The organism is Martelella sp. FOR1707, from assembly GCF_053484265.1.
On the sequence record NZ_JBAKFP010000001.1, the window covers coordinates 115,344 to 230,686 of the forward strand.

The 115,343-nt window shown below is 62.0% G+C and carries 97 protein-coding genes and 6 pseudogenes (2 of these 103 cut by a window edge); 51 read left to right on the plus strand and 52 right to left on the minus strand.

The features are described 5' to 3' along the window. The 8 genes from V6765_RS00520 to V6765_RS00555 all read right to left on the minus strand — a co-directional run. Nucleotides 1–113: the 5' portion of an NHLP family bacteriocin export ABC transporter peptidase/permease/ATPase subunit gene (locus tag V6765_RS00520; RefSeq protein ID WP_448425560.1), read on the minus strand. 2,035 nt of this gene lie to the left of the window's left edge; 113 of the gene's 2,148 nt are visible here — the first part of the coding sequence; the start codon lies at nucleotides 111–113; the stop codon falls past the left edge of the window. Nucleotides 114–168: 55 nt separating this feature from the next. After that, nucleotides 169–1,446 carry an NHLP bacteriocin system secretion protein gene (locus tag V6765_RS00525; protein ID WP_448425562.1) on the minus strand — a complete coding sequence of 426 codons (1,278 nt, stop codon included), beginning with the start codon at nucleotides 1,444–1,446 and terminating at the stop codon, nucleotides 169–171. Nucleotides 1,447–1,593: 147 nt separating this feature from the next. Beyond that, on the minus strand, nucleotides 1,594–1,980 hold the full coding sequence (locus V6765_RS00530) for a hypothetical protein (RefSeq protein WP_448425564.1): 387 nt from the start codon (nucleotides 1,978–1,980) through the stop codon (nucleotides 1,594–1,596). A 122-nt stretch (nucleotides 1,981–2,102) separates the two neighbouring features. After that, on the minus strand, nucleotides 2,103–2,444 hold the full coding sequence (locus V6765_RS00535) for a hypothetical protein (protein WP_448425566.1): 342 nt from the start codon (nucleotides 2,442–2,444) through the stop codon (nucleotides 2,103–2,105). A 120-nt stretch (nucleotides 2,445–2,564) separates the two neighbouring features. Next, nucleotides 2,565–2,957: a hypothetical protein gene (locus V6765_RS00540; protein WP_448425568.1), complete on the minus strand. Its 393-nt coding sequence runs from the start codon at nucleotides 2,955–2,957 to the stop codon at nucleotides 2,565–2,567. Between the two features lie 61 nt (nucleotides 2,958–3,018). Then, nucleotides 3,019–3,276, minus strand: coding sequence for a hypothetical protein (locus tag V6765_RS00545; RefSeq protein WP_448425570.1), 258 nt, complete (start codon nucleotides 3,274–3,276; stop codon nucleotides 3,019–3,021). Between the two features lie 47 nt (nucleotides 3,277–3,323). Next, complete coding sequence (locus V6765_RS00550) at nucleotides 3,324–3,716, minus strand: hypothetical protein (protein ID WP_448425572.1); 393 nt, start codon at nucleotides 3,714–3,716, stop codon at nucleotides 3,324–3,326. Nucleotides 3,717–4,121: 405 nt separating this feature from the next. Then, entirely contained in the window at nucleotides 4,122–6,191 is a 2,070-nt protein-coding gene (locus V6765_RS00555; protein ID WP_448425574.1) for a sensor histidine kinase, read from the minus strand. A 67-nt stretch (nucleotides 6,192–6,258) separates the two neighbouring features. On the opposite strand from V6765_RS00555, the gene V6765_RS00560 reads away from it, so the two are divergent. After that, entirely contained in the window at nucleotides 6,259–7,017 is a 759-nt protein-coding gene (locus V6765_RS00560) for a response regulator transcription factor (RefSeq protein ID WP_448425576.1), read from the plus strand. Nucleotides 7,018–7,028: 11 nt separating this feature from the next. Here the strand turns inward: V6765_RS00560 and V6765_RS00565 are convergent, their stop codons facing one another. Further along, a complete protein-coding gene (locus V6765_RS00565; RefSeq protein ID WP_448425578.1) occupies nucleotides 7,029–7,526 on the minus strand; it encodes a hypothetical protein in 498 nt (165 codons plus the stop codon). A gap of 48 nt (nucleotides 7,527–7,574) precedes the next feature. On the opposite strand from V6765_RS00565, the pseudogene scpB reads away from it, so the two are divergent. From scpB to V6765_RS00595, 6 genes and pseudogenes are all read left to right on the plus strand, one after another. Beyond that, nucleotides 7,575–7,956 (plus strand): annotated as a pseudogene (gene scpB, locus V6765_RS00570) (SMC-Scp complex subunit ScpB); the annotation flags it as partial. Nucleotides 7,957–8,184: 228 nt separating this feature from the next. After that, entirely contained in the window at nucleotides 8,185–8,547 is a 363-nt protein-coding gene (locus tag V6765_RS00575; RefSeq protein ID WP_448425580.1) for a hypothetical protein, read from the plus strand. A 56-nt stretch (nucleotides 8,548–8,603) separates the two neighbouring features. Next, a complete protein-coding gene (locus V6765_RS00580; protein ID WP_448425582.1) occupies nucleotides 8,604–9,287 on the plus strand; it encodes an ABC transporter ATP-binding protein in 684 nt (227 codons plus the stop codon). After that, nucleotides 9,271–10,458 carry an ABC transporter permease gene (locus V6765_RS00585; protein ID WP_448425584.1) on the plus strand — a complete coding sequence of 396 codons (1,188 nt, stop codon included), beginning with the start codon at nucleotides 9,271–9,273 and terminating at the stop codon, nucleotides 10,456–10,458. The genes V6765_RS00580 and V6765_RS00585 overlap by 17 nt, the downstream gene beginning before the upstream one ends. A 33-nt stretch (nucleotides 10,459–10,491) precedes the next feature. Continuing rightward, entirely contained in the window at nucleotides 10,492–11,697 is a 1,206-nt protein-coding gene (locus V6765_RS00590; protein ID WP_448425586.1) for an efflux RND transporter periplasmic adaptor subunit, read from the plus strand. Then, nucleotides 11,687–13,021 carry a hypothetical protein gene (locus tag V6765_RS00595; protein WP_448425588.1) on the plus strand — a complete coding sequence of 445 codons (1,335 nt, stop codon included), beginning with the start codon at nucleotides 11,687–11,689 and terminating at the stop codon, nucleotides 13,019–13,021. Before V6765_RS00590 ends, V6765_RS00595 begins: the two co-directional genes overlap by 11 nt. On the opposite strand, the gene V6765_RS00600 is transcribed toward V6765_RS00595, so the two are convergent. Beyond that, on the minus strand, nucleotides 13,018–14,640 hold the full coding sequence (locus V6765_RS00600; protein WP_448425590.1) for an alpha/beta fold hydrolase: 1,623 nt from the start codon (nucleotides 14,638–14,640) through the stop codon (nucleotides 13,018–13,020). The two genes, V6765_RS00595 and V6765_RS00600, sit on opposite strands and share 4 nt — an antisense overlap. On the opposite strand from V6765_RS00600, the gene V6765_RS00605 reads away from it, so the two are divergent. Beyond that, a complete protein-coding gene (locus V6765_RS00605; RefSeq protein WP_448425592.1) occupies nucleotides 14,639–15,064 on the plus strand; it encodes a hypothetical protein in 426 nt (141 codons plus the stop codon). The two genes, V6765_RS00600 and V6765_RS00605, sit on opposite strands and share 2 nt — an antisense overlap. Then, nucleotides 15,057–17,246, plus strand: a complete 2,190-nt coding sequence (locus V6765_RS00610) for a putative bifunctional diguanylate cyclase/phosphodiesterase (RefSeq protein ID WP_448425594.1) — start codon at nucleotides 15,057–15,059, stop codon at nucleotides 17,244–17,246. Before V6765_RS00605 ends, V6765_RS00610 begins: the two co-directional genes overlap by 8 nt. Before the next feature lie 112 nt (nucleotides 17,247–17,358). On the opposite strand, the gene V6765_RS00615 is transcribed toward V6765_RS00610, so the two are convergent. The 7 genes from V6765_RS00615 to V6765_RS00645 form a co-directional block, all read right to left on the minus strand. Beyond that, nucleotides 17,359–17,910, minus strand: coding sequence for a hypothetical protein (locus tag V6765_RS00615; protein WP_448425596.1), 552 nt, complete (start codon nucleotides 17,908–17,910; stop codon nucleotides 17,359–17,361). Between the two features lie 101 nt (nucleotides 17,911–18,011). Next, nucleotides 18,012–19,079: an ABC transporter ATP-binding protein gene (locus V6765_RS00620; protein WP_448425598.1), complete on the minus strand. Its 1,068-nt coding sequence runs from the start codon at nucleotides 19,077–19,079 to the stop codon at nucleotides 18,012–18,014. A 13-nt stretch (nucleotides 19,080–19,092) separates the two neighbouring features. Beyond that, nucleotides 19,093–19,926, minus strand: a complete 834-nt coding sequence (locus V6765_RS00625; RefSeq protein ID WP_448425600.1) for a carbohydrate ABC transporter permease — start codon at nucleotides 19,924–19,926, stop codon at nucleotides 19,093–19,095. 4 nt (nucleotides 19,927–19,930) lie between these two features. Next, nucleotides 19,931–20,854 (minus strand): carbohydrate ABC transporter permease, encoded by a 924-nt coding sequence (locus V6765_RS00630; protein WP_448425602.1) that lies wholly within the window; start codon nucleotides 20,852–20,854, stop codon nucleotides 19,931–19,933. Nucleotides 20,855–20,926: 72 nt separating this feature from the next. Then, nucleotides 20,927–22,180 (minus strand): ABC transporter substrate-binding protein, encoded by a 1,254-nt coding sequence (locus V6765_RS00635; RefSeq protein WP_448425604.1) that lies wholly within the window; start codon nucleotides 22,178–22,180, stop codon nucleotides 20,927–20,929. 39 nt (nucleotides 22,181–22,219) lie between these two features. After that, nucleotides 22,220–23,389 carry a PLP-dependent transferase gene (locus tag V6765_RS00640; RefSeq protein WP_448425606.1) on the minus strand — a complete coding sequence of 390 codons (1,170 nt, stop codon included), beginning with the start codon at nucleotides 23,387–23,389 and terminating at the stop codon, nucleotides 22,220–22,222. After that, entirely contained in the window at nucleotides 23,386–24,099 is a 714-nt protein-coding gene (locus tag V6765_RS00645) for a FadR/GntR family transcriptional regulator (RefSeq protein ID WP_448425608.1), read from the minus strand. The genes V6765_RS00640 and V6765_RS00645 overlap by 4 nt, the downstream gene beginning before the upstream one ends. Before the next feature lie 449 nt (nucleotides 24,100–24,548). Between V6765_RS00645 and V6765_RS00650 the strand changes: the two genes are divergently transcribed. From V6765_RS00650 to V6765_RS00700, 11 genes and pseudogenes are all read left to right on the plus strand, one after another. Beyond that, nucleotides 24,549–25,052, plus strand: coding sequence for a transposase (locus V6765_RS00650; RefSeq protein ID WP_448425610.1), 504 nt, complete (start codon nucleotides 24,549–24,551; stop codon nucleotides 25,050–25,052). 659 nt (nucleotides 25,053–25,711) lie between these two features. Next, entirely contained in the window at nucleotides 25,712–26,722 is a 1,011-nt protein-coding gene (locus V6765_RS00655; RefSeq protein WP_448425612.1) for a LacI family DNA-binding transcriptional regulator, read from the plus strand. Between the two features lie 276 nt (nucleotides 26,723–26,998). After that, the gene (locus tag V6765_RS00660; RefSeq protein WP_448425614.1) at nucleotides 26,999–28,918 is read left to right on the plus strand and encodes an ABC transporter substrate-binding protein; all 1,920 of its coding nucleotides are present in this window, start codon (nucleotides 26,999–27,001) and stop codon (nucleotides 28,916–28,918) included. Between the two features lie 87 nt (nucleotides 28,919–29,005). Beyond that, a complete protein-coding gene (locus V6765_RS00665) occupies nucleotides 29,006–29,995 on the plus strand; it encodes an ABC transporter permease (protein WP_448425616.1) in 990 nt (329 codons plus the stop codon). Nucleotides 29,996–30,014: 19 nt separating this feature from the next. Continuing rightward, entirely contained in the window at nucleotides 30,015–31,148 is a 1,134-nt protein-coding gene (locus V6765_RS00670; RefSeq protein WP_448426592.1) for an ABC transporter permease, read from the plus strand. Further along, entirely contained in the window at nucleotides 31,138–32,211 is a 1,074-nt protein-coding gene (locus V6765_RS00675; protein WP_448425618.1) for an ABC transporter ATP-binding protein, read from the plus strand. Before V6765_RS00670 ends, V6765_RS00675 begins: the two co-directional genes overlap by 11 nt. Beyond that, the gene (locus V6765_RS00680; RefSeq protein WP_448425620.1) at nucleotides 32,208–33,245 is read left to right on the plus strand and encodes an ABC transporter ATP-binding protein; all 1,038 of its coding nucleotides are present in this window, start codon (nucleotides 32,208–32,210) and stop codon (nucleotides 33,243–33,245) included. The genes V6765_RS00675 and V6765_RS00680 overlap by 4 nt, the downstream gene beginning before the upstream one ends. Continuing rightward, entirely contained in the window at nucleotides 33,246–35,093 is a 1,848-nt protein-coding gene (locus V6765_RS00685; protein WP_448425622.1) for a DUF2264 domain-containing protein, read from the plus strand. It begins immediately after the preceding gene. Continuing rightward, the gene (locus tag V6765_RS00690) at nucleotides 35,090–36,100 is read left to right on the plus strand and encodes a hydroxyacid dehydrogenase (RefSeq protein WP_448426594.1); all 1,011 of its coding nucleotides are present in this window, start codon (nucleotides 35,090–35,092) and stop codon (nucleotides 36,098–36,100) included. The genes V6765_RS00685 and V6765_RS00690 overlap by 4 nt, the downstream gene beginning before the upstream one ends. 419 nt (nucleotides 36,101–36,519) lie before the next feature. Continuing rightward, a pseudogene (locus V6765_RS00695) lies at nucleotides 36,520–36,678 on the plus strand (DapH/DapD/GlmU-related protein); the annotation flags it as partial. Between the two features lie 1,080 nt (nucleotides 36,679–37,758). After that, nucleotides 37,759–38,412: a ThuA domain-containing protein gene (locus tag V6765_RS00700; protein ID WP_448425624.1), complete on the plus strand. Its 654-nt coding sequence runs from the start codon at nucleotides 37,759–37,761 to the stop codon at nucleotides 38,410–38,412. 250 nt (nucleotides 38,413–38,662) lie between these two features. On the opposite strand, the pseudogene V6765_RS00705 reads toward V6765_RS00700, so the two are convergent. The 4 genes and pseudogenes from V6765_RS00705 to V6765_RS00720 all read right to left on the minus strand — a co-directional run. Beyond that, a pseudogene (locus V6765_RS00705) lies at nucleotides 38,663–38,874 on the minus strand (IS3 family transposase); the annotation flags it as partial. Between the two features lie 56 nt (nucleotides 38,875–38,930). After that, entirely contained in the window at nucleotides 38,931–39,686 is a 756-nt protein-coding gene (locus V6765_RS00710) for an ABC transporter ATP-binding protein (RefSeq protein WP_448425626.1), read from the minus strand. Beyond that, nucleotides 39,680–40,747, minus strand: a complete 1,068-nt coding sequence (locus tag V6765_RS00715; protein ID WP_448425628.1) for a FecCD family ABC transporter permease — start codon at nucleotides 40,745–40,747, stop codon at nucleotides 39,680–39,682. Before V6765_RS00715 ends, V6765_RS00710 begins: the two co-directional genes overlap by 7 nt. A gap of 9 nt (nucleotides 40,748–40,756) precedes the next feature. Continuing rightward, entirely contained in the window at nucleotides 40,757–41,893 is a 1,137-nt protein-coding gene (locus V6765_RS00720) for an ABC transporter substrate-binding protein (RefSeq protein WP_448425630.1), read from the minus strand. 114 nt (nucleotides 41,894–42,007) lie between these two features. On the opposite strand from V6765_RS00720, the gene V6765_RS00725 reads away from it, so the two are divergent. Beyond that, on the plus strand, nucleotides 42,008–42,796 hold the full coding sequence (locus V6765_RS00725) for a class I SAM-dependent methyltransferase (protein ID WP_448425632.1): 789 nt from the start codon (nucleotides 42,008–42,010) through the stop codon (nucleotides 42,794–42,796). A gap of 419 nt (nucleotides 42,797–43,215) precedes the next feature. Here the strand turns inward: V6765_RS00725 and V6765_RS00730 are convergent, their stop codons facing one another. Continuing rightward, nucleotides 43,216–44,454, minus strand: coding sequence for a hypothetical protein (locus tag V6765_RS00730; protein WP_448425634.1), 1,239 nt, complete (start codon nucleotides 44,452–44,454; stop codon nucleotides 43,216–43,218). Nucleotides 44,455–44,708: 254 nt separating this feature from the next. On the opposite strand from V6765_RS00730, the gene V6765_RS00735 reads away from it, so the two are divergent. From V6765_RS00735 to V6765_RS00755, 5 genes are all read left to right on the plus strand, one after another. Beyond that, nucleotides 44,709–46,259: an ABC transporter substrate-binding protein gene (locus tag V6765_RS00735; RefSeq protein ID WP_448425636.1), complete on the plus strand. Its 1,551-nt coding sequence runs from the start codon at nucleotides 44,709–44,711 to the stop codon at nucleotides 46,257–46,259. Between the two features lie 3 nt (nucleotides 46,260–46,262). Next, nucleotides 46,263–47,213, plus strand: coding sequence for an ABC transporter permease (locus V6765_RS00740; protein WP_448425638.1), 951 nt, complete (start codon nucleotides 46,263–46,265; stop codon nucleotides 47,211–47,213). A gap of 86 nt (nucleotides 47,214–47,299) precedes the next feature. After that, nucleotides 47,300–48,082, plus strand: coding sequence for an ABC transporter permease (locus tag V6765_RS00745; RefSeq protein WP_448425640.1), 783 nt, complete (start codon nucleotides 47,300–47,302; stop codon nucleotides 48,080–48,082). 1 nt (nucleotide 48,083) lies between these two features. Further along, complete coding sequence (locus V6765_RS00750) at nucleotides 48,084–50,159, plus strand: dipeptide ABC transporter ATP-binding protein (protein ID WP_448425642.1); 2,076 nt, start codon at nucleotides 48,084–48,086, stop codon at nucleotides 50,157–50,159. Beyond that, entirely contained in the window at nucleotides 50,156–52,018 is a 1,863-nt protein-coding gene (locus tag V6765_RS00755; protein ID WP_448425644.1) for a sulfatase-like hydrolase/transferase, read from the plus strand. Before V6765_RS00750 ends, V6765_RS00755 begins: the two co-directional genes overlap by 4 nt. A 4-nt stretch (nucleotides 52,019–52,022) precedes the next feature. On the opposite strand, the pseudogene V6765_RS00760 reads toward V6765_RS00755, so the two are convergent. The 5 genes and pseudogenes from V6765_RS00760 to V6765_RS00780 form a co-directional block, all read right to left on the minus strand. After that, a pseudogene (locus V6765_RS00760) lies at nucleotides 52,023–52,227 on the minus strand (transposase); the annotation flags it as partial. A 65-nt stretch (nucleotides 52,228–52,292) separates the two neighbouring features. Next, a pseudogene (locus V6765_RS00765) lies at nucleotides 52,293–52,358 on the minus strand (DMT family transporter); the annotation flags it as partial. Nucleotides 52,359–52,558: 200 nt separating this feature from the next. After that, nucleotides 52,559–53,677: an amidohydrolase family protein gene (locus V6765_RS00770; RefSeq protein ID WP_448425646.1), complete on the minus strand. Its 1,119-nt coding sequence runs from the start codon at nucleotides 53,675–53,677 to the stop codon at nucleotides 52,559–52,561. A gap of 88 nt (nucleotides 53,678–53,765) precedes the next feature. Beyond that, nucleotides 53,766–55,124: an ATP-binding protein gene (locus V6765_RS00775; RefSeq protein WP_448425648.1), complete on the minus strand. Its 1,359-nt coding sequence runs from the start codon at nucleotides 55,122–55,124 to the stop codon at nucleotides 53,766–53,768. Continuing rightward, nucleotides 55,121–55,831 (minus strand): response regulator transcription factor, encoded by a 711-nt coding sequence (locus V6765_RS00780; RefSeq protein WP_448425650.1) that lies wholly within the window; start codon nucleotides 55,829–55,831, stop codon nucleotides 55,121–55,123. Before V6765_RS00780 ends, V6765_RS00775 begins: the two co-directional genes overlap by 4 nt. A 501-nt stretch (nucleotides 55,832–56,332) precedes the next feature. Between V6765_RS00780 and V6765_RS00785 the strand changes: the two genes are divergently transcribed. The 3 genes from V6765_RS00785 to V6765_RS00795 all read left to right on the plus strand — a co-directional run bounded on the left by V6765_RS00785 (nucleotide 56,333) and on the right by V6765_RS00795 (nucleotide 59,791). Further along, nucleotides 56,333–56,923 carry a phosphatase PAP2 family protein gene (locus V6765_RS00785; RefSeq protein ID WP_448425652.1) on the plus strand — a complete coding sequence of 197 codons (591 nt, stop codon included), beginning with the start codon at nucleotides 56,333–56,335 and terminating at the stop codon, nucleotides 56,921–56,923. A 191-nt stretch (nucleotides 56,924–57,114) separates the two neighbouring features. After that, nucleotides 57,115–58,185, plus strand: coding sequence for a glycosyltransferase (locus V6765_RS00790; protein WP_448425654.1), 1,071 nt, complete (start codon nucleotides 57,115–57,117; stop codon nucleotides 58,183–58,185). A gap of 37 nt (nucleotides 58,186–58,222) precedes the next feature. Further along, nucleotides 58,223–59,791 (plus strand): glycosyltransferase family 39 protein, encoded by a 1,569-nt coding sequence (locus V6765_RS00795; RefSeq protein ID WP_448425656.1) that lies wholly within the window; start codon nucleotides 58,223–58,225, stop codon nucleotides 59,789–59,791. Between the two features lie 183 nt (nucleotides 59,792–59,974). On the opposite strand, the gene V6765_RS00800 is transcribed toward V6765_RS00795, so the two are convergent. Beyond that, complete coding sequence (locus V6765_RS00800) at nucleotides 59,975–60,817, minus strand: MipA/OmpV family protein (protein WP_448425657.1); 843 nt, start codon at nucleotides 60,815–60,817, stop codon at nucleotides 59,975–59,977. 315 nt (nucleotides 60,818–61,132) lie between these two features. On the opposite strand from V6765_RS00800, the gene V6765_RS00805 reads away from it, so the two are divergent. Continuing rightward, entirely contained in the window at nucleotides 61,133–61,738 is a 606-nt protein-coding gene (locus V6765_RS00805) for a pyridoxal-phosphate dependent enzyme (RefSeq protein ID WP_448425659.1), read from the plus strand. A 237-nt stretch (nucleotides 61,739–61,975) separates the two neighbouring features. Here V6765_RS00805 and V6765_RS00810 read toward each other — a convergent pair whose 3' ends face one another. Next, the gene (locus V6765_RS00810; protein WP_448426596.1) at nucleotides 61,976–63,193 is read right to left on the minus strand and encodes a citrate synthase; all 1,218 of its coding nucleotides are present in this window, start codon (nucleotides 63,191–63,193) and stop codon (nucleotides 61,976–61,978) included. Between the two features lie 76 nt (nucleotides 63,194–63,269). Between V6765_RS00810 and V6765_RS00815 the strand changes: the two genes are divergently transcribed. Next, complete coding sequence (locus tag V6765_RS00815; protein ID WP_448425661.1) at nucleotides 63,270–64,355, plus strand: citrate synthase/methylcitrate synthase; 1,086 nt, start codon at nucleotides 63,270–63,272, stop codon at nucleotides 64,353–64,355. A 67-nt stretch (nucleotides 64,356–64,422) separates the two neighbouring features. On the opposite strand, the gene V6765_RS00820 is transcribed toward V6765_RS00815, so the two are convergent. From V6765_RS00820 to V6765_RS00830, 3 genes are read right to left on the minus strand one after another with little or no spacing between them, the layout of a single operon-like run. Next, the gene (locus V6765_RS00820; RefSeq protein ID WP_448425663.1) at nucleotides 64,423–65,541 is read right to left on the minus strand and encodes a CaiB/BaiF CoA transferase family protein; all 1,119 of its coding nucleotides are present in this window, start codon (nucleotides 65,539–65,541) and stop codon (nucleotides 64,423–64,425) included. Continuing rightward, nucleotides 65,541–66,761, minus strand: a complete 1,221-nt coding sequence (locus tag V6765_RS00825; protein ID WP_448425664.1) for an acyl-CoA dehydrogenase family protein — start codon at nucleotides 66,759–66,761, stop codon at nucleotides 65,541–65,543. The genes V6765_RS00820 and V6765_RS00825 overlap by 1 nt, the downstream gene beginning before the upstream one ends. Continuing rightward, nucleotides 66,761–68,311 (minus strand): AMP-binding protein, encoded by a 1,551-nt coding sequence (locus V6765_RS00830; protein WP_448425666.1) that lies wholly within the window; start codon nucleotides 68,309–68,311, stop codon nucleotides 66,761–66,763. Before V6765_RS00830 ends, V6765_RS00825 begins: the two co-directional genes overlap by 1 nt. Before the next feature lie 115 nt (nucleotides 68,312–68,426). Here V6765_RS00830 and V6765_RS00835 point away from each other — a divergent pair, with 115 nt between their 5' ends. Then, nucleotides 68,427–69,374, plus strand: coding sequence for a LysR family transcriptional regulator (locus tag V6765_RS00835; protein ID WP_448425668.1), 948 nt, complete (start codon nucleotides 68,427–68,429; stop codon nucleotides 69,372–69,374). A 229-nt stretch (nucleotides 69,375–69,603) separates the two neighbouring features. After that, nucleotides 69,604–70,560: a sugar-binding transcriptional regulator gene (locus tag V6765_RS00840; protein ID WP_448425670.1), complete on the plus strand. Its 957-nt coding sequence runs from the start codon at nucleotides 69,604–69,606 to the stop codon at nucleotides 70,558–70,560. 282 nt (nucleotides 70,561–70,842) lie between these two features. Here the strand turns inward: V6765_RS00840 and dhaL are convergent, their stop codons facing one another. The 4 genes from dhaL to V6765_RS00860 all read right to left on the minus strand — a co-directional run bounded on the left by dhaL (nucleotide 70,843) and on the right by V6765_RS00860 (nucleotide 76,193). Further along, nucleotides 70,843–72,603 (minus strand): dihydroxyacetone kinase subunit DhaL, encoded by a 1,761-nt coding sequence (dhaL, locus tag V6765_RS00845; protein ID WP_448425672.1) that lies wholly within the window; start codon nucleotides 72,601–72,603, stop codon nucleotides 70,843–70,845. 20 nt (nucleotides 72,604–72,623) lie between these two features. Then, nucleotides 72,624–73,616 (minus strand): ABC transporter permease, encoded by a 993-nt coding sequence (locus V6765_RS00850; RefSeq protein ID WP_448425674.1) that lies wholly within the window; start codon nucleotides 73,614–73,616, stop codon nucleotides 72,624–72,626. Continuing rightward, complete coding sequence (locus V6765_RS00855; protein WP_448425676.1) at nucleotides 73,606–75,135, minus strand: sugar ABC transporter ATP-binding protein; 1,530 nt, start codon at nucleotides 75,133–75,135, stop codon at nucleotides 73,606–73,608. The genes V6765_RS00850 and V6765_RS00855 overlap by 11 nt, the downstream gene beginning before the upstream one ends. A gap of 113 nt (nucleotides 75,136–75,248) precedes the next feature. After that, nucleotides 75,249–76,193 carry a substrate-binding domain-containing protein gene (locus tag V6765_RS00860; RefSeq protein ID WP_448425678.1) on the minus strand — a complete coding sequence of 315 codons (945 nt, stop codon included), beginning with the start codon at nucleotides 76,191–76,193 and terminating at the stop codon, nucleotides 75,249–75,251. Between the two features lie 414 nt (nucleotides 76,194–76,607). Here V6765_RS00860 and V6765_RS00865 point away from each other — a divergent pair, with 414 nt between their 5' ends. From V6765_RS00865 to V6765_RS00885, 5 genes are all read left to right on the plus strand, one after another. Further along, nucleotides 76,608–77,306 carry a GntR family transcriptional regulator gene (locus V6765_RS00865; protein ID WP_448426597.1) on the plus strand — a complete coding sequence of 233 codons (699 nt, stop codon included), beginning with the start codon at nucleotides 76,608–76,610 and terminating at the stop codon, nucleotides 77,304–77,306. A 42-nt stretch (nucleotides 77,307–77,348) separates the two neighbouring features. Further along, the gene (locus tag V6765_RS00870) at nucleotides 77,349–78,608 is read left to right on the plus strand and encodes an NAD(P)/FAD-dependent oxidoreductase (RefSeq protein ID WP_448425680.1); all 1,260 of its coding nucleotides are present in this window, start codon (nucleotides 77,349–77,351) and stop codon (nucleotides 78,606–78,608) included. 168 nt (nucleotides 78,609–78,776) lie between these two features. Beyond that, nucleotides 78,777–79,910: a M24 family metallopeptidase gene (locus tag V6765_RS00875; RefSeq protein ID WP_448425682.1), complete on the plus strand. Its 1,134-nt coding sequence runs from the start codon at nucleotides 78,777–78,779 to the stop codon at nucleotides 79,908–79,910. Between the two features lie 97 nt (nucleotides 79,911–80,007). After that, nucleotides 80,008–81,048, plus strand: coding sequence for an Ldh family oxidoreductase (locus V6765_RS00880; RefSeq protein ID WP_448425684.1), 1,041 nt, complete (start codon nucleotides 80,008–80,010; stop codon nucleotides 81,046–81,048). A 22-nt stretch (nucleotides 81,049–81,070) separates the two neighbouring features. Beyond that, nucleotides 81,071–82,594, plus strand: a complete 1,524-nt coding sequence (locus V6765_RS00885) for an aldehyde dehydrogenase (NADP(+)) (RefSeq protein ID WP_448425686.1) — start codon at nucleotides 81,071–81,073, stop codon at nucleotides 82,592–82,594. A 113-nt stretch (nucleotides 82,595–82,707) separates the two neighbouring features. Here V6765_RS00885 and V6765_RS00890 read toward each other — a convergent pair whose 3' ends face one another. After that, entirely contained in the window at nucleotides 82,708–83,907 is a 1,200-nt protein-coding gene (locus V6765_RS00890; protein ID WP_448425688.1) for an MFS transporter, read from the minus strand. Between the two features lie 86 nt (nucleotides 83,908–83,993). Between V6765_RS00890 and V6765_RS00895 the strand changes: the two genes are divergently transcribed. Continuing rightward, entirely contained in the window at nucleotides 83,994–84,983 is a 990-nt protein-coding gene (locus tag V6765_RS00895; protein ID WP_448425689.1) for an AraC family transcriptional regulator, read from the plus strand. A gap of 70 nt (nucleotides 84,984–85,053) precedes the next feature. Here V6765_RS00895 and V6765_RS00900 read toward each other — a convergent pair whose 3' ends face one another. The 5 genes from V6765_RS00900 to V6765_RS00920 form a co-directional block, all read right to left on the minus strand. Continuing rightward, a complete protein-coding gene (locus V6765_RS00900) occupies nucleotides 85,054–86,154 on the minus strand; it encodes an ABC transporter ATP-binding protein (RefSeq protein WP_448425692.1) in 1,101 nt (366 codons plus the stop codon). A 9-nt stretch (nucleotides 86,155–86,163) separates the two neighbouring features. Then, nucleotides 86,164–88,107, minus strand: a complete 1,944-nt coding sequence (locus tag V6765_RS00905; RefSeq protein ID WP_448425694.1) for a glycoside hydrolase family 127 protein — start codon at nucleotides 88,105–88,107, stop codon at nucleotides 86,164–86,166. 23 nt (nucleotides 88,108–88,130) lie between these two features. After that, entirely contained in the window at nucleotides 88,131–88,925 is a 795-nt protein-coding gene (locus V6765_RS00910) for a carbohydrate ABC transporter permease (RefSeq protein WP_448426599.1), read from the minus strand. Between the two features lie 74 nt (nucleotides 88,926–88,999). Then, nucleotides 89,000–89,920, minus strand: a complete 921-nt coding sequence (locus V6765_RS00915; RefSeq protein WP_448425696.1) for a carbohydrate ABC transporter permease — start codon at nucleotides 89,918–89,920, stop codon at nucleotides 89,000–89,002. A gap of 118 nt (nucleotides 89,921–90,038) precedes the next feature. Next, entirely contained in the window at nucleotides 90,039–91,283 is a 1,245-nt protein-coding gene (locus V6765_RS00920) for an ABC transporter substrate-binding protein (protein ID WP_448425698.1), read from the minus strand. A gap of 161 nt (nucleotides 91,284–91,444) precedes the next feature. On the opposite strand from V6765_RS00920, the gene V6765_RS00925 reads away from it, so the two are divergent. Further along, nucleotides 91,445–92,452, plus strand: a complete 1,008-nt coding sequence (locus tag V6765_RS00925; RefSeq protein WP_448426601.1) for a LacI family DNA-binding transcriptional regulator — start codon at nucleotides 91,445–91,447, stop codon at nucleotides 92,450–92,452. Nucleotides 92,453–92,665: 213 nt separating this feature from the next. Here the strand turns inward: V6765_RS00925 and V6765_RS00930 are convergent, their stop codons facing one another. The 3 genes from V6765_RS00930 to V6765_RS00940 form a co-directional block, all read right to left on the minus strand. Beyond that, nucleotides 92,666–93,598, minus strand: coding sequence for a 4-hydroxyproline epimerase (locus V6765_RS00930; RefSeq protein WP_448425699.1), 933 nt, complete (start codon nucleotides 93,596–93,598; stop codon nucleotides 92,666–92,668). 34 nt (nucleotides 93,599–93,632) lie between these two features. Continuing rightward, on the minus strand, nucleotides 93,633–94,565 hold the full coding sequence (locus V6765_RS00935; RefSeq protein WP_448425701.1) for a dihydrodipicolinate synthase family protein: 933 nt from the start codon (nucleotides 94,563–94,565) through the stop codon (nucleotides 93,633–93,635). A 181-nt stretch (nucleotides 94,566–94,746) separates the two neighbouring features. Next, on the minus strand, nucleotides 94,747–95,469 hold the full coding sequence (locus tag V6765_RS00940) for a GntR family transcriptional regulator (RefSeq protein WP_448425703.1): 723 nt from the start codon (nucleotides 95,467–95,469) through the stop codon (nucleotides 94,747–94,749). Nucleotides 95,470–95,735: 266 nt separating this feature from the next. On the opposite strand from V6765_RS00940, the gene V6765_RS00945 reads away from it, so the two are divergent. The 8 genes and pseudogenes from V6765_RS00945 (at nucleotide 95,736) to V6765_RS00980 (ending at nucleotide 104,353) form a co-directional block, all read left to right on the plus strand. Beyond that, nucleotides 95,736–96,248, plus strand: a complete 513-nt coding sequence (locus V6765_RS00945; protein ID WP_448425704.1) for a hypothetical protein — start codon at nucleotides 95,736–95,738, stop codon at nucleotides 96,246–96,248. Nucleotides 96,249–96,357: 109 nt separating this feature from the next. Next, the gene (locus tag V6765_RS00950) at nucleotides 96,358–97,347 is read left to right on the plus strand and encodes a sugar ABC transporter substrate-binding protein (RefSeq protein WP_448425705.1); all 990 of its coding nucleotides are present in this window, start codon (nucleotides 96,358–96,360) and stop codon (nucleotides 97,345–97,347) included. A 106-nt stretch (nucleotides 97,348–97,453) separates the two neighbouring features. Next, the gene (locus V6765_RS00955) at nucleotides 97,454–98,986 is read left to right on the plus strand and encodes a sugar ABC transporter ATP-binding protein (RefSeq protein WP_448425707.1); all 1,533 of its coding nucleotides are present in this window, start codon (nucleotides 97,454–97,456) and stop codon (nucleotides 98,984–98,986) included. Next, on the plus strand, nucleotides 98,983–99,948 hold the full coding sequence (locus V6765_RS00960) for an ABC transporter permease (protein ID WP_448425708.1): 966 nt from the start codon (nucleotides 98,983–98,985) through the stop codon (nucleotides 99,946–99,948). The genes V6765_RS00955 and V6765_RS00960 overlap by 4 nt, the downstream gene beginning before the upstream one ends. Before the next feature lie 30 nt (nucleotides 99,949–99,978). Beyond that, nucleotides 99,979–102,048, plus strand: a complete 2,070-nt coding sequence (locus V6765_RS00965; RefSeq protein ID WP_448425710.1) for a hydantoinase/oxoprolinase family protein — start codon at nucleotides 99,979–99,981, stop codon at nucleotides 102,046–102,048. 3 nt (nucleotides 102,049–102,051) lie between these two features. Continuing rightward, entirely contained in the window at nucleotides 102,052–103,710 is a 1,659-nt protein-coding gene (locus tag V6765_RS00970; protein ID WP_448425711.1) for a hydantoinase B/oxoprolinase family protein, read from the plus strand. A gap of 233 nt (nucleotides 103,711–103,943) precedes the next feature. Next, a pseudogene (locus tag V6765_RS00975) lies at nucleotides 103,944–104,090 on the plus strand (hypothetical protein); the annotation flags it as partial. Nucleotides 104,091–104,167: 77 nt separating this feature from the next. Further along, nucleotides 104,168–104,353: a hypothetical protein gene (locus V6765_RS00980; RefSeq protein WP_448426632.1), complete on the plus strand. Its 186-nt coding sequence runs from the start codon at nucleotides 104,168–104,170 to the stop codon at nucleotides 104,351–104,353. Here V6765_RS00980 and V6765_RS00985 read toward each other — a convergent pair. Then, the gene (locus V6765_RS00985) at nucleotides 104,341–104,982 is read right to left on the minus strand and encodes a TetR/AcrR family transcriptional regulator (protein ID WP_448425713.1); all 642 of its coding nucleotides are present in this window, start codon (nucleotides 104,980–104,982) and stop codon (nucleotides 104,341–104,343) included. The two genes, V6765_RS00980 and V6765_RS00985, sit on opposite strands and share 13 nt — an antisense overlap. Before the next feature lie 166 nt (nucleotides 104,983–105,148). Between V6765_RS00985 and V6765_RS00990 the strand changes: the two genes are divergently transcribed. Further along, nucleotides 105,149–107,644 carry a beta-glucosidase H gene (locus tag V6765_RS00990; protein WP_448425714.1) on the plus strand — a complete coding sequence of 832 codons (2,496 nt, stop codon included), beginning with the start codon at nucleotides 105,149–105,151 and terminating at the stop codon, nucleotides 107,642–107,644. A gap of 110 nt (nucleotides 107,645–107,754) precedes the next feature. Here V6765_RS00990 and V6765_RS00995 read toward each other — a convergent pair whose 3' ends face one another. Further along, on the minus strand, nucleotides 107,755–108,708 hold the full coding sequence (locus V6765_RS00995) for a LysR family transcriptional regulator (protein ID WP_448425716.1): 954 nt from the start codon (nucleotides 108,706–108,708) through the stop codon (nucleotides 107,755–107,757). Between the two features lie 93 nt (nucleotides 108,709–108,801). On the opposite strand from V6765_RS00995, the gene V6765_RS01000 reads away from it, so the two are divergent. Next, nucleotides 108,802–109,707: a dioxygenase family protein gene (locus V6765_RS01000; protein WP_448425718.1), complete on the plus strand. Its 906-nt coding sequence runs from the start codon at nucleotides 108,802–108,804 to the stop codon at nucleotides 109,705–109,707. 3 nt (nucleotides 109,708–109,710) lie between these two features. Next, nucleotides 109,711–110,670: a VOC family protein gene (locus tag V6765_RS01005; RefSeq protein WP_448425719.1), complete on the plus strand. Its 960-nt coding sequence runs from the start codon at nucleotides 109,711–109,713 to the stop codon at nucleotides 110,668–110,670. Nucleotides 110,671–110,848: 178 nt separating this feature from the next. Here the strand turns inward: V6765_RS01005 and V6765_RS01010 are convergent, their stop codons facing one another. The 5 genes from V6765_RS01010 to V6765_RS01030 form a co-directional block, all read right to left on the minus strand. Continuing rightward, complete coding sequence (locus V6765_RS01010; RefSeq protein WP_448425720.1) at nucleotides 110,849–112,327, minus strand: inorganic phosphate transporter; 1,479 nt, start codon at nucleotides 112,325–112,327, stop codon at nucleotides 110,849–110,851. A gap of 54 nt (nucleotides 112,328–112,381) precedes the next feature. Then, complete coding sequence (locus tag V6765_RS01015) at nucleotides 112,382–112,852, minus strand: NUDIX hydrolase (RefSeq protein WP_448425721.1); 471 nt, start codon at nucleotides 112,850–112,852, stop codon at nucleotides 112,382–112,384. Nucleotides 112,853–113,050: 198 nt separating this feature from the next. Further along, nucleotides 113,051–114,070, minus strand: a complete 1,020-nt coding sequence (locus V6765_RS01020; RefSeq protein WP_448425723.1) for an oligopeptide/dipeptide ABC transporter ATP-binding protein — start codon at nucleotides 114,068–114,070, stop codon at nucleotides 113,051–113,053. Next, nucleotides 114,067–115,068: an oligopeptide/dipeptide ABC transporter ATP-binding protein gene (locus tag V6765_RS01025; RefSeq protein WP_448425724.1), complete on the minus strand. Its 1,002-nt coding sequence runs from the start codon at nucleotides 115,066–115,068 to the stop codon at nucleotides 114,067–114,069. Before V6765_RS01025 ends, V6765_RS01020 begins: the two co-directional genes overlap by 4 nt. A gap of 1 nt (nucleotide 115,069) precedes the next feature. Continuing rightward, a protein-coding gene (locus tag V6765_RS01030) for an ABC transporter permease subunit (RefSeq protein ID WP_200337496.1) crosses the window boundary here: on the minus strand, nucleotides 115,070–115,343 show its final stretch. Its footprint extends 653 nt past the window's final position; 274 of the gene's 927 nt are visible here — the last part of the coding sequence; its start codon lies off the right edge, out of view; the stop codon is at nucleotides 115,070–115,072.

Genomic DNA, 115,343 nt, shown 5'->3' on the forward strand with positions numbered 1-115,343 from the left:
AACCTTTCAAGGGGGACCCATCGGCCGTGATGGGCCAGCACCATCGCGAGACAGGCAGCGCCGCATTCGACCGCCTCCATCTGCAGGATGGTCGGCGTCTTTGCACTGCGCAAGATACTTCCCGGTCTCAGCGCCGAAAACAGTTTCGTCATGCCCGCGCTCCGCCGATCATTGATCGAGACCGAGCACGCGGCGGATCGCCGGGATCACCAGAACGATCGGCGGAACCTGCTCCACGGCGACATCGGCATCGGCCAGAGTGCCGGTCCGGACCTCCATATTCGGTCCGTGCCCCGAGGTCCATTTCAAGCCAGAGGGCGAGGCCGCGTCCTTTTCCAGTTGCACGCCGAAGGCGATCGGGGGTTCACTGCCGGCAAGTGCCTTCGCCAGCGTTTCGTTGCCAAGCTGACGCGCGACGGCGGTGTCGCTCTGCGGATCTTCGCTGACCCAGACGACTTTTCCGCGGATGGTGCCGAAACGGGACGCCTCGACGGTCGAGGGCGAAACATTGACCTCCATGCCCGCCAGAACTTTCTTGCCGTGCAGGGGATTGGCGAAAAACACCCCTTCGATATCGGTGTTGACGGGCTGGACCGTCACGATGGGCGATCCCGGCTGGACAAAGGAGCCGATGCTGGCGTCGACCGCAATGACCTGTCCGGCCATGTCCGAGAGCACCTTTCCGCCGCTGTCGAGCGTGTCTTCGAGGTCGGCCAGGTTTTCCTGGGCCTTCAGCAACCGGTCGCTCATCGCCTGAAACGCCGTGGTCTTCTGGTTTTCAAGCTCAAGCCGCTTGGCCGCAAGCTGCTCCTTGTCGAATTTGTTCCCATCCAGATTTGCGGATGCCTGAATGAAGGAGTCCCGCGCCTGTTCGAGCCTCAGCGGCGTGATCGCGCCATCGCTGCTGGCTTGCTCGAAGCCCTCCAGGATCTTCTTCCGGCTCTCGAGCTGCTGTTCGTCCCACGCGATCTGGCGGTCCAGATCCTGTTCCTTCTGCTTGAGGTCTGCCAGCTGTTGCGGCAGCAGATTGTTCCAGTAGGTTTCCAGAAGATCCTGCTCGGTCTTCAGCGAGCGCAGCGTGCGCTCCGCCTCGCGTTTGTCTTCGGCCACCGAGACGATCTCGATGGCCGCCAGAAGCTCGCCTTTTTCGATCGTATCGCCGAGTTGGACCGGCAGTGAGCGCAATATGCCGGAATGGGTCGCAACGAAGTCGCGGGTTTCGCCATAGGCCGGGCCGAGAATGCCCTTGCCTTGCACAAAGGTCGTCACCGTTCCGAAAATGCTCCAGTAGATCGCGCCGCAGAAGACGAGCGCGATCGCGATCGCCACGACCCAACCGCTCGGGCCGACGACACGCATCAGACTGTCGGTGCTTTCAGGGGTCTGGAAATGTTTGAGAGCGGATTCGCGATAGACCTGCTTGCGGGGCTCATCGGATGTAGACATGATTTCGCGACGATCTTACTTGGGCGGCGCAAATCTCACTCACCATCCGCGCCCAGACGATAAGGAGTGAGAAGTCCGCCATCAGAACACGAGGAAAACTGTCTCCCGCAGCCGCAAGAGACAGTTTTGAATATCCCGCCCTAAATTTCAGGCGTCATCGATCACTTTCTTGAACATATCGGCGATACCGCCGACAGCACCGCCGGAAAAGACTCCAGCCGCCGTCTTCGCAGCCGCTCCGACCGCAAGATCGCCGCCTGATACACCCGCGATCGCGGCGGCATCGCTGCCTGCAACGGCAACGGCCCCGGCAACCGCGTCAACACCTGTGACAGCACCGACGGCGAGGGCCACGGCCGCAACCGGATGGTTCTCCACTTCGTTCCCAACCCAGTCTCCCGCGCTCTTGACGTCGTCCCAGGCATCGCCGAAGAAATTGCCGCCAGCGACTGGCTGAAGTTCCTCTTGACCGAGTGCTTCGAGATTCAGTTCGTCTTGGCCGATCGGCTCAGCCGACTTGGTTTCATTTTTCATGATAAACGATCTCCGCTAGAAATTTGCCCATTGAAACGTTGTGATCCCCCGCAGTGTCTCTTCGGCGGTCCCGCTCTGCCGGGGATTTTCGCGTCGCTATAACCGCGCCATCAAATCAAGCGTCAGAACAGATTTTCGATGTCGTCAGCGACGTCTTTAACGCCATGCACAGCAAGCCCTGCCGCAGATTCAACGCCATGCATAACAGGCTCTGCCACAACGTCCACGGCAGCTATCCCGACTGTCTCTACGCCACCACCCAAGATGCCGACGGCGACGGCGGCGGCCTCGACCGGGTGCGCTTCGGCAGCTTTTCCAATCAACTCGGCTCTATCCTTGATACCGTCCCAAGTATTGCCGAGGATAGTTCCGCCTGCGATTCTCTGCAAATCCTCCTCGCCAAGTTCCGAGAGGTTCAAATCGTCGCGGCTTGTCGTATCAATCGTCTTGGTTCCATTCTTCATGATGAAACAATCTCCAAACTAATCGCACTCGTTCAGATGCTCTGACCTTCTGCAGCGCCGTCTTCATGCCCGGCTCTTCGGAAACCTAGTGTCGGCACGACCACCCCGTTGAACCAAGCGTCAGAACAGATTTTCTATGTCGTCAGCGACGTCTTTAACGCCATGCGCTACACCTTCTGCCGCACCGGCCACGGCTCCGCCAGCCACTGTGGCGACACCAGCAGCGGCCGCCACAAAGCCGGCGGTCCCTTGTCCCAGCGCCACTGCCGAGTAGATGCCATAGCCGGCCGTTCCGACACCAGAGGCTACGGCGGCGCCGGCAATAACTTCACCCGGATGGTTAAAGGTCCATTCGGCCGCGTCCTTAACCCCGTCGATAGCATCCCCTGCGGCACTTCCTAGATCGCCGAGCACACTACCGCCGGCAGCGTTCTGCAGCTGATCCGACGCGAGCTCTTCCATGTGAGTTTCATCGATCCTGGCCGGATCGGTCTTGTTGCTCTCGTTTGTCATAGCCATTCCTTTTATCGGTTGGAATTTACAACCAGACGGACCTATCCCCGTCACCGCGCTCTCATTTCCCGATTTCCGGCCCTGGACCTTCATTGGGAAGAAAAGGGACGCTTGCCGCATCGGTCTGCTTTAAGGTTCCGGCAGCAGGCTCCTCACCACTTACAACATCGCTCACGAGATCGCCGATATCGTGCCCCAACGAATCCGCCATGCCCGCGATATCGCCGAGGATGCTGCCGCCGGATACGTTCTGCAGTTCTTCCGGACCAAGCTCCTGCATCTTGGCTTCGCCGGTGATCTTGTTTTCATTGGCAGCCATAATCCAAATCCTTCCATCGGTTTTTACCTCGGAGGCGCTGAACTCTTTCAGCACCAGTCGGCAGAGGCGTCCCAGATGCCCTTGGCGACATCCTCGACGCCGGTCTCAACCGCCGATCCAGCCGTCGACGCCGCATTGCCAACCCATTCCGCTCCTTTAGCGACATCCGAGGCGCCGGCTTCGACAACATTCTTGACGGCCGATCCAACATCTTCGACGCCATTTGCCACAGCGTTCGCCACACCATCGGGCAGGATAAAACCGGGCGGCATTAATCCGCCGGCAGCGCCTTGCAGTTCCTCGGCGCCCAGCTCCGTGATTTCGGTATCGTCGGCCTCGATTGGAGATTTCATGTTCTCGTTTGGCATTTCATTCTCCTTCAGCTTGCTCTGATCCAAATCGCTTTGACGGCATTTTCGAAGATCGCTCTGGGCGGTCATCGCGGCTTTCTTCGCCATCCTGTTATACAAAGGTAAAGCAGCATCCGCGCCTCTGTGCGATCAAGAGCGCAGCGCTTCTCAGGCAGCATCTTTAACTCCTACGGCGGCGTTCTTTGCGTTATGCAATTCTTTCGCTTGCCACGCTTTGTCGCCAGTCAGCAGAAAAGTCCGTTATCGACATCCAACGCGTTGAATGTAATATAAATCAGAGGAATTATCAAATAAGAAATGAATCATGAAGTAGATTTAATGAGTTACATTCTGTTTCAAAGTAACATTATGTAACAATTCGGATATGATCGCTGCCGTTTTCGCGGGGACATGACTGACGGTCGATGTCGGGAAGATCATTCCGCGCTTATCCACATGCAGCGGGCGACGTCTCCCCGAGCAGGGACAAGCCGGCTATACGGACCCGGGTTGCGTGCGCGGGAGCAAGACCGTAACGCTCGTGCCAACGCCCTCGACGCTTTCGATCTCGAGCCTCCCGCCATGGGCGGCGGCAATGCGCGTCACGAGCGACAGACCAAGACCCGTGCCTTCGATCTTGGCCGTGTTGGAGCCGCGAATCCTGTCTTTGGAGACGGACTCGATTTCATGTGCCGGAATTCCGATTCCTTCGTCCTTTACAGAAAAGGCCACGAGCGCGCCGTCAACTGCGACCGAGAGCGTCACCGGCTTTTCTCCAGTCGGCGCCGAGTATTTCACGGCGTTTTCCAGGAGATTTATCAATGCCAGACTGAGCATGTGGCTATCCACATCGATCTCCACGTCCTGCTCTTCCGGCGGCATGTCAATCTGGAAGGCCGCGCCCGGCATCAATTCTCTTGCGCGGCGGCCGATATCGGAGATCATCGGGCCAATGCGGATTGCGCAAAACTGCGGCTCAAGCGCGGAGCCCTGAATGCGGCTTCGGCCGAGATTGATCTCCAGCACTTCAACGAGGCGGGCAATTCCGCGACGGATCCGCTTTATTCTTTGGCGATTGGGTTCGTCGTCCGCGGTCAGGCTGAGCTCGATCGTATCGACGCTTGAACGGATAGAAGCGAGTGGCGTGCGATACTGGTGAGAAATCACCTCCATGAAGCGCACCTGGTTCTTCTTCTGCTCCATCTCGGCCGCGAGCGCGGCCTCGGCGGTCTGCTTGGCCTCCGCCAGTTCTCTGGTGCGCTCGCGCGCGATTTCGACCGCGCGTTGTTCAGCGTTCCGGGCAGATAGGAGCGCCTCTTCCTGCAGCGCCGCATTGAGCCGATTGGCCATTCGTAGACGCCAACTGAGCATCAGGGTCAGCAGCATCGCCTCCAGCAGACAAGCGATGGCATAGCCCTTCGATGCCCATTCTGGCAGGCCGGGCACATTGGAATAGTAAAGGAGCATGAGCGTCAGCCCCATCCACAGCGATACGAAAGCGGCGGCGCGCAGATAGGAGGCCCAGTCGCCGCGCCGGATCGTCCAGAGACTATAGCCGGCTGTGATCGTCACGAAGATCTGGATCAGAAGGTTTCGCAGCGGCGCGAAATGAAGATTGAGCCCAAAGAAAATGGCAATCGTGCAAACAAGGCCGGCCACGGCAACGAAGGCGCATGTCCAGAGCATCCAGCTTCTCCGGCCACGCAGGTCGAAAACACGCCAGGTTGTCAGCGCTCCCGCCGTCAGCCCGAAGGAAGAGAAGAATGCCAGGAAAATGTCGTTGCCGGTTCCGCCGGCGGGAAACAGAAGCAGCCGCGAATATCCCAGACTGCCTATGTGATAGGCGGCTGCGCTCAGCGTACTGAGGGCGAGCAAGGGATAAATAGGATCCCGATCGAACTGGAACAGGATCAACTGGGTGATCAGCAGAAGACACATGCTGCCCAGCACGATGCCGCCCACAATACTCACGAAGGCGTCCTCCACCACATAGGCTTCAGGGCGGTACAGTCTGACATTGAGAAGCAAAGTGACGTTCGGCGACGCTACTCGGATATAGGCCACTTTCGTACGGCCTGCGATGAACGACAGCGGAACCACTTCGTCCAGCCCGGAATATCCGCTGGTCGAGAGCGGCCGATGCGCGCCGAGCGCGATATGGGTGAAGTCGTTCACGCCAAGGTCCGGTGCCATGTCGGCAAGATAAACATCAATCATATCGACGAAGTTTGGCGACAGCGCCATCAATGCGGGCATCGTCTGCTCGGGCGTCATCAGGACTTTCAGCCAGACGGCGTCGCGGCTGTAACGCGCACCTATCCCGTCATGGGCAGACGGCGTGAAGCGGATGGCTTCGCCGTCGGCCAGAATGTCCGCAAGAGTAAGCTCGGCAGTTTCGTCGACGAAGATCGAAAAGTGCAGATCGGGCACGTCACCGGAACCGGCGACCTTTGCCCAGGACAATCCGCCGGCTGCAAGAAAGAGCGCCATCGCCAGTATTGGAACGGTGCTCAACCACTCCAGGCACGGAAAGTGCATCCAGAAACGGCGGAGGCGTCTGGACATCGCGAATGCTCTCCTTGATTATCGTCGCTTACGAAGGAAGCGCATTCAAAAACCCGATCAGACAGCAATGACGGAAGATGTTCAAACTATCAAGCATGCCGATGGGCAACTCAAGGCAATAGTCCGCATACTCCTGGTTGAAGACGACGAGGATTTGCGCCAGAGCCTCGCCGAATACTTGAAGCTGAGCGGCTATGACGTGACCGAGGCATCCAGCGGACTGGAATGTTACAGGGCGCTACGCAACGCAACCTTCGAAGTGGCCATCATCGATGTGAACCTGCCCGATTGCAGCGGCTTCGAACTCGTGAGTGATCTTGCCGGCGAAGCGGAGGGCCGAGGCATCATCCTCCTCACCGCGCGCACCGGCCGCGATGATCGCGTCCGGGGTTATCAGCAAGGCGCCGATCTTTATCTCACCAAGCCTGTCGATGGCCTTGAACTTGTGCTGGCGATCCGCAATCTGGTCCGCCGCTTGCCGGAGCCGCGAAAGGCAGGGGACGATGCCGATGTCGCACAATCCACCAATCAGACCTGGCGCCTTGACCGTCTCAATTATGTACTGACGGCGCCCGACGACATAGGAATCGATCTGACCGGTCGCGAGATGCAACTAATGGCGATTCTTGTCGAGGCCAGGGGAGACCCGGTCAGCCGGAGCAAACTGGCGTCCGAGCTTGGCTATGACGACAAACCCGAAACGCGCGGCATTGACGCGATCGTTCACAGGCTGAAGCAGAAGGCCGCTTCCTCCAACGTCGACCTGCCGATCAAGTCCATCCGCTCGATCGGCATCAGCTTTGCTGCGACAACCGAAGTCGTTTGATGCTCTTTCATTCAACTTGACAGTTGTCTTGCGCCTTGGCTGCGCGTCCGTTCAAACGCCCTTAATCGTTCCGGAGAGACGCTTGGCAGCATGACCGAGATCTGCCAGAGGGAAAGATAGCCGAAGCGTTCGATAAACGGCCCGGAAGAGGGGAGGCCGAGGGCTGTGGCGGCCTGCTCCAGAAGAGCTTTGTCGAGCGTGTTCAGCGGTTGCCGCAGTTCCGGCGAAAAATCGGTTTCCGGCGCGGATTTCCAGTCTTGTTCAAGGGTCTCGAGCGAGAGCGCCCGCTGTTTTCGGACAAGCAGGTGTTCGGGCCCGACATTGCCGGTCTGCGGCAGGCCGAGGCGTTCATATTGTTCGGGCGGCGCTTCGGCCTCGCGCATCGCCTCCATAAGCCATTGCGCCATCATCCGTTCATGGTCGTCATCGATGAGCGGATTGCACTGTTCGGGATCGGTCTCTAGATCGTAGAGCAGGCTGCCGAAGGCATAGGGATTGCCCATTGCCATGCCCCGAACCTTGAGTAGCGGAACCCCCTTGGAAAACCCGACCCCGATGCCGACGCCATCCGCGCCTCTGCCGCGCCAACCCCGGGGCGGCGTACCAACACTCTCCGAATTCGAATCCATAGTTCTGATGGCCATCGGCTACTTCCAGCCCATCACCCGCGCCGAACTCTCAAAAATCTTCGGCAAGGAGGTCAGCCGCGACACGATTAGCGCGCTGCGCAACGCCGCCCTCATCGCCTCCGGCCCCCGCAGCCCGACGCCCGGCGCGCCCTATACCTACGTCACGACAAAGCACTTCCTCTCCGCCTTCGGCATGGAAACGCTTCGCGACTTGCCGGACATCGAGGCGCTCGAGGATGCCGGGTTGTTGAGCAGGGCCGCAGTTCAGGAGGAGGCGATGGTGCCCGTGGTCGAGGGCGAGGAGGAATGAAGCTGTTGACGCAGCAAGGCTCCGGCGACGTCTTGAGCGTGCAGCTTCGCCCACCCTGAGCGCCCTGCCGAAACCTGATAAAATCGCTCATTTATCGCCCGCACCCCCCAAATGGGGGGCGCTCGGATTCCAGGCCGTCTGTAAACCTTTCCTCCAGCATCGCGAGGGGTGATGCCTATGCCATTTGCGAAGCGGCAGGCTTCGCGATCACGAGGGAATAATTTCTAGATGCCGAACTTCAAGACAGCTCTTTGCCTGGTCCCGATCGTTTTTCTGGCGGCCTGTAGCGACTCGTCCTTCGATTCTCTTTCGGATTCCGATTACGACACCGGCGGCTCTTCCTCCGGCGGCGGCACGCCGAAGTCGTCGATCCTGCAGTGCCCGAGCTCATGCACCACCACCAGCGGCGCCCCCGTCAACATTCAGGTGGCCACCCACTGCGACGCCGCGCGCAGCTACTACAATGAATACAAACTCGCCGTGCAGCAGTACGGCACGGCCGGCGCAGAGCCTTACTGGGATGCCTATGAGCAGACGGCGGACCTGGCGAATGAAATGTATTCCAGCTTCGGCTGCAAGGCGGATTACTAGGCCCTTTAATCCGGGTCGCTTCCGGGCGGCTCGGATATTTTCGGGCGGTTACGGCCATGGCTGAACGTCTGCTTGATGTCCGCGGGGTCGGCAAAACCGTTGTTTCCGCGGGCGATCGCATTGAGATACTGAAGAAGATCGACCTGACGCTCGACGCCGGCGAGCGGCTTTGCATCATCGGTGCGTCCGGTTCGGGCAAATCGTCGCTGCTTGAAATTCTTGGAACGTTGTCCACGCCGGACGAGGGCAGCGTGGCGATTTCCGGCGTCGATGTCGCGGCGATTTCAGATGCCCGCAAGACCCGGTTCCGGCGTCAGCAAATCGGCTTCGTGTTTCAGGGCTTCAACTTGATTGATCACATAAGCGCGGTAGAAAATGTGGCGATGCCGCTTCGATACCAAGGCGTTTCGCGGGGGGCGGCGCTGCGGCGCGCCGAGGACGAGCTCGAAAGGGTTGGTCTTGCCCGGCGCGCCCGCTCGCGCGCAAGCCGCCTTTCGGGCGGCGAGAAACAACGCGTTGCGCTGGCGAGAGCGTTGGTGACCCGGCCGGCGCTCATTCTCTCCGACGAGCCGACAGGCAATCTCGACGAGGAGACCGGCCGGTACGTCCTCGACCTGCTCCTGCAGAACTGCAGCGAGGGGTGCGGGCTGGTTATGGTCACGCACAATCTCGATCATGCGCGGAGGTTCGAGCGGGTGCTGAAATTATCGGGCGGGCAATGTCATGCTGTTGCCGTTTGAACCGATCCTCGCCCGGCTCAGGGCCTTTGGCCTCGCGCGGCTGTTCTTCGCGGTAGTCACGCTGTCGATGACGCTTGCTGGCACCATTGCCAACTACGCGCTTTCCGGCAATGCGCTGCGCCACTTCGACACGTTGCTGGAACTCGGCGCGGCCGAAACCTTCGTGATCAGCGGCGCCAATTACGAAGTCGGCATGCTGACCGGCGGGGTATTCGATCCCGATGCGCTCGCTCTGCTGGGTCCGGATATGATCGCCGGGCTGTTGCCCGGCGGCTTTTCCGTGACGTCGTTTCGGGCCTTTCCTGTGACGTTGGAAAGCGGTGGCACTGCGCAACTGGCCAAGGCCTATGCCGTCGGAGACGGCTTCGTTCGGCAGGCCGGACTGACCACGGATCTGCCGCCGGGCGCGGAAATCGGCGATTTGATGCAGGATAGCTGTCTGCTGGGGCGTGCGCTGGCCGAAAGCCTCGACGGCGCCTCGATCGTTTGGGTGGAGGGCAAGGCCTGCCAGGTGGCCGGCTTCTTCGATGCGCCGGTTCGTCCGCCCTTTGCCGAACTCTCGCGATCACTGCTGATCCCCCAGGGGGAAGATTCCTTCGAAGGCGTCGATGCCGGAAATTTCAACTTTCTCGTGACCGGGCCCGCGGAAAGCCTCCTGGAGCCGCGCCTGAAAGGGCTGTTGTCGCTCGCTTTCGATGTTTCGCGGCTGACCTTCTGGTCGAGCGCGCCGATCATCGAACAGGCGCGCGAACTGAAATTTATCGCGCTCGCCATATCGGTGGGGCTGAGCGCGATCATCCTTCTGATCGGCGGCGTGTCGATAGCGGCGCTGATGTCGTTTTCAGTGACGGAGCGCCGGCGTGAAATCGCCATCCGTCGCACGCTGGGCGCGACGCGGGGGAGAATAGTTGTTGAAATCGTGCAGGAAACAGCCCTGATCGCCGCGCTTGCGCTGATCGTCGGTATCGTGGGCGGTATGATTCTTGCAGAGGTCTTGCAGCAGCCACTTAGCCGCTATTTCGTGGCGGGCAGTATCACCGGTTCGGATATTGCCATCGGGTCGATTGCACGCGCCGTCGCCGGTTTTTTCGTGGTCACGCTTCTCGCCGGCATCGTGCCGGCACTGAACGCTGCGCGCACCGATCCGGCAACCGTGCTGAGGGAAAGCTGATGGCGAGGGAACTCTGCATGGAAAGGGGGCCTTATGTCGCTGGTTAGAACCTCCGTAATAGCCGTCGGCGTCGTAATGGGCGTTGGCGCTGCTGCATGGGCGGTGCAGGGCGGCGTCTGGCCGAAGGAAAAGGCGGCTGATCAGGCGCCGAACCGGACGGAATTGCGTATTGCCGAACACGTCTTCACAGAGCGCGTCGTGCGGCAATGCCATATCGAATATGGCGCGCCGCGCGCGCTCTCGGCTCCGGCCGATGGTTTGCTGGAACTGCTTGTCGCAGACGGCGCTGCAGTCAATAAGGGCGATATCATTGCTCGTTACGCGATCGACAAGCTCGAAAGCGAGGAGCGGAGCCTGGCGGCAGACATTGAAAACCTGCGTTCACGGATCGCCTTCAAATCCGGTCCCTATCGCACCGCAACCGAGGCGATCTGGCAGATCGAGCGCGAAACGCAGGAGAGCAGCCGTGCCCGGCTTCGCGCGAAACTCGAGGAGATGGAGAGGCTGGAGGCGCGTGGCCAGATTGCGCCGCAGCGGCTGGAAGAAACCCGGCTGCGACTGGAGGAGGCGGATGCCGAGCATGCCCGGCTTTCCCATCAGCGCACTCTCGACCGCGCCCAGATCGAGCTCGATATCGGCCAGATGGAGCATGATCTGTCTGTCGCGGAGGCACGGCTTGCCGATATCGGGCGCGAGAAGGACCGCAGCGCTCTGGCGGCGCCCGAAAACGGCGTGGTGATCTGGCGCGATCCGCAGCTTGCCGAAGCAGGCGGCGGCGAGTTGCGCCGCGGCACGCCGATCGCCTCCCTGGTCACGCCCGGCCGCTTCGGCGCGGTCGTTCGGCTTGGCGACAGCGACATGCGCGTCATTGAGGGCGCGTCGGTGAGCGTGGGTTTCGAAGATGGGCGGCAGCCCGTCAGGGCCGAGATCGTTTCGAAACGGCTGGTCGATGACCCCATCGAACAGAAGCGGGGGCGCTACGCTTATGACGTCGCCATTGTTTTTAAGGGCGATGAGACAATGCTGCACAGTCAGGCGCTGTGCAGCTTCAGCCGGCCCGTCGCGACCCCATCGGCTGCAATACCGGCTAGCGCGCTCCGGTTTCAGTCCGGCCGCGCCTATGCGATGAAGCTTGAAGACGGCAAGACCGGCCTCGTCGAACTTGAACTCGGCGAGGTGGCGGATGGTTATGTCCGCGTCCTCTCCGGGCTGAAAAGCGGTGATATCGTTGTCGAATAGCCGCCTTCTACCGCTCCGAAAACTGGCCGCGCTGGCTCTCCCGCTCGTTCTCGCCGCCTGCGCCTCGCCTGCTCTGAAGCAGACGAGCGCCGATATCGATACGCTCCAGCGCGAGATTGATGCCCCGCCGCCTCTGTCTGCGTCCGAAGGTCCCCTCGGCCCGGTCGAGCTCGTCGCTTCCGCCGACCGGCGCGGGCATGATGTGATGAAGGCGCGGCTGAAGCGCGCCGAAGCGGAACTGGCGCTTGACGAAACCCGCTCGCGCCGGTTTCCGCGCATTTCGGTGGAAGCGCGCGACTTCGTCACCTATGATCGACGCAACGGGATTACCGACAACGCCAATGTCGTGCTCGGCGTCAACTGGGATATCGCCTATGCGCTGCTCGGGCTCGACAGCCGCAATATCGCTATCGCCGAGGAGCTCATTCCGGTCCAGTATCAGCTTTCCTACCGCAATGCGCTGGGGGCTTTGCTTGCTGCCTACGCTTCGTTAAGCGAGATGGATTTCAAGCGCCGACACACGCTGCTGGAGGCGGATGCGCTTTCCTGTCAGGCGAAATCGATGCGCGCTGAACAGAAACTCGGCACGGTCTCGGTGGCGGAGGTCGACGCGATGAGTGCGCGGATTGCGGCGGTGCGGAGCGAGGCGGATGCGATTGCCATGGCAATGGAGACGGAGGAGAGCAAGGTGTTGGCGCTTTCCGGCCTCAAGGCAGGCAGCGCGCCGGTTGCGGCATCGCGATCCATCCTGCCGGCGCTGGCGGGCCTGCCCAAGTCTGTTGCGGAGAACGGCGAAAGCTGTTTTTCGGCTTCCGGCAGCCAGACGCTGGAAAATCTTCTGGTCGAAGCTGCCGGCGCCCAGCTCGATCTCGCCAGAAAGTCGCGCTTTACCAAGCTGACGGCGGCGCTCCCGACCTTCATGAGCGAGGATGGCGGTCTCAGTCTTCAGTTCCTGGTTGGTTATGTGCTGCCGCTGATCGATCAGGGCGACAGCCTGCGGCTGACCGACCGCGCGCGCATCCGCCTGCTGGAGACGATCCTGGCGGCGCGCGAAAACCACCGTGAATTTCTGAACCGCTACAATGAAACCGTGCTGAACACGGCCGCCGCCCGCCGCGCGCTCGCCTCGGCCGATGCCGCCATTGCGACGGCGCGGACATCCCTTTCCGCAGCGCCCGATTCCGAGCAATGCGCCGCCGAAACAGCGCTGGCGAAGGCGCGGCTGGAGCGTGCCGAGGCGTTGTTCGCAATCGAGATGGCGCGCGCCCGGCAAATGCTGATGTGCGCGCCGCTGCCGGAAGCTCAGAACCCGCCTGAGGGTTAGCGTACCGGCGGCGCGGCGGCGAGTGCTTGCCTGCCGGCCTCTGCCGATTTCTTTTCGGAAAAGGAGCCTTCGGCAAGGGTGCTGGCCAGCAATTCGAAACGGCTGGCGGCGACATGATGGCCGACCTCGGGAATGATCCTGCAATCTGCATCCGGATTGGTCTCGGCCAAAGCAGCAATTGGCGCGGGGGGCGACATCTTGTCGTCGGCGCCCTGAAGAAACAGGACCGGCATCTCCAGTCCGGCGATATCCTGATCCCAGCCGCGTTGATTGACGGCGAGATCGGCGACCACGCTTGCCGATGACCGTTCGCCGATCAACCGCAGCCACGACAGCGCCCAGCCAGCCTCGATGGATTGGTCGATCGCTGCCAGATCGGCAGGGCTTTCGCGATAGGCGTGACGGTAGGCGCGCGCGGCAAGGGCAGGGGAGCGCGCAAGTGCTGCATAGGCTTTGACGATGGCGCCGATCACGATCGGTCGCTGGCGAACGGCGCTCGTCAAAGCTGCCTGCATGCTGCGTTCCGATGCCGGCGCGGATTTCGACGGCGGAAACGGTGCGCCGGCAATCACCAGGCTCTCGACAAGGCCGGGGTGGCGGGCAGCGAAATGCGTGGCCCACGAGACCCCGGAATTGACCGCGACGCATGTCACCGGCCCGCCGATGAGGTGGTGCACCATTTCGGCAACCGCCTCGGTATGGGTCTCGAGAAAACGCAACGGGTCCGAATGGTCGACCCCCTTGATGAAAAACCGGGGCGCTACCAGAAAGCGCAGGCCGTGGCGCTTCAAAATTTCGACCTTGTCTTCGCAGTAGAGCGTCGGCGACAACAGGCCGTGGAAAAACAGACATGGCTTGCCGCTTCGGTCGCCGAACTCCCAGATCGGCAGTTCGGCGCCGTTTTGAAGCGCAACGGAATGGACCGTCACCCTACCTGCGAAATGGCAGGCCAGAAGCTCGCGCTCCGGACTACGGTCCCGGGTGCCGGAAAAGGTGGCGATGAAATAACTCATCAGGCTTGCGGAGATCGAGCGGGCCAGGGCTGCCTGATTGGTGACGCCGAATTTCTGGAAGATGACCTGCAACTGCTTGCGCTTGGTACCGTAGGAAGCGCCCAGCCTTTCGGCCGCGTCCTTCAGTTCGTGACCGGCCAGAAGCTGTGCGATCAACTGATATTCGCTGGCGGTCAGCGGCGCGACATCGAGCGGCGTATGTCTTTCGAAGAATGCGCGATCGATTTCAAGCGCAAGCCACTCGGCCCCTTCCGGCGCTTGTGGCCAGTAGTGTCCGATCGCAAGAACAGCCTGTAGTTGGCTCTCGTGTTCCCTGAAGGCGAAGCCCTGTTGGTCGCCCGGCGGCAGGTCGAAGCGCCGCGGCAGCGCATCGGCTTCTCCGTCGTTCAGGATAACCGTGCCGTCGCGATCAAGCAGGCAGACCGGCAGATCGAATGGGGGCAGGGTCTTGTAGAAGAAATCCTGGATCGCGATCTGCCGGCGGGCGTCACGGATTTCCGGCGCATCCCCATCCCACCGCGCCGGCAGCACGGACGGTTTGAGTATCCTGGGAATTTCGGCAAGCCTTGCGATCTGCCGTCGGAGTGCTACACGAGACGCGGTCATGGCGCAGATTTTTGGGAAAACCCGGCTGCGAGGTCAAGGGGCGGGCTGCAAAATGTGGCGTTTTTGCGGCAAAGCCTGCGCAGTTGAGCCATGGATCGCTCGTCCCGTCGACTCTATTGACGCCCTTGATCATCCCGATGATCTCGGTCTCGGCGGCGCGGGTCACGCCATGGTTGTGGTTTTCCACCGAGACGTGCCGTTGATTTCCCGTCGAGAACTGACCCAATTTGAAGGTATGTCTCGGTGCTCAGTTTGTCGTGATGACGACACTGGTGCGCTCATAGAACTTGCTGAGCTGATGGAAGGCCAAGATCACCGAAGATCCCAGATGAACAGTTTTGCGCCAATTTCATCAGCTTGCTACATCATATATAAATTTAGCAAGATTTCAGAAAGTTCCATTTATGGAGTTTCGCATGTGTGACGAAAGTGCCAGGCCTTACCCGCTTCCTGAGAGCGAAGAAGATCGGCTCCTTGCGCTGGAAGAATATCACGTGCTGGATACGCCTCCCGAGCAAAGCTTCGAGCGACTAACGGGACTTGCTTCGCGGCTGTTCAACGTTCCGATTGTGTTGATCTCGCTTATCGAGCGGGATCGTCAGTTCTTCAAGTCACATGTCGGCCTTGATATCTGTGAGACCAGCCGGGAGGTCTCGTTCTGCACCCATGCCATCATGCGGGACGATATACTGGTGGTCCCAGACGCGACGAAAGACCCGAGATTTTCGAGCAATCCCCTGGTGCTAGGCCCGCCTTTCATTCGCTTCTATGCGGGTAAACCGCTTGCCACCCCCTCTGGCGAAAAGCTGGGCACGGTCTGTCTGATTGATACCAAGCCACGCTTCTCGTTCACTGAGCAGGATCATGAACACTTGAGCGATATCGCATCGCTGGTGATGGAACACATGGAAACGAGAAGGCTCGATTTCATTCGTTCCGTCAATCAGGCCCGCTTTGAAAGCATTGCCCGCACATCGGCAGATGCGATTCTGTTTTCAAACAGTCAGAGCCTGATCACGTTCTGGAACCGTTCGGCGGAACGGATTTTCGGTTATGAGGAAGCGGAAATTTTGAACCGCTCGACCGAGCTTCTCATTCCCGATAGCTGGCTGCCACTATACAAGGCAGAGGTGGAAAGACTGAGGCATGGCGAGCAGTTGCAGCTCGCCGACCGCATTGTAGAGCTTTCCGGCCTCAGAAAAGACGGTACGGAATTTCCAGCCGAGTTCTCTCTCTCGGTCTGGAGAGAGGGTGCAAAAAGCAATGCCGGGGCAATCATCCGTGACATAACCGAACGAAAGGAACACGAAGACCGGCTGTTCCGGCTTGCTTCCCTTGATCCCTTGACGGACCTGCCGAACCGGGGCGCATGGCGAGAGCGGCTTGGCGAAACGCTCGATGCGGGAAAGCCCTGCACCGTGCTGCTGCTGGACCTCGATCGTTTCAAGGAAACCAACGATACGCATGGACATTCTGTCGGCGACGCTGTGCTTAAGGAGGTCGCTGCTCGGCTGTTGTCGACCTGCAGCGATGCAAATATGGTCGCCAGGCTGGGCGGCGATGAATTTGTCATCCTCTACGATGGCAGCGAGGATCGCCATGCACGGATGATCGCAGCGCAAATTCTGTCAGCTCTCTGCGAACCATATGCGTTTTCTGGGCAGAGGGCAGAGATCGGCGTGAGTATCGGTATCGCTCTTGCGCCCCACCACAGCCAGCGCCCGGACGAGCTCATGGGTGCCGCAGATCTTGCACTGTATCGCGCAAAGGCAGCGGGCAAAGGCCAGTTTACAATATTCGAACCTGCGCTTAGGGACGTTGCGGTGGCGCGACGAGCATTTGAAGAGGAGCTCAGACGCGCTTTCATCAGGCAGGAGTTCGAACTTTTCTATCAGCCGCAGTTCTCAGCGGATTCTCTCCGACTGACTGGAGCAGAAGCGCTTATCCGCTGGAACCACCCGGAAAGAGGCCTTCTGAGCCCGGCCTCTTTCATCGACATTCTTGGTCAGAAACCAACAGCCCCCGAGATCGGAGACTGGATCCTGCGCACAGCTTGCCGCCAGGCGGCGAAATGGCGCGAGAGGCAAACGGGTTTCAGAATCGGCGTAAACCTGTTTGAAGTCCAATTCCGGCAAGGAAATCTTCTTGAGAACGTCCGGACCATCCTTTCAGAAACCGATCTCCCCGCAGAGGCGCTTGAGCTGGAACTCGTCGAAAACATCCTGCTCCATAACGACCGCGATACACTGAGGCTGCTGAACGCTCTCAGGACGCTGGGTGTCGGCCTCGCCTTTGACGATTACGGCACGGGCTTCGCTTCCCTCAGCTTTCTAAAGCGCTACCCGGTATCGCGTCTGAAGATTGATCGCACATTTGTACGTGATGTGGACAGCGACCCGGAAGACGAGGCCGTGGTCAGAGCAATCCTCTATCTTGGACGGAGCTTCGGGATGGAGGTTATCGCGGAAGGGGTCGAGACCGATTCGCAGCTAGCTCTTCTGCGCAAGCACGGCTGCGGCGAGGTGCAGGGCTATCTTTTCGGCCATCCCGTTCCGGCAGGCGAATTCGAGGCTCGGTTTCTTGAAGGCTCTGCCGAACAGGAATGAGTTCCCGCCCGGAAGGGCTTATTCCTCCTAAGGCTAGTGTCCGGATCTCAAAATGCACAGGGCGGCCCACACTGGAATGGATGATCTAGCTCAGTATCAATTTCAAGACTGCCTAGGATTGAACGATAGCGTTACTGGACTCAGCCTCCCGATTTGAATTTGTTTGCATCTCCCGCGCATGGATGCCGAGCATCATCAGGGCTGGCCAGAGGAGGTACGCCTCGATCTCTATGTTTTCGCCGAAGCTGAGCACGATCATGACGAAGACGATCGAGAGCGGCAGGCGACCGCGGGGATGGTGCACGCAATCGACCAGCACGATGAAGGTCTGAGCCAGCAGCGGCATCAGCATGGCCAGAAAGCCGGTCAGGCCTTTGACGAACAGCAGGCCAAACCAGGTGTGATGCGAGCCGATCGGCATGTATTCCACCAGATGCGGGCCCGGCTGCACGGTGCCATGGCCGAACCAGTAGGCCTCCGACCAGCGCTCATAGGCGATGCGCTGCAAGGCTTCGCGTACGCGGGTGCTGTCGGCGCGGGCATTCTTGAAGGCGTAGATGCCGCCCTGGATCATGGTGAAGACCGCGCCGCCGAAGATCGCCATCAGCGTCGCGAAGGCGGCGGCCATGCGCCAGGCATAGACCTTGGCGATCAACGGCAGCATACGCGGCCCAGGGTGGTTTGACGTTGACTCTATAGAAGCCCCGCATTCTTCGCGACGCATTGAGGCTTTGAGGAACAATCGTTTCAAAGAGAATTGTTGACCTAAACGCGATCGCCGGCGTCGTTGAAGAAGTGGAGATGGTCTGGCGGGAGCGACACCGTGATTTCGCCCTCGAAGAGGAGGGCGGCCCGATCCTGGGTGAACATCTTGAGGTCCTGGCCGCCGACATTGAGATGCACGATGATACCAAAGCCGGTCGGCTCAATGAGTTGGGTTTCGGCGGTGACGGCAGCGCTTTCGGCCGAACGGGCGACATGCTCCGGGCGGATGCCAAGCGTCATGGCGCTGCCATCCTCCATGCCGGGGCGCACCGGGAGCGCAACCTCGACGCCGCGATCAAGCGCCAGCACCGGCCCGTTCTCCTTCAGTCTCAGCTGACCCTCGAGAAAGTTCATGCCGGGCGAGCCGATGAAACCCGCGACAAAGCGGTTGACCGGGCGGTCGTAGAGATCGAGCGGGCTTCCCACCTGCTGGACCACGCCGCTATTCATGGCGACGATCCGGTCGGCAAGCGTCATCGCCTCGATCTGGTCGTGGGTCACATAGATCGAGGTGGCGCCGATATTCTTGTGGAGTTGCTTGATTTCGGCGCGCATCTGCTCGCGCAGGCGCGCGTCCAGATTCGACAGCGGCTCGTCAAACAGAAAGGCTTTCGGCTCGCGCACGATGGCGCGCCCCATGGCGACGCGCTGGCGCTGGCCGCCGGACAGCGCGCGCGGGCGGCGTTCGAGAAGCGGATCGAGGCCGAGGATCGTCGCGGCCCTGCCGACCACGGATTTGATGGTTTCGCGCGGCGTTCTGCGCAGGCGCAGGCTGTAGCTCATATTGTCGGCGACGCTCATATGCGGGTAAAGCGCGTAGGACTGGAACACCATCGCGATATCGCGATCCTTGGGCGCCAGATCGTTGACCCGCCGGCCGGCAATGGCGATATCACCGCCGGTGATCTCCTCAAGTCCGGCAATCATGCGCAACAGCGTCGATTTACCGCAACCGGAAGGGCCGACAAGAACGACGAATTCGCCATCCTCGATGTTGAGGTCGACGCCGTGAAGCACCGGGGTCCTGCCGTAGGTCTTGCGCACGTCCGAAATATCGATGGAAGCCATTTTGGAAGTCCTTTCAGCCTTTGACGGCGCCTGCGGTCAGGCCTTTGACGAGATAGCGCTGGATTGCCAGGAAGAAGATGCAGGCGGGTATGAGGGCGAGCACGCCGGCGGCCATCATCTGACCGAAGTCGACGGAGAACTTGGACACGAAGGTGAGCAGGCCGACCGGAAAGGTCGCCGCGCTGTTGCCCGAAATCAGCATCAGGGCAAACAGAAGCTCGCTCCAGGCCGCGGTGAAGACGAAACCGAGCGTGGCGGCGATGCCGGGCAGGGTGAGCGGCAGGATGATCTGGCGAAACGCCTTGAACCGGGTAGCGCCATCGATCATCGCCGCTTCCTCGAGATCTTTCGGAATGCCGTCGAAGAAGGATTGCATCAGGAAGGTGGCGAAGGGCACGTTGAAGGCGGTATAGACGATGATCAGGCCCGCCAGCGTGTCGGTCAGCCCGAGCGGCGACAGAAGCTTGAAGATCGGCGCCACCAGCATGACCAGCGGAAACATCTGGGTGATCAGCAACAACGCCACGATCCAGTATTTGGTCTTGAAGGCAAAGCGCGACAGCGCGTAGCCCGCAAGCGAGGCAACGATGGTGACGGCAATGGCGGTGGAGCCGGAAACGATGACGCTGTTTCTGAAGAACAGCGGGAAATCGGAATGGCGCAGCACGAAGTCGAAATGTTCGAACGTCATGCGCGACGGCCACATCCGGACCCCTTCGCTGTAGAGCAGCCTGTTGGGCGTTACCGCCACTTTCAACAGCCAGTAGAGCGGAAACAGCGCAAAGGCGACATAGGCGAGGATTGCGAGGCGGTGAGCTGCCGTGAGAGCTATTTTTTTCGGTCGCATCGTCTCAGCCCTTGTTCAGCAATGTCTGGCGCAGGAGGATAATGAGCAGCGCGTAGATCAGCAGCAGCACCAGCAGCACGAGCGCGATCGCCGAGGCATAGCCGAAGTCGAGCTTGCGGAAGGCCTGGGTGAAGATGTAGCTCGCGACGATCTGCGTCCGGTTGGCCGGCCCGCCGGATGTCATCACCACGATCAGATCGGCGAAATTGGCGATCCAGACGGTGCGCAGCAGAATGGTGATCGCCATGGTCGGCGCCAGAAACGGCAGGGTGATCGATAGGAACCGCTGCACCGGGCCGGCGCCATCAATGGCCGCCGCCTCGTAGAGGTCGCGCGGGATCGACTGAAGCGCCGCCAGCATGGTGATCGCGAAGAAGGGGATGCCCCACCAGACATTGGCGGCGATCGGCCCCCACATGGCAAGGGCGGGATCGGAGAGGATGTTCTCCGGCTCCGCCATCAGCCCCAGCGCGTGTAACCAGTGCGGCAGCGGACCGATGACCGGATTGAAGAGCCAGGCCCAGTTGAGGCCGGCGAGAAAGGTCGGCACGGCCCAGGGCAGAAAGACCAGCGCCTGAACCAGTCCGCGTCCGTAAAACGGCTTGTCGAGCAGGAGCGCCAGGATGAGACCGAGGACAAACTGGAGGAGAACGGATGCGCCGGTCCACCAGAGCGTGTTGCCGAGCGCGCGGCGAAAGGCCTTGTCCCCGGCAAGCGTCTGAAAATGATCCAGCCCGATGAAACCGCCAGAAAACGGATTGAGAAGCTGGATATCGCGGAAGGCATAGGAAATGCCCACGACAAGCGGAACGAGGATCACGGCGGCGATCAGAAAGAGTGCCGGCGCGCTGTAGAGATAGGGCTCGAGAAACGCGCTTGCCCGCTTCGCCAGTGGTTTCCTGGCACGGTTGTCCACCGCGTCGGTCATCGTCTGTCCTTTGAATGATCGAAGAAAGGCGACGGCCGGCGGCGGTCCCCCGCAGCCGGCCGCACGGATACGTTATCTGGCGAGATGCTTCTTCTGCGCCTTGGTCAGGTAGTCTGCCCACTCATCGGCCATTTCCTGCGCGGTGATTTCGCCGAGCAGAGCCTGCTGCGAGGTCGAGATGGACAGCGAATCCTTGAAGAAGCCGAATTCCTCGAGATAGGTCGGCATCACGGTCGGCACGGCATCCGGGTCGTTCAGCTCCTCGAACCAGCCGGCAAACTGTGGGCTGTCATAGAAGGGGTCCTCCTCGGCCGCCTTCTGCACGGGAAGCGCGCCGGTGCGCTTGTTCCAGGCTATATTGCCTTCCGGGCCCTCTAGCGTCGCGATCAGCTTCCAGGCGAGGTCCTTGTTCTCGGAGGCTGACATCATCGACCAGCCGGCATAACCGATGGTCGGGAAGGTCTTGCCGGACGGCCCCTTCGGCATGGTCGTCACGCCGTAATCGCTCTCGTCCATGTGCTCGGCAATGGCGATCAGCGCATCGGGGTCCTGGTCGAGGAAGGCGCAGGTGCCGGAATAAAAGCCGGCGACGATCTCGTTGAAGCCCCAGTTGACCGAATCCTTCGGCGCGTAGCCGTTCTGGTAGAGGTCGATCAGCCACTGGAAGCCCTCGACCCAGCCTTCCTGGTTGGCCGTGGAGGTGCCGTCTTCCTCGAAGAACACGTTGGAGCCGGCCATGTCGGCGCCATACATCAGCCAGCCATTCAGCCCGCCGGCGCCGCCGCGCAGGCAATAGCCGTATTTGCCGTCCAGTTCGGAGATCTTCGCCGAGGCTTCCGTGAATTCGGCAAGCGTGGTCGGCGGCTCGGAGATGCCGGCGGCTTCCAGCAGGTTCTTGTTGTAGAACATGGCGCGCAGATAAAAGCCGTAGGGCAGCATATAGGCCGTGCCGTCAACCTCGCGACCGAGCTCCAGCGCCCGGTCCGTCAGGTCATCGGTATATTCCCAGTCGGCGAGATAGGGTTCGAGGCTTTCCAGCATGCCGTTATTGGCATAGAGCGAAACCCAGGAATCCGGCATTTCGACCACATCGGGAATATTGCCGGCGGAGACCATGGTTGCGAATTTCTGGAAGGCCTCGCCCCAGGGCAGCGAAATGATTTCGACATCGGTGCCCGGGTTGGCTTCCTCGAAACTTGCGACGATCGATTCCAGGGTTTCGGTTCTGGCCGGACTGGTGATGACCTCGACCAGGGTGAGCGTTTCGGCATGGGCGGCAGACGCCATGAGCGCCGAAAGGCATGTGGCTGTAAGCAGTTTCTTCATTTCCATTCCCCTTGCTTTTTGCGTCTATGCGGTGAAGTCTCAGGTTTTGGCGGCCTCGAAGGCCGCCTCAAGATCGCGCCAGAGTGCTTCCGTGCCCTCCAGCCCGACATGAATGCGCACTGAGCGCGGATCGAGGCCGAAAGCTTGAGCCGAATTCGGCTGGGCCTTCTGCGCCAGAACCACCTCTCCGGGCACGATCAGGCTTTCATGACCGCCCCAGCTTACGCCGAGCTTGAACAGCGAGAGCCGGTCGCAGAAGGCCTTGATGTCGATGCGTTCGGAAAGGTGGAAGGAAAACAGGCCGGAGGTTCCGGAAAGCCCGGGCGGAAGCCGGTTTTTCAGCCCCGGATGGCAGACCTTGGTGACATCGTCGCGGGCGGCAAGCCGCCTGCCGATTTCAAGCGCGGAAGCCTCATGCGCCTTCATCCGGATGGCAAGCGTTCTCAGTCCGCGCGTCAGAAGCCAGGCCTCGAAGGGGGCGAGCTTGCCGCCGAGATAGGACAGCGCCTCCCCGCGCAACCGGCCGATCATCTCCCGCGATCCGGCGACGACGCCGGCGACGACATCGCTGTGGCCGGAGATATACTTGGAGGCCGAATGGAGAACGAGATCGACGCCAAGCGTGATCGGCTGCTGGAAAACGGGGCTCGCCCAGGAATTGTCGATCACCGAGATCGCGCCATGTTTTTTTGCGAGCGCCGCCAGCGCACCGACGTCGTGGGCCTCCATTTCCCAGCTCGTCGGGCTTTCCATATAGAAAAGCTTCGCGCCGGACAGCGCCGCATCGACCGCTTCAAGGTCCAGCCCGTCTACATACTCGACCTCGATCTTCATCCGCTTCAGTATGGTGCCGAACAGCCGGTAGGCATCGGGATAGACGTTGCGCACGGCAACGATCCGGTCTCCCGGCTCGACGAAAGTGATGATCGCCGCCGAAATCGCCGCCATCCCGCTCGCAAAGCCGACGGCGTCCTCCGCCTTTTCCATGCGCGCCAGCATTTCCTCGAACACCCTGACCGTCGGGTTCGCGGCGCGCGAATAGACGAAACGCTCCTTCCTGCCGGCATAGGTGTCGAGCATCTCGTCGTAGTTCCCAAAGGTGAAAAGCGATGTCTGCACGATCGGCGGAACGACGGCGGCGAAGGCGTGGCCCTCGTCGTGAGCGCCGATCAGCGCGATTTCTTCGGCTTGGGAGAGGCCGTCATTCATCTGGACATTTCCTTGATGTCTTCCTCGACGACGTCGAGGATCTTCAGTGTTTCCCGCCGCGCGGCCTCGGTATCCTGGGCGACGATGGCGTTGAACAAGGTGCGGTGATAGGGAAAGGAGCGGCGGGCAAAATCCGGACGATCGAAAGGCTCGGTCCAGAATTTCTCGAACGCCTCGCGCATCTGCTCTAGAAGCTGGCGGAACAAAGGATTATGCGTGGCGTCGTAGATCGCGAGGTGCAGTTCAAGGTCTTCCGGCCCGGACGTGCCCTTGGACAGGTGCACGCGCTCCATAGCGTCGAGCTTTTCCTCGATGATCTTCAGGTCCGCGGCGGTGCGGCGTCGCGCTGCCGCCATGGCGGCCTCCGCCTCGATGCCGCGGCGCACTTCCAGTGTCTGCAACAAAGCGTCACGGAGATTAACCGCATTGAGGGACAGGGGCATGTGGATGGTGGCCGAGGAGATCGGCTTGAGCAGAAAGGTGCCGCTGCCCTTGCGCGTTTCCATCACGCCGAGTGATTGAAAATGGCGGATTACCTCGCGGATGGTCGAGCGCCCGACGCCAAGCGCCGTCATCAGTTCGCGTTCGGCCGGGATACGGTCGCCCGGCTTCAAGCCGGAGCGCGACACATAGTCCACCAGCGCGTCGGCGACCTGTCGGACGCGGCTTACCGGTGCAAGCGGCATGATGGCGGGCTTTTTATCGTTCATGCGTCAGCCATGCTGCCGGTAAGGCGCGAGAAACCGTTCCCGCACGGGCAAAGCCCTGTGCGGCATCAGACGGGATCAGTCCCGTTTCAGACCGGTTTTCTCAAGAAGCCTTCCGGCGTTCCCCTATTTATTTTCTTATAAATTGGTCTGACATCATAGCAAAGCAAACTGCGCGTCCTGTCAAGGGGCTATGCGCAAGACTATGGCTTTCGGGTTGTCGGGCGTCTCCGCCGGCGATGTGTCGCGCGGCGCATGGGGTGAAGCCGGTGGTCACGATAAGTCTTTGTCATCCTTGAAATAAGTTGGTCGCCTTGCTTCTCAACAGTCGGAAAACGGTGAGGTTGCCAATGCCCAACGGCAGCTATTGAAGCCCGACCGGCAGAACCGGCCGGTCTCCTCACAATAGGACGCTCGTCTACGAACTTCTGTTCAAGACAGCATCGAAAACGATGCTGAAGTTCGCCGCCGATCCGAAGCATTTCGGCGTGCATATCGGCATGACCGCTGTGCTGCACACATGGGGTTGGGCTATGACGCATCATCCCCATGTTCACATGATCATGCCGGGTGGCGGCATCGCCCTTGATGGAAAACGATGGGTATCACACGCCCGGCCTTACTCCTGCCGGTGCGCATGCTTGGAAAGCTGCTCCGCCGCCTGTTACTCACGCGACTGCTTCAGCACGGTGCCGCCAGCAACTTACTTTCTTCGAGTAGCCCATCTGGCCGATCGCCGGGCATTTGTGTGGCACCTGTCGCCAGTCCGCAGGAAACGCTGGGTCGTCTATGCCGAGCCACCCTTCGCTGGGCCCGAAGCGGTCTTTGCCTATCTGTCGCGCCACACACACCGGTTGGCGATCTCAAACAGACGTATGATCTCGTTCGAGAAGGAGGCGTCACCTTCCGCCACAAGGACCACCGCTGGAAGGGCTGCGACCGGCGGCAGATCATGAGGTTGGCCCCCGCCGATATCAACCTCCGATTGCAGAGTTGGCTTCGACTGGCCGCAACCCGAAAGGCCATTTTCCACCGAAAGCGAGTTCACCTTGCCGTTCGCGCCATAGAGCCAGGGGGAGGTGCGACAGCGGGGCGTGAATACGCCGATGGTATTTGCCGAAGTTTTCCGGTGCGAGCCACTTCTCCAGTGCGCGGAGTGAAAAGCTCGCATGACCTTCGGAAAGGGACCATAGCTGATTTTCACATTGCTGAATGTTGTGCCGGGTGGATGATCCGCTCTCATCATCGATCCGACAAGCGGTTTGATGTGCTCTTCGAAGCGAGACGTTGTGGGCGACCTGAACTGAGGTTTGCTGTCGTACTTCTTGCAAGCGCCTTCTTCCTAAATTCAACGCCATTGTCGGTATGCATAACAGCTTGCAATCCGGCAGTGGGCCACGGAATATCCATCCACGGCGCATCCAGCCCTGTTGTTTTGTCGTAAACTGCACGCAGAAAGCGAATGCATGGACATGCGGCGCCAACGGACACCTTGTCATAAGCGCCGACAAGGGAAGCCCTGAATATGGAAAGCGTTGGATGAGCCACATCGGGACTTTCAAAAAACGCAAAAATTGCGTAATTGATAGTCAGACAATGACAGCAGTGAGCAAAGATGGCCTCGACCACCCGCAGACCAAACCAGACCGATATAGCCACCAGGCTCGGCGTTTCCGTCAGCACGGTTTCACGCGCGCTCGCCAATGAGGAGGGCATATCCGAAGCGGTGCGGCGGGATGTGCAGCGCATGGCGCGGACTATGGGGTACAGGTCCAAGCACACATCGGGCATCCGAGCGGCGGATTGCAGCGTGGTCGCGCTCGTTCCCTTCGCCAACGCTACAGGCGGGCTTTCGAGCTTCTATGTCAACATTCTCGATGCGATACGAAGCGAGGCGCGGGTCTGCGGCCTTGATCTCGACGTTCGCCTGATCGGCGAGCGAACGGTCACTCTCGACCTCATAGATCGGCACGTGAAGGAGGCCAATGCCGGAGCGGTGTTGCTGGCGGGGATCGATGCGACCGAGGAACTGGCCGCGTGGTGCCGGGAACAGGATGTTCATGCCGTTCTCGTCAACGGCAGCGACCCGCTCATGCGCATCAGTTCGGTGGCGCCAGCGAATTTCTACGGGGCGTACATGGCCACGAAGCACCTGCTTTCGTCCGGCCACAGGAAAATCCTGCATTATACCTATGGCGACCGGCCGACCATCCTGGAGCGCCGCCGCGGCTTTCTGACGGCGATGGCGGACGTGCAGGGAAGCGAGGCCATGCTGGTTTCCAGCGAGGAACGGAGCCCGCTTGAGCTGCTGCACGATATTGCCGAGCGCAAGCATGAAGCCACGGCGCTGTTTTGCTGGAACGACATTGCGGCGGTGGAAATCATGGAGAGCATAAAGGGTGGCCTTGCCTCGGTCGGACAGGGTTTCTCGATCATCGGTTTTGATGACCTGCCGCTTGCGGCCATGACCTCGCCGCGTCTCACCACGATCCGCGTTGATCGTGAGGCGATCGGCCGAGGTGCGATCCGGCTGCTCTCGCATCTGATCGAAGGCGAGACCGCCGTTCAGCAGATGGAGATCGGCGTGTCGTTGGTGGCCGGCGGGACTGTCTATCCTTTGGCATGAACTTGCTCTCATTTGCGAAAATCTATGCGCTAGAAAAATTCCGGAACGCGTTTTGATGGCAAAAATTAACTGTCATGCCGCACGTTGATTCCATTCGGTTTTCCTAAAAGCATCAGGATAACAATGAGTTGTGCGGTAGAATAGCGCGCGGACTTAAATGTTGTCGCAAAAAACGCAAATTAATGAATTAATGTTGATATTTTGCGTTTTTGCGAATACGCTTCCTCCGTTCCAGAAGAAACGGGGTCCGGGGAGGGATCCCGAGGGAGGAAGAACATGACATATGCAAATCGTGTGCGGCGGTCGGTGAGGCACTCCGTGCTCGCGACATCCGCGATAATGATGCTTTCCGGCGCGGCACTCGCCGCGCAGCAGGCGCCGATGCTCGATCCGCTGGTCGAAGACGGCACGCTGCCGCCGGTGGACGAGCGATTGCCGGACAATCCACTGGTGGTGGAGCCGGTCGACAGCATCGGAAAATACGGCGGCACCTGGCGCTCCGGCCTGCGCGGGCGCGGCGACAATGCCTGGATCTCGCGCACGCTGAACTATGACGGGCTGGTGCGCTATAACCGCGAATGGGATGAAATCATTCCCAACCTCGCCGAAAGCTGGGAGGTCAGCGAAGACGCGCGCCAATATACGTTCCACCTGCGCGAAGGGCTTAAATGGTCTGACGGCACGCCGTTCACCAGTGCCGATATCGCCTTTGCGAGCGAACTCATCCAGGACCCGAATTATCCTGTTGGAGGGCTGTTCCTGACCGATCCGGGCAATCCGGTCACCATCGAGGTCGTAGACGACGCAACCTTCACCTATATCTTCGAGGAGCCGAACGGCCTGTTGCTTGATGAGCTTGCCGGGGTCAACGGCATCTCGTTGGTTTCTCTGCAGAAAGCCTATTGCGGGCAATTCTCTCCCGCCGTCAACGAGAATGCCGAACAACTGGCGAAAGACGAGGGCTATGAGAGCTGGGCCTTCATGATGGAGGACAAATGCGCCTGGGGGCAGGAGACCCAGCGATGGAGCAACCCCGACCTGCCTTTCATGAATGCCTGGGTGATCGAGGAGCCTTGGACGGGCAACGCCAGCCGCGTGGTCCTGGAGCGCAATCCCTATTACTGGAAGGTCGACCCGGACGGCAATCAACTGCCCTATATCGACCGGCTGGAAATGCGGGTCAGCGAAAGTGCCGAGGAATTGACGTTGATGGCACTCAATGGCGAGATGGATTTCACCGACCGCCACATCACGACAGTGGCCAATCGTCCGCTCTTCTATGACGGCCAGAAGGAAGGCGACTACCGCCTTGGCGCCAATGTGCCATCGCAGTCATCAACACTGGTTCTTCAGCTCAACCTGAACCACGCCGACCCGGTCAAGGCCGAACTCTACAACAGCAAGGATTTTCGTATAGGTCTTTCCGAGGCGATCAACCGGCAGGAAATCATTGATGCAGTCTTCACCGGTCAGGGCGAACCCTATCAGGTCGCACCGCGCCCGGAATCGCAGTTCTACGACGAGGAGATGGCCAAGCAATACACGGACCATGATCCGGAATCCGCCATTGCGCACCTCGAATCAGCCGGTCTCACGGAAACAAACGGTCAAGGCATTCGGCTGATGAGCGACGGCCGTCCGGCGACCATCAACGTTGATGTGATTTCGGCGTTTCGTCCGGAATGGATCGATATGCTGGAGCTGATGTCGCTGCAATTGCGCGAGGTCGGCATCGATCTTGAGATCAACAATATCGATCGCACGCTGTTCTACGACAAGCGCCCGGGTGGCGATTTCGACGCCCAGGTGTGGCAGGGCGATGGCGGCCTCGATGTAATCCAGGAGCCGCGCTACTACTTCCCTTCAAGTGACGAATCCGCCTGGGCCTTCCAGTGGCAGGCATGGTTCAATGGCACCGATCCGGAAATCGCGTCTGAACCCGCCGAGTGGGCCAAGGAGCAGATGGCGCTCTATGACCGGCTCGGGGCGTCTTCCGATCCTGAGGAGCAGGAAGACCTGATGCGCCAGATCCTTGCCATCGCGAAAGAAAACTTCCCCGTTATCGGCGTCAGCCTCGCGCCGGATGGCTATTACATTGCCAAGAACAATCTGCGCAATGTCTACGAACCGATGAAGCATGCCTGGCTGTTTCCCACGCCTGCCCCCTACGACCCGCAGCAGTGGTACTTCGACTAGAGAGAGCAACACCTCCTCCCGGGTGTATCCTCCGCGGCTTTCGGGTCGCGGGGGAACCGCGGGACGCATGCAGAAAGGGCAGATTCCATGCTCGGCTTCATAGTTCGGCGGCTGATTGCGATGGCTTTGACGATCTGGGCGGTTTCTTTCGTCTCGTTCGCCATCATTCAGCTTCCGCCCGGCGACTATCTGACAAGCTACATGGCAGACCTCAGCGCCGCCGGCGACAGGGTCGATCCGGCGACCATCGAGGCGATGCGCAAGCAATACGGCCTCGATGATCCATTCATCATCCAGTACTTCAAGTGGATCGGCGGCGTGTTCCACGGCGATTTCGGCAACAGCTTCGAATGGAAGTCGCCGGTAAGCGATCTCATCTGGGGACGGCTCGGCAATTCCGTTCTCGTTGAGGGGCTGGCCGTGCTGGTGATGTGGCTCGTGGCGCTGCCGATCGGCATCTATGCGGCCGTGCGCAAATATTCGCTCGGCGATTATCTTGCCACCATCGGCGGTTTTGTCGGGCTTGCCATTCCCAATTTCCTGTTCGCGCTGGTGCTGATGTATCTCTGGTACATCTATTTCGGCCAGACGCTCGGCGGCCTCTACTCGCCCGAGCTTCAGGGCACGCCGTGGGACCTTGAACGGATTCTCGATTTCCTGGCGCATGCCTGGGCGCCGGTCCTGGTTCTCTCGACCGCGGGAACCGCGCAGCTGATCCGCGTGATGCGGGCCAACCTGCTGGACGAACTGACCAAGCCCTACGTCACGACCGCCCGGTCCAAGGGGCTGCCCGAATGGCGGGCGATCCTGAAATATCCGGTGCGCGTGGCGCTCAACCCGCTGGTCTCGACCATCGGCTGGCTGTTGCCGACGCTCGTCTCGAGCTCGGTCGTGGTCTCGGTGGTGATGAACCTGCCGACGGCCGGTCCGCTGCTTTTGCGCTCGCTCACCACCCAGGACATGTATCTCGCCGGCGCCATCATCATGCTTCTCGGCGTGTTGACCGTCATCGGCACGCTGATCTCCGATCTGATCCTGGCCTGGATCGATCCCCGCATCCGCTATGGAGGACGCTGAGATGACCATCACCACGGACATGTCCGGGACGGCGGCGGTCGAGACATCCGCGAAAGCCACTCTGACGGGGCGAGAAACGCAGTTGAAGATGACCTGGCGCCGCTTCAAGCAGCACCAGCTCGCCTTCTTCTCGCTGTGGATCGTGATCGCGTTCTACCTGGTTGCGATCTTCGCCGAGTTCGTCGCGCCGACCTCGCCGGGCGCTTACAATCCGCGCTACACCTATGCTCCGCCGCAGGGTCTTCATTTCATTGCCCGCGATGCAGATGGTGGGCTGCAGTTCGGTCCCTATGTGAACGGCTACAAGACCGAGATCGATCCCGAGGCCTTGCGCCGGGTGTTCACGATCGACCCCGAGGTCCGTCATCCGGTCGGCTTCTTCGTGCCGTCGGAGCCTTACAAGCTGATGGGCTTCATCCCGATGAACCGCAAGCTCTTCGGCACGCTCGAACCGCGCGCGCCCTTCTACGTGCTCGGCGCCGACAGGCTCGGGCGCGATCAGTTCAGTCGCCTGGTCTATGGTACGCGGGTTTCGCTGTCGATCGGCCTTGTCGGCGTGATCCTCAGCCTGTTCTTCGGGGTGATCATAGGCGGGTTTTCGGGCTATTACGGCGGCTTTTTCGACGGCATCGTGCAGCGGACGATCGAGTTCATCCGCTCGCTGCCGACGATCCCGCTATGGCTCGGCCTTGCCGCTGCCTTCCCGCGCGACTGGGGGCCGCTACAGACCTATTTCGCGATCACCATCATCCTTTCGATGCTGGGCTGGACGGAACTCGCCCGCGTGGTCCGCGGCCGGTTCCTGGCCTTGCGCACCGAGGATTTCGTCACCGCGGCGCAGCTTGACGGGGCATCGGACTACCGGGTGATCGTCAAGCACATGGTACCGTCCTTCACCAGCCACATCATCGCGGCAACGACGTTGGCCATACCGGGGATGATCCTCGCGGAGACGGCGCTCTCCTTCCTCGGTCTCGGCCTGCAGGCGCCGATCGTCAGCTGGGGCACGCTGCTGCAGGACGCCCAGAACATTCGCACGCTTGCAGGCGCGCCGTGGCTTCTGTCGCCGGGTGTCGTCGTTGTCGTCGCGATCCTTGCCATGAACTTTCTAGGAGACGGCCTTCGTGATGCCGCAGACCCCTATGGACGATAAAGCAGAACTGCTCAGGATGGAGAATGTCAGCATCGTGTTCTCCTCACCCGATGAGGCGGATATCGAAGCCGTCCGCCAGGTCGATTTCACCCTCACGCGCGGCAAGACGCTGGCGCTCGTCGGCGAAAGCGGCTGCGGCAAATCCGTCACCGCCCGCACTATCTTGCGGCTGCTCGACCGGAATGCCCGGATTGGAACCGGCCGCATCCTGTTCCGGGCGGAGGGCGAGGCGCCGGTCGATATCGTGTCGCTGAAGCCTGACAGCCCGGCGATGCGCGCGATCCGCGGCAACCGGATCTCGATGATCTTTCAGGAGCCGATGAGTTCGCTGTCGCCGGTGCATACGATCGGCGATCAGATCGATGAGATGATCATGATCCATGAACGGGTCGACCAGAAGGCCGCGCGCGCCCGAACCGTCGACCTGCTCGAACAGGTCGGCATTCCGGGGGCGCGTCAGCGGGCGGACGCCTATCCGTTCCAGCTTTCCGGCGGCCTGCGCCAGCGCGCCATGATCGCCATGGCGCTGGCCTGCAAGCCGGACCTGCTGATCGCCGACGAGCCGACGACGGCGCTCGATGTCACCACCCAGGCGCAGATCCTCGATCTCTTGAGGGCCCTGCAGGAAGAATACGGCATGGCGATGCTGTTCATCACCCATGATCTCGGCGTCGTCGCCGAGATCGCCGATGAGGTCGCGGTGATGTATCTCGGCGATGTCGTCGAGCAGGGCAATGTCTTCGACGTGTTCCGGGCGCCGCAGCATCCCTATACGCGGGCGCTGATGCGCTCCATTCCGCGCATGGTCCGCCGTGCCGAGCGCGAGCGGTTGGCGCCGATCGAAGGCAATGTGCCGTCGCCGCGCAACCGACCGAAAGGCTGCGCCTTCACCTCGCGCTGTCCTCATGCCTTCGCCCCTTGCGCCGGGGACTATCCCGAGCGCACGACGACCGGCGAGGCGCACTGGGCGCGATGCCATCTGCTGACCCATGATGACGCTCCTGCTGTGACGGGCTTGAGGCAGAAGCGCAGCGGAGCCGCCATGCAGGGAGAACAGGCATGACTGCACTTCTCGAAGTCGAAAACCTTTCAAAGGTGTTCACCTTCAAGTCGGGACTTTTCGGAGACACGATCTCGCTCGCTGCGCTTTCCGATGTATCGCTGAGGGTGGAAAAGGGCGAGACACTTGCCATCGTCGGCGAGAGCGGATGCGGCAAGACCACGCTCGGCCGCTGCATCGTGCGGGCCGTCGATCCCACCGCCGGCCGCGTGACCTATCATCCGCAGGAGGGCGGCGCGGTCGAACTGTCCGGCCTTTCCAAGCGACAACTGAAGCCGTGGCGACGCGATATCCGGATGATCTTCCAGGATCCGATGTCCTCGCTCAATCCCTATATGCGGGTATTCGACCTCGTCGCCGAGCCGCTGCGCATCCACAGGGCCGCCCGCGGCGCGGAGCTGGAACACCGTGTGGTCTCGACGCTCGAAAAGGTCGGCCTTCCGAGAGATGCGCTGCAGCGCTTCCCGCATGCCTTTTCCGGCGGCCAGCGCCAGAGAATCGGCATTGCCCGCGCGCTTGTGCTCGAGCCGAAACTGGTGATCGCCGACGAGGCCGTCTCCGCCCTCGACGTCTCGATCCAGGCGCAGATCCTCAATCTGCTTGAGGACCTGAAGGCCGATTTCGGCCTGACCTACATTTTCATCAGTCATGATCTCGGCGTGGTGAACTACCTCGCGGACCGGGTGGCGGTGATGTATCTCGGCCATGTGGTCGAGAGCGCGCCGACCGAGGCCTTGTTCGAGCGGCCGCGCCATCCCTACACCGAAGTGCTGCTCGACGCACTGCCGATCGCCGACCCGTCGCGGCGCGGAAAACGGCACGACGCCGTCAAGGGCGAGATACCCTTCCTCGGCGATCGCCTGGAGGGCTGTCCGTTCCACACGCGCTGCAAATTCGCCGAGGACTGCTGCCGGACGGAGAAGCCGGTGCTCAGGCCGATCAACGGCGGCCCGAGCGAAGCCGCCTGCCACTTTGCCGAAACCATTGAACTCAAGGGCGCCTTTTCCGATAGCCCTGCCACAGGAACCTATGCCTAGATGACCTACGATCCCAACACCGCAAATCCCCTTTCCGCGAATCCGCTCAAGACAAGAGGCGATGTCGAGCAGGCGCTGCACGCGCTCTTCAACCCGCTCCTGCCGTTTTTTTCCGACGGCCGCGCCCGTGTCCGGCTGAGCGGCAACGCCGCCCATTTCGACCGCATCGCTGCCGATGTGGAAGGCTTCGCCCGCCCGCTCTGGGGACTGACCCCTTATGCGGCCGGCGGCGGTTCCTTCGACTACTGGGACTATTTTCGCGAAGGCATCGCCAATGGCATGGATCCGGACCACCCGGAATTCTGGGGCACGGTCGAGCGCACCGACCAGCGCATGGTCGAGATGGCCGCGATCGGCTTCACGCTGCGCATGGTACCCGAAAAGGTATGGGATCCGCTGCCGGGAAGGGCAAAGGACAATATCGCCAACTATCTGAAGAGCCTGCGCCGCTATGCCTATGCCAACAACAATTGGAAGTTCTTCCGCATTCTCGTCGACATGGGACTGACGCGGGTCGGCGTCGATTTCGACCGGACACTGACGGAGCAATATTTGGAGGAACTCGACGGTTTCTATCTGGGCGAGGGCTGGTATCGCGACGGCAATGTCCGCCGGATCGACCACTACATTCCCTTTGCCATGCATTTCTATGGCCTGATCTACGCCAAACTCGCCGAACCAGGCGATGCGCGGGCAGAGGCCTATCGGGAGCGCGCCGCGCTGTTTGCCAAGGATATCCGCCACTGGTTCGATGACGACGGCGGCACGCTCGCCTTCGGCCGCAGCCTCACCTATCGCTTCGCCTGCGGCGGCTTCTGGGGCGCGCTGGCCTTCGCCGATGTCGAGGCGCTGCCCTGGGGCGAGATCAAGGGGAATTTCCTGCGGCATCTCAGGTGGTGGTCGCGCCACCCGATTGCCGACCGTGACGGGGTGCTGTCGATCGGTTACGGCTATCCCAACCTGTTCATGAGCGAGAGCTACAATTCGGCGGGCTCACCCTATTGGGCGCTGAAAGCCTTCCTGCCGCTCGCGCTTGGCGCGGATCATCCGTTCTGGCAGGCGGAAGAGGCCGAGGCCGGGTTCGAGGGGGATCCGGTTTCGCTCAAGCATCCGGGTATGGTGATGCAGCACCAGAAGGGCAATGTCGTCGCGCTTTCCAGCGGCCAGCAGAACCACCAGATGCGGCACGGCGTCGAAAAATATGCCAAGTTCGTCTATTCCTCGCGCTACGGGTTTTCGGTCGAGGTTGACGAGCGCGGCTATGAGCGCGGCGCCTTCGACGGCATGCTGGCGCTTTCCGACGATATGCGCCACTACCGCGTCCGCGAGGACAATGAAGTCGCGCAGATCGCGGGCAATACGCTCTTTGCCCGGTGGAAACCCTGGGACGATGTGACGGTGGAGACCTGGCTCATACCGGCCGGGGACTGGCATGTGCGGGTCCACCGGATCGAAACGCCGCGCCCGCTGCATACGACCGAGGGCGGTTTTGCGATCGCGCGCGCCGATCTCGACGCCGACCGCTGCGAGGAGGCGGGCGGATTTGCGCGTGCTCTCTCGGATACCGATCTCAGCCAGATCGTCGACCTCTCTCCGGAGGGAAAGCGCCAGGGCCGTGCGCAAAAGGCCCTGCCGAACACCAATCTGGTCGTCGCCAAAACCATCGTGCCGCAGCTGATCGGCAACATTCCGGCCGGAATGACCGTGCTGGCGACTGCCGTTTCGGCCACGCTCGCCGGTGTCGATCCTGGCGAGGCGCCTTCGATGCCGGATCTCGGTGAACTGGAGGCGCTGTTCAGGCGGGAAGGCATCACGGTCAGCGCCATCGATATTGCGGAGAGATACTGATGCGCCCACGCATAAGTTTCGCCATGGCTGCGGAGAAGACCCAGCATGTCTTCGATGCGCGGCTGTTCGACCGCCTCGCCCGGCACTGCGACATCCTCTCCGAAACCCCGATGGAGGATTTTACGACGCAGCAGGCGCGCGATCTTCTTGCCGAGACCGATATCCTGGTCACAGGCTGGGGGGCTCCCTTTGTCGGGGAGGAGGTCCTGCGGCTTGCCCCGCGATTGCGCCTGATCGCGCATGCGGCAGGAACGGTGAAATACACGATCGATGAGGCGGTCTATAATGCCGGCATCGCCGTTACCCACGCCGCGGCGGCCAACGCCGTGCCGGTGGCCGAATACACGCTCGCCGCGATCATCTTCGCCAACAAGCGGGTCTTCGAGCTTTGCGATATCTACCGCCGCGATCGGGGCAGGGCGGCGACCTGGGCGCTGATGAGCGAGTCGATCGGCAACTATCGCCGCACCGTCGGCCTGATTGGCGCCTCGCACATCGGCCGCAAGGTGGCCAAGTTGCTTGAAATGCTTGATGTCGATGTCCTGCTGCATGATCCCTATGTGACGGCAGAGGATCCTGTGGCCGCGACGGCAAGGCTTGTCGACCTCGATACCCTGCTTCGGAAATCGGACACAATCTCGCTCCATGCGCCCGCCTTGCCAGCGACCCGGCACATGATCGGCGCCGCGGAGTTTTCCAGAATGCGGGATGGCGCCACATTCATCAACACGGCGCGTGGCATGCTGGTGGATCATGAGGCAATGATCAGCGAACTGGAAAGCGGCCGGATCAGTGCGATCCTCGATGTCACGGCGCCCGAAGTACTCGAGGCCGGATCTCCGCTCTATACTCTGCCGAATGTGTTCCTCACCCCGCACGTTGCCGGTGCCGCCGGGCTGGAGCGGCTGCGGCTGGGCGAGATGGCGGTGAGCGAGATCGAGCGGTTCATAGCCGGCCGCCCCCTGGAACATGCAATCCAACCCGAACTGCTGGAACGGTCGGCATGAATTCGAAACTCAGGGATGGCGTCGACATGGCCGCCCGAGAAGCGCGGCTGCAGTTCCTCACCTGGGAACGCACGCCGAACGATATCGAGGCCCCCGCCCACCGCGCGCGCTGTGCTCGCCTGGTAGAGACATCGGGCGCCGAAATTGACGATACGGCCTATATCGCGGAAAAGGCTGCCGTGTTCACCGACAGGCTTGACCTGGGCGCTCATTCCTATATCGCCGGCTATGCCGTCGTCCGGGGCGACGTTACGCTGGGTGCCGATTGCACTGTCAATGCCTATGCCTGCATTGCCGGCAAGGTGACCTGTGGCGATTATGTCCGCATCGCCTCGCATGCCCAGATCATGGGCTTCAACCATGGTTATGAGGATCCCGATGTCCCGATCGCGCGACAACCGCATGAAAGCCGGGGCATTGTCATCGAGGACGATGTCTGGATCGGCGCCAACGCGGTGGTGCTCGATGGCGTCCGGATCGGCCACGGCGCTGTCATCGCTGCCGGCGCCACGGTCACCCGCGACGTCCCGCCCTTCACGATTGCCGGGGGCGTGCCGGCAAAGCCGATCCGCCGGCGCGGTGAGAAATCGAATACCGACATCGAAGCGGCCCTCCGGACCGTGGGCGACAGCATCGGGGCAGAATGGCAAGCGATCCTCAACAGGAACCTGCGCGACGGGTTTTATGTCTCACGCGAGGCCGACGGCCAGGAACGGCCGAGCATGCGCCACCTCTGCGATGCGATCGAAATCGCGGCGGGTCTCGATGAACGTCCGGAAGGGCTCGACATTCCAGCCGCGATTACGACGCTGAAGGCAATACAGGATCCCGAAACGGGTCTTTTCCCCGACCCCAGCCGTCCGCCGCGGCCGGGCCTTCCCTTGCGCGAGGACGGATTGGCGCTCTACAACATCCTCGCTGCCGGCTACGCGTTGGAGGTGCTCGGCAGCCAACCGGAGCACAGGGTTGCCGCCGTCGAGCTCGATGCTCCCGATCTCTGCGCCTGGTTGGAAAGCCTTCCCTGGCGGAACAATGCCTGGGCGGCCGGAGCTTGCGTCGATGCGATCGGAACCGCCCTTTATTTCAACGCGCGCTACTTTTCGACCGGCAGGATGCGGGAAACGCTGTTTGGCTGGCTTTCACTTCATGTCGACAGGAGCACCGGTCTCTGGGGCTCGCCGACGGCCTTGGAGGGCCTGCTGCAGCCGGTCAATGGCTTCTATCGCCTGACAAGGGGAACCTATGCGCAGTTCGGCCTGCCTGTACCCCGCCCCGAGGCCGCGATCAATTCCGTGCTCGCCAACTACCGCAACCATGATGGTTTTCGCGGTCCGACCTATACCGCCTGCAATCTGCTCGATACCATCCACCCGCTGCTGATCTGCCTCGACCTCACGGATCATCGCCGGGCCGAGGCCGAGGCCGTCGCCCGCGCCATCATCACCCGCGCGCCATCGCGTTGGCGGAAGGGGGAGGGCTTCGCCTTTGCCGATGGACAGCAAGCCGGTCTGCAAGGCACGGAAATGTGGCTCTCGGTCATCCATCTGGCGGCAAAGCTTTTGAAGCGCGACGATGCCTTCCACTATGTCCCGAAGGGTGTCCATCGCACGCAGGCTGTCGGTCTCGGACTATGAACAGCAATGGAGGAGAAGATCGCCATGACGAAGCGAAAGGCGCTTGTGGTTTACGGAGGAATGGAACTGCATACGCCCAGGGAAGGCGCGGAAGTCGTCCGTCAGATCCTGGAGGAGCATGACTTTGCGGTTCAGGTGACCGATGATTACGACGCGCTCGGCGCCGATGACGTCGGCTCCAATGCACTCGTGGTGCCGGTCATCACGGATGGCGTGCTCGAACCTGAAAAGATGGAGAGGCTGATCGCAGCGGTGCAGGCGGGCACCGGCCTTGCGGGATACCACATGGGGCTTGCGACCAGTTTTCGGGCAAGCGTGCCTTTCCGTTATGCCGCGAGCTGCTACTGGGTTTCTCATCCCGGCAACATCATCACCTATCAGGTCGACATCACCCGTCCCGATCATCCGGTCATGGAGGGGATCGAGCCTTTCGAACATACGTCGGAGCAATACTACCTGAACTATGATCCGGCCGTGGAGGTGCTGGCGACCACCACGTTTTCCGGCGAATTCCACGCCTGGCGCAAGAACGTCGTCATGCCGGTGGTGTTCACCACCATGCACGGCCGAGGCCGGGTGTTCTATTCCTCCCTTGGGCACACCGCCGACGAACTCGAAATCCCCAATGTGCGCCTGATCCTGACCCGCGGCCTGCTTTGGGCGGCCGGGGCGCTTTGACGGCCGGTTTCGTCACTGGTTAGCTTGTGGGTATCGATGCCGACGATGATCTGATCCATTGTGTCTTTGCTTTAAATGGCTCAGGCACCGATCGAAGAGGACAGGATTTTTGAGGGTACGGTGACCATCAGGTTCCTATAAAGTCACGTCTCGCCCGCTGCCGGGACAAGCTGCTGGTCGACACGTCAACGCAATGATACGCGATCAATCGTAGCATCGGTCAGGCCCTCAAGCTACGATAACACTTCACAGTCGTGATGCCCTCGCGCATGCCACTGTCTTTCTCGGTCTGCGTGGCCCACCCACTCAAGGTCTGGGAATACAGCCGATCTTCGGTACAATGACCGCGGGCGCGCCCGCCTGCCTCTCATAAGAGCCTTGATGCGCGAACATCATCCGGACCGCACGTGCGCGGATCTCGGGCGAGTAGCGATTTGCCATTTTGCTTTTTGTCGCAACCATCATGTTGACGGTCTCCGACAGACTCGGGGCGGATTCAGTCAGCCATATCTTGCTTCTCAGGCAATCGACGTGCCGTCGACAATCACATGGTCATACTCCATGGAACATTTTTCGATCCGGGCTTGGATCCGGTAGACCTCCCTCAGCATGTCGACGGTGACGACGTCACGCGGGGTTCCGCAGGCCCGCATCCGGCCATTTTCGATCACGATGACCTTGTCGGCAAAGCGCAGCGCCTGGTTGAGATCATGGATCGCGATCAGGACGATCATGCCCCGGGTCTGCGCCTGTCTGCGCATGAAATCGAGCACCTCGACCTGCCGATGGAGATCGAGCGCGCTTGTCGGCTCGTCCATCAGCATGATCTCCGGCTCGCGCGACAGCGCCTGCGCGATCGACACGAGCTGCCGCTGGCCGCCAGAAAGCGCGCCGAGGTCGCGAAAGGCAATCGGCACGATATTGAGCGCCCGCATGATCTCATCGATCAGCCTTGTATCGTCGTCGCTCACCGACCAGGACTTACCCTGCTTGCGGGCAAGAAGGATCGATTCGTAGACCGTCAGCACCGCATTCGCCGATGTGTCCTGCGGCATGTAGCTGATGGCGTTCTTTGCCCTGGAGCCCTCGACGCGCACTTCGCCCGGGCCTTTCAGAATGCCGGTGATGCGTTTGAACAGCGTCGATTTGCCGGCCGCGTTCGGCCCGATGACCGCAACCAGTTCGCCAGCCCTCATCGGCGGCGTCGTCACATCTTCAACAAAGAGCTTTCGGCCGTGATAGGCACCGACCGATTGAAGCTGCAGGGCTACCATGAGCGGCTCCTGTTGGAGATGATGAGCGAGAAGAAGAAGGGAACGCCGACAAGGGCGGTGATGATGCCGATCGGGAAGACGACGCCCGGAACGATGGATTTCGAAACGATCGAGGTGACGGACAGAAGCAGAGCGCCTGAGAGGAGGGAGCCCGGCAAAAAGAACCGCTGATCCTCGCCGAGGATCATGCGGGCGATGTGAGGACCAACCAGCCCGACAAAGCCGATCGTGCCGACGAAGCTGACCGGTACGGCCGCCAGCAGCGAGATGATCAACATGGTTTCGAGCCGGATACGTCGGACATTGATGCCGAAGCTTGCGGCCTTGTCCTCGCCCAGCCGGATTGCGGTGAGCGCCCAGGCGTTGCGGGCGAAAAGCGGCACGGCGAGCACCAGAACCGCAAGCGTTACCCAGATTTTCGGCCATGTCGCCTTGGTGAGGCTGCCCATGGTCCAGAACACGACGGCGGAAAGCGCCTGTTCGGAGGCGAGATATTGCAGGAATGCCAGAAGCGCATTGAACGAAAACACGAGAGCGATGCCGAGCAGCACCACGGTCTGCACCGACACGCCGCGCAGTTGCGAGACGAAGTGGATGAAAAGCGTCGCGGCCAGCGCCACGATGAAGGCATTGACGGGCACAAGCATGCCGGCGGCGACGGGGACAAGCGAAATACTGGTAACGATGCCGAGCGCTGCGCCAAAGCTTGCGGCGGCGGAAATACCCAGCGTGAACGGGCTCGCCAGCGGATTGGCGAGGATGGTCTGCATCTGCGCCCCCGCCAGCGAAAGGGCGGCGCCCACCACAATCGCCATGACGGCGACGGGCATGCGGATATCCCAGACCACGGTGCGAACCTGCACAGAGACGGATGAAGGGCTGAAGATCGCGGCCAGCACCTCGCCAAGCCCGTAACGCGCCGGCCCCCAGGCGAGGTCGACAGCAAAGGACAGGAAAAGAAGCGCCGAAAGTCCGAATAGGATCAGCAGCTTGCGCCGGGCAAGGGCGCGATATCGCGCGCCCCCGGCTTGAGCCTCGATCATGTCTATCGAAGCATCCATGACTTCGGCCTACTGCGCCGGCTTGATGTCAGCCCAGTAGCCCGGCTGGTAATCGATTGGCAGGAATTTCTCGTGGAACTCCGCAAACGTCGCGTCCGGGTCGAGATCGGCAAAAAGCTCGGGGTGGAACCACTTGGCAAGTTGCTGGACGGCAACGAACTGGTATGGGCTGGTATAAAACTGATGCCAGATCGCATGAACGTCGTCGTCCGCCACCGCCTTGGACCCGGTAAAGGCCGGGTGCTCCATCAGCGCCTGCAGCACCGCGCTGTTTTCCTCTGCGGCGGACGCAGAGCCCGGGCCGACATTGACGAAGCCGCTGGCATCTTCCGTATTGGACCAGTTGGCGCCGGTGATGACGATCACATCGGGATTGGACGCCAGAACCTGTTCGGCATTGATGGATCCGGTATAGCCCGGCAGGAAATCTGAGCCGATATTGTGGCCGCCGGCCCAATTGACCATGAGGCCGAAATTGTCCGGGCCGAAGGTTCCGCAGCACTCCACCAGACCGGCGGCACGGTACATGAAGACGTCAGGCTCCTCCGGTTGCGCCGCTTCCAGCGTGTCTGTGACCCGCGCCATCTGCGCGTTCCAGTAATCGGCGACGGCCTCGGCGCGGTCCTCGTGACCAAAGAGCTTGCCGAGCACTTCAAGGCTTGGTTCGGTATTTTCCAGAATGTGCTCGCGGAAATCGATATAGACGATCTTCGTGCCGGTCTCGGCCAGCGTCGCCTCAAGCCCGATTTCGTCGGCGGCTTCCTTGTCGCCGATCGGCAGAAGCAGCACATCGGCATCAAGATCGACCACGGTCTCGATCGAAAGCGTGCCGTTTGAAAGACGGCCCAGGAAGGGAATGTCCGCGGCTTCAGGGAACTTCGCGACATAGGCGGTGTAGCCGCCCTTGTCGTTCATGTACATGTCATTGCGCCATCCGACGACCTTCTCGAAAGGGTTTTCCTTCTCGATCTGCGCCAGTCCGTAGATCATCCGGCCCTCGCCGAGGATCACGCGCTCGACCGGTGCATCGAAGCTCACCGCGCGACCCGCCACATCCTCAACCGTGAAGGACTGGGCAAAGGCGGAAAGCGGCAGCAGGGACGCGACGGCGGCTGTGGAGCCGGCAAACAATCTCACCAAATTCATTCTGGAAAACTCCCTTATCTCATCGGATGAAGTGAGGCTTATAAAACATGACTTGCTGAATCAAGTTTTATGTTTTAGAGCTTTTCCAAAGTGTTAGAGCGACATGAGTGCCTGATGAGCCAGCCGAAGAGCAATTATTCCATCCGCGATGAAATCCGCGATTACTGGTCGGAAAGAGCCGGAACGTTCGATCAGAGCGTCGGCCACGAGATTTTTTCGGATGCCGAGCGGCGGGGCTGGCAAAGGCTCATCCGAAAGCATCTCGGCGAAGGCCAGGGACGGCAAGCCCTGGACCTTGCCTGCGGAACGGCGGTGATCTCGCATCTGTTGCATGACCTCGGTTTCGAAGTCACGGGCCTGGACTGGTCCGATACCATGCTGGCTCTGGCGCGCGCCAAGGCGGAAAGCCGCAATGCCGATATCCGGTTCATCACGGGGGATGCGGAAAACACGCTGGAGCCATCTGGAACCTATGACGTGATCACCAACCGGCATCTGGTCTGGACGCTGGTCGATCCGCCGGCAGCGTTTCGCGAGTGGTTCTCGCTGCTCAAGCCCGGCGGGAAGGTTCTGATTGTCGATGGGAATATGGGCAAGACGACCTGGGTGAAGGGCCTGCAGACGTACTGGACCCGCATGACCGGCAAGGAGCTTGCCAGTCCGCTCAGCACAGATATGGCAGAGCGGCTCCGTGATATCAGGGCGAGGGTCTATTTCTCCGACCAAATGCCGGCCACCGCGGTGGCCGCGCTGCTGGAGGATGCCGGTTTCGAAAACATCGTCATCGACCGCAAGCTCACCGATATCCACTGGGCACAGGCGCGCAAGATGCCCTTCCTGCGCGGTCTCGACCGAATGTTCCAGGAACGTTTCGCCATCTGCGCCGAGAAGCCAAACCGATAGGATCGAGGCGCTCCAGCGCATGGATCTCGCTTATCAGCCCCACGGAGAGCAAGCTGGTTTGATTATTAGCATTGCACGCGTGTGAAACCCGCTGGCAATGGAGTCGAAGGTTCAAACTGCGCCTTCCGCGCGGTCACGATGCCTTGAGGCTCGGTGTCGTCAAACCGGTCATCTTTGACCAGGGTGGCGGAGCCGCCGCCGAACCTAGAGCCTGAAGGGCTCTAAAGGCGCGACCGTAGTGCCGAAGCAGGTGACGGTCCTCGGCCTGCGGCCACTGGCGCTGATCGTCGCGGACTGCCATGCGGCGGCCCCGAGAGCAGCGGCCAGACAATCATCCATTGGTGATCATGCCGCCGTTCACTTGAATTGTCTGTCTCGTCACGAAGCTGCTGTCCTGGCAGGCGAGGAGGACTCGCCACTCATGGGCGACCACAGATGACATGACGATGAGCAGCGATCAGGCTGGCAAAATCGACGTTGTTGCGTGCGTTCAGGACCGCAATCGCAGCGCCGACGGGAATGTTCGCGGAACCTGAATAGGCGCGATAGAGCCGCGGCATGGTCCGCTGGGGATCGCCTTGTGGAAGAACGACGGAGATCGGCAAGGGAAAGACCGCCTCGATCAGGAGGTCCAGTAGCTTGTCAGGCAAAAATCCGGCAAGGGCAATGCCATCCGGCCAGAGGGCGTTTTCCACGAAGTTGACCAGGAACCGCAGGATGGCCGCTGCCTCCTCGACCCAGGGCATGAAAATTTCCGGCGTCTGCTCGACAAGAACCTCGAGTTTTTCCTGAAACTCTCCCTGCGCAAAGTTGAAACCGAGGCGATGGCGGACGCCGCTGGCCGAAAGAACCGTGCTGATCATCTGGTCGCGGTATATGACGTGACCCAGTTCCCCACCCTGCGGCCATGTCTCCGGGTTGAGGGCGCGGTTGACGACGAAGGAAGCGCCAAGGCTCATGCCCGCCAGCAGATAGATGAAACGTTGATCGTGGGGCAGTCGGTTTGCCTCGGCGATCGCGGCTGACTGCACATTGTTCAGCACCATTACCGGACGTTCGAAACGCCGCCGCAAACGTAGCCTCATCTCTGCAACAGTAACTTTCGAGAAGAAACCATGAAACCATTTCTGGTCGAGCCACCGTCCGTTGACGCCGAACGCATGTGGCGGTGGATGCGGAACCTCGATCGGCAATGGTCCCGACAGGCCGATCGCCCAGATATCTTTCGTTGAATGGCACGAGAGAAAAGCCTCGATGCATTCTTCGAGTTTGAGCAGATAGGCCTGACTGTCATCATAGGGCACGTCAATCAACCAGCTCTTCCGGTCGACGACGCCCAGGGTAAGGTCCACAAGCGCTAAAAAGCAGGAGTTCCAACGGAACTGGACCCCCAACGAATAGCATCGCTCCTTCACCACTCTGAGGCCGCGATGTTGGTTGCCGCGCTTTCGGGCGCTCTGCTCGCGGTCGAATTCTTCAACGAGACCAATATCGATCAATTCCTGGACCACGTTGGTCATGGTCTGCAAGCTGAATGGCATGCCTTTGCCGATTTCCGAGCGTGATCGGCCTGGCAGATCGCGCACGGCCTCAAACACCGCAGCCAAATTGCGATTTCGGGTTTCGTTTGTATTTAGCGCAACGCTACTGGGCGACATGGACGACTACCGTATTCCGACACTCCGGAGCTCCCGTTGCAAATCCAGCAGCCGGCGCGCCCCTTTTGTCTCAACATAACCTCGATCAATGAATGCTTGCCAGTTGTGACAATTGCAAGTGTCACCTGACAGAGCCTCTTGGGCGGTCATCTGGAATTGCGGGAGAGTCCCGGCATTGACGGTTATCAAAAAAATTGCTTTAATCAACTTTCTTGAATGAATAATGTCATCGCAACACGGGAGGAACGGTGACCATGACAGGCATTCTCAAAAACTGCGGTATCCACAAGTTGGGGCGACGCGATGTGTTCAGGCTTGGCGCCGCTCTCGTCGGCCTGATCACATTCGACGTCGTTCCGCTTGCGGCTCAGGACGCGACCCCGGTGGAGGGAGGGACGTTGCGTATCGCGCAGGCGGCGGATGCGCAGCCGAACGCGATCCTGGCGGGTCGCGCCGGAAACAACATCTGGCGTTTCAACGTGACAGAGCCTTTGACCTATCTCGATCCAGAGGATAGTTCGCCCGTTCCCGTGCTTGCGGATCACTGGGAATCGAGTGATGACGGCAAGACCTTCAAAATCTGGCTGAAAGAGGGTGTGAAGTTTCATACCGGCCGCGAAATGACGGCCGATGATGTGGTGTTTACGCTTGACCAGGTTCTTGTGCCCGCAAACGCGTCGCAGATGCGCCCGCTGGTTGCGCAGCTTTCATCTTACGAGGCGACCGGCAAGTACGAAGTGACCATTACCTCCGAAACGCCTGTCGCGCCGCGGATTTTCGACGTTTTTGAGTTGGCGGTGATCGTCGACAAGGAGACTTTCGACGGACTGGCAGACGGCAGTCAAGTGGTCGGCACCGGCCCGTTTAAATGGGAGGAATGGGTGCCTGGCGCAAACCTCCGTCTGAGTGCAAACGAAGACTATTGGGGAGAGGCGCCTCATCTTGACGAGATCGAGATCTCCGTCATTCCCGATCCCACCGCGCTGGCCAATGCGATGCATGGCCGCGTCGATATGGCGCTGAATATCACGCCGCGCGATGCCATCATGTTCCAGGGAAACCCGAATATTGCGCTTCAGGATGTCGGGGGCGGCAACATCTTTCCTTTGGGGCTCGATGTCTCCAAACCCCCTTTCGACAACAAGAAGCTGCGCCAGGCCATTGGATTCGCGATTGATCGCGAGCGTATTGTCGATCAACTCTTCAACGGCGGCGGAGATACGTCGGTTCTCTGGTGGGCCAGCAACCAGCCCGGATCCGCCTCACTGGTTGACCACTACACCTATGATCCCGACAAAGCGCGCGCGCTTGTCGCCGAGGCCGGTGCGGAAGGCACCGAGTTCAATATCCGGGTGATTGGTATTCTTGCCGTGCCCCAAATTTATGAAATCGTCCAGAACAATCTGCGCGAAATCGGCCTTGAGCCCACAGGGGAAGTGGTCGAAACCGCTGCATTCGACGCCGGGCAAACCGCCGGTGATCTCGGTCCTTCATTCATGCAGATTCACGGGCTGCAGGGTTTTTCGGTCGCAACGCTTGTGGATGCCTTGCCCGCGCTGCGCGACGGCAATCCGTCGAAATTCGACCCGCCTAAATATCGTGAGCTGAAGGATAAGGTGCAGTCGTCCACCGGAGATGCCTATGCCGCAGCCGTCACCGAACTTGGCGAGTATATGCTTGATGAGGCATTCAGCCACATTCTGGCGCATACGCAGCCGATCAATGCCGTCACGCCGAAGTTGCATGGCGTGCTGTCCGATGGCGTCGGTTATTATCGTCTGGGCAATGCCTGGCTTGGAAAATAAGCCATGCTGGGCTTCCTGACCAAGCGGCTTTCTTCGCTGCTGCTGCTGCTGCTTGCGGCATCGGTGATCGCATTCTTTCTCCCCCGACTGGCCGGGGGAGACGCGGCTCAGGTCCTTGCGGGATCGGATGCCTCGGCCGAACAGGTCGAAGCCATCCGGGAAGAGCTTGGATTGAACCGGCCCGTAATCGTCCAGTATGTCTACTGGATTGGCGGCGTCGCCACGGGTGATTTCGGGACATCGCTGATCAACAAGCGGCCTGTCTCTCAGCTTGTGATGTCGCGCATGAGCAGCACGCTCGAACTGGCGATCTTCGCAACGGTGCTGATGGCTGTTTTGGGGACGGGGCTCGGTGTCCTTGCCGGGTCGCTGCATCGCGGCGCGAAACGGGCAGCCAACGACACGCTGCTGTCGGTTCTCGTCGCAACGCCTCCGCATGTCACGGGCCTTATCCTTATCCTGATTGTGGGCGTGACCTGGCAATTGCTGCCGGTGTCCGGAGAGGTTTCGATTTTCGATGATCCCGTCCAGGGCTTTCTCTATCTGTTGTTGCCCGGCCTTGCGCTGGCTCTGCCGCAGGCGGGAATGATCGCACGCCTGATCCAGGCCCGCATGTACCAGGTGCAACAGGAAGATTTCGTTGATCTGGCCACCTCCAAGGGCGTGTCGAAAACGCGTCTCGTATGGCACCATGTCTTGCGCAACTCTGTAGGAACGGCGATCGTCGCCACAGGCGTGCGCGTGGGCGAACTGCTCGCCGGGGCGGTCGTCATCGAGGCGATCTTCGCCCGTAACGGCCTTGGGGCCATGGCTGTCAACGCTGTGTCCTCGCGCGACTATCAGCTTCTCCAGATCGTGGTTTTGTTCGCGGTTCTCGTCGCGGCTCTTGTCCATCTCGTGTCAGAGATCCTGCTGGCGTCTCTCGATCCCCGTATTCGTCTGGAAAAAGAATGAGTAATTCTGCTACTTCTGCGTCGCGCCCAAACCGGCTTGCGCCCGGGCTCGCACGCTATCTGGGCGCATTTCGCCGGATGAAGGGCATGATCGGCGGGGCCCTGCTCCTGCTACTGGTTGTGCTCGCTCTTTTTGCTCCAGTGATCTTTCCCGACGGGGTGGATCAACAAAGCCGCGACAGCTTTCTCAAACCTTCTCTGGCTCATCCATTCGGGACCGACGAGCTTGGCCGCGACATATTCGTGCGGTGTATCTTCGCCTTGCGGATTTCGATCAGCCTCGTGATTGTCGCCGTGCCGGTCGGAGCCGTGCTCGGTACGCTGATGGGGCTTTCGGGCTTCGTGTCAAAACGCCTGGGGCAGTTCTTTCAGCGCCTCTTCGACATAATCCTCGGATTTCCAAGCCTCGTGCTCGGCATCGTTATTGTCGTTGCCATCGGCGCGGGCTGGCTTTCGCTGGCGGTGACGATTGTGGTCTTCACCATTCCGCGGTTCGGAAGGCTCGCACATGGCGAACTGCTGACTGAACAGAGCCGAGAATATGTGCTGGCGGCCCGGGTTCTCGGAGTCCCCAAACTCAAGATCATGACCCGGCATATTCTGCCCAACACGTTGGACACCCTGCTTGTGCAGGCTTCGATCTCGATGATAGCGGGCATTTTCATCGAAGCCGCGCTGTCGCTCATCGGTCTCGGGATTCAGCCGCCGACGCCTTCGCTCGGAACTCTCCTGAATGTCGGTATTCGTTATGTCTGGGTGCAACCAATGTATACGGCCGGACCGATCGCAATGCTTCTTCTTCTGGCGCTCGCTTTCAACCTTATCGCCGATGCGCTGAATGCATCGACCTTGCGGGCAAGGGAGGAATGATATGGAGAATGACGTTCTTCTAGACGTCCGCGACCTTGTTGTGGAATTCGGAAAGCCCGGTTCCGGACTGCGCGCATTGCATGAGGTGTCCTTCACCGCCCGCAAGGGCCGCATACTCGGCATCGTCGGAGAATCGGGATCCGGAAAGTCCCTGACGGCGAGGTCGATCATGCGGATGACGCCGGACGGTTGCAGTATCGCCGGCGGCGAGATTCTGTTCGGCGATCGCGATCTGGTAAAGGCCGATTCCGGCACCATCCGTAGGATGCGCGGCCGGGATATGGCGATGGTGTTTCAAGATCCGCAGGCCGCTCTCAACCCGGTCAAGACCGTCGGATGGCAGGTCGAGGAAGCGCTGATCGTGCATGGCATGGCGTATAGAGAGGCACACAAACGCGCTGTCGAGCTTTTGCGGCAGGTCGGTATTCCGGAGCCGGAGAAGCGCGCGAAGGAATATCCGCATGAATTTTCAGGCGGTATGCGCCAGCGTGTGGTAATCGCGATAGCGATTGCCAATTCCGCCAAGTTCATCATTGCCGATGAGCCGACGACGGCGCTAGACGTCACCATCCAGGCGCAGGTCCTGCCTCTGCTGACCGACTTGCGGGACAAGCATGGCATTGCCGTGGCGCTGATTACCCATGACATGGGCGTGGTGGCGGAGGTCTGCGACGACATGATCGTGATGTATGGCGGGCGTGTGGTCGAGCGCGGCACGGTTGCCGAGGTATTTGCCGATCCGCAGCATCCCTATACGCGCGATCTCCTGCATTCGATGCCGCGCATTGGAGGTGAGAGGCATGAACGCCTTTCGACTATCCCGGGCGCGATGCCGGACTTGTCCCGCCTGCCGTCAGGGTGTGCCTTTCATCCCCGCTGCGCGTTGGCGGAGGATATCTGCGCCGCGCAGGTGCCGCCGCTTGTTGCTGTTGAAGGAAATGCCGGACGGCAATCCGCTTGTCTCGTGAGGCAACGCCTCGGTTGTCTGCCGCAAACTCATGCGATAGAGGCCACCGCAGCCGCACAGCGCAACCCTCATGCGGATGATGAGATGATGGCGCTGGAGGTGCGTGATCTCAGGGTGGATTTCGGTTCCAGAAAACGCCTCTTCGGCGTGGAGCCTCCGTTTTACGCTGTCGGTGGCGTCAGCCTTTTTGTGCGGCCCGGCGAGACACTTGGCCTGGTCGGCGAGAGCGGTTGCGGCAAGACATCTCTTACACGAACCATCGTCGGCGTGAACACGCCTTCATCGGGTCTGATCTTTGTCGGAGGCGAGGACGTCACAAGCTTCGACCGCAAGGCGTCGGCCCTGGTGCGCTCCAATGTCCAGTATGTCTTTCAGGATCCGCATGCTTCCCTCAATCCGCGCTTGACCGTTCGCCAGATTCTTTCGGAGGCCCTGGAGCAGCGCGGCCTTGCACGGCAGGGAAGGGAGCCGGAATGCCTGCGGCTGATGGAGCTTGTCGGGCTCGATCCGTCCTATCTGGACCGTTATCCGAAGGCCTTCTCTGGCGGTCAGCGGCAGCGCATCGGAATCGCCCGCGCACTTGCCATCGAACCAAAGGTGCTGATCTGCGACGAGCCTGTCTCGGCGCTGGACGTGTCGATCCAGGCACAGGTGATCAACGTCCTTTCCGATCTGCGAGACCGGCTGAATCTCGCCGTCCTGTTCATTGCCCATGACCTTGCGGTGGTCCGTCACCTCTCGGACCGGGTGGCCGTTATGTACCTGGGACAGATTGTCGAGGAGGGGCCGGCCGAGAACATCTACCGCACGCCCCGTCATCCCTACACCGCCGTCCTCATGTCTTCGACCCCGCGCCCGGAACCGGACCCCGAGGCGATGGACAAGAAGGCGATCTTGAAGGGAGATCCTCCAGATCCTCGTCAGCCGCCATCCGGGTGTAGGTTCAGGACGCGCTGTCCGATTGGACCGTCGGTCTTTCCTGAACGCAGGATTTGCGAGGAGCGTATCCCCGAACTGCAAGGCGCACCGCATCGCGCCGCCTGTCATTTCTCCGAAGAGGCGGCAGGGATTCTCTCGGTTACGTCGAATGCCATGGAAACTGTCGAATGAATGCCCGACCGAATATTCTTTGTCTCGTCAGCGAAGACTGCCCGCCTTGGATTGGCGCCTATGGCGGTTTGCTTGCCTCTACGCCCAATCTCGACCGTCTTGCGGCCGAAGGCGTAACCTTCGACAACGCATCCTGCACGGCGCCCGTCTGCGCACCGTCGCGTTTCGCCATCCTGACGGGATTCCACGCCGAAAGCGCGCCGCCCGCGCAGCACATGACTGCCTGTGGAACGCCGCCACGAGATCTCGTGACCTATCCGGAGATGATGCGCGCGGCGGGCTATTACTGCACCAACAATTCCAAGACCCACTACAACATCGACATCGACCCATCCGTGATCTGGGATGAAACAAGCGGAACCGCCCACTGGATGAACCGGCCTGCAGGAGCCCCGTTCCTCGCCGTTTTCAACACGATGCTAACCCACGAAAGCTGCATTTTCGAGGAACAGCCAGGCTCCGTCGGACCACGGGATGTCGTTGTTCCGGCCTACCTGCCGGATACGGAGGGAGTTCGCATTTCGCTTGCCCGCTACTGCAACAGGATATCGGTTATGGATAGATGGATGGGAGAACGACTCGCGGAACTTGACGCCGCCGGGCTCGCTGATGATACGATTGTGTTTTACTTTTCCGATCACGGTTCGCCTCTGCCGCGCTCCAAGCGCCTATGTTACGAAGAAGGGCTGCGGGTGCCGCTGATCGTGCGTGTGCCTGAAAAGTGGCGTCGTCTGCTGCCGGAAAACCAGGGGCCTGGAAGCCGTTCGCCGTCGCCGGTGTCGCTGGTCGACCTCTTGCCGACCTTCGCTTCGCTCGCCGGCGTTCCGGCGCCGCCTGATGTTCAGGGTCTGGCCTTCCTCGGTCCCATGCCGACGCAACGGGAATTCAGCTTCTCAGGTCGCGGAAGGATGGATGAGCGTTACGATTTCATCCGCACGGCACGGAGTGCGCGATTCCGCTACATCCGCAATTACGCCCCGCACCGCATATACGGACAATATTCCGCCTTTGCCTGGAATAGCCTTGCGTATCAGGACTACGAAACCGCCCATCTTGAAGGTCGCCTTGATCCCGTTAGGGCGCGGTTCTGGAAACCGAAGCCTGCAGAGGAGCTCTATGATCTTCACGCAGACCCCCAGGAAATCGTCAATCTCGTCGATGATGCCGGATATTTTGGGGTGCTCGAAGATATGCGTGCCGCGCTGGATGAGCATATGCTGGCAATTCACGATTGTGGCTTTATCCCCGAGGGCTCGCCCGTCGAAGAGGAACACAAGCGCAGCGATCCTGACCTCTACCCGCTGACACGAGTGATGGCGCTGGCTGCAAGCGCCATTCGACGCGATCCGGCGGAAATCGCGCATTTCATTGGGGCGCTCGATCGCGCCAACCCCTCGGTTATACGTTACTGGGGCGCACAAGGATTGCTTATCCTGGCCGTCGCCGGTCATGATCTGCCTGACGATCTCAACCGTCTCATCGCGGATGAGGATGACCCGCGTGTGCTGATCGCCCTTCTTGAGGCAAGAGGGCATGGCGGCAAGGCGGAAGGTTCCGTCCGGCTGCTGACGTTCATCTTCGAGACGGAAAAGCGGCCGGAGATACGATTGCAGGCGCTGAATGCGCTGACGGAGTTGCCGCTGTTTGCGGAAATCACTCACAAAAGCGTTGCAGCCGCACTGGATGATCCCGACGAATATGTTCGCGGCGCCTGCGCCTATCTAAATGCAAGGCTGACTGGCTGTTACAGACCGACCGACAACCTGTTCCGCTTCGATCTTCTAGCCGCGCAGCAAGGGCGTTCGGGAATTGTGCCACAGCATTTTCCTGCGCTGGAGGAGATCGTGGTCGGGCGATAAATCACACCTGGCTCTTGGAGATGCCCGACATGCCCATGGCCTTGACCAGGTCATCAACCGACCGGGTCGAAACGCCCTGGATATAGAGGCCTCCTAGATGACCGCGGTCAAAGCCTTCTCGGCCATGCGGCGCGGCTCCAGGAAGATTGGGAAATAGCTGCCTGTGCGAAGCTTCGGATGTGAAGCTCCACCGTCCCCACCCGCTTCTCCCGGTCGCAGCCATGATGAAGCCGGCCGCGCCAAGCTTCGGCGCAAGCATGAGAGCGCCGGCGATATAGACGACGCCGACAATACCGCCGATCCATATCCAGCGCGGCGCCTGGGCAAGGTTCGCAAGTATCGGGGGCCTGGACCTTCGCCAGCAGCATCACGTGCACGATGCAGGCGAAACTGACAGGGAGGGAAACAGGCGTGCCCCACAACGGATGGCCGAGCGTCCGTCCCAGCGCCGCGTTGGCGCCGGCCTGGAACGGAACGACCGCGGCTCTCGTGATACCGGACTGTCTATGCCGGGCATGCGACAGACGCCCGGCGCGCTCGTCAGGCCTTTATGCCGAACAGCTTTTCCGCGTTCCGGTACGCGATTTTTTCCTTGGCTTCGCGCGGCAGATCGACCGCCCGGAACCAGTCGGTTCCCTGCTTCATGTCTGCAAACGGGTAATCGATTCCAAACATCACCCGGTCTACACTGATATATCTCAGCAAGAGATGAAGCAGCTCATCCTGGAAGAAGGCGCTGGTCGTGTACCAGAAATTGTCGCTGAAATATTGCCCAAGCGGTTTGTTCAGCGCGTCTTCGGTCGACTCGCTCATATCGCCCACGATACGCTCGTAGTAGAACGGAAGGCCTTCTCCCATATGGCCGATAATCATCTGCAGCTTCGGGTATCTGTCGAATACGCCCGTCAGGACAAGCCGAAGGCATTGCGTCAGCACCTCCTGGTGCCATCCATATCCTGACCCGCTGAAGATGTAGTTCTGGAATTCCTGGTCATAGCCCGGCCGGACAGTATGGTAGTAGATGTTGAAAACCGCTTCAGGCGGGAAGCCCGGATGCAGGTAAATCGGCACGTCAAGCGCCTCGGCACGCGCCAGAAGGGGCTCGAAATCGGGGTGGTCGAGGAATTTTTCGCCGATGAATCCATTGGTCATGGCGCCGACAAAGCCATCTTCCCGAACGGCGCGTTCCAGCTCGTCCGCCGAGGCCTCCGGGTCTTGCAGCGGCAGCGTTGCATAGGCCTGGAACCGCCCCGGATAGGCTTTCATCGGACCATCGGCGATCATCGTGTTCAGGCGAACCGCAAAATCGATGCCCTCCTGGCCGGGGACATCCTGCACGCCCGGCGTATGCGCGGAGAGGATCTGGACATTGATCCCGGCCTCGTCCATGGCCGCGACGCGGCCCGCGCCGATTTCGGCAAGGCCGGTTTCCTTCAGATACGCGACGTGTTCGTCGTTGATCGCGTTCAGCGCAATGAGTTCGTCGGTGGTGTAGGTCTCTTCCGTGGCGATAAACGGCAGGTCCCGGTCACGATACGCGATGACCGAAGGCTCCGCCGCGGCAGCGCGCGAGACAATGGCAGGCGCCGACAGTCCGGCGCCAACGCCAAGGATTGTCGCGCCGCTCAGAAAGGTGCGGCGTCCCGTCGAAAGGGACATAATAGGTTTTGCGATCGACTTCATGTGTTTCAGCTCCAATGTTTGCATTGATGGGTTTGGCTCGTCCCGACCAATAGCGGCGGGCAGGTCACGTCGCCTCGCTCGCGATCCCGGAGTCGCCACGGATCGGGATCAGGATTTGAAAAATCAGGCCGTTCGGCGTGTTGTCCGAAAGAGAGATGGCGCCGCGATGGGCGTGGACGATATCGGCGACAATGGAGAGCCCGAGGCCGAAATCTTCCTTGTCCTCTCGTGCATTTTTATGGGACCGCGCCTCATCGCCCTTGAAGAATGGCTCGAAAACCCGCTCTCTCAGATGTTCCGGAATTCCCGGCCCGTTGTCGGTCACACGGATTTCGCAGCCTGCCTTGCAGTTTCGCAGGGTAACGGTGACATCCGTCGCGAACTTGACGCTGTTGTCGCAGAGATTGGTGACCGCACGCATGATGGCCATTGGCTTGCAATCGATGACCATCCGGTTGGGGCCCTCGAACCGGACCGGGAAGCCGACATCGCTGAACTCCGCGCAAACGGTCTGCAGCAGGCTTGCAATATCGGCACGCTGTATAGGCTCGGTCGCGTAGTCGTCCCTGAGATATTTCAGAACCTCGTTCAGGAGACCGTCGATGCGCATGATGTCGGACAGCAGCCCATCGCGCACGGGCCCTTCCTCCATGCGGTCGGCGCGCAGCCGCAACCGGGTCAACGGGGTCCGCAGATCATGACCGATGCCGCGCAGCATGCGCGTTCTCGATTCGACCATCACCCGTATCCGGCTTCGCATCGCGTTGAGCGCATGGGCGAGCGCCACGATCTCGACGGGTCCGCGTTCTTCGAAAATCTCCGAAGTGTTGGCGATGTCCGCATGCATGGCCGCCTCCGAAATCCGCTTGATTGGTTCGGTGATGACGCGAATGGCAAATATGAAGAAGAACGCGATCAGAACGACGATGGCGACGGAATAATACGGTCCCTCGTTGAGGATGGCACTGTTCAGGATCGTGTCCGGAAAGCCGGACAGGATGAGAAGCGTGTCGTCGTCGACCTTTGCCGCAATCACCCTCTCCCCGTTCCAGAAGGTGCGCCAGCCGCCGACGGGCGGGCGGAGGTGATCGGTCGGAAACAGCAGGTCGATGGCCATGGCCAGCACGCCTTCCGGTTCCGACGGCCCGGTGAAGCTCTCGCTGACCGAGAACGGCTCCAGCGAGAAATCCCATCCGGCAGCGCGCGATGCCGACAGGATGGCTTCGCGCGTATCCGGCGGGGACGCTTTCAGGAGGGTCGCCATCGTATCCACGCGCGTGACGATATCCTCCATGTCGGGCGCGGCGTCCCTTGCCCATTGCTCCAACACTCTGCCGACGATGGTGACCACGATCAGCGCCACGATGATGATGAGCGTGATCTGGCCTCTGATCGTGTTGGGACGGAAACGCTGCAGCCTCATAATTCCTCGACAGTCGCGGTAAACATGTAACCGCCCAGACGTATGGTCTTGATCACGACGGGGTCGCGGGCATCATGTTCGATCTTCTGCCGCAATCGGCTGATGTGAACATCGATGCTGCGCTCGATCGGGCCGGCCAGACCGGCATGGGTGACGCCCAGGAGTTCCTCCCGCGTCAGAACGCGGCCCGGGTTTCGACAGAAGGCCAGCAGGATATCGAACTCGTGCGTCGTCAGGCCGACGCGGGCGTTGGTCGGATCGAAGAGCTGCCGTCGAATGGGGTCCACGAGCCATCCGTCAAAACGCAATTGCTTTTGTCTCGGCTCCTTCAGCGCCGGCAAGGCGGCGCGCCGCAGCAGGCCGCGTATCCTGGCGATGAGCTCCCGCACGCTGAATGGCTTGGTGACATAGTCGTCGGCGCCGATCTCAAGGCCGACGATCCTGTCAATTTCCGCATCGGCCGCCGTCAGCATGACGATCGGGATATTCGTTGCGACCCGCAGCCGCCGACAGAGGCTAAGCCCGCTTTCGCCGGGCAGCATGACATCGAGGATCACCAGGTCGTAACTGGATGCGCGCATGCGCGCATCCATGGCGATGCCGTCCCGGGCGATCTCCGCGATCATTCCGCTTTCGATAAGGCTATCGCGCAGCATCGCGGCGATCTGGGCGTCGTCTTCGACGATCAGAATTCGAGAAGCGTCCAAGCTCCGGCTCCTTCACCATCCATATGGCACTGTGTCTGCTTTTGAATAGCACGGCGCAGCATGCGCGTTGGCTGAAGCAATATTAAGATTTGTTTCAGAGCCCCCGGCTTTCAGATCCTCCGAAACAAAACTTCACACAAGCAAACATCCCGGCGGCCTGCGTCGTGGCACAAGATGGGCATTGAAACCGCCTGTCCGGGCTTGGCCATCGTCGGGCGCGGAAGGCTTGCTGTTGCCATGTCGCGCCACAGCGCAGGGCGAACGAACGCAATCCCCGCAGGAAAACCTGTTCAACAACCAGTTATTGAGAGGATGGTCCTCGTGCATACTTCAAGTTCAGCGTCGAGGGACGTTAACCGGCTTCCCTCGCCAAAGATCGTTGCGCTCAGGCCGATTGACGGAATGGCTGACGGCAATTGGCCTCCGCAAGGCCGTTCCGCTCCTTTGCAGCCATCGCATGTGCTTGGAAAGCTGGTCCTCTTGTCCAGCATGGCGTTCGTCATGTTTCCGCAAATCGACCTCGGCGTTTCGCGACTCTTCACCGACGGCACGCAGTTTTATCTTTCGGACAATCGTCTGCTGGTGCTGATCCGCGATGCCAACCGCATGCTTCCCTACCTTGTCGTGCCTGTGATGATCGTCCTGATGGTGGCGAGACCGGTCAGGCGTTCAGCGCCTTTGATGTCGAAGCGCGCCCTGTTCGTTCTGCTCACCTATGCGCTCGGTTCGGCCATCATGGTCCACGCCTTCAAGTTCTTCTTCGGCCGGGCCAGGCCCCAGCATGTGATCGAGTTTGGCGGCACGATGGATTTCACGCCGGCATGGCAGTTCGCATCGATGTGCGAGAGCAGTTGCTCGTTCCCGTCTGGCGAAGCGGCATCGGCGGCCGCGTTCATGGCAGTGCTGGTGTTCGTGCCGGACGCCTACCGCAAATACGCCGCCGCCGTGATCGTTCCGCTCTCCATCATCGTCGCCTTGAACCGCGTCGTCATGGGCGCCCACTTTCTGTCGGATGCCGTGCTCGGCTGGCTGCTCGTCTGCTGGCTGATGTTCTGGCTCCACGGAAGAATGGGGCTGAAGACCGGCGCGTGATGGCGACGGAGCAACGCTGGAATTCCCCAAGGCACATTCGAACCTGCGGATCAGCAAGAGGTGTCGGCGCGCCCAGCGGCGGCGGCGCGGAACGGTCGCGTCAAATCAAACAAGGATTTCAGCATATGGAAATGTTCCTTCAGTCCGCTCGAGCCCAAACAGAACGGCTTCTCTCAGCTCCGGACGTTTCGGTGATCATACCGACATTCAATGAGCGGGATAATGTCGGCAAGCTTGTCGGCCACCTGATCGCAACCCTCAACGGCCTAAACTGGGAGGTAATCTTCGTGGATGACGATTCTGCCGATCGCACCGTCGAGGTGCTGCGCGACATAGGCCATTATGAGCCGCGGATACGCTGCATTCGCCGGGTCGGCCGCCGCGGGCTCGCCGGTGCCTGCATCGAGGGCATATTGTCCGCGCAGGGCGAGATCGTCGCGGTCATGGACGCCGATCTCCAGCACGATCATCGGCTCCTGCCGGAACTGGTCGCCGCCATACGCGACGGAAATGATCTCGCCATCGCTACCCGATACAGCGCGCCCGGTGAGGAAACGGCGCTCTCGCCATTCAGGAGCGCGATGTCCAGGGTCGGGACTTTCCTTGCCCAACGCCTGATCACGGCGCGGACAACCGACCCGATGAGCGGCTTCTTCGCGACACGCCGCGATCTGGTCGAAGCGATGGCGCCCCGGCTGAGCAACGGGGGTTTCAAGATCCTTTTTGATATCCTTTCAAATGCGGAACCGGATGTCCTGATCGCCGAACTGCCCTACCGCTTCGCCACCCGTTCGGCCGGACAGAGCAAGATGGATCGTCGCGTCGCCCTTCAATTCCTCGGATTGCTCTTCACCAAGGCAACGAGGGGGCTGGTCTCCCTCAGGCTGGTTTCGTTTCTCCTGATCGGAGCCGCCGGCCTGGGCATTCACATGGCGCTGCTCATTCTGGTTCTTGTGGCAGGCGTGAATTTCGCGGTCGCGCAGGCGATAGCGACCATCATCACCATGATCGTCAATTTTTCGGGCAACAACCTGTTGACCTATTACGACCAGCAGTTGCGCGGACGAAGCTTTTTCCGGGGATTGCTGGTCTATATCGCGATATGCGGCATTGGAGCGGTAGTCAATGTGGGGATCGCGACGGCGCTGTTCACGGTGGCCGGCCCCTGGTGGGTCGCGGGTCTTGCCGGCGCCTTCGTCAGCGGCCTCTGGAACTATCTGGTGACGCAAACGCTCGTCTGGAACCGCCCGGGGGCGCTATGACCGTCGGTCTTCTCCCTTTCCGCCTCAGGTATGCGCAATGGTGACGTCAGCACGCCCGGGCAGTGGCAAGGCGGGCGGCAGTGCCGGCGAGAGACAAAAGACAGCCCGCCTCTTTTCCGTCGAAACGCTATCCGAAAAGATCACTGCATCGCCGCGACGGATCGCCTTCGCGATCGTGCTTGCCTTCACGCTGGTGCGCCTGGTTTGGGCCTATGCGCTCGGCTTCGGCATCGACGAAAGCTATACGATCGGCCAGTCGCGGTTTCTCGCGTTGTCGTATTTCGACCACCCGCCTCTGCATTATTGGATCGTCCACGCGGCTGGCGTTTTCTTCGGAACCAGTTGGGCGGTTCGCATTCCCGCGGTCCTGCTGTTTGCGGCGACGTCGTGGTCGATCTTCTGCCTGACCGAGCGCCTGTTCGGCGGCGTCGCGGCGGTGTTTTCCGTCCTTTGCCTCAATCTGTCGCTGTTCTTTCTCGTCTCGGCCGGCGCCTGGATCGTGCCCGATGGCCCGCTTCTTTTCTTTCTGGCCTGCGGTGCACAGGTCATGGCGAGGATTCTCTTCCCGCAGCCGGGCGAAGAGGAACCCTCGTTGGTCTGGTGGATGCTCGCGGGCGGGCTGTTCGGCCTTGCGGGGCTGGCGAAATATTCCGCGCTCTTCACGCTGGCCGGTCTCGTCTTCTTCGTGATCGCAACGCGGCATCGGCGGCAGTTGTTAACGGCGGGTCCATATCTCGCCTGCCTCATCGGACTGATCCTTATTCTGCCCGTGCTGATCTGGAATGTTCAGCATGACTGGGCATCGTTGCGTTTCCAGACCGGGCGAGGCAGCCCGCAGTTTTCGCCTTGGGCCTTTGCCCGCATGGTTCTCGGGCAGATCGTCTGGCTCGGCCCCTGGATCGCCATTCCCCTCATCCAGTCGGCCCTTCACGCCTTTCGAAAGGGGCGAACGGAAAGAGAGCTGTTCTGCCTTGCTCTCGCCGTTCCGGCCATCGGCTACACCACGCTCCAGGCGCTCTGGAGCGGCACCGGATTTCCGCACTGGCCGATGCCGGGCTGGCTGTTCGTCTTTCCGCTGCTGGGCGTCCGTTTATGCGGCAGGATTCGGCCGGCCATCCGCTATGCGATCACGATCTCACTCCTGACGCTCACGCTCCTGGTAACGGCAGTCGCGCTGGGCGGCTCGGGAGCGCTTCACCGGCTGGCGCCCTCTTTGCATGATCCGACCGAGGACCTGATCGATTGGTCTCCGGTGGCGGAGGTTCTCACGCCGCTGGAGATCGGAATACCGGATGGACCCGCGCTCGCAGGGCTGGACTGGGCGGAGGCCGGCAAGCTGGATTTCGCGGTGGGGGAAACCGCGCCCGTGCTTGTTCTGGGAAGGGACAAGCGGGGATTTGCCACGCGGTCGGATCCGCGTCTTGCCGGCAGGCGGGGCCTTGTGATTGTCGCCAGCGAGGAGGCGTGGGCAAAAAGGGGAAGGGGCCTTTCGTGCCTCCCAAAAGATTCCCGTCCCGTTGCGCGCGTGCCGGTCGGCCGGGCAGGGCAGGCGGAATTGCCCCTGCTTGTCATCCCCGTCGAGAGATGCATTGGGGCCACCCAATAAAGCGGTCCAGCCGAGATGGGCCGCCGGCGGCGCATCTTTCATGCGCGCGTCGAGCGACGGCGGACCCTGCGCGGAGATCGACGCCGCGACCATGGCTGCGCGGTCTCGTTTCCCGACAACGAACCGCTGGGGCTCGTTGTCGTGTTGAAACGCGATAATGAACAAACGCCGCAGTCGGCCTGGTCAGAACTTGTAACCAAGCGAAAGCGAGGCCTGCGGCTGCAGCTTGCGTTTCACGATCGGGCTGTCGGCGGCATCGCCGACAAGCACCCCGACACCGGCGCCGGCCTGCATCAGCCAGTGTTCGTCGAAGAAATAGGTGGCGGAAACGTCAAAATCGACACGCTGCAGGCCGGCCTTCGCCTTGTATTGCGGCAGACCGGAGGCCGCGGACTGGGCGGCGTTGATACTGAAATAGCTGTCCATGTAGTTCTTGTCGGCAATCGTTGCCGCGACACCGGTCGCGACAACGAGCTTTTCGCCCATATGCCAGCCGTAGTTTACGCCGATCTCACCCTTCAGCCCCTCGCTGCCGCGGATGGTCTTGTCGAGAGCGCCATAGATCTCCCAGGCACCCCATTCATAACCGGCCCGGAGCCCCGCGGTGATGCCGTAGTCGACATCGCCGAGGCCCTTGAGCAGGGCTCCGTCTTTTTCCGAACGTCCGGGTTCATAGCCGAGGCGGGCATCGACGGTGAAGCCGCCATCCTTGTAGACCGTGGCAGCCAGGCCGCCCGGATCGAGCTGAAGCCAGTTGGCATAGCCGATCGACACGATCGGGATGCCGCCGATTTTCATCTTGTCGCCGCCCTCATATTCGGGTTCGAAGGTCACGCCGCCGCCGAGGATGACTTCCCAGCGGGATTCGAACGCGTCTTTTTCGAGCGGTTGCGGGCCGGAAATGGCGGGCGGCGGATCATTCCGGACGGCGAAATCCGCCGCATAGGTTCCGTCCGCAAGTCCGATCAGGGAAACGACGCCCGTCAACCCGGCTGCCGTCACAGGGAAATACTCTCGTTTTACCATCTGTCATCAAAGCTCCGATGAAACACCAACGTACCGGGGAACCGGCACAACCTGGGAGGTCGGCCCCACAGTGACCGAGGGCGCGGCGGGTCGGTGTTTTCTTTGATGACAAAAGATTGCGGGCGCGCCACATATGTGGCGGCAAAGCGTCCTCGGGAGGGCTTTGGGCCACTAGATGACAGGTGAACCGTGCTGATGTTCGTCGCGGCACGATAGTAATGTGAGGCGAGCGTCGCCGCGTTCAGCGCCTATATCGAGCAGCATGAGCACGCCCTCTACGCGATCGGCTCGGCGATAGGGCCGCACCCCTTTCCCATGATCGTGCGCGATTTCCAGTCAGTCGTGGGACGAGAGGCGCGTAGTCAGTTCCTGTCTCTGAGCGAAGGGCATTTGCCCGACCATGTCGTGGCCTGCGTCGCGGGCGGATCGAACGCAATGGGCCTCTATTCAGGATTCCTCGACGATCCCACCGTTACGCTCCATGCCGTGGAACCGCTCGGCACGTCAGATGAGACCGGCAAACATGCCGCCACACTCTCCTTCGGAACGCCCGGCAAGCTCCATGGTGCACAGTCCCTCGTTTTGCAGCAGGAAGACGGGACGCCTTCGAAGGTGACCTCCGTCGCCTCGGGCCTCGTCTATCCTGGGGTGGGGCCAGAGATCGCGATGCTGCATGAGCAAGGCCGCTTGAAGGTCGCGGCCATCTCGAACGATGAGGCGATTGCTACCTTCTTCCGCTTCGCAAAATCAGAGGGCCTCATCCCGGCGCTCGAGAGTTGCCACGCGCTGGCATTCGCGATCAATTTGGCAAAGCGCCGCCCATCCTCGGAAACCATCCTGGTCAACCTGTCCGGCCGGGGCGACAAGGATGTTGATTTTGTTCTGCAGGAGTTTGGGAACGCGGACAGTCTCGCGCGTTAGCCAGCCGCCATCACAGCGGGGCCGCGTCTCAAAGTCGATTGCGGCCTATCGGTCAGACGTGCCAGCGACAAAGGCCGGAGCATACCTTCAGGCCCCGGCCTCTTTCGCAACATGCTATTCCGCTTCCGACCAGTGAGGATAGGTGACATACTCTAAACTCAAATTCGCTTTCCGTGGTCGGAACAACAGTCGCAATGGGTTTGCCCGCCTGAACCGGCTTTCGAGCAGCCGATAATCTCAGATCAAATCTGCGATCTGGCTCCGGCCTGCCGCGGGACCGGTGTAGCGGGCCCGGGGACGAATGAGCTTCCTTGCATCCTGTTGTTCCATGGCGTGCGCAATCCATCCGGCGGTGCGGGCGATTGCGAAGATTGCTATCTCATGACCAACCGGCAGACCAAACATTCGGGTCATTACCGCAAGCGCATAGTCTATTGTCGGAAACAGGCCTGTCGTTTCCTGGACGAGACGCGGTGCATCGTGGGTCAGGCGTGGATCGGCGCCAGCTCGGGATAGGGCGGACAGCAGGTTCTCAGCACGCGGATCGCCGTTTTCGTAAACGGCATGGCCGAAGCCATGGAAGTCTTCACCCAGCATGGAGCGTTCCCGTATATTGGCCGCGATGTCGCCCGCCGACAGCACGTCAAGCAGCCGCGCTGCCAGCGGCCCAGCGCCGCCATGTCTTCGGCCCTTCAACGCGGCAAAACCCGCAACTGTTGCTTCATAGAAGTTGATGTCGGTCGATGTCGCGCAGCGCACGGTATAGGCGGAAGCATTGAGTTCATGCTCGGCTAGAAGCACGACAGCACGGCGGATCAAATCTATGGCGCGGGGCTCGTTCGGCGCCCAGACGGCGGCGATCTGTTCGTGGATTGGCGCCGGCGATGGAGGCGTTCCCAGTATCGCCGATGTCACCAGCCGCATCACTCTTGCTCCGGTTTCGGCGCGTCCGGAGGACGACTTGTTGAAGGCGCGGGGATCCTCACCGCCAGCGAGCGCCGTGAGCGCTATGGCACGGGCAAGCGGCTGGCAATCTGCCATTGCCGCGCGCACGGCTTCGAAGTCCGGCGTGGACGGCGGCATATTGTTTTCGGCAAAAGGGTCGTCCGTTGTGACGTCCCACAACAAGGTCGCGGTTTCTTCCAGTGTTGCCTGTTCGGCCAGCTTCGTTGCCAACACCCCACGATAAAGCGGACCCTGCGCGGTGATCGTCGAGATCGCGGAATCAAGAACCGAACCGTCATCTGTAGCGCCCCGCCCGGCCGGATAGGGTCCTCGCCGATTCTTGAGCGCCCTGACATCATCCGCGCTGTAACGTTTTGCTCTTGACGCTGCCACCGCCTCCGAGCGGATCAGGCCGCGGCTGACATAGGCGTAAAGGGTGGCAGGCGACACCGACAGTTCGGCGGCGGCCTCGGCAGCCGTCAGATAAAGGAATTCAGCATCATTTTTCATGTTGATTAATATAATCAAGATTGATCAATATGAAAAGGCGGTCATCTTCCTTCCTAATTGAAGAAGGAGTTTGGCTATGAATCACCAATCCCGGCCCGTTATCGGGCTTGAAGGCGTTGCCGCGGCAGAAACCCGGCTTTCCCATGTCGAGGGCGAGCGCGGGGAGTTGATAATTGCCGGAGAATATGTCGGGAATCTCGCCTTCAGCCTCGACTTCGAGGCGCTTGTTGCCCGCCTCTGGGCGCTTGCAAAGGACGAAGACGTCGATGCCGACCACGTCCGTCTGGCTCTCGGAAAAGCGCGTCGTGAGGCGTTTTCACATGTGCCGTCGGTCCTGTCAGTCACCGAGGGCATGCCACTTGTCGACGCTTTTCGCGTTGCGATCGCGGCACTCCGGCCCAACGATGAACGCGCGTCGGAGATCACGCTGCTTGGCGCGATGCCGGTCATTGCCGCCGCGCTCGTGCGCCGCAGTGAGGGGCTGCCGGTTACCGAGCCTGATCCCGCCGCCTCTCACGCAGGCGATTTCCTGCGGATGTTGCGCGGGAGCGATGCGTCGGCGCAGGAAATCGCGGCGTTGAACGCTTATCTGATCACGGTTTCCGACCATGGCATGAACGCTTCGACATTCACGAGCCGGGTCGTCGCGTCCACCGACGCCGATCTCTTCATGGCGGTCACCGCCGCCTATTGCGCGCTCAGCGGCCCATTGCATGGCGGCGCGCCGGAGCCGGTGCTCAATATGCTGGATGCGATCGGCTCTGAAGATCGCATAGAAGGCTGGATTGATGCAGCCCTTGCCCGCGGGGACAGGCTCATGGGCTTCGGTCATCGTATTTATCGGGTCCGCGACCCCCGTGCCGATGTGCTGAAAGCTGCTGTTGAAAGGCTCCACGTTAGAGGCGAGGATCTTGGGCTCGCTACCCAGGTGGAAGCATATGCCCGCCAGGCCCTTGCGCGCCACAAACCCGGTCGCAAGCTCGATACCAATGTCGAGTTCTTCACCGCGATCCTGCTCGATGCGCTGCAGATACCCCGCCAGGCCTTTACGCCGGTTTTCGCTGCGGGCCGCACGGCCGGCTGGACAGCGCATGCCATTGAGCAGCAGCGCACGGGACGTCTGCTGCGACCGGATGCGGCGTATGTAGGTGCAATGCCCTGATAAGTTCAGCCGGTACGCGGAAATTTCCTAGACCGCCGGAGAATCTCGGCGGCGTCTTAAGCATGGACTATTGCCGCTTTGGAGCGTCCGGAACGGGAACGGACGGGAAGCCGGCTTTATCGCCTCCCCGGTCGCGACAACCGTTGATCACCGCCGGGAAATGCGGGAACGCGAAGGAATCGCCGTCCTCTTCCCATACACCGACGCACCCGCGCTCTTTTAGATGCGGGTCGTCCAGCGCTTCGGCCCCCTGCCAGACCGGAACGACCGGCGCCCGGCCTGCTGCAAAGGTCTCGATCCAGTCGTCACGATCGCGTTCTTCGAAGAGCCGCGCCAGAAGGTCGGCCAGACGGGTTTTCTGCGCATCCCGGCCCTGCCGCGTCCGGAACGCCTCACTGCGGAGAGGATGCCCTTCAGCGGTGCCGGCATTCAGGAATTCCGACCACAGATGGTCCTCCAGGGTCGCGATGGCGACGAATTTTCCGTCCCGACACCGGTAGATCGCGCTGTCGGCCATGACCTGCGGCTGGTCGGCCGGCGCGCCATCCGGGTTGAGGCGCGACAGGGACATCGTCAGGCAGGCGGCGGCGGTCGCATCGAAAATGGAGGTGTCGACCATCTGGCCTTGGCCGGTTCGCTCCGCCTCCACGATCGCGGCGAAGGCGGCAAGGCTTGCCGCGTTCACGGTCAGGGCATCGGCAAGCCGGATATTGGGCCGAACGACCTTCGGTTCCAGTTCGGATGGCGCCGTAAAATATCCGGCGACCCCGAGGACGGACAGATCATGAGCCGGCCAATGCCGATAAGGCCCGGTTGCTCCGTATCCGCTGATCGAGACGATAACGAGCCGCGGCTTTATCGCGTGGAGCCAATCGGCCCCGATCCCGAGCCGGGCGAGAACGCCCGGACGAAAGCTCTCGATCAGGACATCGGCCTGCAGGACGAGGTCGGCGAGCGCCGCTTTTCCACCGTCCGATTTCAGGTCGAGCCGCAGGACCGTCTTGCCGCGATTGAGGGCGCGATAGCTTTCCGGAAAGAGGCGTTCGGCCGGATCGCCGGTTGGCGGCTCGACCTTGGTTACGTCTGCGCCAAGGGTGCGCAGCGTGGCGGCGGTGGCGGGGCCGGGGTAGAGAAGCGAGAGGTCAAGCACCCGCTTTCCCGCCAGTGGTTGCGGAAAGCCGGGCATCAGTCGGTTCGCTCCAGCAGAGCCTTGGCGATGGTGTTCTTCTGAATCTCGGACGTACCGGTCACGATGCGGAAGGTGCGCAGGTTTCGGAAGATGAACTCGATCGGCCCGCCCTTGAGCAGCCCGACGCCGCCATGCACCTGCATCGCCCGGTCGGCGATACGGAACCCGTTTTCGGCGCAGAAGAGCTTGCACATCGAGGCCTCGGCGCGAATGTCGTGGCCTTCGTCCAGGCGGCGTGCGGCGTCGAACATCATTGCGCGGCCGGCGTAAAGGTCGGCCGCCATGTCGGCCAGCATGTGCTGGATCGCCTGGAAACCGCCAATCGGCCGGCCGAACTGATGACGCCCGCCCGCGCGCTCGATCGAGAGTTCGAGCGCCAGCCGGGCGAAGCCCAGAATAGTCGAGCAATGCAACAGTCGGTTGACCGAGATCCGGGCCATGGCGAGGCGGAAACCGGCGCCTTCCTCGCCGATCAGGTTCTGCGCCGGGACCAGAACCTCATCGAAGACCAGATCGGCATGGACCCCCTTGCCCGCGAGAACCTCATAGTCCGTGCGCATCGATACGCCCTCGGCATGCAGGTCGACAAAGAAGGCGGAGATGCCGCGCGCGCCGGCCTCGGGATCGGTGACGGCGAGGACGATCGCAATATCGGCAAAGCTGCCGCCGGAGATAAATCGCTTCGCGCCGTTCAGGCGGTAGCCTTCGGCGGTCTTCACGGCCCGGGTCTTAATCGAAGCCGCGTCGGAGCCTGCCCCGGTCTCGGTCAGCGCAAAGCAGACGGCGCGCTCGGCCGTCTGGACCGGCCGCAGGAAGGTCTCCACCTGGTGCGGGCTGGCCTGCTTGAACAGGTGACCGATGCGCGGCGGGCCGGACAGGTCGCCCAGCACATGGGCGGCAAGCACGGAACCGGTCGTCAGCGCGGCTTCGCGCACGGCGCAGATATCGGCGACGGAAAGCCCCTGGCCGCCGAGTTCCTTCGGCAGAAGATAGGAATAAAAGCCGCGATCGGCGGACATCTTCCAGACCTGCCGAAGCTTTTCGTGCGCGACCGGCGTATCCCAGTCGAGGCCGTTTTCCCGCTCGAAATCGGCGATCTCGCCGGTCAGGAAGTCGACCAGCGGCTCGACCGCGGCAAGGGCAGCCGCACTGCCGCGAAAGTCACCGAGGGCGCGCGCGCGGGCCTTTTCGGCGTCTGGGGACAGGCGATCCGGCATCATACTTTCCTCTCTGAGTGGGCCCAGTAGGCATCGCGCACCTTGCGGCGGACGATCTTGCCATTGGGATTGCGGGGCAGGTCGTCCACGAAATCGAAGCTGCGCGGGCGTTTGAACCCCGGCAGGTTTTCCCGGCAGAGGGCTTCGAGGGAATCGGACGACACCTCGGCTCCGTCCCTGGTCACGATGACGGCCTTCACCGCCTCGCCCCATTCGCGATCGGGCACGCCGACAACAGCCGCGTCCAGCACGGCGGGGTGGTTGTAGAGCACTTTCTCCACCTCCGACGGATAGACGTTGAACCCGCCGGAGATGATCATGTCCTTCTTGCGGTCGACGATGAACATAAAGCCCTCGTCGTCCCGGGTCGCGACGTCGCCGGTGTGGTAGGCGCCGTCCTTGAGAACTTCGGCCGAAAGTTCCGGCGCGCGCCAGTAGCCCTGCATGACATCGGGGCCGCGCACGACGATTTCGCCGGCCTCGCCGAGCGCGCATTCGCTGCCGTCGTCGCGCAGGATCCGGACGTCATTCTCGAAATAGCTGCGTCCGCAACTTGCTAGTCTCGTCCGATCTCCGGCCAGGGCGTCGATGTGGTCCTGGGCGGTGAGCACCGTGATGGTGGACGTCGTCTCGCCCGCGCCATAGCCCTGCGACAGGATCGGTCCGAAGGTTTCCATCGCCTCGGCCACCACCGCGGGCGCCATCGGCGCGGCACCATAGGCAACGCTGGTCAGGCTGGACAGGTCGTGCTTTTGCACCTCGCCGGACGCCAGAATACGGGAGACCATCGTCGGCACGAGGAAGATGCGGTTGATCCGCTCCCTCTCGATGGTCGCCAGGAACTCCGGAATGTCGAACCGATCGAAGAGGACATTGCAGCCGCCCATATAGAGTGTCGGCAGGATCGCCATGCCGGAGGCATGGGTGATCGGGCCGACATGTCCCATGCTCACGCCGATGCCGCCGTCCTTGCTCGGCCGAACCAGGTGCTTGCGCAGGAGCGCCATCCGGTTGCCGTAACTCTGCATCGCCGCCTTCAGCACGCCGGAGGAGCCCGAGGTGTAGTGCAGGACCGCGAGGTCCGTTTCCTTCGTCTCAAGGCTTTCGAACCCGGCTTTCCCCAATTCCAGAAGGTCGGCATAGAGGATGTCGCCCGCATCGCCCGAAATTGCGACGATCTTCTTCAGGCGCGGCATCCGGTCCCGACGCTCGGCAAGGTCGGCGGCGTGTTTCGGCCCCGCGATGACGACCTCTGCATGGCTGTCGTTGATGACGTGCACCGTCTCCTCGGCGGAGAGGCGCGCATTCACCGGCACCTTGACCATGGCGCCCTTGTAACAGGCAATTTCGGTCGCAAGGATTTCCGTACAGTTCGGCGCCTGCATCGCGACATGGGTGCCCGCCGGAAAGCCGGCGGCCATCAGGCCGCTCGCAAGCCGGCTGGTTTCCGCGTCGAGCTGCGCGAAGGTAAGGCGCCGTTGCTTGTCCACGGCGGCCAGGTTGTTCGGCCAATAGCATGCAGATCGCTGCACGACTCGTCCCAGATTCATCAGTCTCCTCCCGAGCATTTCGATCGGCAGGCTATCTCCGGCTCTGGCCATGTCCAAAAAACAATTTGCAGCTGGCCTCCATATGGTTTTGATATAGCAAGCGGGAGGCGACGCCATGAACTCACGGCAACTTCAGTATTTCTACACCGTCCTGCGCGAAGGCGGGTTTTCCGCGGCTTCGCGACGGCTGAATGTGGCGCAGCCCGCTCTTTCGGGACATATCGCCGCGCTGGAAGCGGAACTGGGCGTGAAGCTGTTCGAGCGGACGAACAAGGGCGTCACGGCCACCTCGGCCGGGGTCAGGCTGGGTCAGCACGCCGCGGCGATCCTCCGGCAACTCGACCTGGCCGCGGCCGATGTCGGCGGCGGCGACGACAGTCCGGGCGGCGAAGTCATGGTCGCCCTGCCGCTGACCGCAGCCTATCTGCTCGCGGCCCCGTTGTATGAGCGTGTGGCGCGGGACTTGCCGCGCGTGAAACTGCGCATCGTCGAGGGGCTGAGTTTCGAAAGCGGCAACATCATGTCGTCCGGCCGCGGCGACCTCGGGCTGGTGCCGAACGCCGCCGACCTGCCGAACCTGGAATCGGCGGCGCTGTTTCAGGAACATCTCTATCTCGTCGGAAAATGGGACGGGCAGTCGCCACGCGTAGGCGAAGTGTCGTTGAGCAAGCTGCCTGATTATCCGTTGATCCAGACACACAGACGCCTCGCGTTGCGGCGTTCCATCGAGGAACTCGCGACCTCGCAGGGGATCCGGCTGAACACCGTGTTCGAGATCACCGGGCTCCATGTCCTTTACTCTCTGCTTGAGGCCGGGCTTGGTTACGCCATCATGAACTGGGCCCTGCTGGGAAGCCGGTGGGACATGAATGTGCTGGCGGCATGGAAGATCGTCGACCCTGAGGCGAAGCGCACGATCTCACTGACCTGGCCGTCCAACCGGCCGATGACCGACGCTGTGCGGGCCGTGCGCCAGATCCTGGTCGAGGTTCTGCGCGACGTCGTGGATGACGGTCGCTGGCCAGCAATCGACATCGCGTTGAGAGACGACGACTGGCTGTAGCGTGGCGGCAGGGCCGACATTCCGGACCGGTATTCCGGCTTTAGATAGACTGTCGAAATTATAATTACAGAGATCCGCGCGGATCGGGCGCATCACCGTTGCGCAAACGCCGCGCGTTTATCTTGCATAGCGATATCTTATAGTGTTCTTTCGGCCCGGCCTATATGGGCCGGGTCGCGACTTGGAGTCGATGGCCCGATAGCCGACCAGAGTGATGGGTGAAGCGAGCGTGGACGATCTGAACGAAAGCCTTCCGGAACAGCTTGAGCGCGCGCGCGTCGCCTGGTTCTATTTTGTCGGCGGCCTGACCCAGCAGGAGATCGCGGCCCGGATGAACATGACCCGGCTCAGGGTGAACAAGATCATCGGTCAGGTACGCGAGGACGGGGCCGTCCAGATCGACGTCAAGCTGCCGCTCACCGGCTGCATTGCGCTGGCCGAGGCGGTTGCCGAACGCTACGGTCTCGCCGAGGCGACGGTGGTGCCGGACGTGCAGGACTTCCTGGAGCAGAAGCGGGTGATCGGGGAGGCGGCCGGCGCGATGGCCGGCGGCCTTATCGAACGGCGCGATCTCGGCATCGGCATCGCGACGGGCCGCACGCTGAGTTTCGCCGTGCGTCGGCTGAACGCGCGTCCGCATGCCAATAGCTGGGTCGTCGGGCTTACCGGGGGCGCGACGCGCTCATCCGGCACCAACACGTTCGAGGTGGCGACGAGCCTTGCCCGCAAGCTCGGTGTCGAATGTCATTATCTGACAGCCCCGCTCTATTGCGCCTCGCCCGAAAGCCGCGAGGCGCTGCTGCTGATCGACGAGCTGACGGATGTGCTGGCCCGCACCGAGATCGCCGATCTCGGCATCGCCTCCTGCGGCTGGCTTGCCGAGGACACGACGCTGACGCAGATCAGGGTGGTGAAGGACAATCTTGACGATATCCTGAAACGGGGCGCGGTCGGCGAGTTTCTGGGCTGTTTCCTGGATGCGCAGGGCCAGCCGGTCGATCATTTCCTCAACGACTCAATCATGGCGCTCGCCCCGGAGAAGATGAAGCTCAAGCCGATGTCGATGCTGGTCTCCGGCGGCATCGAGAAGGTGCAGATCATCCGGGCGATCCTGCGCGGCGGTTACGTGAACCGGCTTGCCACAAACGAAGCCGTGGCCCGGGCGCTGATGGCCGGGCCACGGTAAAGCAATTCCAGGTGAAGTGGATACCGGTTCACCGTCCGGAATTGCGCAAAAGCAAAGTTCTTATCAGACTGCTGACAAAGCCCCAAGCTTTGACCATCGTGTATCATCGGCCCTTCGTTCTTGTGTCATGCTCGGACTTGATCCGAGCATCCAGGCAGTTAAGCTACTGAATTCGCTAAACTCCATAACCAGCCTTTGCCGGGCGGCCTGGATCCTCGGGTCAAGCCCGAGGATGACCCGGAATATGGGAGACGTTTGTCAACAACCTGAAGAACAAAGTTCTTATGCGCTCGCGTGGGCCTCTGCCAGAGCGGCGGCCATTGCGCGCAGCGTGACCCATGTCGAGGCCGCGCCCGGATCGATATGGCCCTTTGAGCGCGCGCCGAGCTTGGCGGAACGGCCGCGGCGGGATTCGAGATCCGCCGTCGCCTTCATGCCCGCTTCCGCGCCGTCGCGGGCGGCATTGATGACATCGAGTTCCGATCCATTGGCGGCCGCCTGCTGCGCGCGCTCCACCGCCGGCACCCAGGCGTCGATCATGGTCTTGTCGCCGGGCTCGGCGCGGCCCCGGTCGCGCACGCCCTGAAGTGCTGCGGCAAGCCACGCCGAAAGCGCCTCGGCATCGAGGTTCAGCCGGTCGCTGACCGCTGCACCCGCACGCAGGAAGGCCGTCGCGTAGAGGGGACCGGAGGAGGCGCCGACGGCGTCGAGGAAGGCCTTGGCCATGCGCTTGCAGCTTCCCTCGATGGTCTCGTCTTCCTCGGCATTGGCGAGCGCGCCCTGAACGGCCTTCCAGCCGATCTCCATGGTCACGCCATGATCGCCATCACCGATGACGCCGTCGAGTTCCGACAGCCAGTCGCGCTCGGCGATGATCTCGTCGCCGGCCCGCTGCATCATGGCGCGGAAGATCGCGGGCGTAATGGCGCCTTCGCGCTTCAGATTGGTCGCGGTTTTCGAGGTGACGGCCCTGTCGCCGGCCTGCGCCGTCTTTCTCGCCGAACGGGCGCTGCTGGCAGCGGCGCCCTCGATGGCTCCGACCGTCAGCGCCGGCGTGCGGCAGGGATGGTCGAGAAGCCGCGTCAACTCGTCGTCCAGCTTCATCAGGGTGATGGACGCGCCCGCCATTTCCAGCGAGGTCGCATATTCGCCAACCCACGAATGATGGATTTCGATGCCCCTGTCGTCCAGGATATGCTTGAGCCGGTCGAAGATGATGTAGAGCTCGACCAGCGAGGTCGAGCCGAGCCCGTTGACGAGCACGGCGACGCGATCCCCCTTGGCGGGGGCCATTTCGCCGAGGATGGTTTCCAGCAGTTCGTCGGTCACCGTATCGGCCGGGGCCAGCTTTTCGCGGCGCACGCCGGGCTCACCGTGCAGGCCCATGCCGATTTCCATCTCGTCGTCGCCGATCTCGAAATTCGGCTTGCCGGTCTGGGGCAGGGAGCATGCGCCAAGCGCCACGCCCATCGATAGCGTTGCGTCATTGGCCTTTTGGGCCAGAGCCTCGACCCGGGCAAGCGGCTCGCCGAGATCGGCCGCCGCACCCGCGATCTTGAAGACGAAGAAGTCGCCGGCAATGCCGCGCCGTTCCGAACGCCGATCCCTCGGTGCGGAGGCGACGTCGTCCGCCACCTGCACCTGCCGCACCTGCGTACCGGATGCTTCCAGTTCCTCAGCAGCCATGGTGAAGTTCATCACGTCGCCGGTGTAGTTGCCATAAAGGAAAACCACGCCCGCTCCGCCGTCGGCCGCGCGGGCCGCATCGAGGATCTGTTCGGGCGAGGGGGAGGCGAAGATATTGCCGACCGCGGCCGCATCGGCAAGGCCGCGTCCGACATAGCCGGCAAAGGCGGGCTCGTGCCCGGAGCCGCCGCCGACGACGATGCCCACCTTGCCATCGCGCGGACCATCCACAGCCACAATGGCGCGGCCCGTGCCGCCTTCGCGCATCAGCATGTCGGGATGCGCCGCCACCATGCCCGAGATCAGCTGGGGGATGATATCTTCGGGCGCGTTGATGAGTTTCTTGGTCTTGGTCATTTGAATTCCACTTTGTCAGTTCATGCGCCGTCGCGGCGAAGATAGCGGCGGGAGATCGCGTCAAACGAGATCGCGATTACCACGATGGCGCCGGACACGACACCCTGCCAATAGGGCGAGACGCCGAACAGCACGATGATGTTCTCGATGATGGCGATGATGCAGGCGCCGAAGATCGCGCCGAGCGGCGAGCCGACGCCGCCAGTGGTCGCCACCCCGCCAATGACCGCTGCTGCGATCGGCGCAAGCACCCAGGTCTGCCCGATCGAGGGCTGGGCGGTGCCAAGGCGGGCCACCATCAGAAGGCCGGCAAGCGCGGAGAGCATGCCGGCGAAGGTGAAGACCAGAATACGGATCCGGTCAACGCGAATGCCGAGCATGCGCGCCGCCGCCGCATTGTTGCCGATCGCGTACATGTAGCGGCCCATCGACGTCTTCATCGTCAGGAACAGCGCTGCGACCAGCACGACAAGCATGATGAGGAAGGGGACGGGAAGGCCGAAGACATCGCCCCGGCCAAGGAACTGGATGCCCTGCGGAATGCCGGTGATCGCGACGCCCTTGGTAAGCACGAGAATCGCGCCGCCGTAAATGCCGGCCGTACCGATCGTCAGAACCAGCGAATGCAGGCCGAGCGTCGTGACCAGGAAGCCGTTGAGGAAGCCGAGCGCCATGCCCAGCGCCAGCGCCAGAACCAGGGCCATGCCCCAGGGGAGGCCTGCCTGCACCATCAGCATGCCGGAGACCACGCCGCACAGACCGCCGATGGTCCCAAGCGAAAGGTCAAGCTCTCCCAGGATCATCAGCGATGACTGGGCGATCGTTACCAGCCCGACGAAGGCCAGACCGCGCGCGATCACCGACATGTTGTAGCCCGACAGGAAGTAGGGCGATATCAAAGCCGAAACGGCGAAGATGACGACAAGCGCCACGAAGACGCCGGCGAGCGGATTGCGGACCAGGATAGCAAGCGCCGACGGCGCGCGGGATTGAGTGGTCTTGTCAGTTGACATGGGAAGCCTCTGCCTCTTTCGGGGTCTGTGCCTCAGACCCGGCGCCGGTCGCGAAGATGGCGCCAACCAGTGTTTCGGTATCGGTGGCGGCGGCATCGAAATCGCCGGTGATGCGGCCGCCATGCATGGTGATGATCCGGCTTGCGCAGCGGCGCAGTTCCGTCATCTCCGATGAGATCAGGATGATGCCGACGCCGTCCTCGGCGAGCTCCTTCATGATCCGGTAGATCTCCGCCTTGGTGCGGATGTCGATGCCCTTTGTCGGCTCGTCGAAGATCAGGACGCGCGGCGTGGTGGCCATGGCCCGGCCGATGATCGCCTTTTGCTGGTTGCCGCCGGAAAGGTTTGAAATCCGCTGGCCGGGGCCAGACGCCTGAATGTCGTAATCGTCGATCACCTTGCGCACGAGCTTGCGTTCCTTGCCGAAATCAATGCCGGCCGCGCCCGAGGTGAGCGACAATACCGAAATCCCGATGTTTTCGCGCAGTGACAGCAGCGGGAATATCCCGTGATGCTTGCGCTCCTCGGAGAGGTAAAGCATGCCGGCATTGACCGAAGCCGCCGTGTCGTTAAGACGCCACTTGCGGCCTTCCACCTCGACCTTTCCGGACGAGGCCTTGCGAAAGCCGAAGATGGTCTGCATCAGCTCCGAACGGCCCGCGCCCACCAGTCCGGCAAAGCCGAGTATTTCGCCACGCTTGAGGCTGAAGCTGACGTCGCTGAACATGTGACCCGACAGGTTGTCGACGGTCATGATCGTGTCGGTGACGGGGCAGGCGGGCCGGAAGTGCTCGTCGATCGCCACCTCGCGGCCGGACATCGCCCGGATCAGCGCGGTCTCGTCGATATCGGCGATCCGGCCCGCATCTACCTTCCGGCCGTTGCGCAGAACGGTGTAGTCGTCGCCGATCTCGAAGACTTCCTCCATCTTGTGCGAGATGAAGACGATCGCGTGGTCGCTGTCGAGAAATCCGCGGATCACCTTGAAGATGCGCGCCACTTCGCGGGCCGTCAAAGCCGAGGTCGGCTCGTCCAGGATCAGGACCTTCATGTCCTTGTTGGTCGAGGCGCGGGCGATCTGCAGAAGCTGCTGGTCGGGCACCGAGATGTGGCGCACGAGATCGGACGGTCTTGCGTCGATGCCGAACCTGTCGAGATAGGTCTGCGCCTCCCTCTCCATCCGCCGCCGGTTCACGAACGGGCCGTGGCCGGTGCGATCGAAGGGCATGAACAGGTTTTCCGCCACGCTCACGTCTGCGAAAAGCGAGAGTTCCTGCGGCACATAGGCAATATTGCGAAAGAGTTCCGGGTGATTGACGGGATTCTTGCCATCGATTTCGATCGTGCCGGTCGTTGCCCGGTCCGAGCCGGTCAGGATCTTCACCAGCGTGGATTTTCCCGCGCCGTTTTCGCCGGCCAGAATGTGGGTCCGGCCCAGCTCGATATCGAGATCGACATCGTCAAGCGCGGTCACGCCGGGAAAAACCCGGCCAAGACCGCGTGCCTTGAGGTAGGTCATGTGTCCTCCTGAGCAGTTTTCCGATCAATCCACTAAACGGCATTGAAAGGAACGCGGGCCGCTAATGCGGCCCGGAGAAAGCGGCCGGCTGAAGGCCGGCCGCGGCAAACGGCTCAGCCGTCCACATTGTCCTTGGTCAGGAACGCGTTGCCGGTATCGAGATACTGCGGAACCGGCGCGCCGGTGGCCTGGGCCCAGAGCAGCATGACCGACCAGTAGCCCTGAAGCTCGGGCTGCGAGGCAGATGAGCTGTCGGCGACGCCCGAACGGATCATGTCGAGCATTTCCGGCAGGTTGTCGAGGCCGACGAGCGTGACCTGATCCTGCTTTCCGGCTTCGATGATCGCCTGGCCGATGCCGATCGGACCGGCGGCGTCGGAGGCAACCCAGCCCTTCAGGTTCGGATGGGCCTGCATGATGGCGGCGGCCTGCTGCTGCGCCGTCTCGATGCTGTCATTGTCGATGCCCTCGGCAACGACCTCGATGCCTTCATGCTCGGCGAAGACCTCGCGGTGGCATTCGGCGCGGATCGAATGGTTCGGCGCCGTCGGCACGCCCATCATGATCGCGACTTCGCCTTCGCCGCCGAGAACCTCGACCAGCCGCCGCGAGGCGATCTTGGCCTGTTCGCAGAAATCCGAGCCGATATAGGGGATCGCCATGCCTTCCGGCGGGATCGAGTCGAAGATGACCAGCGGAATGTCCTGGCCCTGGGCGGCTTCGAGCGAGCCGCGATTGCCCGAGGGGTCGAGCAGATCGATTGCAATGCCGTCGGGGCGCGTCGAGATCGCGCTTTCGACGATCTGGACCTGCTGGACGACGTCCGCCGTCTGCGGTGCTGAGTAAACGATCTCGATATCCGCGCCGGTCTGCGCCTTCAGCGCTTCGGCGGCCATCTGCGCGCCGTCATTGACCTTGTCGAACCACGGATGGACGACCTTCGGCACGATAAGAAAGCGGTAGCTGTCCTTCGTAGCGGTCCCGGCTGCGTCCTGCGCAGCAGCGGCCAGCGGCATGGCAATAACCAGTCCCGCCAGCAAAGCGGTGAGTTTCTTCATCGATTTTCCTCCCGATCGTGTTCGCCGCTCTTACGGGCGACCCTCCTGGCGGAGGGGCAAAACGCCCAACGGCCAATCACTGAATACATTTGTTAAAATGAAAATACAAGTGCATTCTTAGTCCGGCTGGATGTGATTGTGTCGCCGGTTGCCATCGGCGTGGTGCGCGTTGGCGCGCCCTTGTCAACTCGGAGGCCTGCAGGCAACACTGCCGCAAACCGCCGGTGACCTGCCTTTCAAAAAAGCGGAGCGTGATGTAACCAGCATTTTGAACACAAACTGTCGACAACTCCGGCGCGGCGACATATGCTCCAACTAGGTAGGTTGTTCAGCCGAAAGATTGGGTGACATAGGCTCCCAAAGAAGGGGCAGATCCGAATGGTAAAAGACGCACGGATGACGGTCGTGAAAACTATGACGAAGGCGAAAACGCGCGGGTCGGGAACCCAGAAGGTCTACGAGACGCTACGCCGGGAAATTCTGGCGATGGAACTGACGCCGGGCAGCCCGCTTGATGAGGTCCGGCTTTCGGAACGCTTCGGCATGTCGCGCACGCCGGTGCGCGAGGCGCTGCTCAGGCTCGCCAACGACACGCTGGTGACGACGCTGCCCAACCGCAACACCATCGTTTCCGCCATCAACTTCGCAGCCATGCCGCATTATTTCGAGGCGCTGACGCTGATGTACCGGATCAGCACAAGGGGGGCGGCCGCGCGTGGGCCGCATGACCGGGCGATTATGTCGAACATCCGCGGGCGACAGGATGAATTCGTCGCCGCCGTGGAAGCGCAGGACGCCTTTGCCATGATCGAGGCCAATCGCGAGTTTCACGTCGCGATCGCAGAGCTCGCCGGCAATGCCTACTACACCGGTTTCTTCTCCCGGCTGCTCGATGAGGGCCGTCGCATCCTCAGGCTCTACTATTCCACCTTCGAGGACCGGCTTCCGCGTCAATATGTAAACGAGCACGAGGATATCATCGCGGCGATCGAAGCCGGCGATGCCGACAGGGCCGATCAACTGGCGGTTGCCCATGCCGGGCAGATCGTGCGCCAGATCCAGGACTATCTGGCGCGGGAGGCCGAGCAGGCGCGCGCGCTGTCGCTGGGGTGAGCCCACGACCTGCGGCTGTAGCCCATACATCACGAGGACAAGATGAAAGACCAGACTGAAGCAGACGTTGTCGTGATCGGCGGCGGCATTATCGGCTGCATGGCCGCGCGCTATCTCATGGAGGCCGGACGCAGGGTCACGATCCTGGAGCGCAGCGCGATCGCGGCGGGAGCCAGCGCGGGCAATGCCGGCATTCTCGCCTTCCCCGAGATCGTGCCGATCCCCACGCCCGGAATCACCTGGAAGGCGCCCGGATGGCTGCTCGATCCGCTGGGGCCGCTCGCCATCCGCCCGGCCTATGCGGCAAGGCTCGCGCCCTGGCTCTGGCATTTCTGGCGGGCGAGCTCCCGGGTGAATTTCGAGCGTGGGCTCAAGGTCCAGGCCGCGATGATGCGGCTGGCGGTCGCCGAATATGAAACGGTGCGCAAGGACGCGCGCCTGACCCCCTTCATTGTCAATACCGGCACGCTCGACCTCTACGACAGTGAGAAGAGTTTTGCCGCCGCGGCACCCGACTGGGCGCGGAAGCGCGCAGCCGGCTTCGAGTTCCACCGCGTCGGCCGCGCCGAGATCGATGCGCTTCAGCCTGGTCTCGCGCCGCAGTTCGAGCATGCGATCTACAGTGAGGATGGGCTGCAGGTTTCCGATCCGGCCGGCTTCACCCGCGCGCTCGCCGAAAGCCTGCGGGAGGACGGCGTAACGATCACGATCGGTGAAGCCGCCGCCCTCGAACCGACCGAAGCGGGCGCGCGCATCCGCCTTGCCGATGGCGGCGTCCTTGAGGCGCGCACCGTCGTGGTAGCCTGCGGCGCGTGGTCGAAGCGGCTTGCGAAAAGCCTTGGTGAGGCGGTGCCGCTGGACACCGAGCGCGGCTACAACACCACCTTGCCGGCGACGGCCTTTCCGCTGCAGCGCCAGCTTTATTTCAACGATCACTCCTTTGTCGTGACGCCGCTCTCGGCTGGTATCCGCGTCGGCGGGGCGGTGGAGTTCGGCGGCCTCGACCTGCCGGCCAATTTCAAACGCGCCGAGGCGCTTCTCACGCTTGCCAAGCGGTTCCTGCCTGGTCTTGAGACCGAGGGCGGCGAGCGGTGGATGGGGTTCCGCCCCTCCATGCCCGACTGCCTGCCGGTTATCGACCGCTCGAAGGCCGCGCCGAACGTGCTCTACGCCTTCGGCCACGGGCATCTGGGATTGACCCAGTCGGCTGCCACGGGTCGGCTGATTGCCGAACTGGCCGGCCAGCAGAAACCATCCGTGAACCTCGAAAACCTGCGCTTCGACCGGTTCTCCGGTCGGTAGGGCCCGGGGTCGTTCCGGGGCCGGCGTCTGCCGGCGGCAGGTACGGTTTTCTTGATTGCAAAAGCCCGCCTATCGCACTGTCGACAAACTGGCGACAAATATGATAGGCGAACTTGATGTATGAAAAATCTCGGTCTTTGATCGAGTAAAGACGGAGAGACCGCTGCGATGACCAACCGCCCCGAACCGATCAGCGAAGACGAACGAAAGGGCCGGATTCAACGCTTGCGCGCGGCCATGCAGGGTACCGGCGCCGATGCCGTGCTGCTGGGCTCGACCACCAGTCTTACCTATTTCACCGGCCTCATCTGGCATCCAAGCGAACGCCTGGTCGGCGCGCTGGTCACCGCCGACAGTCTGATCTATATCGCGCCCGCGTTCGAAGTCTCGAAGATCGAGACGCTGGAGCGGCTCGACGGCGACATCGCCGCCTGGGACGAACATGATGACCCCGCAGCGCTGACGGCGAAGCTGCTCGGCCAGGGCCGGACGCTGGCGCTGGACGATGCGCTGCCGGTCGCCATCTATTCGGCGCTTGCCCGGCAGATCGCGCCGGAGCGGCTTGTTGATGGCGGGCCGATGATCTCTTCGCTCCGAGCGGTGAAATCGCCCGCCGAAATCGCGCTGATGCAGTATGCGATGGATGCGACGCTGGAGGTGCACAAGCGCGTTCACGCGCTGATCGAGCCGGGCATCCGCGCCTCAGAGGTCGTGCGCTTCATCGACGAGACCCACCGGGCGCTTTGCGGCTCGGGCAGCACCTTCGCGATTTGCTCCTTCGGCGCGGCGACATCGCTGCCGCATGGCGTCGATGGCGATCAGACCTATGCCGAGGGCGATATCATCCTGGTCGACACCGGCACGATTGTCGGCGGCTACCAGTCGGATATGACGCGCACCTATGTGAAGGCGGAGCCCTCGGCCGAGTTTTCGCGGATCTGGATGATCGAACGCGAGGCGCAGCAGGCCGTGTTTGACGCCGCGAAGCCGGGCGTTTCGGCTGAAACCGTCGACGATGCGGCGCGCCGCGCGATCGCCGCCCATGGCCTCGGCCCGGATTATCGCCTGCCCGGTCTGCCGCACAGGGCGGGCCACGGGCTCGGCATGGATATCCACGAAGCGCCGTTCATCGTGCGCGGCAACGCCACGCCACTGCTGCCCGGCATGTGCTTTTCCAACGAGCCGATGATCGTCGTGCCCGAAAAATTCGGCGTCCGGCTGGAGGACATCATCCATATGGGCGAGAACGGGCCGATCTGGTTTACCACGCCTGGCAAGGGCCCGACCGAGCCCTTCGCCTGAGCGCCGGGGTTCACATCGACTTCATCCATGGGGCAGATTGCTTCCGGCGCGCTTTCCGCCTGGTGCGCTTGCGAAACCACGCCTGAAGGGAGACGGCATGAGCGACGACTTCGAAACGATTGCGACCGATGAGGCGCGGGCACTGGGCGAGGGCCTGCTACTGGCGGCCGGCTATTCCGAAGACCATGCCCGCACGATCACCGATTGCGTCGTGCGCGCGCAGATGGACGAGTGCCATTCGCATGGGCTCTACCGGCTGATCAGCTGCCTGGAGCTGATCGAGCGCGGCAAGGTCGATCCCACAGCCACGCCGGTGGTCGAGGACCGCGCGCCGGCAATCGTCCGCGTCGATGCCCGCCGGGGCGTTTCGCTCGTGGCCTTCGAGGCCGGGCTTCCCGTTCTCGCCGAAAAGGCGCGGCATTGCGGGCTCGCGGCGCTTGCGATCAACAACTGCTTTCATTTTTCAGCCCTCTGGCCGGAAGTGGAAAAGATCGCCGATCAGGGCCTTGTCGCTATCGCCGTCACGGTCAGCCATGCCTGGGTCGCGCCCGCCGGCGGCAACAAGCCGGTATTCGGCACCAATCCGTTCTCTTTCGGCTGGCCCCGTCCGGGCAAACACCCCTTCGTTTTCGATTTCGCCACCTCGGCGATTGCGCGCGGCGATATCGAACTGCACCGGCGCACGAAAACGCCGCTGCCGGAAGGAACCGCGATCGATGCCGACGGCAAGCCCACGACCGATCCGGACAAAGCCGCTGAAGGCGCGATGCTCACCTTCGGCGGCCACAAGGGCTCGGCGCTTTCGGCGATGATCGAACTGCTCGCCGGTCCTCTGATCGGCGATCTGACCAGCGCCGAATCCATGGCGTTTGACGATGACGCCAAGGTCACGCCGTTTCACGGCGAACTGATCATCGCGCTCGAGCCGGCCTCCTTCATGGGGCAGGCGGCGCTCGACAATCTGAAGCGCGGCGAGACGCTGTTCGACGCGATCGAAGGGCAGGGCGCCCGCCTTCCCTCCGGGCGGCGCTATCGCGCGCGGGCCCGCAACGCCAAGGCCGGTGTTATGCCGGTGCGCACGAACGTGCTCGATGAATTGCGGACACGCGCCGCGGCTTCGACACCGAAATCGAACTGAAAACCAGACTGAGGATGCACCAATGAAGATCACCGGCGAATTGCTGATCGGCAACCAGACCCGCATGGGCGAAAACGGCACGCTGACGGCTGTTGAATCGGCCACGGGAAGGGCGCTTTCCGGCGCGTTCGGCGGCGCGAGCGCGGCCGATCTGGACGAGGCGGTTCGGCTCGCCTGGCAGGCTTTCTTCGCCTATCGCGAGACGGCGCTGGAAGACCGGGCGACGTTCCTTGAAAAGGCGGCAGCTAACATCCTCGCCATCGGCGACCCGTTGATCGAGCGCGCGATGGCCGAAAGCGGCCTGCCGCGTGCGCGCCTAGAGGGCGAGCGAATGCGCACGGTCAACCAGTTGCGTCTGTTTGCCGGCGTCGTGCGCGAAGGCGCGTTTCAGGACCTGCGTTTCGATCCCGCCGATGCCGCACGCACGCCGCCGAAACCCGATCTCCGGCTGCGCAAGGTCGGCCTCGGCCCGGTTGCCGTTTTCGGCGCATCGAATTTCCCGCTGGCGTTTTCCGTGGCCGGCGGCGATACCGCCTCTGCGCTGGCGGCCGGTTGCCCGGTCGTGGTCAAGGCCCATCCGGCCCATCCCGGGACCTCGGAACTGGTCGCCCGCGCGGTGCAGCAGGCGGTGATCGACTGCGGTATGCCGGCAGGCACGTTCTCGATGCTGCATGACACCGGCTATGAAATCGGCGGCGCGCTGGTGGCCCATCCGCTGATCCGCGCCGTCGGCTTCACCGGCTCGCGCCGGGGCGGTCTGGCGCTGGTCGATATCGCCGCAAAGCGCGACCTGCCGATCCCGGTCTATGCCGAAATGAGCGCGATCAACCCGGTCCTCCTGTTCCCCGAAGCGCTGAAGGCGCGCGGCGACAAGATCGGCGCGGCGTTTGTGGCATCGCTGACGCTCGGCGCTGGCCAATTCTGCACCAATCCGGGGCTGATCCTTGCCGTCGAAGGCGAGGGCCTCGAGGCCTTCAAGGCAAGCGCTGTTGAGGCGCTGCAGGCGGTGCCAGCGCAGACCATGCTGACTGCCGGCATCTGCAAGGCCTATCGCGACGGTGTTGCGAAACTGGTCGGCCACAGCGATGTGACGCAGCTTGCCGAAGGGCAGGAGGGCGACGATATTCACGGCCAGGCCGCCCTTTTCGAGACAACGGCCGCCTCGTTCCTGAAGGACAAGAGCCTGCATGACGAAGTCTTCGGCGGTGCTGGCCTGATCGTCAAATGCCGCGATCTAGCGGAGCTCGAAACCGTGGTCGATGGCCTTGAAGGCCAGTTGACGGTGGCGCTTCACATCGGCGAAGGCGACCATCCGGCGGCTGCAAAACTGATGCCGAAGCTGGAAATGCTGGCCGGCCGCCTGCTCGTCAACGGGTTTGGCACCGGCGTCGAGGTTTCGCCTGCCATGGTCCATGGCGGTCCCTATCCGGCGACATCGGACGTGCGCTCGACCTCGGTCGGCACGCTCGCGATCGACCGCTTCCTGCGCCCTGTCTCCTATCAGGACATGCCGGCGGATCTGCTGCCCGACGCCTTGTGCGGGTAACGGCTGCCGGACCCTTCGAAAACCTGGCCGTGCTGCTACGGCCAACGGTGATCGACAGCGCAAAAAAAAGCCCGGCCGAAACCGGGCTTTTTCGACTCTCGGCATATCGACGCTCAGGCCGTGGCGGCTGCCGATGCGCGGATGCGCACGCCGAACATCACCGTGGTGGCGGAGAGTAGCAGCAGGACGCCGCTTGCGAACACCGTTCCGGTTCCGCCCGCCGCGTCGAAGACGATACCGCCGAGGCCGGCTCCGAGCGCGATCGCGAGCTGGATGGTGGCGACGAACAGGCCGCCGGCGCTCTCGGCCTCGTCCGACACGGTGCGCGCGATCCAGCTTGACCAGGCCACCGGAACGCCGCCGAAGATCATGCCCCACAGCACGACCGAGACGGTATCGCTCAGCGGATTTCCGCCGAAGGCGACCATGACCATAGCGAGCGTCCCCATCGAAAGCGGCACGAGCACCAGGGTCAGGCGAAGGCTTAGCTGGGCCATGCGGCCGGCAAGGATGGTGCCGAAGAAATTGGCGATGCCGAACCCGAGCAGGATGATGGCGATCGCCTCGATCGAGAACCCGCCGCGGGTTTCCAGATAGGCCCTGAGATAGGTGAAGAACACGAAGTGACCGGCGAAGACCAGGAGGACCGCCATCATGCCGATGCCGATGCCGGGGCGCAGCAGCACTTCGCCAAGCGTTCGCAACCGGGCCATGCCGGCAGGCCGCATGCTGGGCAGGTTGCGCCACTGGGCGACAAGCGAAATCGCGCCGAGAAGCGATGCCAGCAGGAAAACGCCGCGCCACCCGATGACCTCGCCGAGATAGCTGCCGACCGGCGCGGCGAAAACCGTCGCGGCGGAGACGCCGCTCATCAGGATGGAGAGCGCCCGCGGCACCCGACCCGGCGGAACGAGGCGCATGGTGACCGCGGTTGACATCGCCCAAAAGCCGCCAAGCGCGATCCCCAGCAGGACCCGGCCCGCCAGAAGCATATAGACGCCCTCAGCAAAGGCGACCATCAGGTTGGAGACGACCAGCAGGACGGAGAAGATCATCATCATGTGGCGCCGGTCGGTGCCGCGCGCGGCGGCCGAGATCAGCAGGCTCGCGGCAAAGCCGAACATGGCCGTCATCGTCACCGCCTGGCCGGCCGCGCCTTCGGAGATGCCGAGATCGGCGGCAATCGGCGTCAGCAGGCTCGCCGGCAGGAATTCGGCGGTGACAAGGCCGAAGACGCCCAGCGTCATCGCCGCCACGGCGCCCCACGCGGGCGCGCCGTCGGCGCCAGCCTTTTCGTTCATAACAGGGTTCATTGCGATATCCTTCGCGATGGGAGGTGGAGGAGGATCGGCTGAAGTTAGGCTGGACAGTCCGGACTTTCTATGCCAGTAAATCCGATATGCTTGATCATCCGTCCGGAACATCACCGAATGCGCTCGATGCCGATCTCGTCAGCGAACTTTTGCTCGGCATGCGGCTTGTCGGCATCGACTATCGCCGCATCGAGCTTGCCGAACCGTTCTCCTATTCCTTCGGCGCTCAGGACGACCTGCGCGCGAAATTCATCTTCGTCGCGCGCGGCCGGACCGCGCTCATCGCGCCCGGCGGCGAGGTCCATGTCATGGGCGCGGGTGACGCGGCTTTGTTGCCGCATGGCGGATTGCACCGGCTGTCGTCATCGCCCGACAATCCCGCGCCGTGCGCCGACCTGACGGCCCTGCCGTCCTCCCCGATCTGCCCGAGCGTCAAGGAGATCAGGACCTGCGAGGCAACGCCGCCGGAAGAGCGGGTCGTGCTGTTTTCCGCCTGCATGGATTTCGACCTCGGCAGCATGCACCCGCTGGTGGCGATGATGCCGGAGGTGATGCGCGTCGGCACGCTGACCGATCGCTACCCGGAAATCCTGCCGATGCTGGAGGCGATGGCCCGGGAGGCAAGGGATGGCCGCGCCGGCTATGCCGGCATTCTCGCCCGGCTTGCGGATGTGGTCGCTGCCTGCATCGTCCGGGCATGGGTCGAATGCGGCTGCGGCGATGCCACCGGGTGGATCGCCGCGCTGCGCGATCCCCGCTTGGGACGCGTGCTTTTGGCGCTCCACCGGGATCCCGGCCGCAACTGGTCCGTGGCCGAACTGGCGCGTGAGATGGGCGTTTCGCGCTCGGTCTTCGCCGAGCGCTTCCTCGATGTCACCGGCGTGACGCCGGTGCGTTATCTCACCGAAATGCGCATGCGCCTTGCCGCCGACTGGATAAGCCGCGAGGGCGTGCCGATCGAAACCGCCGCCCATCGCCTGGGTTACGGCTCGCAGGCCGCGTTTAGCCGCGCCTTCAAGCGCATCACAGGCCATCCGCCAAGCCGCATCGCCGCCAGCATGACCGCGCAGATGTAGACGGTTGCTCGTCCTAAGGACGCGCCTGCAGCGCTGCGGTTTATCAGTGATTTGCGCAGCCCTGCCGGCGTTAGTGAATGGCAAGCGCCTGTTCGGTTTCGAGATCGAAGAGGTGCATGCGGTTCAGGTCGAAGGAGAGCGGCACGGTGGTGCCGGCGCGCAGGCTTTCCTCGGACTCGACGCTGGCGCAGATCTCCTGACCGGCGATGCTGAAATAGGCCATGGTGGTGGCGCCGAGCGGTTCGACCAAATCGATTGCGGCATCGAAAGGCACGAAGCCACTGCGTTCCTGCCGAAGCGTGATCGCCTCGGGCCGGATGCCGAAGGTGGCTCCGCGGCCGGCATGGGAGCGAAACCCGGCGGCCCTGGCCTCGGGTATCGCCATGCGATTGCTGTCCTCGAACACCACGAAAAGCGTGCCGTCCGCCTCTTCGAGCCTCACCGGCAGGAAGTTCATCGACGGCGAGCCGATGAAGCCGGCCACGAACTTGCTCACCGGCCGCGAATAGAGTTCCTGCGGCGCGCCCATCTGTTCGACGAGTCCCTGATTCATAACGACAACACGATCGGCCATGGTCATGGCCTCCACCTGATCGTGGGTGACATAGACGGTCGTCGTCGGCAGCAATTGGTGCAGCCGCTTGATTTCCGTGCGCATGCTGACGCGAAGCTTGGCGTCGAGGTTCGACAAGGGCTCGTCGAACAGGAAGACTTTCGGATCGCGCACGATGGCCCGGCCCATGGCCACGCGCTGGCGCTGGCCGCCGGAAAGTTCGCCGGGGCGGCGTTCCAGCAGTTCCGAAATCCGCAAGGTGTTGGTTGCCTCGGTGATGCGTTTTTCGATCTCCGCCTTCGGCAGGCGCTGCTGTTCGAGGCAGAAGGCGATGTTCTCGCGCACGCTCATATGCGGGTAGAGCGCGTAGTTCTGGAACACCATCGCGATATCGCGCTTGCCCGGCGGCAGGCGGTTGACGACATCGTCGCCGATAAGGATTTCGCCGCCGGAAATGTGCTCCAAGCCGGCGATCATCCTCAGTGTCGTCGATTTCCCGCAGCCGGAGGGGCCGACGAACACGACGAACTCCTTGTCCTCGATATCGAGATTGATGCCCCGGACGGCCTCGTAGATGCCGTAGGACTTGACCACATTCTTCAGTGTCAGCCGTGCCATGTCCGTCTCCTATTTTTCCGCCAGCCAGACCTGCATGGCGCCCGCTGCCCGATTGGCCCAGAGGTGATAGGGAATGGCGCGGAACGGCTTTGGCATGAGGGCAGGGGGCGCGGTGCGGTAAAGTCCGCCCTCAAAGCCGTCCGTTGCCGCCTCGAAGCCTTCGCCCTCCAGCACCACAGCGCCGCCGAGGAGATCGGGGTCATAGCGCGGCTCGAGCCGGGCATCGGGCGCAAGGCGCAGGCGCTGCGGCTCGGTGCCGATATCGGCTTCCTCGACGCAATAGACCACCGGGCCGCGACGCAGCGCCACCCGCCCGGCATCCTCGCCGACGGCCGGATGGGCATAGAGCCGCTCCACCGGCATGTCGAAGCTCAAGCGCAGTTCGTCGCCATCCTTGAAAATGCCGCTGATCTCGGCATAGCCTTTCACCGGAGCGAGCGGAATATCGCGGCCACCGAGCTTCGCCCGCGCGTTCCGGCACCAGCCGGGAATGCGCAGTTTCAGCGTGAGTTCGGTCGGCTGGAACAGGCCGAGCGCGATGCGGATATCGCCATCCCAGGGATAGGCCGTGTCCTGCCTGAGCCGAACGAAGGTGCCGTCGAGATCGAATTCGGCGACATTGGCGCCATAGAGGTGCACCGCGATTTCATTACCTTTGGTGGTGTAGAAATACTTTCCGAGCGAGGTGATGAAGCGGGCGATATTGGTCGGGCAGCAGGGGCAGTAGTGCCATTTCCAACGCCGATTCTGGCCGTGGCTCTCCAATACGTTCTCATAGAAATAATGCTCGCCGTCGCGGGCAATGCCGGACAGCGCGCCGTTAAACAGAACGGTTTCCAGCTGATCGGTATATTTGCCGTCGAGGTCGATCTCGGCCATGCGCGAACACCAGAAGCCGAGCGCAACCGCCGCGCAGGTCTCGGCGTAGGCGGTCTCGTTCGGCAGGTCGAAGGCGCGGGTGAAGCCTTCGTTTGCGCCCGATGGACCGAGCCCGCCGGTGACATAGAGCTGGCGGCCGGTGAGGTCGGCAAACAGCCGGTCGGCGGCGTCCTTCAGGCTCGGATCGTCGTTTTCAAACGCGAGATCTGTCATCGCCGAGAGCAGATACATGGCGCGAACCGCATGGCCGACGACCTCGTTCTGCTCGCGCACGGGCTTGTGGGCCTGGCTGTAGGCATAGGTCTCGAATACGTAGTCGGCCGGGTCCTCGCCGCGGCGGCGGGCTTCTTCATCGAAATAAGAGGGCATCTGTCCGCGCTCATTGACGAAGAATGTCGCGAGCTTCAGGTGGCGCGGATCGCCGGTCACTCGATAGAGCTTGACCAGCGCCAGCTCGATTTCCTCATGCGCGTCATAGCCGCGAAGCTTGCCGGGCTCGGTGCCGAAGGTTTCGATGATGTGGTCGACGGCGCGGATCATCACGTCGAGAAAGCGGCGCTTGCCGGTCGCCTCGAAATAGGCGACGGCCCCTTCAAGGAGGTGGCCCATCGAATACATCTCGTGGAGATCGCGCAGGTTGGTCCAGCGCTTTTCCGGCTCGCGGCGGATGAACCAGCTGTTTAGATAGCCGTCTTCCATCTGACCGTGTTCGAGCTTTTCGACGATGGCGTCGATCTTCGCCTCGATATCGGGGTTCGGATGGTTCTTCAGCGTGTAGCTTGCCGCCTCGATCCACTTGCCGAAATCGGAATCGAAGAAATGCTGCATCGAAAGGCCGCTCGGCTGGATCGGCCGGGCCAGCGGGCCGGGCGGGCTGTCGAAATCCAGAACCTCGAGAAAGCCCTCTTCTTCCAGCCGCTTGTGCTGGGTGGGAATGGTGACGTCGCGGACGGTTTCCTGCCAGCTCTTCCAGAAACCGCCATCAAAGGCGACCCGGGTGTGATCGACAGGCACATAACGTTCAAAACCGTGCGCAGACGCGGGAACCGCCTTTTCCGATGCGGACGATGACATGGAAACTCCTTGGGAAGCATTATTCATTTGACGGCCCCGGCGGTCAGTCCGCGCACATAGTAGCGCTGCAGCGCCAGGAACATCACGATGCAGGGGATCATGGTGAGCGAAATGCCGGCCTGGAGCGCGCCCCAGTCGATGATGCCGTAAATGCCGGATGAGACGTTCACCAGCATGATCGGCAGGGTGAACTTGTTCTGGTCCGACAGGAAGATGAGCGCCGCGAGGAACTCGTTCCAGGAATTGAGGAAGGCGAACATCACGACGGTGGCGACGCCGGGCAGCGCCAATGGCATCAGGATGCGCCGCACCAGCGTCCATTGCGACGCGCCGTCGATGCGCGCCGCCTCCACCAGCGCCTTCGGGATCGCATCGAAGGCGTTGCGCATCATGAAGATCGAGAAGGGGAGCTGAAACGTGGTGTAGATCAGCACCAGGCCCAGAAGGCTGTTCTGCAGATGCAGGAATTTCAGGATCAGGAACAGCGGCGTCAGGATCGACTGGAACGGGATCATCATCGTCGCCATGACGAGGACGAAGATCGCGGTCTGGCCGGGAAAGCGGAACTTGGAGAAGCCGTAACCGGCAGGCACCGCGACCGCGACGGTGCAGGCAATTGTGCCGAGCGCGATCATTACGGAGTTGGTTGCGTAGACATACCAGCCGGCGCCGACATGTTCGAGACGGCGGTAGTTTTCCAGCGAAAACGCCTTCGAAAACAATGCCACCGGATGGGCCAGTGCCTCGGCCGCCGGCTTGAACGAATTGGCGAACGACCAGACGATCGGCATCAGGAAGAACACCGCCAGAATGATCATTGCCAGCAGCAGGAGGAGACGACCGGCAACGGCGCCGTAGCCTTCGTCGGCTTCCATGAACAGGTCTCTGACTTTCATCGTCCGTCCTCCGGGCGCTGGCGCATGAAGGAAAGCTGGATCGAGCTGATGGCAACGAGCACGACCAGGAGGGCGAAGGAAAGGGCGGAACCGTAGCCAAGCCGATAGGACGAGAACGAGGCGAGATAGATGGTGAACACGGCCGAGATCGTGCTGTTGTTCGGCCCGCCCTGGGTGATGATGAAGAACTGGTCGAAGGCGAGCATGGAGGAGGTGACGTTGAGGATCAGCGCCAGAAGTACGGAGTTGCGCATCAGCGGCAGGGTTATGCGGCGGAAGCGGCTGAAGGGGCTTGCGCCATCGATCCGGGTGGCCTCGATCACATCGTTGGGGATGCTCTGAAGGCCGGTGAGCAGAATGACCATGGTGAAACCGGCGGTTTTCCAGACGACCATCAGGATGATCACGGCGAGCGCCGGCCAGAAGCTTTCGAGCGGCCGGGGCGCGTGATCGACAAGGCCAAGCCCGGTCAGAAGCCGCGCGAACACGCCGCTGTCGGGATTGAGCAGCCAGAGCCACAGCGTCGAGGCCGCGCCGAAGCCGATCACGACCGGCATGAAGAACACCGTACGGAAGAAGCCGACGCTGCGCAGCGGCCGGTCGACCAGAAGCGCCAGCGGCAGGGCGACAGCCATGATCGCGGTGGTGACGAGCACTGTATAAAGCAGGGTGAAGCCGAAGGACTGCCAGAGCTGGCTATCGCCCAGAAGTTCGACGTAATTTTCAATGCCGATGAACTTGCGGCGACCGAGCAGCGGCCAGCGGAAGAAGCTCATCCACACCGTCATAACCAGCGGAATGATGAAAAGGCCGATGATGAACACCATGCTCGGCGCGATGAAGGCGAGACCCAGCCAGCCATGCGGCTCATCGCTGCTCGCCTGCCGGCGTTTTTGTAACGCGCGCTTGAGAAACAAGACGTCAAATCCCTGCGTTTGGTGGTGTCTGCGGGGCCGCGCGGCGGTTCTCCCGTGGCTCTGCGTCCTCCCTGCGGGGGAGGGGGCGCGGGCGGTGCAGGCCGCCCGCAGCCAGGCGTCACGGATTGGTGCGGTCGAGGATCTTGGTGAATTCCTCCTGCGCGGTTTCGATAGCGCCGTCCATATCATCGCCGAAGATCGCGCTCTGGATCAGGTTCAGGAATGGGCCGGTGCGGCTGACGAAAAGCTCGTCGGAGGCATAGGTGTAGGGGGTGCGGGCCTTCGACAGGATGTCATAGGCAACGAGGTTGCGCGGGTCGAAGTTGGAGTAAGCTTCTTCCGCCAAGTCGGTGCGCGAGGGCATTCCCGATTCCTGCGTAATGAAGACCTGCTGCTCGGGCTCCATGTAGAATTTCACGAAATCCTCGATCACGGCCTTCTTTTCAGGTGCGATGCCCTTGATCATGGCAAGCGTGTCGCCGCCGGCAAAGCTCGACTGGCCGCCCGTCGGGCCGGGGATCGGAGCTACCTGGAAATTGACGTCCGGATAGGTGCTGGTCAGCAGATTGACGATGTAGGAGCCGGTCATCAGGATGCCGACCTTGCCCGAGGCGAAGGCTTCCACGGCATTGTTGCCGTTGCCAGAGCGCGCCGTTGGGTGAATGGCGCCGGCCTGCCACATCGTGCGGTAGTCTTCCAGCGTCTCGCGCATAGCGGGCGTATCGATCGTCGCTTCGCGGCCGTCATCGGTCAGGAGATCGGCATCGGCCGCCCAAATATGCGGCAGGAAGTCGTAGATCAGCCAGCTTCCGGAATTGGCGACGAAGTAGAAGCCGTAAATACCATCGCCCAATGCGCTGATCTTCTCGGCATCTTCGACGATCTCTTCGAGCGAGGCCGGCGCCTTGTCCGGGTCGAGACCGGCTTCTTCGAACAGGTCGGTGTTGTAGGCGATGATCGAGGCGTCGGGCAGGGCGGGGACGCCGTAGATATTGCCGTCATAGGTGGCGAGACGGATATGGGACGGGCTCAGCGCTTCGGCATAGGGAAGGCCGTCGACGAAATCGGTGATGTCTTCCAGCGTGTCGTTGGCGGCGAATGTCGGAAGATAGATCAGGTCGAGCACCGCACCCTCGGGCGGCGCGCCGCCGGCGATCGCTGCGCCAAGCTTCGGCACCATCTGCTCGGCGATCACTGCGGTGACGTTTACGGCGTCGTCGTGGGCGGCGTTGTACTTCTCGGCGAGCGCCTGCAGCACGGCGGCCGACGAGGTGCGAACCCAGAGGTTCACCTCCTCCGCCTGGGCCCATGAAGCGGATGCCGCCAGCGTGACTACGGCAAGCATGAATTTGGTTTTCAGCATGTCATTCCCCTTCTCGTTTTCGTCATTCCTCTTGACGTTGGGTTACGGTATGGGAGAAAGATTTTGTTGTCGACAATTTGTGTTCATCTGCGTGCAAAAACCTTTTTGCAACATTGTTTTTGTTTGATAAAAGCTTTTATCAGAGAGTGGAAGCCGTCATGATAAAGCCCATTCAGCACCGCAGATGCACGCTCAGGGATGTCGCCAGGGCGGCCGATGTCAGCCTGTCGACGGCGTCGAATGCGCTGAACGGCGTCGGCCGGGTCAATGCCGAGACTCGCGAGCGGGTGCTGCGGGTGGCAACGGAAATCGGCTTTCGGCCGAACGCGCTCGCCCGCAGCCTTTTGAGCCGGCGAAGCCTCACCATCGGCATCATCACCGACGATACCTATGGCCGGCTGACGCTGCCGATCAGTTCCGGCGTCTCGGAGGTTCTTGTCGATCACGGCGTCTCGGCGTTCCTGTGCGCCACCAGCGGCGACAAGCGGCTCGCCGAGCTCCATCTCCAGGCGCTGCTCGACAAGCAGGTCGATGGCATCATCCTGACGGCGACGCGCCTCGACGTCGATCCGCCCATCGATCTCACCGCCCTCAACATTCCCGTCGTCTATGCCTTCGCCGCCGGACCGCCGCACAGCACCAGTTTTGTCCCTGACGACGCCCACGGCGCGATGCTGGCAATCGCCTGTCTGGAGGAGGCCGGCTGCCGCGATATTCTCCACATCACCGGACCGGAAAGCTGGCTTGCGGCCCGAAATCGCGCTGCGGCCTACCGTGCCCGATGCCGGCCGGCATCACCGGTTATGTTCGGAGAATGGTCGGAGGAATGGGGTCACGCGGCGATCGAGCAGGTGCTGGCCATGCGCGACAAGCTGCCCGACGGCATCTTCTGCGGAAGCGATGAGATCGCTCGCGGCGTGCTCGACGGATTGCGCGATCACGGCATCTCGGCGCCGGATGACATCTCGGTGGTCGGCTTCGACAACTGGGAAGTCGTCTCCCGCCAGACCCGCCCCCCGCTGACGACCATCGATATGGAGCTCAAGGAAATCGGTCACCGCGCGGGGCTGGCGATGCTGCGGCTGACCCGCAACGAGCCGGTCGACAAGGGCATCACCCGCCTGCCATGTTCGCTCGTCCGGCGCGAGAGCGTTGCGAAGCCTGCGTAAACAGAAGTCGCTTCAGCCTCGGGAAACGTCAGACAGAGCTGGGCGGGAATGGTGAGATCGCGCACATCGTGGCGATGCGCTCCGGCGTATAGTGATGGGGCAAGTTTCGCCGAGGCCGACATCAAATTTGGACATCATTCCGGGTGCCGGCACGACCCGCAAACGGGGCGGCCCTTGTTTCATTCTGTCTCGATGCCGCGAAAGCGGTAAGGATCAGAGGACGATGCCGTTGCGGAAGGGATCGTCTGGGTGGAATACCAGTTCGGCCACTGACATGACGTAGGCTTGGCCCGTGATCGACGGGATCACGCCGCCCTTCTCGCCCGCCTTGTAGGAGAGCCGGTAGGTGGAGCCGATGATGCTTTGCTGCACGATTCCCTGGCCTTCCGCCAATTGACCGGCGGCAGCAAGGCAGGCGAGCCGCGCTGAACAGCCGGTTCCGCAGGGGGAGCGGTCATAGGCATCGTCGGGGCAGAGCACGAAATTGCGGCTGTGCGCCGCCGCATCGCCGGCCGGGCCGTAGAAGATCACATGATCGACCGGCTCGCCGTTTTCGCCGCCGAACTTGCCGGCGTTGAGCGCGGTCCGGGTCGCGACGGCGAGATCGGTAAGCTGGCGGATATTCTCCGGGACCACCGGGATCGGGCTCGGATCGACCAGGAAAAACCAGTTGCCGCCATAGGCGACATCGCCGGTGAGAGCACCGAATTCCGGCACGTCCACAGTGACGCCCGCCGCAACCCGGCGGCTTTCGATATTGGTGACGGTGACCGTGCTTTCGTCCTGCACATCGACGGTGACGACGCCGGCGGGCGTTTCGATGCGATGCAGACCCGTGCCGATCCGGCCCATATGGTAGAGCGTGACGGCAAGGCCGATCGTGCCATGGCCGCACATGCCGAGAACCGCGCCGACATCGAAATAGATGACGCCGGTGACGCAGGTCGGGTCCACCGGCGGCACCAGCAGCGCGCCGACCATGGCGACCTGGCCGCGCGGCTCCAGCACGACGGCGCGGTAGTCGTCGTAATAGCGCGTCGCAAGGCGCGCCGCGCGTTCGGAAAGCGTGCCCGTGCCAAGATCGGGAAAGCCGTCGAGGATGACCCGCGTCGGCTCGCCCGCGGTATGGCTGTCAATCACATGCATTCGCTGCTCCCTGGCAAGGCCCGCTCCGCCGGTTTCAGGCCGCCCAGTTGGCGTACCAGGTCTTGAACTGCTTGTACTGTTCCTCGACGAAGGCCTGCTGCGGCGCGGTCAACGCATCGGTCTCGTTGAAGTGCAGGGTATATTCTTCGTCGCCATTCAGCACCATCAGATATTTGTAGAACAGCACGAGATCGACGCCCTCGTCGAATTTCGACAGAACCATCAGGGCTTCCTCAAGTTCGCGCGCCTTGACGCGGGCCTCGCTGTCGCCCCTGGCTGCGGCCTTGCAAAGCGAAACGAGATGCAGAACCTCTTTCGGAAGCGCATTTCCAATGCCGGTGATCGCGCCGGTGGCACCGCATTTGACGAACCCGTGGAAGACCTGGGTATCGACACCGACCATCAGGGTGAGATCGTCATTGCCGGAGGTGATGTGCTCGGCGGCGTAGGAGAGGGAGGCCGCGCCGCCGAATTCCTTGAAGCCGATCAGGTTGGGGTAATCGGCGCGCAGGGCGAAGAACAGGTCGGCGCGGGTTTCAAAGCCGTAATGGGGGCTGTTGTAGATCACGGCGGGCAGACCGTTCGCGGCTTCGAGAATGGCTGCGAAATGGGCCTTCTGCGCGGCCACCGAGCTGCCGCGCGAGAGAACGCGCGGAATGACCATCAGGCCGGCTGCGCCGACGCGGGCGGCATGGGCCGTGATCGCCACGGCGGACTTGGTGTTGATCGCGCCGGTGCCCACGATCACCGGAACCCCGGCCTCGACCAGCGCCTCGACGCCCTGCATGCGCTGCTCGTCGGTCAGAAGCGGCCAGTCGCCCATCGAACCGCAATAGACGACGGCTGACATACCGGCATCGACAAGCTCCCGGCCCTTGCGTGCAAGGGCTGCGAAATCCGGCGTGCGGTCAGCCTTGCAGGGGGTCATCAAAGCCGGAATGCAGCCGGTGAAAATGGTGTCGCTCATCTGGGGTCCTTTCATAGGCACAAGGAATTGGTCTCGGCGGGGCAATCTGCTGGCAGTCTCTGGCACTGCGGCCAGGAGCCGGTCGGTTGCAATTTCAGTATCACTGATAATTTATCTTGTCGACAAATAAAATACTTAAAAGCATAGCACGCCATTCCATACCTCGGCAAACACGTGAAACCTAGAGCGCGATTGAGGAAACGCTGCGGGAATCGGCGGAGATATAAGCCCGGATCTGACGCACGATCTGGTCGGCATGCGCCGTGGCAAGCCGGTCGCAGGCGTCCTCATCGCGCGCGATCATGGCGCTGACGATATGCTCGTGCTCGGCCACATACTGGCGCGGGAGGTCGTCGTCATAGGAACGGTAGTAAAGGCGAAGAATCCGGCGTCCGTCATCGAGCAGGCGCCGGAACAGGTCGGTGTAGTATTTGTTGCGACCGGCCTCGGCGATGGCGATGTGGAAATCGCGGTTGGCGGCGATCATGCCCAGCACGTCCCGCGCCTCGACCGCCTCGGCAAAGCGGCTCTGATGGGCGCGAATCCCGGCCAAATCGGCCTCGTTGTAATGGATCGCAGCAAGCCGCGCGGTGACGCGGTACATCAGCGTCAGGGCATCGAAAAATGCGCCGAGCTGCACGAAATCGATGTTGGAGACGATGGTCGTGCGATTGGTCAGAGCCGTGATCAACCCCTCCGCCGCAAGCCGGACGAGCGCCTCCCGAATGGGCGTGCGCGACATCGCAAAGCGTTCGGAAAGCTCGGTCTCGTCGATCGGGCTGCCGGGCGCGAGCTTCAGCTCGATGATTTCGTTGCGCAGCGTTTCATAGACATGCGCCACGCCGCCGCCGCGCCTGACCTGCTGGCTCTGGAGCCCGCCGCTCTCCAACGATGTCTTGACCATGATGCTCCGCTCTCCGGTTATTTTCACCAATATGCAACACTCCATGCACACAATCCATCATGCGTTTTAAATTTTTTTTGTCGACATAACAAATTTTCGGCATTAGTGTGACGACCTGTTCCACGATGATTGCCACCTGAAACGGACAGCGCCAACATGAAACCCGCCCGCATGAAAACCGCTCTGATCGTGCTTGCAGCGTGCAAGTCATCGCGCGACGGCAGCGGACAGGAGCGCTGGAGACCCGCCATGAAGGGAGAAAGCTGATGCCGTGCGATACGGAGGAAGTCTTTCGCCTTGCGGGGCAGCCGGATGCGGCGCGACGGGTTTTCGCCTATCTGCTCGACGGCCTGAACAGGGATGTCGGCAAGGGCCTGACCACCGCCTCAATCTACGATCTGCCGCGCATGCGTTCGCGCCGGGTGTTTTCCGAAAACATTGAGGCTTATGAGCCCGGCGGCTTCAAGCCGCTCGAGAAGAACCGCTATTTTGACACGGTGATCGCCGGCAACCGGCATTTCAGCACGACCAGCATCGAAGAGATCGCCGAGGTTTTCTTCGACTGGGAAAAGATCCGCGATCTCGGCTTCGAATCCAACATGAACCTCCCGGCCGTCGCCGACGGGCGTGTGATCGGAACGGTCAACATGCTGGGCTCGAAGGGTCACTTCACGCCAGAAACCGTCGCCCGGGCCCTGGCCTGGCAGCCGGCTGTCACCACGGCATTCCTTCTCTTGCATCTTGAAGACATCGAGACGGCCACATTTCACCCGACATGACGGAAACAACCCGACCAAGGATGTCCAAGGGACCGGAGAGTCCTGCGCAATGGCCCTCAAAGGGCCGCATAATCAAAATGAAAATATCTCAACCCGGAGAAACCGATCCATGAAAACAGCACTCACAGCAGCGATCCTTTCCTCGGCGCTTGCCGCGCCGCTGGCGGCTCAGGCCGAGGATTTCAACATCGCCTTCCTTGCCGCCTCGTCGCAGAACGGCTTCAACCAGGCGATCTATGATGGCATCAAGGAAGCCGCGTCCGGCTACGACAATGTCAGCACCCAGATTTTCGACGGCGAGTTTTCCGCCACCGCCCAGTTCTCCCAGGTCGAGGACATCGTCGCCGGCGGCAAGTTCGACGCCATCATCATCACGCCCAACGACACGGTCGGCATTGCAACGGCGCTGGAAGACGCGGTAAAGGCCGGCGTCAAGGTCGGCACGACGCTGTTTCCCGTCGGTCCCGAACTGACCGAAATGGAGCCCCAAGTGCCGGGCCTCACCGTTACCGTCGCCTCCGATCCGGTCGTCGGCGCCACCGCCCAGGCCAATGCGGTGGTCGACTACTGCGCCGACAAGGATCCGTGCAAGGTGGTCGTCCTGATCGGCCAGCTTGTCTTCCCCTTCGACAATGTGCGCAACGACACCTACAAGGAAATCCTCGGCGAGCATGACAATATCGAGATCGTCGCCACCGGCGAGGGCAATTACTCGCCCCAGGATTCGATGATCGCCATGCAGGACATCCTGCAGGCCAATCGCGACATCGATGTCGTGCTCTCCAATGCCGACCAGCATCTGATGGGTGCCGAGGTCGCGATTGCGGATGCCGGTCTCGATATCACGCAGATCTACACGCTGGGCGGCGGGCTGAACCAGATCGCGGTGGACGCGATCAAGGCCGGCAGCTGGAGCGGCACGCTGGCGCAGTTCCCGAAATCCATGGGCGCGGCCGCGCTCGACGCCATGGTCGAAACGCTCAATGGCGAAACCGTTCCGACCTGGATCGATGAATATTCGTTGCGCGAGACGCCGAAGATCATCACCAAGGAATGGCTGGACGAAAATCCGGATTTCGAGCCGGAATGGCAGGGCTGATACAGCCGCCCCCGGCGCGCGGGTCTGACGCGCGCCGGAACCCCGCCTTGCTCGGCGCGTCCTTGCGGCGTTTTCGTTCGACACGCCGAAGATGGAAAGGAAAGCCATGACCGATATCGCCATCCGGCTTCGGGGCGTCGCCAAGAGCTTTGGCGGGATGCGCATCCTGGACGATATCAATATCGACATTGAAAAAGGCTCCGTGCACGCGCTCGTCGGCGAAAACGGGGCCGGCAAGTCGTCGGTCGGCAAGATCGTCGGCGGCTATTACTCGGCGGATGAAGGCACGGTAGAGGTGTTCGGCGACGTCGTCACCCGGTTTTCGCCGCGCGACGCGCTTGGCCGCGGCATCGCGATGATCCATCAGGAACTTCAGCTCGTGCCCGAGCTTACCGTGCTGGAGAACGTGTTCCTCGGGCTCGAAAGCAATACCGCGGGCTTCCTGCGCAAGGGCGACCTCGCCCGCTTCCACGCGTTGGAGGAGACCTGCGATTTCGGCCTCAACCCGCATACCCGTATCGCCGATATGCGGATCGCCGAGCGCCAGAAGGTCGAGATCATGCGTGCGATTGCCCGTGATGCGCGGGTGATCATCATGGACGAGCCGACCTCCTCGCTGACCGAGGACGAGGCCGAACGCCTGCACCAGCTGATCGCGCGGCTGAAGGCCCGCGACGTCACCGTGATCTATGTCAGCCACTTTCTCGATCATATCCTCGCCAATTGCGACCGAGTGACCATCATGCGCGACGGCAAGGTGATCCGCACCGATGCGATTGCCGGCGAGACCAAGAACAGTCTCGTCGATTCGATGCTGGGCGAGGCCTCGGAGATCAGCTGGCCCACACTTCCACCGCGCCCCGCCGAACAGGGGACGCCGGTCGTCGAGATGGAGAATGTCGCTACCGACACCGGCCTTTCCGATATCACGCTGAAGATTTTCCCGGGCGAGATCGTCGGCCTGATCGGCCTTGTCGGCTCCGGCCGCTCGGAGGTGGCGCGCGCGCTCTTCGGCGCCGATCCGATCGTCTCCGGCCGCTATGCCATTCAGGGCGTCGTGCAGAACCGCCGGCTCAGGGTTCCACGTGCCATCGCCCAGGGCATCGCCTTCGTGCCGGAAGACCGGCGCAAACAGGGACTTGTGCTGACCCAGACGACCCGTCCCAACATCTCGCTCGCCTCGCTCGGCAACATCTCGCGTCATGGCTTCATCAATCACGGGCTGGAACGCAGCCGGGCGCAAAGCATGATCGACCATTTCGGCATCGTTCCCTCCGCCATCGACGGCAAGGTCGCCTTTTACTCCGGCGGCAACCAGCAGAAGGTGCTGCTGTCGAAATGGGCGGTGGAAAAGCCGCGCCTGCTGATCCTCGATGAACCAAGCCGGGGCGTCGATATCGGCGCCCGGCAGAGCATTCACGAATTCATCATCGAAATGGCGGAAAACGGCGTGGCCGTGCTTTTGATCTCCTCGGAGCTCGAGGAGGTCATCAATCTCTCCCATCGCGGCTATCTGATGAGCGACGGCCGCATCTTCGCGGAGACCGACTGCCGGGACACCACGGTCGACGAGGCACTGCACCGCATCTTTGAAGAACAAGGCGCCGTCTCCCGCGGCAAGGAGGTCACCCAACCATGAGCGACGTTCAGACACCTGCCCGCCGTTTTTCCATCACACCCGGCGATTTCGCCCGCGAGTACGGCGTTCTCACCATCATCGTCATTCTGATGGTCGGCCTCAGCCTGATTTCCGACAGTTTCCTGACGGCCCGTAACCTGCTCAACATCGTCAACCAGTCGGCGCCGCTGGCGATCATCGCCTGCGCGCTGACGCTCGTCATCATCGGCGGCGGGTTCGATCTGTCGACCGGCGCGATTTTCGGCGTGGCCTCGGTCGCGGCCGGCTGGATCGCCGTTCACGTCGATCCCTATACAGCGATTGTCGCCGGTCCGCTGATCGGGCTTGCGCTCGGCACGGTCAATGGCGCGATCATAACCGGCTTCGGGGTGCACTCCTTCCTGGTGACGCTGGCCACCAGTCTCGTCTATCGCGGCATCGCCATCCTGATCACCGGCGGCGCGCTGATCCCCGTCAGGATCGCCGAGTTTTCCTGGATCGGTCGCGGCCGCATCGGCATGGTCAATATCGCCGTCATCGTGCTGATCATCTTCATGGTGATCTTCATGGTGCTCTTGAACCGCACCACATTCGGCCGCCGCGTCTTCGCCGTCGGCGGCAATGAAGAGGCCGCGATCCTGTCGGGCATCCGCACCAATCTGATCAAGATCGTCACCTTCTCGCTGTCGGGCATGGCCGCCGGTCTTGCCGGCGTGATCGCGGTGTCGCGCATTTCCATGGCCTCGCCCCAGGCCGGTATCGGCATGGAGTTCGAGGCAATCGCGGCCGTCATCCTTGGCGGAACCTCGATCATGGGCGGTTCGGGCGCCATCTGGCGCTCGGTCGCGGGCGTGCTTCTGATGGCGCTGATCGGCAACGGTTTCAACATCCTCAACGTGAACCCCTTCTACAAGGACCTCACCACCGGCGTGATCATCGTCGTCGCGGTCGCGCTGGCCGCATCGGGCCGGCGCAGCCGCTGACATCCTTCACGCATTGCACAGAGACTTCCCATGACTGACAAAATCACGCGCGTCTCGACCGATGTCGGCGGCACCTTCACCGACCTCGTCTATTTCGAGACCGACCTTGAAACCGGCGTCCAGACCGTTCGCACGGAAAAATCCGACACCACGCCGCCGGATTTCGAAAAGGGCGTTCTCAACGTTCTGGACAAGGCCAAGGTCGATGTCGGCTCAGTCGATTTCTTCGCCCACGGCACCACTGTCGTCATCAACGCGCTGACCGAACGCAAGGGCGCCAAGGTCGGGCTGATCACCACCAAGGGTTTTCGCGATTCCATCGAGATCGGCCGCGGCAACCGGCCGGACTTCTTCAATCTCAGATACAAGAAGCCCGCCCCCTTCGTGGAGCGTTACCTCCGCCGCGAGATCGTCGAGCGGATGGACTATCACGGCAACGAGGTCACGCCGCTGGACCTCTCCTCGCTCGACGAGACGCTCGCCCTGTTCCGCGCCGAGGGCATAGAAGCCATCGCGATCAGCCTGCTGCATGCCTATGCCAACCCCGATCACGAAATCCGCCTGAAGGCCGAGGTCGAGGCGCGCTGGCCCGATGTGACGGTGGTCGCCTCGCACCAGATCACCCGCGAATGGCGCGAATATGAGCGCACCAACACCGCGATCCTGTCCGCCTATGTCCAGCCCAAGGCGCAGCGTTATCTGGAGAAGCTGGAGGCCGGGCTCAACGGCAAGGGCTATTCCGGCCAGCTCTTCATCATGCAGTCGAATTGCGGCGTCGATTCCCTCGACGCGATCAAGGCAGTGCCGATCACCATGGTCGAAAGCGGGCCGGCCTCCGGCTTCTGGGGCGCTGCCGAACTCGGCCGGATCATCGGCGAACCCAATATTCTGGCGCTCGATATCGGCGGCACCACCGCCAAATGCTCGCTGATCGAAAACAACCAGGTCACCATCAAGACCGATTACTGGATCGAGCGCGACGGCAAGTCCGCCGGTTACCCGATCATGGTGCCGGTGGTGGACCTTGTGGAAATCGGCAATGGCGGCGGCTCGATCGCCTGGGTCGACGATTTCGGCAAGCTGCATGTCGGCCCGCATTCGGCCGGCTCCACCCCCGGTCCCGCCGCCTATGGCCGCGGCGGCGAGGACGCAACGACGACGGACGCCAATCTGGCGCTCGGTCGGATCAACAGGGATTATTTCTGCGGCGGCTCGGTCGAGGCGGATATCCCGGCGCTGGAAAACGCGCTCGGAAAGCTGGCCGAACGCATGGGCAATTCGCCCGAGGACGTCGCGCGCGGCATCATCCGCATCGCCAATTCCAACATGGTCAACGCACTGAAACTGGTCTCCGTCAATCGCGGCTATGACCCGCGCGATTTCACCCTGGTGGTGTTCGGCGGCGGCGGCCCGATGCATGGCGTGGCGCTTGGCCAGGAACTGGGCGTCAAGAAGGTTGTCGTGCCACGCGGCGCGCCGGTGTTCTCCGCCTGGGGGATGATGATGTCGGACCTGCGTCGCGACTATTTCGTCACCCGGCTGATGGACAGCGCCGACCGCGAGGGCCTGGATGACCTGCTCTCCCACACCATGGAACGCGCCCGCGCCGAATATGCCCGCGAGGGCTTCGGCCCCGACAAGGTTTCGCTCAAGCCGATGGTGCGCTGCCGCTACCAGAACCAGGAATTCGCCGTCGAGGTGCCGGTGCCCGCCGGCCCCGTGACCGAGGAAACCCTGACCAAGATGGTCTCGGAATTCCACGAGATCTACGAGCGCGAATATACCTATCGCCTTGCCGCCGGCGTCGAGATCATCGGCCTGCATCTGGTCGCCGCCGCCGAGGTGGGCAAGCTTGAACTGGTGGCGCTGCCGAAGACCGGCGCGAAGCTGGAGGACGCGGTGAAGGGCCGGCGCATGGTCGATTACGCCACCGAAGGCCGGCACGAGGCCACCATCTATGACAGCACGAAATTCGAGCCGGGCATGTCCTTTACCGGGCCGGCGGTGATCGAGGATCCGGGCACCACCATCGTCGTCCATCCCGGCAACCGCGTCTTCATCGACGATTTCGGCAACACGCATATCGAGACGAGGGGCTGAGCCATGACCGACAAGACCTTTGATCCCGTCACTTTCGACATCATCCAGAACGCGCTGGAAGCGATTGCCGACGAGATGTTCTACGCCCAGGTGAAGACCTCGATGAGCGCGATCATCTACGAGGTGCTCGACCTCTCCACCTCGATCCTCAACCCTGAAGGTGAGATCGCCGCATCGGGCGCTGGCATTCCGGCCTTCATCGGTGTGCTGGACAAAGCGATCGCGGGCATTCGCGCCAAGTTTCCGCTGGAGGATATTCGCGAGGGCGATGTGTTCGCCTCCAACGACCCCTATTTCGGCGGCGTCACCCATCTGAACGACATGGTGCTGGCAGCACCCGTGTTTCATGATGGCGTGATGGTCGCCTGGGTCGCGAACATCGCCCACTGGAACGATGTCGGCGGCAATGTTCCGGGATCGATGTCGGCCGAGGCCACCGAAATCTTCCAGGAAGGCATCCGCATTCCGGCGGTGAAGCTGTTTACCGCAGGCGTCGAGAATGCCGCCGTCTTTGATATCATGAAGATCAACTCCCGCCTGCCGGACTACCTGAATGGCGATCTGTGGGCCGCGATCGCTGGTCTGCGCATCGGCGAGCGCCGGGTGCTGGAACTGGTCGAAAAATACGGCGCGGACACGTTCGCCGCGGCCGTCACCGACTATATGGACCTCGGCGAACGCCGCGCCCGCGCCGCACTCGCCAACATCCCGCAGGGCAGCTACAGCTTTTCCGAGGAGCAGGACAGCGGCGTGGTCCACAAGGTCACGCTGACGGTCACCGCCGACGAATTCATCGTCGACCTCACCGACAACCCGGCCCAGTCCGGCTCGCTCAACTGCTCGCGCGAGGGCACCGAGATTGCCGTGCAACTCGCCTTCAAGGACTTCACCGATGCCGACGCGCCCGGCAATGGCGGCTTCTTCCGGCCGCTCAAGGTGGTGACCAAGCCCGGCACGATCTATCACGTCGAGGCTCCCGGCGCGCTCGGCTATTATGCCGAGGTCGAAATCCGCTTGTTCGACATGCTGCTGCGCGCCATGGCCGAGCATTTTCCGGGTTCGGTTCCGGCCGGCAACTTCGCCTCGATCTGCGGCACCAATATCGGCGGTCCGCACCCCGACACCGGACGCCACTACACCATCGTCGAGCCGCAGGTCGGCGGCTGGGGCGCGTGGGAAGGCTCCGACGGCGTGTCCGGCCAGTTCTCCGGCTTCCACGGCGAGACCTTCAACTGCCCGGCCGAAGTCGCCGAGGCCCGCTACGGGCTCGGGATCGAGCAGGTGGCGCTGAACAGCGAGCCCGGCGGCGAAGGCCAGTGGCGCGGCGGCAAGGGCATCGAGGTGCATTACCGCGTGCGCGCCGACGACAACTTCCTCTCGGTCGGCTACACCCGCTCGCGCATGCCGCCCTGGGGCGCTTCCGGCGGGCTGGACGGCTCGGTCAACTATGTCGAGGTCCTGCGTCGCGACGGCTCCCGCGACCGCCACGCGTTTACCACCAACCTCACGGTCAACGAAGGCGACATCATCCGTGTTGTCACCGGCAATGGCGGCGGCTACGGTGACCCGCGTGAGCGCAGCCGCGCCGATATCGAGCGCGATCTGAAGAACGAATACCTCACGCCCGAACGCGCCAGGGAAATCTACGGCTACGAGGCCTGACCGAACGCGCCCCGCCGCACTCCCAATCCCTTGCCTTCGCGGCAAGGGATTGGGAACCGGTTTGGGCACACAGAACGGATTCTATTGAAGCTTGGAGGGATCGAGGCGAAGCCGGCTGCCGGCATGATGCATTGCGCTTATCGCTTCGCGGAATTTTCCGAATATCGTTTGTGCTTGTCTGGAGGTTATCTTTCGGTTCCGGCCTGCGAGGACAGGCCGCTTCGGGAGGGTGCATGTCCAAACCGGATCGACCGAATATCCTTTGCCTTGTCAGCGAAGACTATCCGCCGCGCCTTGGCGCCGATGGCGACCCGGTGGCGCGGACACCGCATCTCGATCAACTGGCGTGCGAGGGCGTTCTCTTCGTGGCGGCGAACTGCACCTCGCCGGTCTGTGCGCCCTCGCGTTTTGCGATCCTGACCGGGCGCCATGCGGAAAGCTGCCGCGGGCCCAGCACATGCAAACCACGGCGCGGTTGCCCGAGAGCTTCGACACCTATCCCGATTTGCTGCGCAAGGCGGGCTATTACTGCAGCAACAATGCCAAGACCCACTACAATTGTGATGTCGATCCTGCCGCGATCTGGGATGAAAGCAGCCGCAGCGCGCGGGATGGCCCATTCGCTAGCTATCAGCAGCTGTAGCGCGCAGCAAGCCGGTTGATGTAGTTTTCGAAAATGCCGGCCATGTCGATGGTTTCTCCCGAGCGCAGCCATTGCTCCTGCAGGCCGTCCATCATGGCGATGATCTCGAAGGCGAGGGCTTCTACATCGGCCGCCGGATCGAATGTTTTCTCAACCTGTCCGGATCTGAGCGCCCTGGCGATCATGCTATGCGTCCTTTGCGAACGATCGGCAAACCAATCCGCCGCCGGGTGATCGGCCGACAGGCTTTCCACCGAAAGAAGCGCGAAGGCGCGGATCACGCCCGGGATCGTCTCGTTATACCGGACGATATCCGCAAGCGAGGCAAGAAAAGCCCGCCAGCCGGCGTCCTCATTCGGCAACATGTCGGCGGTGACCGCGTCCCTCTCTTCCAGAACCGCCAGCAGAAGATCGGTCTTGCTTGGAAAATGATGCAGCAGGCCGGGAAGCGTCAGCCCGACTTCCGCAGCAACCGTTGCGATGGCTGCATTCTGGTAGCCCGACTGGCTGAATACCCGAACGGCCGCCTTCACGATTTCCGCGCGCCGCTGCCGACCCTTTCCATAGGGACCGCGCGCACGGCTCTCCGTCTTTTGAGGAGCTGGTTGTGTCGGGTCGTTCGTCGGCATGCGCTGGCGTCTCCATTCGGCTTCCAGAATACATGAAACGCGCCCAATTTAAAAACCTAGTAATTGGTAGCTTTTTGTGATTTCGTGTCGCGACAGTGATCGACGCCGAACCGATCAGGCGGTTGTCGGTCAAGAACGAGCATGCCGGAAATCAAGGGAGGCGAGTATGAACAGCGATCAGGCGCGCGGCGCGGCCATCAATATCGAGCAGCTTCTGGACGAATTGACGCTGGAGGAGCAGGTCTCGCTGATGGCGGGCGCGGATTTCTGGACAACCGTTCCCGTGCCGCGCCTCGGCATCCCGGCCGTGAAGGTGTCTGATGGCCCGAATGGCGCGCGCGGCGCTGGAGGCCTGACCAACGGAACGCCGGCCGCCGCCTTTCCCTGTGCCATTTCGCTTGGGGCAAGCTGGAACAGCGACGCGGTTTATGAGATGGGGGCGACGCTTGCCGCCGAGGCACGCTCGAAAGGCGCGCGGGTGCTGCTCGCGCCGACGGTCAACATGCACCGTTCGGGGCTGAACGGGCGCAATTTCGAGTGCTATTCGGAAGACCCGTTTCTGACCTCCATGCTCGCGGTCGCCTATATCAAGGGTCTGCAGGACAATGGTGTCGCGGCGACGATCAAGCATTTCGTCGCCAATGATTCCGAGATCGACCGACAGACGATCTCGTCCGATGTCGATGAGCGGACACTGCGCGAAATCTACCTGCCGCCATTCGAGGCCGCGGTCAAAAAGGCCGGCGTCTGGGCGGTGATGACCGGCTATAACCGTCTCAACGGCGTCCATATGGACAGCCACAAATGGGCGCTGCAGGACGTGATGCGGGGTGAGTTCGGCTATGACGGCATCTTCATGTCGGACTGGTTCGGCACGAATTCGGTCGCGGACTCTGTGAATGCCGGACACGATCTCGAAATGCCGGGGCCGACGCGCTATCGCGGCGCCAGGCTTTTGGAAGCCGTGAAGGCCGGCGCGGTCGACCCGGAAACGATCCGCGCCGCCACGCGCCGCCTTCTGATCCTGTTCGAGCGCGTCGGCGCTTTCGACAGCACCGGACCCGAGCCTGAAAGATCGCGGGATGCGCCCGAGACCCGCGCGCTGATCCGTCGTCTTGGCGCGGAAGGCGCGGTGCTCTTGAAGAACGAAGGCGATCTGCTGCCGCTGGACAAGAGCGTGTCGATCGCGACCCTCGGTCCCAATGCCGCCGTGGCGCGGCTGATGGGCGGCGGATCGGCGCAGATCAACGCGCCCTATCGGGTCACGCCGGTCGAAGGACTGAAGACCGCCTTCGGCGACAATCGTGTTTCCCACGCCAAGGGCTGCGCCAACAGCCGGCTGACGCAGGCCTTGCAGGGCGATATCGAACTCCGCTACTTCCATGGCCGTCGCCTTGAAGGCGCACCCGTCCACACCGAGAGCCAGGATACGCTCGACTGCTTCTGGTTCGACCTGCCTGTCCCGGAGCTGGACCCTAACGACTTTTCCGTGCGCGCGGTTGCCAGCTTCACCCCGCAGGAAAGCGGTACGTTTCGCGCCGGGATGACCAATGCCGGCCTTGCGCGCGCCTATCTCGATGGCGAACTGCTGCTCGACGGCGAGAGCGACTGGAAGCCGGGTCAGAACTTCTTCGGGACCGCCAATGACGAAAGGCTGGCTGAGGTCGAGCTTCAGGCCGGAACCACCTATCAGCTCGTGATCGAATACCGCTCCCCGGAAACCGCCGAGCGCGGCATAACCGTTCGCGCGCTCCGGTTCGGGATCGAGAAGACGATGGGGCAGCGGGAAATCGACGATGCCGTCCGGCTTGCGGGCGAGCAGGATGTGGCGGTGCTGTTCGTCGGCCGCCAAGAGGAATGGGACAGCGAGGGGTACGATCTGCCGGACATGGCCTTGCCCGGCCGGCAGAATGCGCTGATCGAGGCCGTCGCCGCCGTAAACCCGAACACGGTCGTGGTTCTGCAGACCGGCGGGCCGGTGGAGATGCCCTGGCTCGACAAGGTGAAGGCGGTCGTCCAGTTCTGGTATCCGGGCCAGGAGGTCGGCAATGCGATTGCCGATGTGCTGAGCGGCGCCGCTTATCCGGGCGGAAGGCTGCCGCAGACATTCCCCCGCCGCATGAAGGACAATTCAGCCTGGAGCGACGACGCGCTCACCTATCCCGGCAAGGACGGGCATGTGCGTTATGACGAAGGCGTTTTCGTCGGCTATCGTCATCACGACAGCCATGATGTGCCGCCGCTCTTTCCCTTCGGTTTCGGCCTCGGATACACGCAGATGAGCTGGGGCGAGGCAAGCGCCGACACCGGCATCATGACGGAGACAGGCATCGCGGTCACCGTGCCGCTGGAGAATGCCGGATCGATGGATGGCGTCGAGGTTGTGCAGCTCTATGTGCATCCGGAGGCGATGGTGGAAGACGTGCCCGTCGCCCGCCCGGAAAAGGAGCTGCGCGCCTTCGCGCGTCTCGCGCTCGAACCGGGCGAGAGCGGGGAGGCCCGTCTGCAGATCACGCCGCGCGATCTCGCCTATTTCGATGTCGAACGCCAGAGCTGGGTCGCGCCCGCCGGCCGCTATGCGCTTCTCGTGGCCGCCAATGCCGGCGATGTCCGCCAGCGTCTGGTGATCGAGCTTCCGTCCGAATGGTCCGAACCGGCCTGACTGATGGCCGGTGCGGTTGATTGCCGATTGCGCAGCTCGACCCCGCTTGTGGCCAAACACGGCATGGAAGGGAACCCGCAGCCATCGGTGGCGGTTCGCAAAAGGCTATTCTATGAATGTCCCCAAACGACCGTGCTTTCATGGCGCTTGATGCTGTGCCGCAGGCTGTCAAACGAGATCATGATTTGGCTGGCGAAGCGCTCGGAGGCCGGGCTGCGCAACGCGCCGACCTTGCGCATGATCCCGAGCGAGCGGTTCGGCTGAGGGATTTGATAGGGCAGAACCTCGATCGTGCTTCTGTCGCGGAGGGCAAAAACCACCGAAAACGGCAGAACAGCCAGCGCATCGGTTTCCGCAAGAAAATGGGTGACGCTCATCAGCGAACCGCCGGAATAGCGGATGTTCAGTTCCGACATGCCAATGGTCGTCAGAATCATCTGCAGATCCGACATCAGCGGTGAGCCCGGCAGCGGTGCGACCCAAGGAAAAGACGTCAGATCCTTCGCCTCGATCGGACGCTTGCGCATCAGAGGATGGTCCCGCCGACAGGCGACGATATTGCGGCCAGGCAGGATCTCGGTGAACTCGAAGTTGGGGCCGGACGTTACTTCGCCCATGGCGACGATGCCAAGATCAATTTGGTCGCCCTCCAGCGCCGCAACCACCTCGGGCAGGTTCATGTAGCTTTGCTGGATGACGATTTGGGGTTCGCGGCACTGGAATTCCCCGATCATACGGCTGATGATCGCATCCATGAAGAAGGGCACGCCGCCGAGGCGGACAAGCCCCTTGCTGCCCTTGACAAAGCCCCGTACCGTATCCGAGGCCTGACGCGAGGCGGCGATGATGACCCGCCCCTGTGCTGCCAGTTGCGCCGCCAGCGGCGTGGCCTGCAATGGACGGCGCCCTTTGACGAACAAAGGCTCGCCTATCCGCGCCTCAAGCATGGACAGGGATCGGCTGACAGCGGGCTGGGTCAGGCCCAGCATGGCCGCGCCCTCGGAGACGCCGCCGGCGTCCAGCACTGCGGCAAGCTGCATCAGGTGGCGTTCGTTCAGTTTCATAGCAAACTGGTATACGGGTCGCGGCAGAAATCAAGAAGAATCGTTTGCCTCCATGTTACACGATCGTCAAGGGGAAGGGAGGCCCCTGGCGAGATGGAGGATATTCGGAGCGCATCAAGCGATGCTGCCAGGGTGGCAGAGGCGGGGCTGGCGTCCGAACTCGATCGCCGTCTTTCGGAAGTCACGCCCTCGCGCCTGGCCGAGGCGATGCGTCTGACCGGCCGCCATTTGCATCTGCTCATTGCCGAACTTCGCCCTTCGCCCGAAGAGTTTCGGCAGGTGATACGCTTCTTGACCGATGTGGGTCACCATTCCGATCGCACGCGGCAGGAATGGGCGCTTCTGGCGGATGTACTGGGTGTATCGACGACGATAGATGCGCTGAACCACCCGCGTCCGCAAGGCGCAACCCCCAACACCGTAACCGGCCCATTCTATCGCGCCGATGTGCCGCAACTGCCGCTTGGTGCGGATCTGTCGCGCGACGGCAAAGGCGAACGTCTGCGTGTGACGGGCTGCATCCTTGACCTTGCCGGGCGCGGATTGCCGGGCGCCATGATAGAGGTCTGGCACGCCAATGCAGCGGGACTTTACGAAAATCAGCAGGCCGGCCTGCAACCGGAGTTCAATCTCCGTGGTCGGTTTCAGGCGGACAATAAAGGACGCTTCGACTTCCTGTCGGTCAAGCCCGGCGGCTACGCGCTACCGGCCGATGGGCCGGCGGGTCAGCTTATGGCCGCCATCGGGTGTTCTCTGGAACGGCCGGCACATCTGCATTTCCGGGTCACGGCCAAAGGCCAGCAGACCCTGACCACGCATATCTTCGATCGGGCGGATCCCGCCATCGGCCGGGATGCGATCTTCGGCGTGAAACCCGAGCTTTTGGCGGACTTCCGCGTGGCCCGGACATCGTCCGGTGCGCCGGAACATCTACTTGAACTGAAATTGGTGCTTTGCCCACAAGGGCAGCCCGAATGTGAAACCATGGGAGAAAAGTGAAACATGGCACAAATCAGCGGCTACCACCACCTGACGCTTTCCACGGATGGCGCACAGGAGGATTTCGACTTCTACACCAAGACCCTGGGGCTTCACTCGGTCAAGCGCACGGTGCTGTTTGACGGCGTGATCCCGGTCTATCACCTCTATTACGGCTCGCCCAATGGCGACGCCTCAACCATCATCACCACCTTCCCGTTCCGCAAGCCGGGCGTCTATGGCCGCCGCGGCACGAACCAGTCGCGCACCATCATGCAGGCGATCCCGAAGGGGGCTGCGAGCTTCTGGGTCGACCGGCTGAACGAGCGCGGCATCAAGGCCGAGAAGATCACCCGTTTCGGCGCCGACCGCGTCGTCTTCGCCCATCCCTGCGGCATTCCGCATGAGCTGGTGGAAAGCGACAGCGACAACCGCGCGCCAATCGTCAACGAGGCGCAGGGCGTGAGCGCCGAACACGGCATCAAGGGCATTTACGGCGCGCTGGTCGCCTGCTTTGATCGCACTGCAATGGACGATTTCATGACGATCGCTCTGCCCCTGACCAAGGAAGCCGATTCCGATGAGGGCACCGTTTACCGGGTCCCGGACGCCGATGGCATCATCCAGCGCGTCGAGGTGATCACCGACCGGGAAAGCCCGCAGGGCACCTGGACGCTGTCGGGCGGCACGATCCATCATCTGGCGCTGAACACCGGCGATGAGGAAAACCAGATGAAGCTGCGCGCTCATATCGAGGGTCTCGGCTTCACCGATATTTCCGAGCAGAAGGACCGCAACTACTTCAAGTCCTGCTATGTCCGCTCGCCGGGCGGCGCGCTGTTCGAACTGGCATGGACCACGCCGGAAGGCTGGGCCCGCGACGAGCCTCCGGGCCAGATCGGCAAAACGCTGGTGTTCCCGCCGTGGTTCAAGGATCGCGAGGAAGAGCTGCGCCAAGGTCTTGAGGCTGCGGAATTCAAATGACGATAGCTTAGGGTGTGCTTCGTTGTGGCGCGCTGGGTGGACAGGCTGGACTTGGCCACCGCCACCCGCGTCGCCCGCCCGCCAATCCCGGTGCTGGATCTGCCCGATGTCTGCGTGCTCCGCTCGCTGGAAGATGCGCGTGTACTTCTTCTACCAGGTCAGATGCAGGTGCGCGTCACTAGAACCCGATTGCGCGCAGCAGCAGGAAGCATGCGGCGGAAAGGAGCGCTGCTGCGGGCACTGTGATCACCCAGGCTGCGATGATCGTCATGAAATGGGAACGGCGGACGAGTTTGCGGCGGGCGCGTTCCTGCCCGGGCAGCCTGCGATCGGCCGGGCTTTCCCGCGTCAGGCGACGCGCGCGTCGTTCGTTGTGCCACTCCCGGAAAAAGCCGACACCAAAGACCCCGCCGACCGCAATATGGGTGGAACTCACCGGCAGTCCCAGCCAGGATGCGGCAATGACGGTAACCGCAGCCGACAGCGCCACGCAATAGGCCCGCATCGGATTGAGCTTGGTGATCTGGCTGCCGACCATGCCGATCAGCTTGGGCCCGAACAGAACAAGGCCGAAGGAAATGCCGAGCGCGCCGATCAGCATGACCCAGAGCGGTATCGAGACCTCGCCCGCCACGCTTGAGGACTGATGTACATAGGCGATCGCGGCAAGCGGCCCGACAGCATTGGCAACGTCATTGGCCCCGTGGGCGAAGGAGAGCAGCGCCGCCGAGACGACGAGCGGCGCGCTGAACAGCGATTTCAGCGACCGGTTCCGGTTTTCCAGTCCTTTGGACTGCCGCCGGATGAGCGGCACGGACAATAGGCCCATTGCCACGCCAACGACCACACCGATCAGCAGCGCGGTGGAGAGATCAATGGCCAGCACATGTTTCAGGCCCTTGAGCGCAAGATAGGTGGCGAAGGCCGCGCTCATCACGCCGATCAGCACCGGCACCCAGGTCCGGGCCGCGGCGATCTTGTCGTCGACATAGATGACCCGCCATTTGATGAAGGCGAGCATCGCCGCGGCGAAAATGCCGCCGAGCAGCGGTGAAATCACCCAGCTTGCGGCAATCTTGCCCATCGTCGCCCAGTCGACGGTTCCAAGCCCCGCAGCAACGATGCCCGCGCCCATGACGCCACCGACGACGGAATGCGTGGTCGAGACCGGCGCGCCGATCCAGGTGGCGATATTGACCCAGATCGATGCGGCCAGCAGCGCCGCCATCATCGCCCGCACGAACACTGCCGTGTTGGAAAGCGCCGAGGGATCGATGATGCCCTTGGAAATCGTGGACACCACATCGCCGCCTGCCAGCAGCGCGCCAGCGCTTTCGAAAACGGCGGCGATGGCAATCGCGCCCAGCAGCGACAGGGCTTTCGCCCCGACCGCCGGCCCCATATTGTTGGCCACGTCATTCGCGCCGATATTGAGGGCCATATAGGCCCCGAAGGCCGCGGCGACGATCAGCGCCAGGCTCTGCGGTTCGCCGCCGGCGAAAATCGCGGCGGCCACGGCTGCAAACGAAACGAAGACAAGGCTGACGCCGACCCCCACCAGGGGGCGCGAGGCGTACATGGAGGCTTCCTCAAGCCGCGAAAGACGGTTCAGGTCCTTATCGAGCGTCTTCCATTGCCGGTTGGCGTCATCGGTCAATATGATTTTCCTTGAAGTCCTGAGAACCGCCGGCTTGCGGCACGGCTCTCAACGTCACCGCGCCTGTTCGAGAAGAGCCGGAAGATCCTTCAGGATCGCCTTCAGCTGAGGCTCTTCCACGACCCGTGCCGCATCGTCGTGGTGCATCCATTTGCGTTCGCGCTCCCCCATTTCCGGAAATGTGTCGGCAAGCTCGATCACCCTGATCGCATAGACATACACATCCGTGGTCACCGGCAATCCGCCATCGACGATCTTCTTGTAGCGATAGCGTCCGACGCGCCTTGCTTCGCCGCCGCGATGAACCCCGGCCTCTTCCCACGCCTCTTCCAGCGCCGTGCCGGTTCCATCCGTGCCGGCCACGGGCCATCCCTTCGGGATGATCCAGCGCCTGGTCGTGCGCGAGGTGATGAGCAGGACTTCCGGTCCGGCATTTCCCTGTCGATAGCAGAGCGCGGCGATCTGCACATGTGCAGGCCGGCCGAGAAGAGGGGCGAGATAGCTATTCCAGATCCGTGAGAACATCGGGACACCGTTCAGGAGCGGTCAATATCCCCGCTGCTTATAAAAATGCCAGCCCGATCACAAGGTTAGTGGGGCAAAACTCCCGTATTATCTCCGGATTGTGACCAAGGCGGTTTCCTGCGCCAAGCAAAAGCGGACGGCAAAGCCTTCGGCCGCCTCTCGATGTTCAACGACAAACAGCGGTTCCGGAGAACTTGATCAGGCGCTCGCGTTCTCCGTCGCCGGCCCCGGATGGTGGCAGGCGAAACTGTGTTGAGGGTTCCCGCTCGGGTCCGTACGCAGCGCCGGGACCTCGTTCGCGCATATCGCGGTCGCGCGGGGGCAACGGGTGCGGAAAACGCAGCCTGACGGCGGATTGAGCGGGCTCGGCAGGTCGCCTTCCAGCGGCACGGCTTTCTTGTTGCGTTCGATCTCGGGGTCGGGGATCGGCACGGCGGAAAGCAGGGCCTGCGTATAGGGATGCTGCGGCGAGGCGTACAACACGTCGCTCGGCGCCACTTCCATCACCCGCCCGAGATAGAGCACCATGATCCGCGTCGAAATATGTTTCACCACAGACAGGTCATGGGCGATGAACATCAGCGCAAGACCCAGCTCGCGCTGCAACTCCATCAGCAGATTGATGACCTGCGCCTGGATCGACACGTCAAGCGCGGAGACCGGTTCATCGCAGATGATCAGTTTCGGGCGCACGATCAAAGCGCGGGCGATGCCGATACGCTGGCACTGGCCGCCCGAGAATTCGTGGGGATACCGGTTGATCTGGTTGGGCAGAAGCCCGACCCGGCTCATCATTTCCTGGACCCGTTCGCGGACCTCTTCCTTCGCCATCCCCTTCTGGTGGGTGATGAGCGGTTCGGCGACGATGTCGCCGACCTTCATGCGCGGGTTGAGGCTGGCAAGAGGATCCTGAAAGATCATCTGGATATCGCTGCGATATTTCAGCATTTCGCGCGCAGACAGATCCAGCAGGTTCGTCCGGCCGTTCCACAGCGCCTGGCCTGTTGCCGGCACCATGCGGATGATGGCGCGCGCCAGCGTCGACTTGCCGCAACCGGATTCGCCGACAATGCCCAATGTCTCGCCCGGACGAAGCTCGAAGCTGACGCCGTTGACGGCATGCAGGGACAAAGGCTTGTGCCAGGGCATGCTGCCCCTGCGGTGAATATCGAAGGTGACGCGGACATCGTCCGCTTTCAGCAGAACATCATCCGTCATTGGACATCTCCCTTGGCTTCGACCTCGCCGCCGGTCACCTCGGCGATCGGCCTGTTGCAGGCGCGCAACCTGCCAGGGGCGAACTCGGTCAGCGGGTCGAGGTGGTCCAGACAGTCCTCTCCGGCAAAATCACAGCGCGGCACAAACGGACAGCCTTGCTGAAGGCGCGCCATGTTGGGGGGATTGCCCGGAATGGAACGGAGCACATCGTCATTGCGGTCAACGCGCGGTATGGAGCCGATAAGCCCGCGCGTATAGGGATGGGTCGCATTTTTGAACAACGCATCGACCGGCCCCTTTTCCATGACCTGTCCGCCATACATCACCATCGCCCGTTCGGCCGCGCCGGCAACCACGCCGAGATCATGCGTGATCAGGATCAGCGCCATGCCGAAATCGCGCTGAAGGTCGGAAAGCAGCCGCATGATCTGGGCCTGAACGGTGACGTCGAGCGCGGTCGTCGGCTCGTCGGCAATCAGCACTTCGGGACGACAGAGCAGCGCCATGGCGATCATCACGCGCTGGCGCATGCCGCCGGAAAATTCGTGCGGAAAGAGATTGACGCGCGATTTCGCATCGGGAATGCGCACGGCATCCAGCATGCGCACGCTTTCGGCGATCGCCGCCCGTTTCGTCATGCCCTTGTGAAGCTGCAGCACTTCCGCCATCTGCTCGGAAACCCGCATATAGGGGTTCAGCGAAGTCATAGGGTCCTGGAAGATGATCGCCATGCGGTTGGCGCGGATGGGGTTGATGACCTTCGGCGGGGCGTTGAGGATTTCGGTTCCGTCGAATTTTACCGAGCCGGTGGCCTCGCCGTTGGCGGCCAGAAGACCCATCATCGCGAACACCGTCTGGCTCTTGCCCGATCCGCTCTCGCCGACGATCGCCAGCGTCTCGCCGCGATCAAGCGAGAAGTCGACGCCGCGCACGGCGAAGACGGGGCCGGAATTGGTCGTGAACCGGATATCCAGATTGGAAACGTCGAGAAGCGCCATGTCAGCGATCCTTCGGGTCTAGCGCATCGCGCAGGCCGTCGCCCAGAAAGAAGAACGAAAACAGCGTGACGATGAAGAAAAAGAGCGGGAAGATGAGCTGCCAGAGCGTACCGTAATTCATCGTTGCAGCGCCTTGGGAAATCAACGCCCCGAGGCTGGTCAGCGGCTCCTGGACGCCGAGCCCGAGGAAGGAGATAAAGCTCTCCGACAGGATCATGCCGGGCACCAGCAATGTCGCATAGACGATGACGACGCCCAGAAGGTTGGGCACGACA

Bases quoted from the DNA above. Each gene is read 5' to 3' on its own strand.
- V6765_RS00525 (WP_448425562.1), bottom strand. From the start codon at position 1,446: ATGTCTACATCCGATGAGCCCCGCAAGCAGGTCTATCGCGAATCCGCT.
- V6765_RS00530 (WP_448425564.1), bottom strand. From the start codon at position 1,980: ATGAAAAATGAAACCAAGTCGGCTGAGCCGATCGGCCAAGACGAACTG.
- V6765_RS00535 (WP_448425566.1), bottom strand. From the start codon at position 2,444: ATGAAGAATGGAACCAAGACGATTGATACGACAAGCCGCGACGATTTG.
- V6765_RS00540 (WP_448425568.1), bottom strand. From the start codon at position 2,957: ATGACAAACGAGAGCAACAAGACCGATCCGGCCAGGATCGATGAAACT.
- V6765_RS00545 (WP_448425570.1), bottom strand. From the start codon at position 3,276: ATGGCTGCCAATGAAAACAAGATCACCGGCGAAGCCAAGATGCAGGAG.
- V6765_RS00550 (WP_448425572.1), bottom strand. From the start codon at position 3,716: ATGACCGCCCAGAGCGATCTTCGAAAATGCCGTCAAAGCGATTTGGAT.
- V6765_RS00555 (WP_448425574.1), bottom strand. From the start codon at position 6,191: ATGTCCAGACGCCTCCGCCGTTTCTGGATGCACTTTCCGTGCCTGGAG.
- V6765_RS00560 (WP_448425576.1), top strand. From the start codon at position 6,259: ATGACGGAAGATGTTCAAACTATCAAGCATGCCGATGGGCAACTCAAG.
- V6765_RS00565 (WP_448425578.1), bottom strand. From the start codon at position 7,526: ATGGCAATGGGCAATCCCTATGCCTTCGGCAGCCTGCTCTACGATCTA.
- V6765_RS00575 (WP_448425580.1), top strand. From the start codon at position 8,185: ATGCCGAACTTCAAGACAGCTCTTTGCCTGGTCCCGATCGTTTTTCTG.
- V6765_RS00580 (WP_448425582.1), top strand. From the start codon at position 8,604: ATGGCTGAACGTCTGCTTGATGTCCGCGGGGTCGGCAAAACCGTTGTT.
- V6765_RS00585 (WP_448425584.1), top strand. From the start codon at position 9,271: ATGCTGTTGCCGTTTGAACCGATCCTCGCCCGGCTCAGGGCCTTTGGC.
- V6765_RS00590 (WP_448425586.1), top strand. From the start codon at position 10,492: ATGTCGCTGGTTAGAACCTCCGTAATAGCCGTCGGCGTCGTAATGGGC.
- V6765_RS00605 (WP_448425592.1), top strand. From the start codon at position 14,639: ATGGCGCAGATTTTTGGGAAAACCCGGCTGCGAGGTCAAGGGGCGGGC.
- V6765_RS00600 (WP_448425590.1), bottom strand. From the start codon at position 14,640: ATGACCGCGTCTCGTGTAGCACTCCGACGGCAGATCGCAAGGCTTGCC.
- V6765_RS00610 (WP_448425594.1), top strand. From the start codon at position 15,057: ATGTGTGACGAAAGTGCCAGGCCTTACCCGCTTCCTGAGAGCGAAGAA.
- V6765_RS00615 (WP_448425596.1), bottom strand. From the start codon at position 17,910: ATGCTGCCGTTGATCGCCAAGGTCTATGCCTGGCGCATGGCCGCCGCC.
- V6765_RS00620 (WP_448425598.1), bottom strand. From the start codon at position 19,079: ATGGCTTCCATCGATATTTCGGACGTGCGCAAGACCTACGGCAGGACC.
- V6765_RS00625 (WP_448425600.1), bottom strand. From the start codon at position 19,926: ATGCGACCGAAAAAAATAGCTCTCACGGCAGCTCACCGCCTCGCAATC.
- V6765_RS00630 (WP_448425602.1), bottom strand. From the start codon at position 20,854: ATGACCGACGCGGTGGACAACCGTGCCAGGAAACCACTGGCGAAGCGG.
- V6765_RS00635 (WP_448425604.1), bottom strand. From the start codon at position 22,180: ATGAAGAAACTGCTTACAGCCACATGCCTTTCGGCGCTCATGGCGTCT.
- V6765_RS00640 (WP_448425606.1), bottom strand. From the start codon at position 23,389: ATGAATGACGGCCTCTCCCAAGCCGAAGAAATCGCGCTGATCGGCGCT.
- V6765_RS00645 (WP_448425608.1), bottom strand. From the start codon at position 24,099: ATGAACGATAAAAAGCCCGCCATCATGCCGCTTGCACCGGTAAGCCGC.
- V6765_RS00650 (WP_448425610.1), top strand. From the start codon at position 24,549: ATGCTGAAGTTCGCCGCCGATCCGAAGCATTTCGGCGTGCATATCGGC.
- V6765_RS00655 (WP_448425612.1), top strand. From the start codon at position 25,712: ATGGCCTCGACCACCCGCAGACCAAACCAGACCGATATAGCCACCAGG.
- V6765_RS00660 (WP_448425614.1), top strand. From the start codon at position 26,999: ATGACATATGCAAATCGTGTGCGGCGGTCGGTGAGGCACTCCGTGCTC.
- V6765_RS00665 (WP_448425616.1), top strand. From the start codon at position 29,006: ATGCTCGGCTTCATAGTTCGGCGGCTGATTGCGATGGCTTTGACGATC.
- V6765_RS00670 (WP_448426592.1), top strand. From the start codon at position 30,015: ATGTCCGGGACGGCGGCGGTCGAGACATCCGCGAAAGCCACTCTGACG.
- V6765_RS00675 (WP_448425618.1), top strand. From the start codon at position 31,138: ATGGACGATAAAGCAGAACTGCTCAGGATGGAGAATGTCAGCATCGTG.
- V6765_RS00680 (WP_448425620.1), top strand. From the start codon at position 32,208: ATGACTGCACTTCTCGAAGTCGAAAACCTTTCAAAGGTGTTCACCTTC.
- V6765_RS00685 (WP_448425622.1), top strand. From the start codon at position 33,246: ATGACCTACGATCCCAACACCGCAAATCCCCTTTCCGCGAATCCGCTC.
- V6765_RS00700 (WP_448425624.1), top strand. From the start codon at position 37,759: ATGACGAAGCGAAAGGCGCTTGTGGTTTACGGAGGAATGGAACTGCAT.
- V6765_RS00710 (WP_448425626.1), bottom strand. From the start codon at position 39,686: ATGGTAGCCCTGCAGCTTCAATCGGTCGGTGCCTATCACGGCCGAAAG.
- V6765_RS00715 (WP_448425628.1), bottom strand. From the start codon at position 40,747: ATGGATGCTTCGATAGACATGATCGAGGCTCAAGCCGGGGGCGCGCGA.
- V6765_RS00720 (WP_448425630.1), bottom strand. From the start codon at position 41,893: ATGAATTTGGTGAGATTGTTTGCCGGCTCCACAGCCGCCGTCGCGTCC.
- V6765_RS00725 (WP_448425632.1), top strand. From the start codon at position 42,008: ATGAGCCAGCCGAAGAGCAATTATTCCATCCGCGATGAAATCCGCGAT.
- V6765_RS00730 (WP_448425634.1), bottom strand. From the start codon at position 44,454: ATGTCGCCCAGTAGCGTTGCGCTAAATACAAACGAAACCCGAAATCGC.
- V6765_RS00735 (WP_448425636.1), top strand. From the start codon at position 44,709: ATGACAGGCATTCTCAAAAACTGCGGTATCCACAAGTTGGGGCGACGC.
- V6765_RS00740 (WP_448425638.1), top strand. From the start codon at position 46,263: ATGCTGGGCTTCCTGACCAAGCGGCTTTCTTCGCTGCTGCTGCTGCTG.
- V6765_RS00745 (WP_448425640.1), top strand. From the start codon at position 47,300: ATGATCGGCGGGGCCCTGCTCCTGCTACTGGTTGTGCTCGCTCTTTTT.
- V6765_RS00750 (WP_448425642.1), top strand. From the start codon at position 48,084: ATGGAGAATGACGTTCTTCTAGACGTCCGCGACCTTGTTGTGGAATTC.
- V6765_RS00755 (WP_448425644.1), top strand. From the start codon at position 50,156: ATGAATGCCCGACCGAATATTCTTTGTCTCGTCAGCGAAGACTGCCCG.
- V6765_RS00770 (WP_448425646.1), bottom strand. From the start codon at position 53,677: ATGTCCCTTTCGACGGGACGCCGCACCTTTCTGAGCGGCGCGACAATC.
- V6765_RS00775 (WP_448425648.1), bottom strand. From the start codon at position 55,124: ATGAGGCTGCAGCGTTTCCGTCCCAACACGATCAGAGGCCAGATCACG.
- V6765_RS00785 (WP_448425652.1), top strand. From the start codon at position 56,333: ATGTTTCCGCAAATCGACCTCGGCGTTTCGCGACTCTTCACCGACGGC.
- V6765_RS00795 (WP_448425656.1), top strand. From the start codon at position 58,223: ATGGTGACGTCAGCACGCCCGGGCAGTGGCAAGGCGGGCGGCAGTGCC.
- V6765_RS00800 (WP_448425657.1), bottom strand. From the start codon at position 60,817: ATGGTAAAACGAGAGTATTTCCCTGTGACGGCAGCCGGGTTGACGGGC.
- V6765_RS00805 (WP_448425659.1), top strand. From the start codon at position 61,133: ATGATCGTGCGCGATTTCCAGTCAGTCGTGGGACGAGAGGCGCGTAGT.
- V6765_RS00810 (WP_448426596.1), bottom strand. From the start codon at position 63,193: ATGAAAAATGATGCTGAATTCCTTTATCTGACGGCTGCCGAGGCCGCC.
- V6765_RS00815 (WP_448425661.1), top strand. From the start codon at position 63,270: ATGAATCACCAATCCCGGCCCGTTATCGGGCTTGAAGGCGTTGCCGCG.
- V6765_RS00820 (WP_448425663.1), bottom strand. From the start codon at position 65,541: ATGCCCGGCTTTCCGCAACCACTGGCGGGAAAGCGGGTGCTTGACCTC.
- V6765_RS00825 (WP_448425664.1), bottom strand. From the start codon at position 66,761: ATGCCGGATCGCCTGTCCCCAGACGCCGAAAAGGCCCGCGCGCGCGCC.
- V6765_RS00830 (WP_448425666.1), bottom strand. From the start codon at position 68,311: ATGAATCTGGGACGAGTCGTGCAGCGATCTGCATGCTATTGGCCGAAC.
- V6765_RS00835 (WP_448425668.1), top strand. From the start codon at position 68,427: ATGAACTCACGGCAACTTCAGTATTTCTACACCGTCCTGCGCGAAGGC.
- dhaL (WP_448425672.1), bottom strand. From the start codon at position 72,603: ATGACCAAGACCAAGAAACTCATCAACGCGCCCGAAGATATCATCCCC.
- V6765_RS00850 (WP_448425674.1), bottom strand. From the start codon at position 73,616: ATGTCAACTGACAAGACCACTCAATCCCGCGCGCCGTCGGCGCTTGCT.
- V6765_RS00855 (WP_448425676.1), bottom strand. From the start codon at position 75,135: ATGACCTACCTCAAGGCACGCGGTCTTGGCCGGGTTTTTCCCGGCGTG.
- V6765_RS00860 (WP_448425678.1), bottom strand. From the start codon at position 76,193: ATGAAGAAACTCACCGCTTTGCTGGCGGGACTGGTTATTGCCATGCCG.
- V6765_RS00865 (WP_448426597.1), top strand. From the start codon at position 76,608: ATGACGAAGGCGAAAACGCGCGGGTCGGGAACCCAGAAGGTCTACGAG.
- V6765_RS00870 (WP_448425680.1), top strand. From the start codon at position 77,349: ATGAAAGACCAGACTGAAGCAGACGTTGTCGTGATCGGCGGCGGCATT.
- V6765_RS00875 (WP_448425682.1), top strand. From the start codon at position 78,777: ATGACCAACCGCCCCGAACCGATCAGCGAAGACGAACGAAAGGGCCGG.
- V6765_RS00880 (WP_448425684.1), top strand. From the start codon at position 80,008: ATGAGCGACGACTTCGAAACGATTGCGACCGATGAGGCGCGGGCACTG.
- V6765_RS00885 (WP_448425686.1), top strand. From the start codon at position 81,071: ATGAAGATCACCGGCGAATTGCTGATCGGCAACCAGACCCGCATGGGC.
- V6765_RS00890 (WP_448425688.1), bottom strand. From the start codon at position 83,907: ATGAACCCTGTTATGAACGAAAAGGCTGGCGCCGACGGCGCGCCCGCG.
- V6765_RS00895 (WP_448425689.1), top strand. From the start codon at position 83,994: ATGCTTGATCATCCGTCCGGAACATCACCGAATGCGCTCGATGCCGAT.
- V6765_RS00900 (WP_448425692.1), bottom strand. From the start codon at position 86,154: ATGGCACGGCTGACACTGAAGAATGTGGTCAAGTCCTACGGCATCTAC.
- V6765_RS00905 (WP_448425694.1), bottom strand. From the start codon at position 88,107: ATGTCATCGTCCGCATCGGAAAAGGCGGTTCCCGCGTCTGCGCACGGT.
- V6765_RS00910 (WP_448426599.1), bottom strand. From the start codon at position 88,925: ATGATCATTCTGGCGGTGTTCTTCCTGATGCCGATCGTCTGGTCGTTC.
- V6765_RS00920 (WP_448425698.1), bottom strand. From the start codon at position 91,283: ATGCTGAAAACCAAATTCATGCTTGCCGTAGTCACGCTGGCGGCATCC.
- V6765_RS00930 (WP_448425699.1), bottom strand. From the start codon at position 93,598: ATGCATGTGATTGACAGCCATACCGCGGGCGAGCCGACGCGGGTCATC.
- V6765_RS00935 (WP_448425701.1), bottom strand. From the start codon at position 94,565: ATGAGCGACACCATTTTCACCGGCTGCATTCCGGCTTTGATGACCCCC.
- V6765_RS00940 (WP_448425703.1), bottom strand. From the start codon at position 95,469: ATGGTCAAGACATCGTTGGAGAGCGGCGGGCTCCAGAGCCAGCAGGTC.
- V6765_RS00945 (WP_448425704.1), top strand. From the start codon at position 95,736: ATGCCGTGCGATACGGAGGAAGTCTTTCGCCTTGCGGGGCAGCCGGAT.
- V6765_RS00950 (WP_448425705.1), top strand. From the start codon at position 96,358: ATGAAAACAGCACTCACAGCAGCGATCCTTTCCTCGGCGCTTGCCGCG.
- V6765_RS00955 (WP_448425707.1), top strand. From the start codon at position 97,454: ATGACCGATATCGCCATCCGGCTTCGGGGCGTCGCCAAGAGCTTTGGC.
- V6765_RS00960 (WP_448425708.1), top strand. From the start codon at position 98,983: ATGAGCGACGTTCAGACACCTGCCCGCCGTTTTTCCATCACACCCGGC.
- V6765_RS00965 (WP_448425710.1), top strand. From the start codon at position 99,979: ATGACTGACAAAATCACGCGCGTCTCGACCGATGTCGGCGGCACCTTC.
- V6765_RS00970 (WP_448425711.1), top strand. From the start codon at position 102,052: ATGACCGACAAGACCTTTGATCCCGTCACTTTCGACATCATCCAGAAC.
- V6765_RS00980 (WP_448426632.1), top strand. From the start codon at position 104,168: ATGCAAACCACGGCGCGGTTGCCCGAGAGCTTCGACACCTATCCCGAT.
- V6765_RS00985 (WP_448425713.1), bottom strand. From the start codon at position 104,982: ATGCCGACGAACGACCCGACACAACCAGCTCCTCAAAAGACGGAGAGC.
- V6765_RS00990 (WP_448425714.1), top strand. From the start codon at position 105,149: ATGAACAGCGATCAGGCGCGCGGCGCGGCCATCAATATCGAGCAGCTT.
- V6765_RS00995 (WP_448425716.1), bottom strand. From the start codon at position 108,708: ATGAAACTGAACGAACGCCACCTGATGCAGCTTGCCGCAGTGCTGGAC.
- V6765_RS01000 (WP_448425718.1), top strand. From the start codon at position 108,802: ATGGAGGATATTCGGAGCGCATCAAGCGATGCTGCCAGGGTGGCAGAG.
- V6765_RS01005 (WP_448425719.1), top strand. From the start codon at position 109,711: ATGGCACAAATCAGCGGCTACCACCACCTGACGCTTTCCACGGATGGC.
- V6765_RS01015 (WP_448425721.1), bottom strand. From the start codon at position 112,852: ATGTTCTCACGGATCTGGAATAGCTATCTCGCCCCTCTTCTCGGCCGG.
- V6765_RS01020 (WP_448425723.1), bottom strand. From the start codon at position 114,070: ATGACGGATGATGTTCTGCTGAAAGCGGACGATGTCCGCGTCACCTTC.
- V6765_RS01025 (WP_448425724.1), bottom strand. From the start codon at position 115,068: ATGGCGCTTCTCGACGTTTCCAATCTGGATATCCGGTTCACGACCAAT.